The sequence below is a fragment of the Kribbella caucasensis genome (genome assembly GCF_004361855.1).
Classification (GTDB): domain Bacteria; phylum Actinomycetota; class Actinomycetes; order Propionibacteriales; family Kribbellaceae; genus Kribbella; species Kribbella caucasensis.
On record NZ_SNWQ01000006.1, the window covers coordinates 1 to 113823 of the forward strand.

The 113823-nt window shown below is 68.4% G+C and carries 107 protein-coding genes and 2 pseudogenes (1 of these 109 only partly in view); 47 read left to right on the plus strand and 62 right to left on the minus strand.

All coding sequences use genetic code 11. The features are described 5' to 3' along the window. Positions 1-296 (minus strand): transposase (locus tag EV643_RS13660; protein WP_502255082.1); only part of this gene is annotated, 296 nt, incomplete at its 3' end. A 219-nt stretch (positions 297-515) separates the two neighbouring features. On the opposite strand from EV643_RS13660, the gene EV643_RS13665 reads away from it, so the two are divergent. Beyond that, complete coding sequence (locus EV643_RS13665; protein ID WP_133800435.1) at positions 516-1550, plus strand: LacI family DNA-binding transcriptional regulator; 1035 nt, start codon at positions 516-518, stop codon at positions 1548-1550. A 42-nt stretch (positions 1551-1592) separates the two neighbouring features. After that, positions 1593-4259 carry a glucosidase family protein gene (locus EV643_RS13670; protein WP_238165570.1) on the plus strand — a complete coding sequence of 889 codons (2667 nt, stop codon included), beginning with the start codon at positions 1593-1595 and terminating at the stop codon, positions 4257-4259. A 494-nt stretch (positions 4260-4753) separates the two neighbouring features. Here the strand turns inward: EV643_RS13670 and EV643_RS13675 are convergent, their stop codons facing one another. From EV643_RS13675 to EV643_RS13730, 12 genes are all read right to left on the minus strand, one after another. Continuing rightward, positions 4754-5479, minus strand: coding sequence for an ABC transporter permease (locus tag EV643_RS13675; protein ID WP_133800436.1), 726 nt, complete (start codon positions 5477-5479; stop codon positions 4754-4756). Continuing rightward, complete coding sequence (locus tag EV643_RS13680; RefSeq protein ID WP_133800437.1) at positions 5476-6405, minus strand: ABC transporter ATP-binding protein; 930 nt, start codon at positions 6403-6405, stop codon at positions 5476-5478. The genes EV643_RS13675 and EV643_RS13680 overlap by 4 nt, the downstream gene beginning before the upstream one ends. 40 nt (positions 6406-6445) lie before the next feature. After that, complete coding sequence (locus EV643_RS13685) at positions 6446-7207, minus strand: hypothetical protein (RefSeq protein ID WP_133800438.1); 762 nt, start codon at positions 7205-7207, stop codon at positions 6446-6448. After that, entirely contained in the window at positions 7204-8112 is a 909-nt protein-coding gene (locus EV643_RS13690; protein ID WP_133800439.1) for an ATP-binding cassette domain-containing protein, read from the minus strand. Before EV643_RS13690 ends, EV643_RS13685 begins: the two co-directional genes overlap by 4 nt. Continuing rightward, a complete protein-coding gene (locus EV643_RS13695; protein ID WP_133800440.1) occupies positions 8109-8465 on the minus strand; it encodes a GntR family transcriptional regulator in 357 nt (118 codons plus the stop codon). Before EV643_RS13695 ends, EV643_RS13690 begins: the two co-directional genes overlap by 4 nt. Positions 8466-8603: 138 nt before the next feature. Then, positions 8604-9416 (minus strand): GOLPH3/VPS74 family protein, encoded by an 813-nt coding sequence (locus EV643_RS13700; protein WP_133800441.1) that lies wholly within the window; start codon positions 9414-9416, stop codon positions 8604-8606. Continuing rightward, entirely contained in the window at positions 9416-9619 is a 204-nt protein-coding gene (locus EV643_RS13705) for a type II toxin-antitoxin system antitoxin (protein ID WP_133800442.1), read from the minus strand. The genes EV643_RS13700 and EV643_RS13705 overlap by 1 nt, the downstream gene beginning before the upstream one ends. A 9-nt stretch (positions 9620-9628) precedes the next feature. Next, positions 9629-10543: an SPFH domain-containing protein gene (locus EV643_RS13710; protein WP_133800443.1), complete on the minus strand. Its 915-nt coding sequence runs from the start codon at positions 10541-10543 to the stop codon at positions 9629-9631. Positions 10544-11510: 967 nt separating this feature from the next. Next, entirely contained in the window at positions 11511-12227 is a 717-nt protein-coding gene (locus tag EV643_RS13715; protein WP_133800444.1) for an aminotransferase class IV, read from the minus strand. Further along, positions 12224-13576: an aminodeoxychorismate synthase component I gene (gene pabB / locus EV643_RS13720; protein ID WP_133800445.1), complete on the minus strand. Its 1353-nt coding sequence runs from the start codon at positions 13574-13576 to the stop codon at positions 12224-12226. The genes EV643_RS13715 and pabB overlap by 4 nt, the downstream gene beginning before the upstream one ends. A gap of 186 nt (positions 13577-13762) precedes the next feature. After that, positions 13763-14536, minus strand: a complete 774-nt coding sequence (locus EV643_RS13725) for a class I SAM-dependent methyltransferase (RefSeq protein ID WP_133800446.1) — start codon at positions 14534-14536, stop codon at positions 13763-13765. A gap of 125 nt (positions 14537-14661) precedes the next feature. Next, positions 14662-15375 carry an iron-dependent transcriptional repressor DtxR gene (locus tag EV643_RS13730; protein ID WP_133800447.1) on the minus strand — a complete coding sequence of 238 codons (714 nt, stop codon included), beginning with the start codon at positions 15373-15375 and terminating at the stop codon, positions 14662-14664. 110 nt (positions 15376-15485) lie between these two features. Here EV643_RS13730 and EV643_RS13735 point away from each other — a divergent pair, with 110 nt between their 5' ends. From EV643_RS13735 to EV643_RS13745, 3 genes are read left to right on the plus strand one after another with little or no spacing between them, the layout of a single operon-like run. Continuing rightward, on the plus strand, positions 15486-15878 hold the full coding sequence (locus tag EV643_RS13735) for a GntR family transcriptional regulator (RefSeq protein ID WP_133800448.1): 393 nt from the start codon (positions 15486-15488) through the stop codon (positions 15876-15878). After that, a complete protein-coding gene (locus EV643_RS13740; protein ID WP_133800449.1) occupies positions 15875-16765 on the plus strand; it encodes an ABC transporter ATP-binding protein in 891 nt (296 codons plus the stop codon). Before EV643_RS13735 ends, EV643_RS13740 begins: the two co-directional genes overlap by 4 nt. Next, entirely contained in the window at positions 16762-17814 is a 1053-nt protein-coding gene (locus EV643_RS13745; RefSeq protein WP_133800450.1) for an ABC-2 membrane transporter-related protein, read from the plus strand. Before EV643_RS13740 ends, EV643_RS13745 begins: the two co-directional genes overlap by 4 nt. Here the strand turns inward: EV643_RS13745 and EV643_RS13750 are convergent. The 5 genes from EV643_RS13750 to EV643_RS13770 form a co-directional block, all read right to left on the minus strand. Continuing rightward, positions 17811-18647, minus strand: coding sequence for a class II fructose-bisphosphate aldolase (locus EV643_RS13750; protein ID WP_133800451.1), 837 nt, complete (start codon positions 18645-18647; stop codon positions 17811-17813). The genes EV643_RS13745 and EV643_RS13750 overlap by 4 nt on opposite strands. A gap of 24 nt (positions 18648-18671) precedes the next feature. Further along, positions 18672-19607: a 1-phosphofructokinase family hexose kinase gene (locus EV643_RS13755; RefSeq protein ID WP_202869546.1), complete on the minus strand. Its 936-nt coding sequence runs from the start codon at positions 19605-19607 to the stop codon at positions 18672-18674. After that, positions 19595-20725, minus strand: a complete 1131-nt coding sequence (gene nagA, locus EV643_RS13760; protein ID WP_133800452.1) for an N-acetylglucosamine-6-phosphate deacetylase — start codon at positions 20723-20725, stop codon at positions 19595-19597. Before nagA ends, EV643_RS13755 begins: the two co-directional genes overlap by 13 nt. A 16-nt stretch (positions 20726-20741) precedes the next feature. Then, the gene (locus EV643_RS13765) at positions 20742-21677 is read right to left on the minus strand and encodes an ROK family protein (protein WP_238165572.1); all 936 of its coding nucleotides are present in this window, start codon (positions 21675-21677) and stop codon (positions 20742-20744) included. Between the two features lie 134 nt (positions 21678-21811). Continuing rightward, complete coding sequence (locus EV643_RS13770) at positions 21812-22438, minus strand: TetR/AcrR family transcriptional regulator (protein ID WP_133800453.1); 627 nt, start codon at positions 22436-22438, stop codon at positions 21812-21814. A 369-nt stretch (positions 22439-22807) separates the two neighbouring features. Here EV643_RS13770 and EV643_RS13775 point away from each other — a divergent pair, with 369 nt between their 5' ends. Beyond that, positions 22808-23410 carry a hypothetical protein gene (locus tag EV643_RS13775; protein WP_238165573.1) on the plus strand — a complete coding sequence of 201 codons (603 nt, stop codon included), beginning with the start codon at positions 22808-22810 and terminating at the stop codon, positions 23408-23410. On the opposite strand, the gene EV643_RS13780 is transcribed toward EV643_RS13775, so the two are convergent. After that, the gene (locus tag EV643_RS13780) at positions 23403-24098 is read right to left on the minus strand and encodes a helix-turn-helix transcriptional regulator (protein WP_133800455.1); all 696 of its coding nucleotides are present in this window, start codon (positions 24096-24098) and stop codon (positions 23403-23405) included. The two genes, EV643_RS13775 and EV643_RS13780, sit on opposite strands and share 8 nt — an antisense overlap. Before the next feature lie 176 nt (positions 24099-24274). On the opposite strand from EV643_RS13780, the gene EV643_RS13785 reads away from it, so the two are divergent. Beyond that, complete coding sequence (locus EV643_RS13785) at positions 24275-25045, plus strand: SDR family oxidoreductase (RefSeq protein ID WP_133800456.1); 771 nt, start codon at positions 24275-24277, stop codon at positions 25043-25045. Here the strand turns inward: EV643_RS13785 and EV643_RS13790 are convergent. The 4 genes from EV643_RS13790 to EV643_RS13805 all read right to left on the minus strand — a co-directional run bounded on the left by EV643_RS13790 (position 25042) and on the right by EV643_RS13805 (position 27942). Next, positions 25042-25668, minus strand: a complete 627-nt coding sequence (locus EV643_RS13790) for a CGNR zinc finger domain-containing protein (RefSeq protein ID WP_133800457.1) — start codon at positions 25666-25668, stop codon at positions 25042-25044. The genes EV643_RS13785 and EV643_RS13790 overlap by 4 nt on opposite strands. 19 nt (positions 25669-25687) lie before the next feature. Next, positions 25688-26647: an SPFH domain-containing protein gene (locus EV643_RS13795; RefSeq protein ID WP_133800458.1), complete on the minus strand. Its 960-nt coding sequence runs from the start codon at positions 26645-26647 to the stop codon at positions 25688-25690. Further along, positions 26647-26940 carry a hypothetical protein gene (locus tag EV643_RS13800; protein WP_238165574.1) on the minus strand — a complete coding sequence of 98 codons (294 nt, stop codon included), beginning with the start codon at positions 26938-26940 and terminating at the stop codon, positions 26647-26649. Before EV643_RS13800 ends, EV643_RS13795 begins: the two co-directional genes overlap by 1 nt. A 294-nt stretch (positions 26941-27234) precedes the next feature. After that, the gene (locus tag EV643_RS13805; protein WP_133800460.1) at positions 27235-27942 is read right to left on the minus strand and encodes a TetR/AcrR family transcriptional regulator; all 708 of its coding nucleotides are present in this window, start codon (positions 27940-27942) and stop codon (positions 27235-27237) included. 113 nt (positions 27943-28055) lie between these two features. On the opposite strand from EV643_RS13805, the gene EV643_RS13810 reads away from it, so the two are divergent. Continuing rightward, the gene (locus EV643_RS13810) at positions 28056-30239 is read left to right on the plus strand and encodes an MMPL family transporter (protein ID WP_133800461.1); all 2184 of its coding nucleotides are present in this window, start codon (positions 28056-28058) and stop codon (positions 30237-30239) included. Here the strand turns inward: EV643_RS13810 and pdxH are convergent. Further along, positions 30182-30829 (minus strand): pyridoxamine 5'-phosphate oxidase, encoded by a 648-nt coding sequence (gene pdxH / locus EV643_RS13815; protein ID WP_238165575.1) that lies wholly within the window; start codon positions 30827-30829, stop codon positions 30182-30184. The genes EV643_RS13810 and pdxH overlap by 58 nt on opposite strands. Before the next feature lie 86 nt (positions 30830-30915). Between pdxH and EV643_RS13820 the strand changes: the two genes are divergently transcribed. Next, complete coding sequence (locus EV643_RS13820; protein ID WP_133800462.1) at positions 30916-31425, plus strand: universal stress protein; 510 nt, start codon at positions 30916-30918, stop codon at positions 31423-31425. Between the two features lie 9 nt (positions 31426-31434). Then, positions 31435-31677, plus strand: a complete 243-nt coding sequence (locus EV643_RS13825; protein ID WP_133800463.1) for a DUF1876 domain-containing protein — start codon at positions 31435-31437, stop codon at positions 31675-31677. A gap of 1 nt (position 31678) precedes the next feature. Here the strand turns inward: EV643_RS13825 and EV643_RS44840 are convergent, their stop codons facing one another. Continuing rightward, complete coding sequence (locus EV643_RS44840) at positions 31679-32416, minus strand: hypothetical protein (protein ID WP_202869547.1); 738 nt, start codon at positions 32414-32416, stop codon at positions 31679-31681. A 261-nt stretch (positions 32417-32677) separates the two neighbouring features. On the opposite strand from EV643_RS44840, the gene EV643_RS13835 reads away from it, so the two are divergent. Both EV643_RS13835 and EV643_RS13840 read left to right on the plus strand, forming a co-directional pair. Further along, on the plus strand, positions 32678-33790 hold the full coding sequence (locus EV643_RS13835; RefSeq protein ID WP_133800464.1) for a citrate synthase 2: 1113 nt from the start codon (positions 32678-32680) through the stop codon (positions 33788-33790). Positions 33791-33852: 62 nt separating this feature from the next. After that, positions 33853-34506, plus strand: coding sequence for a DUF2293 domain-containing protein (locus EV643_RS13840; protein WP_133800465.1), 654 nt, complete (start codon positions 33853-33855; stop codon positions 34504-34506). Between the two features lie 141 nt (positions 34507-34647). On the opposite strand, the gene EV643_RS13845 is transcribed toward EV643_RS13840, so the two are convergent. Beyond that, positions 34648-35454, minus strand: coding sequence for a helix-turn-helix domain-containing protein (locus tag EV643_RS13845; RefSeq protein ID WP_133800466.1), 807 nt, complete (start codon positions 35452-35454; stop codon positions 34648-34650). Between the two features lie 114 nt (positions 35455-35568). Between EV643_RS13845 and EV643_RS13850 the strand changes: the two genes are divergently transcribed. Beyond that, positions 35569-36402, plus strand: a complete 834-nt coding sequence (locus EV643_RS13850; protein WP_133800467.1) for a phytanoyl-CoA dioxygenase family protein — start codon at positions 35569-35571, stop codon at positions 36400-36402. A 222-nt stretch (positions 36403-36624) separates the two neighbouring features. Then, positions 36625-37749, plus strand: coding sequence for a phosphoserine transaminase (serC, locus tag EV643_RS13855; RefSeq protein ID WP_133800468.1), 1125 nt, complete (start codon positions 36625-36627; stop codon positions 37747-37749). A 242-nt stretch (positions 37750-37991) separates the two neighbouring features. Here the strand turns inward: serC and EV643_RS13860 are convergent, their stop codons facing one another. The 3 genes from EV643_RS13860 to EV643_RS13870 form a co-directional block, all read right to left on the minus strand. Beyond that, positions 37992-39074, minus strand: a complete 1083-nt coding sequence (locus EV643_RS13860; protein WP_238165576.1) for a hypothetical protein — start codon at positions 39072-39074, stop codon at positions 37992-37994. Next, positions 39071-40339 (minus strand): class I SAM-dependent methyltransferase, encoded by a 1269-nt coding sequence (locus tag EV643_RS13865; protein WP_133800469.1) that lies wholly within the window; start codon positions 40337-40339, stop codon positions 39071-39073. Before EV643_RS13865 ends, EV643_RS13860 begins: the two co-directional genes overlap by 4 nt. Before the next feature lie 131 nt (positions 40340-40470). After that, the gene (locus EV643_RS13870; RefSeq protein WP_133800470.1) at positions 40471-40836 is read right to left on the minus strand and encodes a hypothetical protein; all 366 of its coding nucleotides are present in this window, start codon (positions 40834-40836) and stop codon (positions 40471-40473) included. 386 nt (positions 40837-41222) lie between these two features. Here EV643_RS13870 and EV643_RS13875 point away from each other — a divergent pair, with 386 nt between their 5' ends. Beyond that, positions 41223-41729: a helix-turn-helix domain-containing protein gene (locus EV643_RS13875; RefSeq protein ID WP_166665440.1), complete on the plus strand. Its 507-nt coding sequence runs from the start codon at positions 41223-41225 to the stop codon at positions 41727-41729. Beyond that, on the plus strand, positions 41726-42973 hold the full coding sequence (locus EV643_RS13880) for an MFS transporter (protein ID WP_133800472.1): 1248 nt from the start codon (positions 41726-41728) through the stop codon (positions 42971-42973). Before EV643_RS13875 ends, EV643_RS13880 begins: the two co-directional genes overlap by 4 nt. Here EV643_RS13880 and EV643_RS13885 read toward each other — a convergent pair. Next, positions 42957-44012, minus strand: a complete 1056-nt coding sequence (locus EV643_RS13885) for a hypothetical protein (protein WP_238165577.1) — start codon at positions 44010-44012, stop codon at positions 42957-42959. The two genes, EV643_RS13880 and EV643_RS13885, sit on opposite strands and share 17 nt — an antisense overlap. 267 nt (positions 44013-44279) lie before the next feature. Here EV643_RS13885 and EV643_RS13890 point away from each other — a divergent pair, with 267 nt between their 5' ends. From EV643_RS13890 to EV643_RS13910, 5 genes are read left to right on the plus strand one after another with little or no spacing between them, the layout of a single operon-like run. Next, a complete protein-coding gene (locus tag EV643_RS13890) occupies positions 44280-45230 on the plus strand; it encodes a carbohydrate ABC transporter permease (RefSeq protein ID WP_133800473.1) in 951 nt (316 codons plus the stop codon). 34 nt (positions 45231-45264) lie between these two features. Next, the gene (locus tag EV643_RS13895) at positions 45265-46059 is read left to right on the plus strand and encodes a carbohydrate ABC transporter permease (RefSeq protein WP_238165578.1); all 795 of its coding nucleotides are present in this window, start codon (positions 45265-45267) and stop codon (positions 46057-46059) included. Between the two features lie 2 nt (positions 46060-46061). Then, positions 46062-47144, plus strand: coding sequence for a mandelate racemase/muconate lactonizing enzyme family protein (locus EV643_RS13900; RefSeq protein WP_133800475.1), 1083 nt, complete (start codon positions 46062-46064; stop codon positions 47142-47144). A gap of 13 nt (positions 47145-47157) precedes the next feature. Next, entirely contained in the window at positions 47158-48468 is a 1311-nt protein-coding gene (locus EV643_RS13905) for an ABC transporter substrate-binding protein (RefSeq protein ID WP_133800476.1), read from the plus strand. 3 nt (positions 48469-48471) lie between these two features. Beyond that, positions 48472-49515, plus strand: coding sequence for a mandelate racemase/muconate lactonizing enzyme family protein (locus EV643_RS13910; protein WP_133800477.1), 1044 nt, complete (start codon positions 48472-48474; stop codon positions 49513-49515). Positions 49516-49616: 101 nt separating this feature from the next. Here the strand turns inward: EV643_RS13910 and EV643_RS46680 are convergent. After that, positions 49617-51374: pseudogene (locus tag EV643_RS46680) on the minus strand (acyltransferase); the annotation flags it as partial. Between the two features lie 97 nt (positions 51375-51471). On the opposite strand from EV643_RS46680, the gene EV643_RS13920 reads away from it, so the two are divergent. The 5 genes from EV643_RS13920 (at position 51472) to EV643_RS13940 (ending at position 56389) form a co-directional block, all read left to right on the plus strand. After that, complete coding sequence (locus EV643_RS13920) at positions 51472-52557, plus strand: LacI family DNA-binding transcriptional regulator (RefSeq protein ID WP_133800479.1); 1086 nt, start codon at positions 51472-51474, stop codon at positions 52555-52557. A 183-nt stretch (positions 52558-52740) separates the two neighbouring features. Next, positions 52741-54060, plus strand: a complete 1320-nt coding sequence (locus EV643_RS13925) for an ABC transporter substrate-binding protein (RefSeq protein WP_133800480.1) — start codon at positions 52741-52743, stop codon at positions 54058-54060. 101 nt (positions 54061-54161) lie between these two features. Beyond that, a complete protein-coding gene (locus EV643_RS13930; protein WP_133800481.1) occupies positions 54162-55142 on the plus strand; it encodes a carbohydrate ABC transporter permease in 981 nt (326 codons plus the stop codon). Continuing rightward, positions 55135-55974, plus strand: coding sequence for a carbohydrate ABC transporter permease (locus EV643_RS13935; protein WP_133800482.1), 840 nt, complete (start codon positions 55135-55137; stop codon positions 55972-55974). Before EV643_RS13930 ends, EV643_RS13935 begins: the two co-directional genes overlap by 8 nt. A gap of 40 nt (positions 55975-56014) precedes the next feature. Further along, positions 56015-56389, plus strand: coding sequence for a VOC family protein (locus tag EV643_RS13940; RefSeq protein ID WP_133800483.1), 375 nt, complete (start codon positions 56015-56017; stop codon positions 56387-56389). 1 nt (position 56390) lies between these two features. On the opposite strand, the gene efeB is transcribed toward EV643_RS13940, so the two are convergent. Genes efeB through thpR form a run of 4 tightly spaced genes read right to left on the minus strand, consistent with a single transcriptional unit; the run spans position 56391 to position 60336 of the window. Next, on the minus strand, positions 56391-57695 hold the full coding sequence (efeB, locus tag EV643_RS13945; protein WP_133800484.1) for an iron uptake transporter deferrochelatase/peroxidase subunit: 1305 nt from the start codon (positions 57693-57695) through the stop codon (positions 56391-56393). Then, the gene (efeO, locus tag EV643_RS13950) at positions 57695-58840 is read right to left on the minus strand and encodes an iron uptake system protein EfeO (RefSeq protein ID WP_133800485.1); all 1146 of its coding nucleotides are present in this window, start codon (positions 58838-58840) and stop codon (positions 57695-57697) included. The genes efeB and efeO overlap by 1 nt, the downstream gene beginning before the upstream one ends. A 34-nt stretch (positions 58841-58874) precedes the next feature. After that, a complete protein-coding gene (gene efeU / locus EV643_RS13955) occupies positions 58875-59720 on the minus strand; it encodes an iron uptake transporter permease EfeU (RefSeq protein ID WP_133800486.1) in 846 nt (281 codons plus the stop codon). A 52-nt stretch (positions 59721-59772) separates the two neighbouring features. Further along, positions 59773-60336: an RNA 2',3'-cyclic phosphodiesterase gene (gene thpR / locus EV643_RS13960; protein ID WP_133800487.1), complete on the minus strand. Its 564-nt coding sequence runs from the start codon at positions 60334-60336 to the stop codon at positions 59773-59775. 67 nt (positions 60337-60403) lie between these two features. Between thpR and EV643_RS13965 the strand changes: the two genes are divergently transcribed. Continuing rightward, positions 60404-61888 carry an LLM class flavin-dependent oxidoreductase gene (locus EV643_RS13965; RefSeq protein ID WP_133800488.1) on the plus strand — a complete coding sequence of 495 codons (1485 nt, stop codon included), beginning with the start codon at positions 60404-60406 and terminating at the stop codon, positions 61886-61888. Here EV643_RS13965 and EV643_RS13970 read toward each other — a convergent pair. Genes EV643_RS13970 through EV643_RS13980 form a run of 3 tightly spaced genes read right to left on the minus strand, consistent with a single transcriptional unit; the run spans position 61874 to position 65088 of the window. Then, the gene (locus tag EV643_RS13970) at positions 61874-63274 is read right to left on the minus strand and encodes a mycothione reductase (RefSeq protein WP_133800489.1); all 1401 of its coding nucleotides are present in this window, start codon (positions 63272-63274) and stop codon (positions 61874-61876) included. The two genes, EV643_RS13965 and EV643_RS13970, sit on opposite strands and share 15 nt — an antisense overlap. Before the next feature lie 24 nt (positions 63275-63298). After that, entirely contained in the window at positions 63299-64642 is a 1344-nt protein-coding gene (locus tag EV643_RS13975; protein ID WP_133800490.1) for an MFS transporter, read from the minus strand. Continuing rightward, complete coding sequence (locus tag EV643_RS13980; RefSeq protein WP_133800491.1) at positions 64639-65088, minus strand: MarR family winged helix-turn-helix transcriptional regulator; 450 nt, start codon at positions 65086-65088, stop codon at positions 64639-64641. Before EV643_RS13980 ends, EV643_RS13975 begins: the two co-directional genes overlap by 4 nt. 291 nt (positions 65089-65379) lie before the next feature. On the opposite strand from EV643_RS13980, the gene EV643_RS13985 reads away from it, so the two are divergent. Then, positions 65380-66471 (plus strand): hypothetical protein, encoded by a 1092-nt coding sequence (locus tag EV643_RS13985; RefSeq protein ID WP_133800492.1) that lies wholly within the window; start codon positions 65380-65382, stop codon positions 66469-66471. Here EV643_RS13985 and EV643_RS13990 read toward each other — a convergent pair. From EV643_RS13990 to EV643_RS14000, 3 genes are all read right to left on the minus strand, one after another. After that, the gene (locus EV643_RS13990; protein ID WP_133800493.1) at positions 66468-68531 is read right to left on the minus strand and encodes a S9 family peptidase; all 2064 of its coding nucleotides are present in this window, start codon (positions 68529-68531) and stop codon (positions 66468-66470) included. The two genes, EV643_RS13985 and EV643_RS13990, sit on opposite strands and share 4 nt — an antisense overlap. Before the next feature lie 116 nt (positions 68532-68647). Continuing rightward, the gene (locus EV643_RS13995; RefSeq protein ID WP_133800494.1) at positions 68648-69487 is read right to left on the minus strand and encodes a class I SAM-dependent methyltransferase; all 840 of its coding nucleotides are present in this window, start codon (positions 69485-69487) and stop codon (positions 68648-68650) included. A 1-nt stretch (position 69488) separates the two neighbouring features. Continuing rightward, positions 69489-70961 carry an NCS2 family permease gene (locus tag EV643_RS14000; protein ID WP_133800495.1) on the minus strand — a complete coding sequence of 491 codons (1473 nt, stop codon included), beginning with the start codon at positions 70959-70961 and terminating at the stop codon, positions 69489-69491. 83 nt (positions 70962-71044) lie between these two features. Here EV643_RS14000 and EV643_RS14005 point away from each other — a divergent pair, with 83 nt between their 5' ends. Beyond that, complete coding sequence (locus EV643_RS14005) at positions 71045-71362, plus strand: DUF2530 domain-containing protein (protein WP_133800496.1); 318 nt, start codon at positions 71045-71047, stop codon at positions 71360-71362. Positions 71363-71375: 13 nt separating this feature from the next. Here EV643_RS14005 and EV643_RS14010 read toward each other — a convergent pair whose 3' ends face one another. After that, entirely contained in the window at positions 71376-72293 is a 918-nt protein-coding gene (locus EV643_RS14010) for a DUF3027 domain-containing protein (RefSeq protein ID WP_440589966.1), read from the minus strand. A 76-nt stretch (positions 72294-72369) separates the two neighbouring features. Between EV643_RS14010 and EV643_RS14015 the strand changes: the two genes are divergently transcribed. Then, on the plus strand, positions 72370-74286 hold the full coding sequence (locus tag EV643_RS14015) for an MFS transporter (RefSeq protein WP_133800498.1): 1917 nt from the start codon (positions 72370-72372) through the stop codon (positions 74284-74286). Here EV643_RS14015 and EV643_RS14020 read toward each other — a convergent pair. The 4 genes from EV643_RS14020 to larE all read right to left on the minus strand — a co-directional run bounded on the left by EV643_RS14020 (position 74222) and on the right by larE (position 78543). Continuing rightward, positions 74222-74803, minus strand: coding sequence for an MFS transporter (locus EV643_RS14020; protein WP_133800499.1), 582 nt, complete (start codon positions 74801-74803; stop codon positions 74222-74224). The genes EV643_RS14015 and EV643_RS14020 overlap by 65 nt on opposite strands. 182 nt (positions 74804-74985) lie before the next feature. Continuing rightward, entirely contained in the window at positions 74986-76182 is a 1197-nt protein-coding gene (locus EV643_RS14025; RefSeq protein WP_133800500.1) for an RNA-guided endonuclease InsQ/TnpB family protein, read from the minus strand. 343 nt (positions 76183-76525) lie between these two features. Beyond that, the gene (locus tag EV643_RS14030; protein ID WP_133800501.1) at positions 76526-76909 is read right to left on the minus strand and encodes a cold-shock protein; all 384 of its coding nucleotides are present in this window, start codon (positions 76907-76909) and stop codon (positions 76526-76528) included. 164 nt (positions 76910-77073) lie between these two features. Next, on the minus strand, positions 77074-78543 hold the full coding sequence (gene larE / locus EV643_RS14035) for an ATP-dependent sacrificial sulfur transferase LarE (protein ID WP_133800502.1): 1470 nt from the start codon (positions 78541-78543) through the stop codon (positions 77074-77076). 134 nt (positions 78544-78677) lie between these two features. Between larE and EV643_RS14040 the strand changes: the two genes are divergently transcribed. From EV643_RS14040 to EV643_RS14050, 3 genes are all read left to right on the plus strand, one after another. Continuing rightward, complete coding sequence (locus tag EV643_RS14040; protein ID WP_133800503.1) at positions 78678-79616, plus strand: TauD/TfdA dioxygenase family protein; 939 nt, start codon at positions 78678-78680, stop codon at positions 79614-79616. Between the two features lie 102 nt (positions 79617-79718). Beyond that, positions 79719-80303 carry a TetR/AcrR family transcriptional regulator gene (locus tag EV643_RS14045; RefSeq protein ID WP_133800504.1) on the plus strand — a complete coding sequence of 195 codons (585 nt, stop codon included), beginning with the start codon at positions 79719-79721 and terminating at the stop codon, positions 80301-80303. Beyond that, positions 80303-81253: a R2-like ligand-binding oxidase gene (locus EV643_RS14050; protein WP_133800505.1), complete on the plus strand. Its 951-nt coding sequence runs from the start codon at positions 80303-80305 to the stop codon at positions 81251-81253. Before EV643_RS14045 ends, EV643_RS14050 begins: the two co-directional genes overlap by 1 nt. Before the next feature lie 6 nt (positions 81254-81259). On the opposite strand, the gene EV643_RS14055 is transcribed toward EV643_RS14050, so the two are convergent. Together EV643_RS14055 and EV643_RS14060 are read right to left on the minus strand one after the other, a co-directional pair. Continuing rightward, the gene (locus tag EV643_RS14055) at positions 81260-82837 is read right to left on the minus strand and encodes a glycoside hydrolase family 53 protein (RefSeq protein WP_238165579.1); all 1578 of its coding nucleotides are present in this window, start codon (positions 82835-82837) and stop codon (positions 81260-81262) included. Positions 82838-82859: 22 nt separating this feature from the next. After that, entirely contained in the window at positions 82860-84860 is a 2001-nt protein-coding gene (locus EV643_RS14060; RefSeq protein WP_238165580.1) for a beta-galactosidase, read from the minus strand. A gap of 180 nt (positions 84861-85040) precedes the next feature. Here EV643_RS14060 and EV643_RS14065 point away from each other — a divergent pair, with 180 nt between their 5' ends. From EV643_RS14065 to EV643_RS14085, 5 genes are all read left to right on the plus strand, one after another. Next, positions 85041-86354, plus strand: coding sequence for an ABC transporter substrate-binding protein (locus EV643_RS14065; RefSeq protein ID WP_133800506.1), 1314 nt, complete (start codon positions 85041-85043; stop codon positions 86352-86354). An 11-nt stretch (positions 86355-86365) separates the two neighbouring features. After that, positions 86366-87298 (plus strand): carbohydrate ABC transporter permease, encoded by a 933-nt coding sequence (locus EV643_RS14070; RefSeq protein ID WP_133800507.1) that lies wholly within the window; start codon positions 86366-86368, stop codon positions 87296-87298. Further along, positions 87295-88182: a carbohydrate ABC transporter permease gene (locus tag EV643_RS14075; protein WP_133800508.1), complete on the plus strand. Its 888-nt coding sequence runs from the start codon at positions 87295-87297 to the stop codon at positions 88180-88182. The genes EV643_RS14070 and EV643_RS14075 overlap by 4 nt, the downstream gene beginning before the upstream one ends. A gap of 22 nt (positions 88183-88204) precedes the next feature. Then, positions 88205-89218, plus strand: a complete 1014-nt coding sequence (locus tag EV643_RS14080) for a LacI family DNA-binding transcriptional regulator (protein WP_133800509.1) — start codon at positions 88205-88207, stop codon at positions 89216-89218. Positions 89219-89461: 243 nt separating this feature from the next. After that, positions 89462-91222 (plus strand): DUF222 domain-containing protein, encoded by a 1761-nt coding sequence (locus EV643_RS14085; protein WP_133800510.1) that lies wholly within the window; start codon positions 89462-89464, stop codon positions 91220-91222. Positions 91223-91256: 34 nt separating this feature from the next. Here EV643_RS14085 and EV643_RS14090 read toward each other — a convergent pair whose 3' ends face one another. From EV643_RS14090 to EV643_RS14130, 9 genes are all read right to left on the minus strand, one after another. Continuing rightward, positions 91257-92336, minus strand: coding sequence for an MSMEG_0565 family glycosyltransferase (locus tag EV643_RS14090; protein ID WP_133800511.1), 1080 nt, complete (start codon positions 92334-92336; stop codon positions 91257-91259). Continuing rightward, the gene (locus EV643_RS14095; RefSeq protein WP_133800512.1) at positions 92336-93154 is read right to left on the minus strand and encodes a carbon-nitrogen hydrolase family protein; all 819 of its coding nucleotides are present in this window, start codon (positions 93152-93154) and stop codon (positions 92336-92338) included. The genes EV643_RS14090 and EV643_RS14095 overlap by 1 nt, the downstream gene beginning before the upstream one ends. Beyond that, complete coding sequence (locus EV643_RS14100; RefSeq protein WP_133800513.1) at positions 93151-93984, minus strand: carbon-nitrogen hydrolase family protein; 834 nt, start codon at positions 93982-93984, stop codon at positions 93151-93153. The genes EV643_RS14095 and EV643_RS14100 overlap by 4 nt, the downstream gene beginning before the upstream one ends. After that, positions 93981-95378 (minus strand): MSMEG_0567/sll0787 family protein, encoded by a 1398-nt coding sequence (locus EV643_RS14105; RefSeq protein WP_133800514.1) that lies wholly within the window; start codon positions 95376-95378, stop codon positions 93981-93983. The genes EV643_RS14100 and EV643_RS14105 overlap by 4 nt, the downstream gene beginning before the upstream one ends. Next, complete coding sequence (locus EV643_RS14110) at positions 95375-96475, minus strand: MSMEG_0568 family radical SAM protein (protein ID WP_133800515.1); 1101 nt, start codon at positions 96473-96475, stop codon at positions 95375-95377. The genes EV643_RS14105 and EV643_RS14110 overlap by 4 nt, the downstream gene beginning before the upstream one ends. Positions 96476-96478: 3 nt before the next feature. Further along, positions 96479-96991, minus strand: coding sequence for an MSMEG_0572/Sll0783 family nitrogen starvation response protein (locus EV643_RS14115; RefSeq protein WP_133800516.1), 513 nt, complete (start codon positions 96989-96991; stop codon positions 96479-96481). A gap of 27 nt (positions 96992-97018) precedes the next feature. Further along, positions 97019-97843 (minus strand): amidohydrolase family protein, encoded by an 825-nt coding sequence (locus tag EV643_RS14120; RefSeq protein ID WP_202869550.1) that lies wholly within the window; start codon positions 97841-97843, stop codon positions 97019-97021. A 10-nt stretch (positions 97844-97853) separates the two neighbouring features. Continuing rightward, the gene (locus tag EV643_RS14125) at positions 97854-99119 is read right to left on the minus strand and encodes an MSMEG_0569 family flavin-dependent oxidoreductase (protein WP_133800518.1); all 1266 of its coding nucleotides are present in this window, start codon (positions 99117-99119) and stop codon (positions 97854-97856) included. Between the two features lie 144 nt (positions 99120-99263). Continuing rightward, on the minus strand, positions 99264-100895 hold the full coding sequence (locus tag EV643_RS14130; protein WP_133800519.1) for an AMP-binding protein: 1632 nt from the start codon (positions 100893-100895) through the stop codon (positions 99264-99266). Between the two features lie 122 nt (positions 100896-101017). Here EV643_RS14130 and EV643_RS14135 point away from each other — a divergent pair, with 122 nt between their 5' ends. From EV643_RS14135 to EV643_RS46685, 3 genes are all read left to right on the plus strand, one after another. Next, on the plus strand, positions 101018-101647 hold the full coding sequence (locus EV643_RS14135; RefSeq protein WP_166665441.1) for a nucleotidyltransferase domain-containing protein: 630 nt from the start codon (positions 101018-101020) through the stop codon (positions 101645-101647). A gap of 27 nt (positions 101648-101674) precedes the next feature. Beyond that, positions 101675-102040, plus strand: a complete 366-nt coding sequence (locus EV643_RS14140; protein WP_202869567.1) for a HEPN domain-containing protein — start codon at positions 101675-101677, stop codon at positions 102038-102040. 191 nt (positions 102041-102231) lie between these two features. Beyond that, a complete protein-coding gene (locus tag EV643_RS46685; RefSeq protein WP_133800521.1) occupies positions 102232-103698 on the plus strand; it encodes a restriction endonuclease in 1467 nt (488 codons plus the stop codon). Here the strand turns inward: EV643_RS46685 and EV643_RS14150 are convergent. Next, positions 103691-104629: pseudogene (locus EV643_RS14150) on the minus strand (DUF6454 family protein). The gene EV643_RS46685 and the pseudogene EV643_RS14150 overlap by 8 nt on opposite strands. Positions 104630-104740: 111 nt before the next feature. Between EV643_RS14150 and EV643_RS14155 the strand changes: the two are divergent. Beyond that, positions 104741-105361 (plus strand): SIMPL domain-containing protein, encoded by a 621-nt coding sequence (locus tag EV643_RS14155; RefSeq protein ID WP_133800522.1) that lies wholly within the window; start codon positions 104741-104743, stop codon positions 105359-105361. A gap of 102 nt (positions 105362-105463) precedes the next feature. Beyond that, on the plus strand, positions 105464-106255 hold the full coding sequence (locus EV643_RS14160) for a metallophosphoesterase (RefSeq protein WP_133800523.1): 792 nt from the start codon (positions 105464-105466) through the stop codon (positions 106253-106255). Here EV643_RS14160 and EV643_RS14165 read toward each other — a convergent pair. Both EV643_RS14165 and EV643_RS14170 read right to left on the minus strand, forming a co-directional pair. Further along, positions 106242-106664, minus strand: a complete 423-nt coding sequence (locus tag EV643_RS14165; RefSeq protein ID WP_255512972.1) for a type II toxin-antitoxin system VapC family toxin — start codon at positions 106662-106664, stop codon at positions 106242-106244. The two genes, EV643_RS14160 and EV643_RS14165, sit on opposite strands and share 14 nt — an antisense overlap. Further along, the gene (locus EV643_RS14170; protein WP_133800525.1) at positions 106661-106912 is read right to left on the minus strand and encodes a type II toxin-antitoxin system VapB family antitoxin; all 252 of its coding nucleotides are present in this window, start codon (positions 106910-106912) and stop codon (positions 106661-106663) included. The genes EV643_RS14165 and EV643_RS14170 overlap by 4 nt, the downstream gene beginning before the upstream one ends. A 151-nt stretch (positions 106913-107063) precedes the next feature. On the opposite strand from EV643_RS14170, the gene EV643_RS14175 reads away from it, so the two are divergent. Next, entirely contained in the window at positions 107064-107444 is a 381-nt protein-coding gene (locus EV643_RS14175; RefSeq protein WP_133800526.1) for a DUF427 domain-containing protein, read from the plus strand. Positions 107445-107531: 87 nt separating this feature from the next. Here the strand turns inward: EV643_RS14175 and EV643_RS14180 are convergent, their stop codons facing one another. Continuing rightward, positions 107532-108314, minus strand: coding sequence for an alpha/beta fold hydrolase (locus EV643_RS14180; protein ID WP_133800527.1), 783 nt, complete (start codon positions 108312-108314; stop codon positions 107532-107534). 108 nt (positions 108315-108422) lie between these two features. On the opposite strand from EV643_RS14180, the gene EV643_RS14185 reads away from it, so the two are divergent. After that, the gene (locus tag EV643_RS14185) at positions 108423-109211 is read left to right on the plus strand and encodes a GNAT family N-acetyltransferase (protein WP_166665442.1); all 789 of its coding nucleotides are present in this window, start codon (positions 108423-108425) and stop codon (positions 109209-109211) included. A gap of 245 nt (positions 109212-109456) precedes the next feature. Then, positions 109457-111736 carry a helicase-associated domain-containing protein gene (locus tag EV643_RS14190; protein WP_133800529.1) on the plus strand — a complete coding sequence of 760 codons (2280 nt, stop codon included), beginning with the start codon at positions 109457-109459 and terminating at the stop codon, positions 111734-111736. Between the two features lie 34 nt (positions 111737-111770). Here EV643_RS14190 and EV643_RS14195 read toward each other — a convergent pair whose 3' ends face one another. Beyond that, the gene (locus EV643_RS14195) at positions 111771-112418 is read right to left on the minus strand and encodes a TetR/AcrR family transcriptional regulator (RefSeq protein WP_133800530.1); all 648 of its coding nucleotides are present in this window, start codon (positions 112416-112418) and stop codon (positions 111771-111773) included. 162 nt (positions 112419-112580) lie between these two features. Between EV643_RS14195 and EV643_RS14200 the strand changes: the two genes are divergently transcribed. Then, positions 112581-113823: the 5' portion of an MFS transporter gene (locus EV643_RS14200; protein WP_133800531.1), read on the plus strand. The gene runs 218 nt beyond the window's last position; only the first 1243 of its 1461 coding nucleotides appear in the window; it begins with the start codon at positions 112581-112583; its stop codon lies off the right edge, out of view.

Sequence of the window (113823 nt, forward strand, 5' to 3'; positions counted from 1 at the left end):
ATTTGCCGCGACGAGTGCACCCGGTTCGCGTAGGCATACAGCAGCAACGTGAGCAGCATGTCGGGGTTATACGCCGCCCGGCCCTGCCCCGACTGTGCCCGGCCGGCATGGAACGCGTCCGTATCCATCGCCTTGACCATGTCGATCATGAACCACGCCAGATGATCGCCCGGCAACCAGTCCGCCATGTCCGGCGGCAACAAGAACGCCTGATCACGATCAACCGGCCGATACGAATTCGCCATATCCCAATACTCGAACACCCACCCGGTTATCCACATCACCGCCACGCCCATTTCCCAACAGGCTCTACAACCCGCAAGCGGTGCAACAGGCCGGCAGTCGTCGTGGAGGTGGCGACAGTGCCTGCGGCGAGCGGTGGCGAGACCCGCGGTTGGCGGGACGGGGGTGGGCTGGGGAGTGGTGGGGGCCGAGGCGTTGACAGGGGGTGGGGGTGCGAGTGAGACTGCGGATTGTTTTTAACGTTCAAAATGCTGTGGGCTGGGGAGGTAGTGATGGCTACGCTCAAGCAGGTTGCGGCGCATGCGGATGTCTCTGTGCAGACCGTGTCCAACGCGCTGAACGCTCCGCACCGGCTCAAGCCGGACACCCTCCGCCGCGTGACCCGGTCGATCGAGCTCCTCAACTACAAGCCGAATCGTAATGCGCGTAGCCTGCGAACCAGCGCCGTCGAACTGATCGGGTACTGCGTCCCCAGCTGGCCGCACGGGCAGACCCACCTCGTGATGGACCAGTTCCTGCACGCCCTCTGCACCGCGGCCGAGCGGACAGGGCGACACATCCTGCTGTTCACCGCGCCGACCGGTATCGACGGCATGCCGGTGTACGACGATCTGCACGCGCGCCGACTCGTCGACGGATTCGTCCTCTCGCAGACCGAGACGCACGATCCCCGGCACGGCTGGCTCAAGGAGCAGCGGATCCCGTTCGTGTCGTTCGGCCGGGTCTGGAAGGAGACCACCCAGCCCGGCCCGTACGTCGATGTGGATGGCGCAGCTGGATGCGCGACGGCCGTCCGGCATCTGTACGAGACCGGGCGTCGCCGGATCGCATTCCTCAGCTGGCCGAGGACCTCGGGTCTCGCGGAGGACCGGCTGGCCGGCTGGCGCACGACCTGCAAGGAGCTCGAGCTGCCGACCAAAGACCTCGCGATCCGCTGTCCGGAAGACATGATCGACGAAGGCGCGCGCGCTACCGCCAAGCTCCTCGATGCCGGCCTCGAAGCCGGTACGCCGGTCGACGGGATCGTTGCCATCAGCGACATTCTCGCGCTCGGCGCACTCCGCGAGCTGACCGCGCGCGGGCTGACCGCCGGCGTGGAGGTCGGGGTGACCGGATTCGACGACTCGCCGCTCGCCTCCGTCGTCTCCCCCGCCCTCACCAGCGTTCGCCAGCCGATCGACCGGATCGCCACCGAGCTGATCGCCCTCCTCACCGACTCCCCCGCCCCAGCCGACCCCGCCACCGGCGGGACCGAACGTCTGCTGCAACCCGAACTGGTGATCAGGGGCAGCTCAGCCCCTGGCTGATCCGGCGCCATAGGAGCGCCGTGAGAAGGAGGTAACACCGCCATGACACCTCACCCCACCGCAACCGTCGCCAGACCCCCAGGACGACGACTACGCCGAACTCACACGAGCGGGATCGGCCTGCTCGCCGCCGCCACCATCCTGGCCGGCGTCGCGTCGACCGCTACCGCCGGACCCCCGACCCAAAGCTCGGCCGCACCCGCGTACGGCGTACAGCAGGACGGCGGACCGAACGAACTGTCCGAAACGACCAGGTTGCAGGACCGGCGATCGCTCGTGGTGGGCGACCGTGCCTACGCGATGGGCGACGAGTCCGGTCTCTATCCGGCCAGCGGTTGGCACATCCGTGGTGAGATGGCCGGCTTCTGGTCGCAGCCGATCAAGTTGCTCGACGGCCTGTGGTTCGGCGTCGACGGCGCCTGGCTCGGCAAGGACGTGCAGGCCGCGAAGTACACCAGCGGCCACGGCTACCAGCGGATCGACTACCCGGGCGACCTCGGCGTCAAGCGCACCGACTTCGTCCCCGACGGCCTCCGCGCCACCCTCGTCGGCCTCACCTTCACGTCCCCCACCGCGAAGACGGTCAAGCTCGACGTCGACGCGCACTCCGAACTGATGCCGTCGTACCCGTGGGGGTGGACGACACCGAACGCGGGCACGGCCAATCTCCCCGACACCGGCTCGTACGGCGACGGCGTGCTGCAGTTCCGCGAGCAGGGCACACCACCGTTCACGAACGCGCAGCCGCACGACTACACCGCGCTCGTCGGATCGTCCCTGCGTCCGACGGCCCACGCGCTCGGCCCGAACCACCGTGGACCGCAGGACCCGGCCGTGATCTGCCCCGCCGACGGTCTGACGCCGGCCAGGTGCGACGACTCCCTGGTTGGCAAGGGCACCGGCGGCCGCCTCACGTACTCGCTTGATCTCAAGCCCGGCAAGAGCACGACGGCATGGTTCGCCGTCGCCGGTTCGGACCAGAGCCGGTCGGAAGCGAGCCGCGAGTTCCGCCGCGCGATCAGCGCACCGGAGAAGTTGCTAGAGGCAAAGCTCTCGGACCGCGCCAAGATCGCGTCCATGACCGCAGTGGACCTGCCTGGTGACCGGCTACTGCAGCAGAGCGTCGAGTGGAGCAAGCAGAACCTCGCCGACTCGGTCCAGGAGTCGCGCGACCTGCAGATCCGCGACGTGAACGAGGGCAAGGACTACCCGGCACCCGCCGGAACCGTCGACTCCGCACGCTGGTTCGGCGCGGGCTTCCCCGACTACCCCTGGCTGTTCGCGACGGACGGCGAGTACACCGCGTACGCCGCGGTCGCGGCCGGCCAGTTCGCCGTGGCGAAGGAACATCTGCGGGCGCTGCGCGAGGTCAGCGACCTCCTCAACAACCGCAGTGGCAAGGTCGCACACGAGGTGATGCCGACTGGTGACGTCTACTTCGGTTCCAACCAGAGCGCGGGCAACACCGACGAGACGGTGAAGTTCCCGAGTGCCGTCGCCCTGCTGTGGCGATGGACGGGTGACAAGCGGTTCGTCGACGAGATGTACGACTTCGCCGTCCGCAACCTGCAGTACGTCTACCGTGAACTGGACGACGACGGCGACGGCTGGCCCGAGGGACTCGCGAACGTCGAGCGCGCTGGGATGGGTGTCGAGAAACTGGACAGCACCGTGTACCTCGCGCGCGGCCTACGCGATCTCGCCGACCTGGCTGCCGCCAAGGGTGATCAGCAGACCCGGCAGTGGGCGACCGCGAAGGCTGACGACCTCGAGTCTCGGTTCGAGACACAGTGGTGGGTCGCGCAGGCCTTCGGGTACGCCGACTCGGTCGACGACGCGGCGAATCCCGCGAACGACAACACGCCGATCTTCCAGCGGCACTGGATCGGCGTCACCCCGATGGAGGCGACCCTGGTCCGGCCAGGCCGGCCGGCCTCTCCGCTCGCGTCGCCGGAGCACGCGAAGATCGCTCTCGACCAGCGCGAGAAGCCTTGTTACACAGGAGAATTCGGCCTGTTCCACACCGGCACCGGTCCGACCTCCGACCCGGCCGGCAATCCGCTTCCGCCGTGCGACCCGGTGGTCTCCACGGTGAAGAGCGAACGTGCCATCTTCGGGCTGAACACCGCCATCATGGCCGTTGCTGAAGGCAACTTCGGTCGACTGGGCACCAACCAGCAGCGGGTGTACACCACCGGCAACGCGCGGATTCAGCTCGACCCAACGGTGTGGGAGACCCCGGGCGCGATGCCGGAGATCGCTCCGTCCCCGGACGCGCCGGCGAACATCAACCGCCCGTTCTACGACCGGTCGATGGCGCTCCAGGCGTGGGGCGCGTACGGCATCCTGTGGCCGGTCGTCGCTCAGCAGCTTGGAGTCTCGCCGGATCTCGGGCACGGCCGGCTGGCGATCGTGCCGCAGCTCCCGGAGGGGCAGAACAAGATTGCCGGGAGCAACATCAGGCTCGGCAGTGGATCCGCGGATGTCTCCGCAAGCCTTGTAAACAAGGAGTTGCGGACCAACGTGCGGATCGAGGGGATCAAGGCGAACGTCACGATCGGGGCGGTACTCCCGGCCGGCGCCGAGGTTGCCCGGGTCGCTCTCGACGGACGCGGTACGGCGTACAAGCTGGTGCCGACGGCCCGTGGTACGGAGGTGCAGGTGGTTGCGCGCGGAACTTCTTCGAGCTTGAAGATCACGCTGCGCTGATCAAGTAAAGAGGCCGGTGGGACGGGAGCGCTCTCTCGTTCCACCGGCCTTTGTTGTCCGGACCAACTACGTGTTGTCATCCGGACCGGGGAGTTCCGCAACAAAGAAGCCGGGCCCTCCGAGTATGAGTCGGAGGGCCCGGCGAGTAGCTGAAGGAAAGTGACGTCTCCAGCCTCCCGAACGGGGCCGTGGGTCCGGCAAACCCCGTCACCGGTCTACCTCAGTGGGGATCCCCACCGCTAGGGGCCTCGGTTTCCGTTCGACCCGCCGATTCAAGAGAACCGGCGTGTCGACCTTTCTACCGCCGCGGCCCCGAACCGCACAACCCTTTCCAGCAAAGAGATCCCGGCAATTCGCCACCTTCAGCGTGTCGTCCACAGCGAGTGCGCGGCCGTCCACAGAAATCACCCAAGTTATACACACCCCCTGTGCATAACACCCCCTCCTGTGCTCGTCCGATCACCGAACGGCGGGCAACAAACGCTTGGGACGGACTACTCCCAGCGGAAGAAACGCGCGGCGACACCGATGCTCACCGCGGTCACGGCGAGCATCGCGATGACGTGGACGCCGTCCGGCCAGCCACCCGACCAGGAGTCCTGCAGACTGCTCATCCCGGCACCCATCGGAGTCACGTCGCGTAGCCAGCGGATCGACTCGGGCATCAGATCACCGGGCGTCCAGACGCCGGCGAAGAACATGCTCGGGAAGAGCAGCACGTTGCCGACGATGCTGGCCGCCTTGGCGGTCGGAACCAGGCCGCCGATCAACAGACCGAGGGCCAGCTGCGACACGCAGTACAGGAGCGCGGCCACGGTGAAGCGCAGCGGTGAGCCGGGCAGCGCCGCGTCGAAGAAGAGACTGCCCACGCCGAGGATCAGCACGATCACCAGTGCGGCGGCGGCCAGGTGCAGCAGCAGTTGGGCGATCAGCAGCTTCACCGGGCGGACCGGCGTCGTCGACAACCGGCGCAGCACGCCCTTCTCGCGGTAGCCGGCCAGCATCATCGGCAGCGTGCCCAGTCCGAGGATGCCGATCCCGATGCCGATCGCCATCGACGGCAGGAAACTGACCGGGATCCCGTCGCTGCCGTCGTTGCCACCCAGCAGCGAGAAGATGGTCAGCAACCCGAGCGGCAGCGCGAAGACGAAGAACAGGCCGGACCATTCGCGGACGAACAGCTTGGTCTCGATCCGGGTCAGTGCAAGGGTCTGGCTCATCGTTCTACTCCTTCGAAGTTGCGGCCCGCCAACGCGAGGAAGGCGTCGTCGAGGGTGGTGTGTTCGGTGTGCAGATCGATTGGGGCGAGGCCGCGACCGGCCAACTCGGTGACGACCGCGACCAGGAGCTCGTCGGTGCCGGTGGCAATGAATCGGTCCTGCTCCCGGGTCAGCGTGCGCACCGCGGGCAGCGAGGTGAGGATGGCGTTGTCGGGCAGCTCGGCCGGCAGCCGGAAGGTGATTCGCTGTTCCGACCGGGCCGCGTCGACCAGGCCGGCCAGGGTGTCGAGTGCGACCACGCGGCCCTTGTCGATGATGGCGATCCGGTCGCAGAGGTACTCGGCCTCCTCCATGAAATGGGTGACCAGGATGATCGTCACGCCCGCATCGCGGATCTGCCGGACCAGTTCCCAGGTGTCCCGCCGGGCCTGCGGGTCGAGCCCGGTCGTGAGCTCGTCCAAGATCGCCACCCGCGGGTTGCCGATCAGCGCGAGGGCGATCGACAGTCGTTGCTTCTGACCGCCGGACAGTTTCGCGAACTGGGTCTCCCGGACCTCGGTCAGCCCGAGCTGCTCGAGCAACTCGGCCGGGTCCCGCGGCGACGGGTAGAACGACGCGTACAGCTCGAGCGCCTCGCGGGCCCGGATCTTCTCCGGCAACTCGCTCGCCTGCAACTGGACGCCGATCAGCGAGGTGATCTCGGTACGCCGGGTGCGGGGGTCGAGGCCGATCACCCGGACCGTACCGGCATCCGGTGACCGCAGGCCGGCGATGGACTCGACGGTAGTGGTCTTGCCGGCGCCGTTCGGGCCGAGGATGCCGAAGATCTCGCCTTCGCGCACCGTGAGGGACACGTCGTCGACGGCCACGGTGGCGCCGTAGGTCTTGCGCAGGTTCTGCACGACGACCAGGTCGTTTTCGGGCATGGCGGAGCCTCCCTTACTGCTCGTGAGTGATTGGAGTGGATCAGCCCTTGGCCGGTTTCAGGCCGAACGGGCGGATCAGCAGGTAGCCGAAGTACAGGCCGAGGGCGCTCACGGCGAGCACTCCCGGGATACCGACGGCCAGCGGTGGACGGTGGTAGCCGGTGTTCTCGATGGCTTGTGCGAGCCATTGCACGACCAGCAGGAATTCCGCGGCCGCGGCCGGGATCAACCCGATCGGCAGCAGTGCGAGACCCTTCCAGAAACCGAAGCGGTAGAAGCCGATACTGATCAGCCAGCCGGACGCCTGATGGGCCAGCACCATCAGGAAGAACTCGACGCAGACCAGCCCGGCCTGTGACGTCCTGATGAACAGATGCGGGTTCTCCAGTACCTGGCTCCAGCCTTGCCAGGCGTAGATCCCGCGCTCGAGCTGGTACACGAGCACCCAGATCGTCGCCGTACAGGCCGCAGCTCCGACCAGAAAGATGCTGGCGGCAACGGCGAACATCCGGCGGGTGATGCCTTGCGCGATCAGCAGCGTCAACGTGGCCGGCACGAGAGTGATGCCGACGGCCGAGGAGAAGTACTTCGGCGACTGGGTGCCGTAGTCCCACATGCTGTTCCTGATCGGCCCGCCACCGATCACGGCCGTGGACACGATCGCCACCACGACGAGGAACACCATGATGAGCCAGTAGGCGCCCAGCATCGGCAGCAGCCCGACGACCATCGCCCGCAGGACCCGGGTCAGCCGCGAGGTCGAGGTGACACCCCTCGGCAGGGTGGCTGTGGTGGCGGTCATCGGTCCCCCTCCTTCGAATTCGTGGCAGTCAGGTGCACGAACAGGTCCTGCAGGCCGACCGGTCCGATCTCCAGACCGGCCGATCGCGCCTGCCGGACCAGAGTCTCGTCCAGGTCGCCCAGCACGGTGCTGGACTTGGTGCCGCCCAGCCGTTGTTCCGCAAGGACGGCCAGGCCGGTGGTCAGCTCGTCCACGGCCGCGGCCGGACCGACGATCGACGCGCCCCGGCCGCGCAACGAGTCGACCGGCGACTGGGTGACCAGGCGGCCGCGATCGAGGATCACCACTTCCTCGAGCATCGGGCTGACCTCGCTGACCAGATGGGTGGACAGCACGATCGTCCGGGGCACCTCGGCGTAGTCCGCGAGCAGCGCGTCGTAGAACAGCTGGCGCGACGGCACGTCCATCCCGAGGTAGCTCTCGTCGAAGATCGTCAGCGGCGCCCGGCTGGCCAGCCCGAGTACCACGCCGAGCGCGGACTTCTTGCCCCGGGACAGCTTCTGGACCCGCTTGCGCATCGGGATCTCGAACCTGTCCAGCAGGTCACCGGCGAGGTCCGCGTCCCAGTACGGCCGCAGGCTCGCGGCCAGGCCGAGCATGTTCTTCACCGGCGCCGCGTCGTACAGGTCGCCGGACTCGCGGATCAGGCAGACGCGGCTGGTGACGACCGCGTTCTCGTACGGTTCACGGGCCTCACCCAGGTCGCCGCCGTCCAGCAGTACGCGCCCAACGCCTGGTTGCCGGAACCCGGCCAGTACGGCGGCCAGCGTGCTCTTGCCGGATCCGTTGCGGCCGAGCAGCCCGTGGATCTTGCCCGGCGCGAGCCGCAGGTCGAGGCCGTCGAGAGCGACCTGGTCGCCGAAGGTCACGGTCAGGTTGTCCGTCCGTACTCCGAGCCCGGTCACTTGTCCTCCTTCTCGATGTGCTGGACGACATCCTTGAGCGGTACGCCGATGGCGCGCGCCTCGCGGATCATCGGGTCGACCACCTCGCTGAAGAAGGCCTTGCGCCGACCGGTGCGGAGCAGTTCGCGGGCGTTCGGGCTGACGAACATGCCGATCCCGCGCTTCTTGTAGAGCACGCCCTCGTCGACCAGTTGGGCGAAACCCTTGGCCGCGGTGGCGGGGTTGATCCGGTAGAACGACGCGTACTGGTTCGTCGACATGACCTGTTCGTCCTCGGCGAGGGCACCCGTGACGATGTCGTTCTTGATCTGGTCCGCGATCTGGAGATAGATCGGGCTGCGATCGTCGAACACCACGGATTCCTCCTGGCTCGGCTGCGGGCGGGTGGCTCGGATTCTCGAGGTTCTTCGGTTCGTAGGTTCATTACTTGACTAATGAACCGTAGCACCTACTCCCCGCCCGTCGTCAACCCGCCACCTGGCGCTCTCTGATCAGCCGGCTGCGGCCGAGGCGTGCTGGGATTGGAGCGCCTTGCGCAACTCCGGCACGACCGGGCCGACCCGGACGGCGAGCTGGGCGAGGCGGTCCTTGTGCCGCTTCCGCTGCTCCTTGCTGAGGACCGGGCGAAGGTCGGCCGTCGCGGCCAGTACGACGAGGGCCGCGTCACGCAGATCGACCCGGGTGACCAGTCGAGCCGGTCGCAGCGTGTCGGTCTCGGCCTGGACGAGCTTTCGTCGTACGAGCGGTCGGCGGAGCGTGATCCGGTGCACCGGGAAGAGACCGAGCACACGGTAAGACTCGACCCTGATCAGGTGGGCCCGCTCGAGTTCGTCGCGCACCTCGCGGATGATCGCACCATGCCGGCGGGCGATCCAGTGCCCCCACTTGCGCGGTGATTTGGCGCGGATGTCGGCGAACAGTTGCGCGATGACCGGGTCGGCCGGAATCGCCGCGTGCGGCAACAATGGATGCGCGCCGGCGATCGCGGTCGGCGCCGTTCGTACAGCTGGGCGAGTCGAGACAGGATGGCGCGAGCGGACCAGCGCGCGGTCACCCTCAGCGGCGAGGTAACCGTTCAGCTGAAGGTCGATCAGCGCGGCCGCGCGAAGCATCGGGCCGAGCTTTCCGGCGGTGGGCATACGACCCTTGGCCGGATCGTAGGCGAGCAGGAAAAGCCTGGCGGGCAAGGATTCCGGCGGCATTCCCTTGCTGGCGGCAACCGGCTTGCGGGCGAGCTGCCGGGCCGGCCGGCGGACCGGCAGCGAACGGACGGTGGCGAGCGTGCTCGCGGGTGAGCGGTCCATCACGTCTCCTCCTTGGGAGGACGGCCCGGGCGGCGCATCTGGCCGACGTTGCCGGGGAGCCGGCCGGCGTCGGCGAGCGCCCGCCGGAGCAGGAACTCGATCTGGGCGTTGGTGCTGCGCAGGTCATCGGCGGCCCAGCGGGCCAGTGCGTCATGCACCACGGGATCCAGCCGGAGCAGGATCTTCTTGCGTTCGGTGGCCACTGGCCGGCCTCACTGATAGAGCGTGCCGGTGTTCACGACCGGCTGGGCATCACGGTCACCGCACAGCACCACGAGCAGGTTGCTCACCATCGTCGCCTTGCGCTCCTCGTCCAGCTCGACCACCTGGTGCTCGGACAGCCGGTCCAGCGCCAGCTCGACCATGCCGACCGCGCCCTCGACGATCCGCTGCCGGGCGGCGACCACGGCACCCGCCTGCTGGCGGCGCAGCATCGCCTGGGCGATCTCCGGCGCGTAGGCCAGGTGGGTGATCCGCGACTCGATCACGTGCACCCCGGCCGCCTGGACCCGGGCCGCGATCTCGGCCGACAGCTTCTCGGTGATCTCGTCGGTGCTGTCACGCAGGGACAGACCGCCGTCGTCGGTGTGCACGTCGTACGGGTAGGAGTTCGCCGTATGCCGGACCGCGGTCTCGGTCTGGATCGCGACGAACTCGACGAAGTCGTCCACCTCGAACGACGCCTGCGCGGTGTCCTCGACCTGCCAGACCACGACCGCCGCGATCTCGATCGGGTTGCCGTCGGCATCGTTGACCTTGGCAACGGCCGTCTCGTGGTTCCGGATCCGGGTGGAGATCTGCTTGCGGGTGGAGATCGGATTGACCCAGCGCAACCCGTCGGTCCGGATCGTCCCGGCGTACCGGCCGAGGATCTGCAGGACGCGGGCCTTCCCCGGCGACACCGGCGTCAGCCCACCCGCCACGAGCCCGCCGACCATGGAGATCAGGATCGAAACGATGACCAAGGCTTCCTGCGTGTTCGCGATCCCGGCCACGAACAGGACCACCCCCAGTGTGATCAGCACGAACGCCAACGCCGCCATCGGCCAGCCGTTCAGATCCCACGCCTCGCGCTCGGTCACCTTCGGCTTCGGCATCTCCACCATCACATCAGCATCCACACTCATGTCCACTCCTCCTCGAACCGTATGTCCCGAAGGTATCATACTGATATCACTTTTCGCCACGAGCTTCCGCCGAGATCGACCTTGAGCACCGACCAGCCACGTCCGGCCCCGGGCGATGACTGGCGGGTGCCCAAAGTGGAGGTCGCTGCGGACTGCGGTACGACCTTGAGCACCGACCAGCCACGTCCGGCCCCGGGCGATGACTGGTAGGTGCCCAAAGCGGAGGTCGCTGCGAACTGGGGTACGACCTTGAGCACCGACCAGCCACGTCCGGCCCCGGGCGATGACTGGCGGGTGCCCAAAGTGGACGCCGCTGCGGACTCGGGTTCGACCTTGAGCACCGACCAGCCACGTCCGGCCCCGGGCGATGACTGGCGGGTGCCCAAAGTGGACGCCGCTGCGGACTGGGGTACGACCTTGAGCACGGGCTGGTCGCGTTCTGGGCCGGAAGATGTCGAGTGGGTGCCCAAAGCCGGATCGCGTGGGTCAGACGACGTCTGGTGGGTGCTCAGGGTGGGGTCTCGCGGGTCGCGGTCGCCGGGAGTAGCGAGCGCCGTACGACGCTCGGCAGGGCTCATGTGCTCGCGGAGGGACCGACGTCGGGACCTCGGACAACATCGCGGGAGCGTGAACAGTGCACCAACCTGTCCGAGGTCCCGGCAACCTGACCGCGGTCACCACTCGCCTACTCGACCTCAGTTTCAGCCCCAACAACCCCACTCGCCGGGACCTGCTGGGTGTGCTCGGGTCCGGAGAGGGTATTTGCCCCCTCTGAGCCAAAACCCCACCCCGGTCGCCGCGGAAACTCTCCCCGGTCGCCGAACCCTTCCCTGTCGGCGAGTGGAACGCAGGTGACCGAGACGCCGGGTCAGAGGTTGGGGCGCGGGAGACCAGGTGGTTGAGGTCAGAGGGGTCGGGCGCGGGGACCGGGTGGTTGAGGGTGGGGCGCGGGGACCGGGTGGGTGGGTTAGAGGGGTTGGGCGAGGGTGGTGAGGGCCTGTTGCCAGGGGGTGGAACGGGAGAGCGGGAGGGGGTCGATGGGGCCGGCGTCCCAGGCGTGGACGGGGCGGATGCCGTGCAGGGCGTTGAGCAGCCAGACCTCGTCGGCGTCGGCGAGTTCGTCGGGAGTGCGGGTGCGTTCGGCGGTCTCGGTGTCGCGAGTCGCGGCGAGAGAGCGGAGCAGTTGCGCCGTGACGGACGGGAGGATCGGGCGGTCGGCGGGCGGGAAGCAGAGGACGCCGTCCTCCCACCAGGCCAGGGCGGAGTAGGCCCCTTCCAACGCGATCCCGTCGGAGTCCACCAAGAGCACCTCGTCGGCGCCGACGGACGCGGCCGCCTCGGACTTCAACGCACCGAGAGCGTCCAGGTCGGGCCCCTTCACGCGCGGATTGGTACGCGGATCCGGCCCCTTGTGGATCGAGACACGAACCCGGTCACCCGGAGTCGGCGCCGGGCGGAGCTGAAGTGCCGGGCGCAGCGTTCCGTCTGCGTCCGACCACAACTCGAACCGCGGGAACCAGCGACCGAACGACGGCAACCGCCCGACGTGTTCGTCCCAGAACCCGGCCGCGGCGGCGCACCCGGCCGACATACAGGAGCTGACATACCGCTTCCTGTGCAGGTCGACGCCGCGAACCTTGCCGTCGGCAACCAGGAACGAATCGGCGACCAGAAGTGAGCTCACGTGGACCTTCCCAGGGTTGCTGTTGCCTTGAGCACCATTTCGTCGTACTCCGCGGCCGGGTCGGAGTCGAGCACGATCGCCCCACCCGCACCGATCACGGTCTCCCGCGGCGTCATCACCGCGGTCCGGATCACCACACTGAGATCGGCCCGGCCGTCGACGGTCAGGTAGCCGAGCGCACCGGAGTACACGCCGCGCGCGCTCGACTCCAGTTCGTCCAGGATCTCCATCGTCCGGATCTTCGGCGCACCCGTCATCGATCCCGGCGGGAAGCAGGCGCGGACGGCGTCGAGGGCGTCCACCCCGTACCGCAGCCGGCCGCGAACCGTGGTGACCAGCTGGTGCACGGTCTGGTAGCTCTCCACCACCATCAGCTGCGGGACCTGGACGGTACCGGGTTCGCTGACCCGGCCGAGGTCGTTGCGGATCAGGTCGACGATCATCAGGTTCTCGGCGCGCGTCTTCTCGTCCTCGGCCAGCGCCTTCGCGACCAGCTGATCCTGCGCCGGATCCGCCGACCGGGGCGCGGTCCCCTTGATCGGGCGGCACTCGGCCCAGCCGTCGGCGTCGACCGTGAGGAACCGTTCGGGTGAGGAACTGGCGATCGCGAGGTCGCCGTACCGGAGGAAGGCCGAGTACGGTGCGGGGTTGTTCGCGCGCTGCCACAGATAGAAGTCGAGCGGATCCGGGACGGGTGGGAGGCGGACCCGGTTCGTCAGGCAGACCTCGTACGACTCCCCCGCCTCCAGCGCGGCCGTACACGCGGCGATCCCGTCCAGGTACGCCGGCCGGTCCTGCTCCAGATACGCCTCGACGTCGAGCAACGCGATCGCGGGCGGATCGATCCACCCCATCCACGCCCCGGCCACCACCTCGGCCCGATCCAGCCACTCGGCCGCATCGGAGTCGGGCTCATGTACGGCGACCAGGTGGGTCTCGCCGCGATCGTGATCAATTACGACGAAGCGGTTGGCCCAGATCCACAGGGCATCCGGCGTCGCCGCCTCGTACTTCACGGACCCACCGGTCAACGCCTTCAACTCGTAGCCGAAGTACCCGACGTAGCCGCCGCAGAACACATCCCGCAGCTCCTCCGGTACTACGGCCCTCCGGGCGTCGAGGAGCCCGCGCAATTCCGCGAAGACATCGCCGTCCGCCACGTCCCGCAGGACCACCTCCGCGTCCGCGCCGGCCGTCGTACCGAGTACTGAGACCCGTCGCGCGACCCGGTCGGTCAGACTGCCGTCCAGCCAGAAGGCGACCGGTTCGGCGGCCAACAGCTCGCGGTAGACCGTCTGCCCGTCCAGCGCGCGATCGAGCGTGCGGACAGACCAGACAAGTGCGGACACACCAGAACCGTACCTATAAGTGCCGACAGCCGCTGGGCGCGGACCGCCAGCCCATCACAATCGGCCCATAGCGCACTGCCCTACGCTCAGGACGACCCGCCAGGTCGCGTTGTGATGGGCTGGCGGTCCACCCCTCGACGCTGGTGAGCGCCACAGGTCAGCTGGCGAGTGGTGGAGGTACGCGGGTCAGCTGGCGAGGGCGAGTTTGGTGCGCATGGCGGTGATACGGCGGACCGGGATGGCGACCTCCAGGCCGTCGCGGGACTCGGCGCGGTCGGCCAGCCAGTGGGCGGCGGTCTCGCGGCGGTCGAGTGACGTGCCGGGCAGGTAGATCGCGGCGATCACGCGGCGGGCATCGTCCAGGGTGTGGACCGTGTACGCGTACCGCTCGCGCTGGCTCTCCATCACGTCGAAACCGGCGGTCTGGAGTTGTTCCTTCAGGCCGGCCAGCTCACTCGTCCCGGGGAACTGCGGGGTTGAGCGCAGCCGGGTGGTGAGACCGGTCAGGGTGCGGATGTCGCCGCGGCGCAGCGGGCGGACGGCGAGGACGGTCGCGGCGAGCACCCCGCCGCGGCGTAGTACACGGGCTGCCTCGGCCAGGGCGTCGGGCAGCGGCTGGAGGACCATCAGGCCCATCGAGCAGGTGACGACGTCGAAGGCCTCGTTCGCGAACGGCAGGTGCAGCGCGTCCGCCTGGACCCGCGGACCGGGCGCGCCGGCGAGCTGGGTGGGGTTGTTGTCCACCCCGACCACCCACCGGCCCGACAGCTCGCGGGCCACCGGACCGCTGCCGCAAGCGAGATCGAGGACGCGGCGGGCCTCGCCGGAGACGGCTCGGACCAGCCAGCGATAGGGCGTGTGGTCGCCGGCCACAGCTCGTGACAGCAGCGCTTCGGTGCAGCCCGGGGCGGCGGTATGGAACTCACGCAGGTAGCCGGGCCAGTCATAGTTCTCAGACATCGCGGACAGACGTTACCGGGTGGCCACGGTCTGTACAGCATCGAGCGCTGACCGTGGCCATTCTTAATGCAGGTCTGAACTGCCGAAAGCGACTGCGCGCAAGGCCGGTTCAGACCCGCGCCGGCTCAGACCAGGCTGACGAAGATGTGGCCGGCGGTCTCGTCGCTGATCACGCCGCCGGCGTCGCGGCTGCCGAGCAGCACACCCTCGCGGTCCAGCGCCGAGTCGACCTCGCGGCCCGGCAGCGCCCCGGCCCGGCGGAGCACCGCCATCGCGGTGTCGTCGGTCTGCACCGGCTCGGCGATCCGGCGGACCAGCACCCGCACCTGGTTCCCGGTCGCGGCGTCGAGCACCTTGTCCAGCGGCTCGACACCGCTGCGGAACTCGCCGATCGGCGTCACATGGCCGTCCTTCTGCAGCTCCTCCAGGCCCGGGATCGGGTTGCCGTACGGCGACTCGGTCGGGTTGTCGAGGATCTTCAGCAGCCGCAGCTCGACCGCGTCGCTCATCACGTGCTCCCAGCGGCAGGCCTCCGCGTGCACGTCCTCCCACTCCAGACCGATCACGTCGACCAGCAGCCGCTCGGCCAGCCGGTGCTTGCGCATCACCCGGGTCGCCTGCATCCGGCCCACCCCGGTGAGCTCGAGGTGCCGGTCGCCCTCCACCGTGACGAGCCCGTCGCGCTCCATCCGCGCCACCGTCTGGCTGACCGTCGGACCGGACTGGTGCAACCGCTCGGCGATCCGCGCGCGCAGCGGGAGGATGCCCTCTTCTTCCAGTTCGTAGATGGTCCGCAGGTACATCTCGGTGGTATCGATCAGCTCGCTCACGACAACCATTCTCACCTATGTAGGCAACCCTCACCGAATCGCCGGGCTCAGTGACATCTTGACGAACATTTGGACCATCCCTCTATAGTGCTAGTTACCTAGATGAATGGGGATTCCAGATGATCGAGTTCCACCTGGACGGCCGGTCGGGGGTGTCGCCGTACCAGCAGATCGTCCAGCAGGTCCGGAACGCGCTCCGGCTGGGTCTGCTCCGCGAGGGGGACCAGTTGCCGACCGTGAAGGACGTGGTCGCGAGCCTCGCGATCAACCCGAACACGGTGCTGAAGGCGTACCGCGAACTGGAGCACGAGGGGCTGGTCTCGGCCCGGCCCGGCCGCGGCACGTTCGTGACCAAGACGCTGACCGACAACTCGCTGGCCGCGCACGGACCGCTCCGGCAGGACCTGCGCCGCTGGATCGGCAAGGCGCGCAAGGCCGGACTGGACGACGAGAGCATCGAGGCGTTGTTCATGACCACGTTTCGGACCGCCGCTCAGGAGGACATAGCATGACCGCCGCCGTACTGCGGGCCGCCGGGCTCGGGAAGAAATACGGCCGCCGCTGGGCGCTGACCGACTGCAATCTCGAAGTTCCGGCCGGACATGTGGTCGGCCTGGTCGGCCCGAACGGCGCCGGCAAGAGCACGCTGCTGAACCTGTCCGTCGGGATGCTCACCCCGACCGCCGGTTCGGTCGAGGTGCTCGGCGCGCCGGCCGGAAAGCAGCTGGCCAAGGTCGGATACGTCGCGCAGGACACCCCGACGTACAGCCGGCTGAGCGTCGCCGAGCACCTGAAGATCGGCGCCCATCTCAACCCCGGCTGGGACCATTCGGTCGCCGAGCGACGGATCCAGAGCATCGGCCTGGACCCGAAGCAGCGGGCCGGCCGGTTGTCCGGCGGCCAGCGGGCCCAGCTCGCGCTCACCCTCGGCCTGGCCAAGCGACCCGACCTGCTGCTCCTGGACGAGCCGGTCGCCGCACTCGACCCACTGGCGCGGCGGGAGTTCCTGCAGGACCTGATGGAAGCTGTCGCGGAGCAGGAGCTGAGTGTCGTCCTCTCCTCGCACCTGGTCTCCGACGTGGAGCGGGCCTGCGACTTCCTGATCGTGCTGGTCGACTCGCGGGTCCAGGTGAGCGGTGAGATCGACACCCTGCTCGCCACCCACTACCGGCTGACCGGTCCGCGGAAGGACCAGAAGTCGATGCCGAAGGACCAGCACGTGATCGCGGCCAGCCATACCGATGTGCAGTCCACCTACCTGATCCGTACCGAGATGCCGATCCTCGACCCGGCCTGGTCCGTCAGCCGGCTCACCCTCGAGGACCTGGTGCTCGCCTACATGGGCCGGGCCGCGCAGCCTGAGCAGACCGGCCGCCCGTTGCTGGAGGTGCAGCGATGATCTGGTTGACCTGGCGGCAGTTCCGCCTGCAGGCATTGGTGATCGTCGCCGCCGTGGCCGTGTTCGCGGTCCTCCTGGCGGTGACCGGCCCCGGTCTGCTGAACGACTGGCAGGCCCAGCACGAGAGCTTCCTGAGCCGGATCAAGTTCGACCGGATCAACGAGTACCTGTACATCGCCGGCCAGGCTCTCGTGTACGCCGCTCCGCCGGTGATCGGGGCGTTCTGGGGGGCACCCCTAATCGCGCGCGAGCTGGAAGCGGGAACACATCGGCTGGTGTGGAACCAGAGCATCGGCCGGACCCGCTGGCTGGTCACCAAACTGGCCGTCACCGGGCTGGCCGCGATCGCCGTGACCGGATTACTCAGTCTGGCAGTGAGCTGGTGGTCCAACCCGATCGACGACGCGATCGACGGTGGTCAGACGGCCGGGATCTACAACCTGCCGCGAATCATGCCGGCGGTCTTCGGAGCGCGCGGTGTGGTGCCGATCGGCTATGCGGCGTTCGCGTTCGCACTCGGCGTCGCCGTCGGCCTGGCCACGCGGCGCAGCGTGGTCGCGATCGCCATCACGTTGACCGTGGTGATCGCGGCGATGATCCTGTCGCCGATCTTCCTGCGGCCGCACCTGATGACGCCGGCCGAGGCCAGTGTGATCGTGACGGCCGACAACATGCGCGGACTGCAACTGTCGGGTCCGGAAGAGAATCCGGAAGTGATGCGGATCGAGGCGGCGCTCGAGGGCAGCGGGTTCTGGAAGATCTCCGAGGTCACGGTGAACGCCGCCGGCCAGGTGCAGAAGACCCTGCCGAGCTGGATGGCGGGCTGTGGCCCGGGCCGGCCGAACGCGCCGGCGGCCGAAGCGGCTGCGCGGCCGCCGCTGAGCGAATGCTTCCAGCGGCTGGCCGATGAGGGCTACCGGCAACAGATCAAGTACTACCCGGCCGACCGGTTCTGGGCCCTGCAGTGGCGGGAGACCGGGATCTTCCTGGGCCTCGCGCTCGGGCTGACCGGGTTCTGCTTCTGGCGGATCCGGCGCGACCTGACCTAAACCGCCTGTAGGACCGTCAGCAGACGAGCTACCTCGGCCGCGACCGCAGTACGGGCGGGGCCGAGGTACTTGCGGGTGTCGACCAGATTCGGCTGATCGGCCAGGATCTCGCGGACCACGCCGGTGAAGACGTTGTTGAGGTGGGTCGCGATGTTGACCTTCGTCATCCCGGCCTCGACCGCCCGGGTCAGATCCGCGTCGGCGACACCCGACGAGCCGTGCAGCACCAGCGGAACCGGTACGGCGGACCGCAGTGCCGCGATCAGCTCGAAGTCGAGTTCGGCGGTCCGCTCGGTCATCGCGTGGGAGGAGCCGACCGCCACGGCCAGCGCGTCCACCCCGGTCGCCTCGGCGAAGGCGAGCGCCTCCTCCGGCTTGGTCCGTGCACCGGGCGCGTGGACGCCATCCTTGCCGCCGACCTCACCGATCTCGGCCTCGACGAAGACGCCGTGTTCGTGGCAGAACGCGGCCACCTCGGTCGTCGCCGCCACGTTCTCGGCGTACTCGAGCTTGGACGCGTCGTACATCACGGACGTGAACCCGAGCGACACGGCCTCGGTGACGAGGTCCCGGTCCATCGCGTGGTCGAGGTGCACGACGACCGGTACGGTGGCGGCCGACGCGGCAGCGAGTGTGGCCACGCCGATCGGCTTGAGCGACCCGTGGTACTTCACGGCGTTCTCGCTGATCTGCAGGATGACGGGAGCGCCGACCTGCTCGGCTCCGGCGATCAGCGCGGTCGCATGCTCCAGCTGGATCACGTTGAACGCGCCGACTCCCCGGCCTGCCTTTGCGGCACCCAGTACGACCTCGGCTCCGGACACCAACGGCATGACGAACTCCTATCTACTGGGCGGCTACAGCGCCTGGACGTCGACCTGCGGCTGCCACCGCCGGTACGCCGCCAGATCGAGGTCACCGGCCATCGGGGTCAGCACCGCCGCGGCCGACGCCGCCACCGCGCTCTTCAGTACTACGGACCAGTCGGGCTCGGTGCCAGTGCCGGCCGACGCAGCCGCGACGGCGGCCGCCACGACCGCAGTACAGGCGTCACCGGCCCCGGTCGGATTCCCGGCGACGCGTTCGACCGGCAGCGCGCGCCAGACGCCCTTGTTGCTGGCAGCAACCATTCCGCGGGATCCGTCGGTGATCACTGCGGCTCGCGCACCCAGCTGTACCAGTTGTCGCGCGCCTTCCTCGACGTCGACGGGTCCGACGGCTTCGTGGAGCTCGGCCGCGTTGGACCGGACCACGGCACCGGCCTTCGCGGCCGACAGCAACGCATCGCCGCCCGCGTCGATGACGGAGAGGACGTCGTGGTGGCGGGCGCGGACCGCGATCTCGGCGTAGGCATCCGCGGGCAAACCGGGTGGCAGGCTGCCGGAGCAGGCGAGCACACCCAGGCGGCCCCATGGCATCCGGTCGTGGAACGCTCGCCATTCGTCGGCTGTCACGACCGGGCCCGCCTCGTTGAAGATGGTCGCGTCGCCGTCGGTTTGGTTGACGATGGCAACGGTTCGCCGGGTCTCGCCGGCGATCGGGGTGAGCAGCGCGGTCAGGCCGGCGTCGAAGAGTTCCTCGGCGACCAGTTCACCGGTCAGGCCGCCGACGAACCCGAGCGCGAGGACCTGGTGCCCGAGGGTGTTCGCGACCCGGGCGACGTTCACGCCCTTGCCGCCCGCACGCTGCCGGATGGCGGCGACCCGGTGGCTGCCACCGACGACCAGCTCGCCGACCTCGTAGGTGACGTCGAGCGCGAGGTTGAGGGTTACGGTTCCGATCAAGCCAGCCACGACCCGGCTCGCATCACTTTCTGGACCGCATACTCGTTGTCCAGCACAACCAGATCGGCCCGCTTGCCGGTCTCGATCCCACCGACGTGGTACCAGCCGAACGCCTCGGCCGGAGTGGTAGACGCCATCCTGCTCGCGTCCACCAGGGAGACACCGGCCTGTACTGCGTTGCGGTAGGCAACGTCCATCGTCAATGTGCTGCCGGCAATCGAATGGGATCCGTGCGCCAGCGTCGCCAGACCGCCCTTCACGTCCACCTCGAGGTTGCCCAGGGTGTACCGGCCTTCCGGCATCCCGGTCGCGATCATCGCGTCGGTGATCAGCGCGATCCGGGACACCCCGGCCGCGGCCAGCGCGACCCGGACCACCTGCGGATCAAGGTGCATGCCGTCGTTGATCACCTCGAGCAGCAACCGCGGATCGTTGAGCGCGGCCCCCACCGGCCCGGGATCGCGATGGTGGAACGGCCGCATCCCATTGAAGAGATGCGTGGCCACCGTCGCGCCCGCATCCGCACCCGCGACCATCTGCTCGTACGTCGCGTCGGTGTGCCCGAGTGCGGCGACCGCCCCGGCGTCGACGACCTGCCGGATCGCGTCCAGGCCGTGCTCCAGCTCCGGCGCGATCGTCACCATCTTGACCACGTCGGCGAGCACCTTGGCCACGTCGCCCTCGACGGGATCGCGCAACAGGCTCGGCTCGTGCGCGCCACAGCGGGCCTCGGAAAGGAACGGCCCTTCCAGGTGCACCCCCGCGATCACGCCATCGGTGACGAGATCCGCCAGACAGGCCGTCTGCGAAACGATGTCGTCCAGCGGCGCGGTGACCAGGCTCGCCATCGTCGTCGTGGTGCCGTGCTTGGCGTGGAAGGCCGCCGCATTGCGGGCTTCTTCGGGATCGGTGGTCGAGTACGTCGCCCCACCGCCGCCGTGGGTGTGGATGTCCACGAACCCCGGGACCACGGTGACGTCACCGAGTTCCTCCGGCCGGCGCCCGTCCGCGGGCATCCCCTCGGATCGCCGCCCGAGCGCCCGGATGTCACCGTCCTCGATCTGGATCCACGCGTTCTCCAGCAGGTCGTCCGGGGTCACCAACCGGGCCATCCGGTACGTCGTCATGCCGTCTGCTCTCCGCTCACTGCTCTCCACTCACCAGGTCCCACGCCATCAACGCGGCGCCGAGGCAGCCCGCCTCCTCGCCGAGTACCGCGGCCACGATCTCCGGCTCCCGCTGGAAGGTCAGCCGCGCGTGAACACCTTCGCGCAAGGGTGCGAGCAGCGTTTCACCGGCCCCCACGAGTCCGCCGCCGATCGCGATCCGGGTCGGCGCCACCAGGGTCGTGTAGAGGACGAGCGCGTCGACCAGGACGGCGAGCGCCTCGTCCCACACCGCCTTCGCATCGGGGTCGCCGGCGGCCAGGAGTTCGAGGACTTCGCGTGCTCCGTCGACCGACTTGCCCGACCGTACGCCGTACCGACGGGCCAGGGCGGCCGCGGACGCGACGGTCTCGAGGCAACCACGTTGGCCGCAGGCGCAGAGTTCAGCGTCGTCGCCGTGGACGAATCTGGTGTGGCCGAGCTCGCCGGCGTACCCGTCGCCGCTGACCAGGGAACCGTCGACGACCATGGCGGCCGCGATCCCGGTCCCGAGCGGGAGGAAGAGGGAGTTGGTGGTGCCGCGGAGTGCGCCCTGGCGGAACTCGGCGTATCCACCCGCGCGGACGTCGTGCGCGAGGATGACCTGCTGGTCGGGTCCGACGGCGGCGCGCAGTTCCGCGAGCACCGGCGTACCGACCCAGGCCAGGTTCTCCGCGCCGACGGTGCCGGTTTCGGCGTCGATGATGCCCGGGACGACGACGCCGACCGCGCGCACCCGGTGGCCCTCGGCGGACGCCTTCTGCTCGAGCTCGACGACGGTTTCGAGCAGCGCGTGGAGCACCGCGCGGCCACCGGCGTCCCGGGGCGTGGGCCTGGTCTCGCGGTGCACGACGGCACCGTCGGCGGCGACCAGGCCGCACTTCATCCGGGTTCCACCGAGATCGACGGCAACCACGACATCACAGGGCTCCACGGAGCGCCATTATGCAGCGTTACCCAGCGGTTCGAACATCCGTGAGCAATCCGTGGACAGTCACGATAAGACCAGTGACCCCGCTGGTGGTGGATCGGCGCGCGGGCACAGGGACGACTCGCGCGCCGATTCGGTCAGGATCTGAGGCCGCGATCGAAGGCCGCCACCAGGAAGGCGACCAGGTTCTCGGCCAGCTTGCTCGGGTCGTCCGGGTCTTCGGTGCCAGGCGCCCGCGACAGCGCCTGCGACTGGTGCAGTGCGAGCAGCCCGAGCATGTTGACGAAGCCGAAGGCGACGGCCGTGGGCGCCGCATGGGGCAACGCCCGTTGCAACGCAGTCAGATATCTCTTCTCGATCGGTTCCGACTCGGCCGCGTACAGCTCGCGGATCCGCGGGCTCGGGTCGAACGCGACCCGGCCGATGAACCGCGCGACGATGGCCCCGCGCTCGCCGCGGCGCAGTACGAGATCCAGACCGGGCTCGATGAACGCCCGGATCAGCTGCTCGGGCGCCGGCTGTCCGGACCCCTCCAACTGGTCCAGGCGGCGCCGCCGTTCGGCGTTGACCGGCCCCGCCGCCCGGGCGACCGCGGCCCGCAACAGCGCTTCCTTCGAGCCGAAGTGGTAGTTGACGGCCGCGATGTTCGCGGCTGCCGCGACCGTGATGGCCCGGAGCGACGTTCCTTCGTAGCCAGCCTCGCCGAACCTCTGCTCGGCGATGTTGAGCAGCCGCTCCCGGGTCGATTCCACGGGTGTGTCCACAGAGTTCTCCTTCCCCCCGGCTACCGCTCGCGCAGGCACCCCACCTGCTCACTCGCCGTAGCCTTCAGCCAGCATAGTTCAAACGGACGTTTGAATGAGAGTGGTCGGACCCGTAAATCTGATGAGAATCGGGAAAACCCTTCACAATCCGCCCCAACCGGCCCATTTCTCGCTGTTTCAAGCCCCGCTGCCGGTGGTTGAGGTGGGAGCGGCGGGGTGGTGGTTAGGGTCGGGAGTATGGCGCGGCGTGAGGTGGTTCGGATTGGGCGGCGGTTTCAGGGGCCGGCTCAGTCGGGGAATGGTGGGTATACGGCCGGGTTGGTCGGTACTGCGTTGAGAGAGGTGGCGGCTGCGGGGACGGTTCCGCAGGTGACTCTGCGGTTGCCGCCACCGTTGGAGGTCGACCTGAATCTGCTGGTCGACTCGGACGAGGCCAAGCTGGTCGGACCCGAGTCGCTCACCGCCGGCGCGATCCCGGTCCCGGCCGACGTACTCGCCGACGCGACGATCGACCCGGTCTCGCCGGAAGAGGCGCACGCGGCCGAGTCGCTGTACAGGGGGTTGGTCAATCACCCGTTCCCTGGTTGCTTCGGCTGTGGGCCGGCGAACCCGGAAGGTCTTCAACTGCGACCGGGTCTGCTCGGTGACGGGCGGACCGCCTGTACCTGGCACCCAGCCAAGGATCTCGTCGCCGCCGACGGACTGGTCGACCCGGTGTACCTGTGGGCGGCGCTCGACTGCCCAGGCGGCTGGTCCATCGACCTCGAGGGCCGCCCGTCGGTCCTCGGCCAGATGACGGCCGCCATCGACGGCCGCCCATCGCCCGGCGAACTCTGCCTCATCATGGGCCGCCACCTCGCCGAAGACGGCCGCAAGACCTACACCGCCACCACCCTGTACAACGCCGGCGGCCTGGTCCTCGCCCGAGCCCGCCACACCTGGATCACCGTCGACCCCGCAGTGTTCAATTAGCGCGCGAAGTCGAGGGAGTTGGTTGAGGGCTGCGCCAGTTGGTTAGGAGTTTCAGGGCGGCTTCGGAGGGGGAGTTTGGTTCGGCGGTGTAGATGCAAAGGGTTTGGTCGGGGTCGGCGGGGAGGACGACGGACTCGTATTCGACGGTGAGGTCGCCGACCAGGGGGTGGTGGTAGTACAGCTCGCGGGTGGACTCGTCGAGGAACGTGTACCGCATCAGGTTGCGCTCGCGCGGCGGGAGCGCCTCGAAGTCGGTCATCAGCGCCCGGGCCAGCCGGTTGGCGGCGAGTACGTCCAGCCGGCGGCCGAACACGAACGCCGGGGTCACGTCGTCGAGCGTCTCGAGGATGCGCCGGATGCCGGGGCGGACTCGCTGCACCCGAGGCGGCGTACGACGACGGGGCCGGCGAGTCGACCGGGTGATTTGAACCAAGTAGGTGCGCTCGGCGGCGTCGAGCTGGAGGGCCTGGGCGATGGCGTCGAGCACCTCGTCGGAGACGTTCAGGTAGCGGCCCTGTTCCAGCCGGCTGTAGTAGTCGACGCTCACCCCCGCGAGCCGCGCGACCTCTTCGCGCCTCAGCCCCGGCACCCGTCGTACGCCGCCGTCCATGTCGAGGCCCAGCTCGGCCGGATCGAGGCGGGCTCGCCGGCTCCGCAGGAACTCCTTCAACTCGGCGTTCTGATCCATGCCTACCAGTCTGCCGCCGGCGTCGGGACGAACGGGCCCCGAAGGTGGTTCTGCTGGTCCTGGGTTCAGCCTTCCAAGGTCGAGCAAGGCCGGATTTGGCCCGCCGCGCCCCTCTCCCGGCTGGTTGCCTGAAGTGGTGCGGCCGACCGGCCGCAGCAGAAAGGATCACAACCCTCATGACCGTCCAGAACCCCACCCTGACCGGCCGCGTCGCCGTCGTCACCGGCGCGTCCAGCGGTATCGGCGCGGCCACCGCCAAGCGCCTCGCCGCGGGCGGCGCCGCGGTCGCCCTACTCGCCCGCCGCACCGACCGGCTGGAGAGCCTGGTCAAGGAGATCGAGTCCGATGGTGGCACCGCGCTGGCCTTCGCGGCCGACGTGACCGACGCCGCCGTACTGCGGAACGTCGCCACCGAGGTCGAGTCGAAGCTGGGCACCGTCGATCTGTTGTTCAACAACGCCGGGGTGATGCTGCCGGCGCCGATCGACGAACTCCGAGCCGACCAGTGGCAGCGTCAGATCGACACGAACATCTCCGGTCTGATGAACGCCATCGGCGCCTTCGTCCCGCAGCTGATCAAGGCCGCCGAGGCCAAGGGCGTCGCCGACCTGATCAACACGTCGTCGATCGGCGCACAGAACATCTTCCCCACCTTCGCCGTTTACACCGGTTCGAAGGCGTTCGTCACCCACCTGTCCCGCACCCTCCGGGCCGAACTGGGCGCCAAGTTCGTCCGCGTCTCGGCGATCGAGCCCGGCATCGTCGGCACCGAACTCCAGGACCACGTCACCGACGAGGGCGCGCTTGCCTGGCTGGCCGACTCGAAGGAGGCCATCACCTGGCTCACCGCCGAGGACATCGCCGAGTCGATCGCCTTCCTGGCCGCCCAGCCGGCCCGGGTCAACTTCCAGCAGCTCACCATCATGCCGACCGGCCAGCCGTCCTAGCGGGTGCGGGCGGCGTGGGCTCGGACCTTGGCCCGGTTGCCGCAGGTGGACATGGAGCACCAGCGGCGGCGGCCTCGGGGGTCGAGGAAGAGCCAGCCGCACGAGTCGCCAGGGCAAAGGCGGATGTGCGGACGGTCGTCGCCGGTGAGAAGGTCCGCGGCAAGTAGGGCCAGGTGGTCGAGAGGAAGGCTGAGGTCTTCGGGTAGCTCCCAGGACGCTTCGAGACCTGGCGAATCAGTTGGTACTGCGATGAGTCGTCGGCGGGCGCTGGCCTTTTGGGTGACCCGGGCGACGGCTTCGAAGGATGCGGTCGCCGTGGAGTCCGTGAGTACGTCGTACAGGTCGGCCCTGAACTCCACGGCGGCCGCCAGCCGGCGAGCCGCCTCTACCGGTTGGGTCGACGCCTCCGTGACCAGGCGGCCAACGGTCGCGTCGGGGAGCAGGCCCACGTACCCGGTCCACAGGGCGAGGGCCTCGTAGTTGGTCAGCCACTCGACCCGGGCCGGGCCGCGGCCGACCCAGCCGGCCCGGGTGTTGAGGAAGTCCAGCACCGGGTCCGCGCCGACCGGTTTGGGCAGCACGATGCCCTGAACGAGCTCGAGATGCGACGGCAGCGCGGACACGGCAACTACTCCGGCAGGATCAGCGTGGGGTCGTCGGGGTCGGGGTCGGGACCGGGATGCTGACGTTGCCGTTCTGCGGGATCACCATGAACTGGATCTTGCCCGACTCGATCGCGGTCTTCAGCAGGTAGCCGTTCGCACCCAGCATCGCGACCTGCTGCTTGACCGACTGCAGTTCGACGTTGACCTGCTGGTTCTTCTGCTCCTGCGCCTGCTTGGCCAGCTCGGCGCGCTGCTTGGCCTCCAGCCCGTCGATGATGCCCTTGTCCAGCGGGGTCGGCTTCTGGATCGTGAACGACAGCTCGCCGCAGGCGTTGTTGCCGGTGTACGACGGGCCGCAGAAGTAGTCGCCGCCGACCGCGGCCGGCAGCAGCCGGGTGAACTCCTTGGCCGCGGCGGTCTGGAAGGCCGACTTCTTCGCTTCGTTGTTGTAGAGCTCGGCCCAGTTGTAGTTGGTCCCGACGGCGGCCAGCGCGCGGTCGATCTGCGGCCGGAAGTACGACTGCAGCATGGCGTCCCAGCCGGCCGGCTCGTACGCGTCGGTCTTCAGCCCGATCCGCTCGTGGAAGGACTGGATCACGGCCTGGTCCCGGTTGAGGGTGAAGTAGACCTGGACCCGGACGCCGAGCCGGACGTTGTCCTTGCTGACGACGGTCACCTCGTCGGCGTTCTCGGTGTCCGCGCCGGCGCCGCCGATGATGTAGGAGCGCTGGTCGATCGGGTAGTCGTAGACCGTGTCGCCGGGACCGATCAGCTTGTTCGTCGCACCGGGCGGGATGATCGACTTGAACTTCTTCTCCTCGACCACGCCGCCGCCGTAGTGCAGGCCGATCTTGTTCGCGTCGGTGTCGGCGAAGTTGAAGATGTTGAACAGCACGATCAGGAAGATCACCAGCAGGATCAGCCCGCCGATCACCTTGGCCTTGACGCCACCCCCCTTGCCCGGTGCCTTCAACGTCGAGGTCCCCAGTTTTGCCATCAGGTGTCGAGCTCCTTGCGTTCGGTCAGTCGCCGGATGTCGGCGAGCGTCAGGTCGGCGGTGACCGCGACGTCACGCGGTACCGATGGATGCGAGCTGAGCGTACGCAGACCCTGCTCTGCGGCCGCGACCGCCTTCTCGAGCGCCCGGACCTCCTGGATCAGCGCCTTGTTCTCGCTGGTCAGGTCGATCAGGGCCCGTTCCGCGGCGGCGGCCCGGCGGTACGACGACCACGCGAACCAGCCGGTTCCGATCAGCAGGATGAGTACGGGTAGTCCGAGCCTGAACACCATGGTTCCAATGGGACCACGAGCCGCCGTTCATCTGTTGGCGAAAACTAGTTGAAGGTGTTCGGTTTGGGACGTAGGTTTCTGTGTACACGCGAAGGGAGGTGGTCCAACGCATGAATTGCTATCGGACTCGTGAGGTGGCGGCGGGCTGACCGCCAACCACTAGTTAGTGGGCAAGTGGTCGGCCAGTTCAACGCCAGCCACCGGGCCCGCGGGCAGTCAGGAAAGTCCGCCTGACCCAGCGTGCGATCACCCGATCGTGTCTCTGGAAGTGTCCGCGGGTCTCTTTTTTTGCGCTCATCCCGGTGGGCAGTCCAGGCCGAGCGCTTGGCCGATCTCCCGCAGCTGGGCGTCGAAGTACGCGCCGGCGTCCTCCAGCGCCCAGTGCAGCTGGCCGAACACCTCCATGCAGATCAGGCCGTAGAGCCTGGTCCAGTAGGTCAGCGACAGGTAGATCGCCCCGGCCGGCATCCCGTCGAAGAACTCCGACTTCTGCTCGAGCTGGGCCACCAGTTCGGGCCCGAGCTCGGCGTCCGGAGGGCTCGGGAACGGCCGCTGCCAGTACACCTGCGCGACCAGATCCTTGAACACCGCGCCGAACCGCATCGCCGCCTGATGGCTCGGGGTCAGCTCGTGCTCGACGGCCTCCGGATCCGGCACCGGCGACCCGAACATCAGCCCGAACTCAGCCGGATGCGCCAGCGCCCAATCCCGCAGCCCGCCCGCGATCAGGAACAGCTGCTCGCCGAGATCAGCGCCGGTGTCGCGGAGCTCGATCAGGAACGCCGTGAGCTCGTCGTACAGGTCGGCAACCAGTGCGGAGACGAGGTCGTCGTGGCTGGCGAAGTACCGGTAGAGGGCCGGTGCGCTGAGGTTGAGCTCGCGGGCGACCGCGCGCAGCCCGATGGCCGGGGCGCCGCCTTCGACCAGCAGCTTGCGGGCCGCGGACTTGATCTCCACGACCGCCTCCGCGCGCCGCCGATCGCGCCGGGTACTGAGTTCCACGAAGACCTTTCTTGACAACGAGACCGGGTCGTCGCCTACAGTGAACACTGTTAACCGTTAACACTGTTCACTCCCGCGACTTCTGTTCAATGTACCCGCCCTGGGGAGGGTTTGTGTTCGAATCGCTCGGCCGGTTCAGTTACCGTCGCCGCCGTCTGGTCCTCGCCCTGACCGGCATCTTCGTGGCCGCCGCGATCGCCTGGGGGACCGGCGTCTTCGACTCGCTGGCGAACGGCGGGTTCGAGGCGCCCGACACCGAGGCCGGCCGCGCCGTCCGGACGATCGAGCAGTCCATCGGCCGGGTCGGCACCGACGTGATCGTGCTCTACCGCAGCCCTTCCGAGGCGGTGTCCTCACCAGCTTTCCGGCAGAGCGTCGACAGTCACCTGGCCGCGCTGCCGGCGACCGACGTGGTCGGCAAGGCGACCTTCTGGACCACCCGCTCCCCCGCGTTCGTGTCCGAGGACCAGCACTCGACGTACGCCGTACTGACGCTGTCCGGCGACGACCCGATGCAGCGGCTCGACGCGTTCCACCGGATCGCGGACCAGTTGCGCCAGGCACCCAACGGGCTGGACGTGCAGGTCGGCGGCGAGATCGCGGTGTTCGACGAGGTGAACACGCAGACCGAGCACGACATCGTCCAGGCCGAGAGCATCTCGATGCCGATCGTGCTGGTCCTGCTGGTGATCGTCTTCGGTGGTCTGGTGGCCGCGAGTCTGCCCTTGTTCGTGGGGGGTTTGGCGATCCTGGGTGCGTTCGTGCTGCTGCGGGCGCTGAGCCAATTCACCGATGTGTCGATCTTCTCGATCAACATCGTGACGATGATCGGGTTCGGCCTGGCGATCGACTACGCGTTGTTCATCGTCACTCGGTTCCGCGAGCAACTGGCGGCCGGTGACGACGTCGAGACTGCGTTGATCACCACAATGAGCACGGCCGGCCGGACCGTCGCGTTCTCCGGGATCACCGTGGGCGTGGCGATCACCAGCCTGGTGCTGTTCCCGGTGATGTTCCTGCGCTCGATGGCGTACGGCGGCGCCGCGGCCGTCGTGGTGGCGATGGTTGCCGCGCTGACCGCGTTGCCGGCACTGCTCGCCGTACTGGGGCATCGGGTGAACAGGCTGAAGGTGCCGGGTCTCGCGCGCCGGGCTGGAACGACCGAGCACGGCGCCTGGTACAAGCTGGCGCAGAGCGTGATGCGCCGGCCGATCCGGTACGTCGTGGTTCTGGTTCCGCTGTTGCTGGTGCTCGGGATTCCCTTCCTGCGGGTCGAATTGGGCGGGGTCGACCACCGTGCGTTGCCGGCCGGGGCGACGAGCCGGACCGTCACGGAGACGTTGCAGAACGACTTCGCCGGCGCGGGCGGTTCCGACGTACTGGTTGCCGTCCGGTTCGCGTCGGCGCCGGCGGATCCGACGGCCGCGCTCGCGCCGTACGTGAGTGAGCTGAGTCGGGTCAGTGAGGTGGAGAGCGTCCGGATCGGCGGGTACAAGGACGGGGTTGCCTCGATTGTGGTGCACACTCACATCACAGGGCAGGAGTTGCCGGCCCGGGACGTCGTACGTGACGTGCGTGCGATCGCGGCGCCATCCGGGACCTCCGTTGAAGTCGGTGGCGAGACCGCGTTGCTGATGGACCTGTTGCACGTGCTGGCCGAACGAGCGCCGTGGATGGCCGGGTTCATCATCATCGTGACGTTCCTGCTGCTGTTCGTTGCCTTCGGCTCCGTTGTGCTGCCGGCTAAGGCGTTGCTGATGAACGTGCTGTCACTGGCGGCGTCGTTCGGCGCGATGGTGTGGATCTTCCAGGACGGCCATCTGTCCGGGCTGCTCGACTTCACCCCAGCCGGGTTCCTGGACGCGACGAACCCGGTGCTGCTGTTCGCGGTGTTGTTCGGGTTGTCGATGGACTACGAGGTGTTCCTGCTCAGCCGGATCCGGGAGGAGTACGACCGGACCGGCGACAACACCCGCGCCGTCGCCCTCGGGCTGCAGCGAACCGGCGGCATCATCACGTCCGCGGCCCTGCTGCTGATCATCGTGGTCGCCGCGTTCGCCACCTCGGGCATCGTGTTCGTGAAGATGATCGGTGTCGGCCTGGTGCTCGCGATCCTGATCGACGCCACCGTGGTCCGGGCGTTGCTGGTGCCCGCGACGATGCGGCTGCTCGGCCGGGTCAACTGGTGGGCACCGGCGCCGCTTGCGCGTTGGTGGCAGCGGCACGGGTTCCGCGAGGATCAGGGCTGGAGCCGGATCAGCTCCCAGGACTCCGACGACCAACTGGTCCGGCGGTAGGCGAGTCGGTCGTGCAGGCGCCCGGTCCGGCCCTGCCAGAACTCGAACGCCGTCGGCTCGATCCGGTAGCCGCCCCAGAAGTACGGCGCGGTGATCTCGGTCCCCTCGGGCCATTGCCGCTCGTACGACTCGTACTGCAGGTCCAGCTCTTCGCGCGATTCCACCGGCTGGGACTGCTGCGAGGCCCACGCGCCCAGTTGGGACTCGCGCGGCCGGGTCGCGAAGTACGCGTCGACCTCTTCTGCCGGGAGCTTGGTGGCGATGCCTTCGACCCGGACCTGGCGTTCCATGGCGTGCCACGGGAACACCAGAGCGCAGTACGGGTTGGTGGCCAGGTCGTCGGCCTTGCGGGACTGCTGGTTGGTGTAGAAGGCGAAGCCGCGTTCGTCGAGTCCCTTGAGCAGGACTGTCCGTGCGGATGGGTGGCCGTCGGCGTCGACCGTCGCGAGCACCATCGCGTTGGGCTCGGCGAGGCCGGCCTCGGTGGCCTGGGCGAGCCAGACGCCGAACTGCTTGATCGGATCGGGGTCGACCTGGTCCTCCAGCAGTTCGCCGAGTCCGTAGGTCCGCCGCATCTCTGCTAGGTCCACGCTGGCAACTCTAGTCAGGCACGTCTGGACGGTTGGGCGGGGCGGGCGCACGCTGAGAGGGACAGCTGTTTTGGGGAGGTGCACCCATGGACGCACGGAAGTCATTCATCGTGTGCGGGGTTGACGGTTCTCCCGCCGGACGGAAGGCGCTCGACTGGGCCTTCGACGAGGCGCGCCGCAGGGACTGCCGGCTGCGCGCGGTCTCGGTGTGGTGGTGGGACGGCCTGCATTCCAGTAACTCAACGAGTCCGGAAGAGGCCCGGCAGCATGCCCAAGAGGTGCTGGACCGGGTCATGGACGAAGCCCTGGCCGAGCTCGACGACCCGCCACCCGAGACGGAGCGCCTGGCCGTCGAGGGGCGGCCCAGCGAGCGGCTCTGTATGGCGGCGGTGGACGCGGAACTGCTGGTTCTCGGCAGCCACGGCCACGGCTCCATCCACGACGCGCTCGTGGGGTCGACCAGCCGGCACGTCATCCGGCACGCGACCTGCCCGGTGGTGATCCTGCCCGATCCGCGGCACGCCGAGCGGGAGCTCAAACGGGTCCGGACCCATCGGCGTCAGGCAGCCGCGCCGGGCCCGGCGCCCATGTTCTGAGGAGCGACCGTGCCGGTCACGAAGAGCTGGACCGTCGAGCTCCGGATCACCGAGGAGGATCAGCAGACCACGGCCGAGGCGCGGTTGACCATCGACGACCTGGAGGCGGTGATGGGGCATGGGTCCGCGCGGCGCAGTACGGCCGACAGCAACGTCCCGGTGATCGGCGACGAACTGGCGGTGGCGCGGGCGCTGTCGAACCTGTCGCACCACCTGCTGGACACCGCGGTGCAGAAACTCGAAGGGACATAGGTCAGCGCGGCGGCGGGAAGTTCTGCTGGCCTGGGTGCTGCCCTGGCGATTGCTGGCCTGGCGGTTGCTGGCCTGGGTGGGCGGGCCACTGACCAGGCTGTTGCTGGCCGGGGTGCTGCTGACCGGGCTGGTGCTGGCCGGGCTGCTGCTGGCCTGGGTGAGCAGGCTGTTGCCGGCCGGGCTGGTGCAGGCCGGGCTGCTGGCCGGGCTGGTGCAGGTTGGGCTGCTGGGCGGGGTAGCCGGGGTGTTGCGGCTGGGTCGGGTAGCCCGGGTAGAAGTTCGGGGTGTCCTGGATCTGCTGGGGTTGCTTCGGCGTCCGGCGGGCGTCGGAGATCCAGCGGCCGATCCCGGCGACCAGCAGGAGCATGCCGAAGAACAGCACGGAGCCGTCCCACATGATGTAGCCGAACGGTCGCTGGCCGGGCAGGTCGAACAGCCTGGCCAGGTCGATGGCGGTCCGGATCGGCAGCACCTGGACGGCAAGACCGGCCGCCGCCATCAGCCCACCGGCCCCGACCATCACGCCGGCCCCGATCGCCCGGATCGCCATCAGCAGACCCATCACGGCCGCGGCGACCAGCAACAGCACCACCCACGGCAGGCTCTCGGCCAGATCGGTGTTGAGACGTTCGGTTCGCACGACGTTCACCTTCGCCCCGGCGTACGAGGCGACTGTCGTGCCCAGCCAGCCCACGACCAGACCGACGGGGATACCGAGGAGCGGCTTCGGCTTGTCCATAGCACGAGGTTAGGGCCTCGAACGGTCACGGGGCTGTCCGTTCCGGCGGGCCGTGTCTGCTGGTCCCGCGCAGTCGCGAGCAAGTGCTCGGCGGAGTGCCTCGGCGTGCTGGAGTGAAGGTCTCGATGCGGAGCATCGTGGCCTTTGCTCCAGTGCGGCGAGGCGCCCGCCGAGTGCTGCGCAGCACGCGCGGGGCCTGCAGACACGGCCCTCGGCCGCGAACTATGCTGCCTGGGCGCCTGACGGACACAAAGGAGTGGCATGTCGGATCCGAGAACCGAGGTTCAGCACGGTCTCGAGGGAGTCGTCGCGTTCGACACCCAGATCGCCGAGCCGGACAAGGAGGGGTCGGCGCTGCGCTATCGCGGGGTCGACATCGAGGATCTGGTCGGCCGGGTGCCGTTCGAGAACGTCTGGGGCCTGCTGGTCGACGGTGCGTTCACCCCGGGCCTGCCACCCGCCGAACCGTTCCCGCTGCCGGTGCACACCGGTGACATCCGGGTCGACGTGCAGTCCGCGCTGGCGATGCTCGCGCCTGCCTGGGGACTGCGGCCGCTCTACGACATCGACGACACGCAGGCCCGCGAGGACCTGTCCCGCGCGGCCGTGATGGCTCTTTCGTACGTCGCCCAGGCGGCTCGTGGCATCGGGCAACCGATGGTGCCGCAGCGCGAGGTGGACAAGGCGCAGACGATCACCGAGCGGTTCATGATCCGCTGGCGCGGCGAGCCCGATCCGAAGCACGTGAAGGCCGTCGACGCGTACTGGACGTCGGCCGCCGAGCACGGCATGAACGCGTCCACCTTCACCGCCCGGGTGATCGCGTCGACCGGCGCCGATGTGGCCGCCGCGCTGTCGGGTGCGGTCGGGGCGATGTCCGGCCCGCTGCACGGTGGTGCGCCGGCCCGGGTGCTGACGATGATCGAGGGCGTCGAGAAGGGCGGCGACGCGCGGGCGTACGTGAAGGGCTTGCTCGACAACGGTGAGCGGCTGATGGGATTCGGTCACCGGGTCTACCGGGCCGAGGATCCCCGCGCGCGCGTGCTCCGGCGTACGGCGCAAGAGCTCAACGCGCCGCGCTACCAGGTGGCCGAGGCGCTGGAGCAGGCCGCGCTGACCGAGCTCCGCGAGCGCCGGCCGGACCGGGTGCTGGAGACGAACGTGGAGTTCTGGGCCGCGATCGTCCTCGACTTCGCCGAGGTCCCGCCGCCGATGTTCACCTCGATGTTCACCTGCGCCCGGACGGCCGGCTGGAGCGCGCACGTGCTGGAACAGAAGCGCACCGGCCGCCTGATCCGCCCGTCCGCCCTGTACTCCGGCCCCGCGACCCGCCCGGCCAACTCCGTCGAAGGCTGGAACCCCGCCTGGACCTGATCCTTGCGTCCGAAGAATCGAGGGTCATAGGCCAAGTTTCTTCGGACGTTAGGGTTCATCCCGTGACGGATGATCTGCTGGTGATCTCGCCGGTGAAGGCGTTCACCTGCGCCGAGTGCGGGACCACTGACGCCGACCTGATGCGGTTGGAGGACGACGCACCGCATTGCCTCGCCTGTGTGGATCTCGATCACCTCGTGTTCCTCCCACGCGGCGACACCGCCCTGACCCGGCGGGCGCGGAAGGCCAGCACATTGTCGGCGATCGTGGTGCGGTGGAGCCGGGCGCGCAAGCGGTACGAACGCCAGGGCGTGCTGGTCGAGCAGCCCGCCCTGGAGCTGGCCGAGGAACAGTGCCTCGCGGACGACGACGTACGCGCCCGGCAACGTGAGCGGGCCCGGGAGATGCGCGCGGTCGAGGACGTGGAGTTCCAGCAACGCATGGCCACCGAGATCGTCCGGCTGTTCCCGAACTGCCCACCCGGCCGCGGGGAGGCGATCGCCCAGCACGCGGGGACCCGCAGCAGCGGCCGGGTCGGCCGATCAGCGGCGGGCCGAGCGCTCGAGGAGAACGCGATCACGCTCGCCGTCGTCGCCTCCATCCGCCACGAGGACACGCCGTACGACGAACTCCTGATGGCCGGCGTCCCCCGCCAGCAAGCCCGGGACCGGATCCGCGACCAGCTCGACGAGATCCTGGAGCGCTGGCGGGCGTAGGCGTCAAGGAGCGTATCTGCACCACTCACTAACCACCGGCGGCGCCGCACCCCCACGCCTGAACCCCCGCGCCGAACACGGCCCCGCAGCGGTTACTGAGTGGTGCAGATACACCTCCGACCCCTTGCTCGACCGATTCGCTCAGGCTGAGCGGGTGTTGCGGGGGGAGGCGCCGGTGCGTTGTTTGTATTGGCGGCTGAAGTAGGGGACGTCGGTGTAGCCGAGGGCGGCCGCGATCTGGGTGACGGACATCGTGGTTTCGGTGAGCAGTTGGTGGGCTCGGTCGATCCGGGCCTGGATCAGGTACTGCGCCGGCGGCATCCCGACTTGCGCGACGAACCGCCGGGTGAACTGGGCCCTCGAGAGCGCGGCCAGCGCGGCCATTTCCTTCACGCTCCAGTCGCGCCCCGGATCCTGACGGATCAGCTGGGCGACCTCCTCGATCGCCGTGTCGGTCGCCGTCTTGCCCGGACTGTGGGCCGCTTCCCAGATCTCACAGAGCAGTTGTTCCAGGTACAGCTCGGCCTGCCGCTGCCCGAGCGCGTCCTGTCTCCGGTACGCGGCATCGGACGCCTTCGCGAGCGCACCGAGCAACACCCGGTCCGGGAGGTCGCACCACCGCTCCCCCGGTACTACGGACTCCGGGTGCAGGCTGCTGCCCGGCTTGGGCTCGAAGTGCATCCCGAAGACGAGCAGGCGCCGACGCGGGTCATGGGTAGCCGTCGGGGCGTCCCCCGGCGCGAAGACCGCACACGCCCCTGGCCCCAGCTCCCGCGTCCTGCCGTCGAGTTCCATCCGGCCGATTCCGTCCAGCACACACCAGAGCAGGTAGTCCGGCAGCGGGCGCGACACCCAGGACCAACTCGGCTCACAGCGCCAGAAGGTCGGCGGCGACAACAGCCGCAGATCCAGCGGGACGCCATCGGCCAGACCTCGATTCTGCGTCAAAAGTCCAACTCCCTGCGCCGTTCATCCGTCGCCCGAATAGTGCATGGAACCTCAGACTAGCTGTATGGACGGGATCCGCTTGGACGGATCGGCCGGGATCTAGCGGAGGTTTGGATGAGCGTTTCGTTCAAGGAAGAGTTCGACGCCGACGGGTACACCCTGGTGCGCGGGCTGTTCGGGGCGGATGAGGTCGAGAAGCTGCGGGACCACTACATGGTGCTGCGCAAACGGGGCTCGTACGGCGGCGACGTGGTCGGTGTGGAGGCGAGCAGCCGGGATCCGTTGAAGCGGTACCCACGGATGGCGCAGATGCACCGGTGGGACGAGGTGTCGCTGCAGTGGATGATCGACGACCGCCTGGACGACGTGATGACCGCGTTGCTCGGCCGGTCGCCGTACGCGGTGCAGACGATGATCTACTTCAAGCCCCCGGGTGCCCGTGGTCAGGCGCTGCACCAGGACAACTTCTACCTGAAGGCCGAGCCTGGTACGTGTGTCGCGGCCTGGATGGCGCTCGACAAGGTGGACCAAGAGAACGGCTGCCTCGAGGTCATCCCCGGCAGCCACCGGTGGCCGATTCTGTGCACCGAGAAGGCCGACACCAAGATCAGCTTCACCGACGTCACCGTGCCGCTGCCGGACGCGGACGCCGCCGTACCGGTGGAGATGGAGGCCGGGGACGTCCTGTTCTTCCACGGCGCGCTGGTCCACGGCAGCGCCCCGAACATCACCACTGACCGGTTCCGCCGGGCCCTGATCGGCCACTACATCCAGGGCGAGGCCGAACAGGTCGCCGAGTACTACCACCCCGCCCTCCACATGGATGGCAGCCCGCTCGAACTGGCCGTGGCCGAAGGCGGCGGCGCCTGCGGCGAATGGACCGACACCCCCGAGGGCCCCGTAGCCGTCCTCACCGGCACCCACAAGATCACCCGCAAACACGAGTAACCCCCGGGCGCATCTCAAAGGCTGACCTCCGAGGTTGATGGTTGCCCACCGAGATTCCGAGGGGGCAACCATCAACCTGAAGAGCTAGCCCTCGAGATGTGCGCGGCGGCGGAGTCCGGGGGGCGGGCCTGGTTACGGGGGGCTTCGGCGGATGTGGAAGACTTGTGGTTGCTGACAGCGTCGTCGGCGTGGATTCAGCCAGACGACGAAAGGGAACCGCTGGTGACCAGCGACATCACAATCCCCGCAGAGCTCAAGCCCGCCGACGGCCGGTTCGGTGCCGGTCCGTCCAAGGTGCGCCCGGAGGCCGTCGCCGCGCTCGCGACCGAGGGCGCCAAGCTGCTCGGCACCTCGCACCGCCAGGCGCCGGTCAAGAACCTGGTCGCCCGCGTGCAGCAGGGCGTGGCCGACCTGTTCCAGCTGCCCAACGGGTACCAGGTGGTGCTCGGCAACGGCGGCTCGACCGCGTTCTGGGACATCGCGACGTTTGGGCTGATCCGGGAGAAGAGCCAGCACCTGAGCTTCGGCGAGTTCTCCTCGAAGTTCGCCAAGGCCGCGCAGCTCGCGCCGCACTTGGGCGAGCCGAGCGTGCTCAAGGCCGACCCGGGCAGCCGGCCGGTCGCGGTCGCCGAGGCGGGCGTGGACCTGTACGCCTGGCCGCACAACGAGACCTCCACCGGTGTGATGGCGCCGGTCAAGCGGGTCGAGGGCGCCGACGAGGGCGCGCTAGTCGCGATCGACGCCACCTCCGGCGCGGGCGGCCTGCCGGTCGACCTGAACGAGGTCGACGCCTACTACTTCGCGCCGCAGAAGTGCTTCGCCTCCGACGGCGGCCTGTGGATCGCGATCCTGTCGCCGGCCGCGCTGGCCAGGGTCGAGGAGATCACCGCCGGCGGTCGCTGGATCCCGGCGTTCCTGGATCTCGCCACCGCGATCGACAACTCCGGCAAGCACCAGACCTACAACACCCCGTCGCTGGCGACCCTGTTCCTGATGGCGGAGCAGACCGACTGGATCAACAGCCAGGGCGGTCTGAACTGGAGCGTCGGGCGGACCACCGACTCCAGCAACCGGCTTTACACGTGGGCCGAGAAGTCCGACTACGCGACCCCGTACGTCGAGGACCCGGACGCTCGCTCGCTCGTCATCGGCACCATCGACCTGGACGAGTCGATCGACGCCGCCGCGGTCGCGAAGACGCTGCGCGCCAATGGGATTGTCGACACCGAGCCGTACCGCAAGCTGGGTCGCAACCAACTGCGGGTCGCGATGTTCCCGGCCGTCGACCCCGACGACGTCGAGAAGCTCACCCAGGCCATCGACTACGTGGTCGACGCCCTCCGCTGAAGCACGTTTTCAGAGCCCCCGCACCGTTCACGGTCGCGGGGGCTCTGGCGTGTCGGGGGCGGGCGTGGCGGGGCGGGTCGGCCGGGGTCCCGGTGGTGCCCGGCTGGCGTGGGGTGCGGCAAGCGCGGGCGGGCGTGGCGGGGTTGTTCGGCCGGGGTCCCGGTGGCGCCCGGCTGGCGTGGGGTGCGGCAAGCGCGGGCGGGCGTGGCGGGGTCGGCCGGGGTCCGGGGTGCCTGGTGGGGTTAGACCGGGGTGCGGCGGCGGGGGGTGGGTGGGGGCTGGCCGGTGAGGCGGGCGTTTTCGGCTTGGCGGTCGAGGCGTTCGCGGCGGCCTGGGGGGAAAGTGATGATGGTGATGACGAAGGCGAAGAAGGCGGCGCCGACGAGGATCCAGCGGAGGTTGTTGCTCTTCTTGGTTTCGTCAGTGTCGCCGGACGCGGCCGCGGTGGGGGTTGCGGTCGGCTTGGGCGTGGCGGCTGCCTTGCGGGCCGGGGCCTGGGCCTCGTACACGGCCGAGTTGCTGCCTTCGCTGCCGACGAGGACGGTGTTGGTGGTGGTGCCGACGGCGACCGATTCGCCCTGGGCGAGGGGCATGGCGGCTCGGCCGACGACAGCGGGTTTCGCGCCCCAGGCAACAGTGGCGATGTCGAGGTAGGTGCGCAGTACGACGCGCTGGCCGTCGGGCATGAACGTGCCGTCGGTGATTCCAGCCGGCGCGTCAGCCAGTTTGGTGAGCTCGTTGGTGCCCTGACGGGACGCTTCCTCCGGTGCCGCGTAGAAGCCGCCCTTGCCGCTCTTCACCTTGGTGACGAAGTACATCTGGTTCGTCTCCGGCGCGATCAACAGGGTCTCGGCGTCGTGCGCCCCGTCGGGGTACTCGAAGTCGTACCGGCGGTACTTCACGTTCTCCTCGTCGGCCAGCTCGGCCGGCTCGGGGATCGTGTAGACCTCGATCGTCTCCCGGGTCGAGCGGTTGTCGCCGATGTCCGCGATGTAGATGGTGCCCTCGCGGTCCACCGAGATCGCCTCGACGTCACGCACCGGCGCATTGAAACTGAGCACCGCCTTGACCTTGCCGTTCGCGTTGATCCCGAACACCCGGGCGGTGTCACCGGAGTCGTTGACCGTCCACCAGATGCCCTCGTACTTCTGGCTCTTCGCCAGCCCCGAGGACTCGTCCACCCGGTCGTCGCGGATCGTGAACAGCTTCTTCGGCTCCGTCGGCGACGGGTCCGCCGCTGAGGCCGAACCGACGGGAAGGGCGACCCCCGCCAGACTGAGCAGGGTGATCGCGGTCAGGGTCAGGACTTTGCGCAGCAAGCTCAAGACACCGCCTTGCGCTCGGGATCCAGGACAAGCGCCGCGAGTCGTGGCTTGACCTGCCACTCGCCGACCAGCGCCTCGTACTCCGACCGGACCTCGGGCCCGGCCGTAGCTCCGGTCCGGGCGGCGCGGAGGAGCAGGTTGCGGGGCGTGTGCTCACTGTCCACGAACTGAACCACCTCCACCCGGTATCCGACCTGACGCAGCACCGCCGCACGCAACGCATCCGTCAACATGTCGGCGAACCGCTCCCGAACGATGCCATACCTCGTCATCAGCGCATAAGGCGCCGGTGGTTGGACGCTCTTGAGCTGCTTTTGGATGTCGTGATGACAGCACGGAGCCGCCAGCACCAACGGCGCCTCCCAGTCAACCGCCCGCGCCAGTGCGTCGTCGGTCGCGGTATCGCACGCGTGCAACGCCAGCACGACATCCGGCTGGAGCTCGACCTGCGCGTCCGCGATCGTCGCGTCCACGAAGTGCAGGTGATCCTGCCAGCCGAGGGCGGCCACCCGTTTGGTGTTCCGCTCGCGGGCCGCCGGGTTGTGGTCGATACCGGTCATCCGCACGTCGTGGCCCGCCGCCGTGAGCAGGTGGTACGCCGCGAGGGTGAGGTAGGCGTTGCCGCAGCCCAGGTCGACCACGTGCAGCGGCCGGTCCGCCGCGATCCGCCCGGCCGAGATCGCCTCCTCCAGGGCAGGGGCGAGCAGCTTGCAGAACTCCTCGATCTGCTTGTACTTCGACTGCCGCGACGGCTTCACCCGGCCGTGGTGGTCGCTGATCCCGAGCTCGATCAGGAACGGCGCCGCCGGGTCGAGCACCCGCTGCTTCACCCGGTCGTGGTCGGTCCGCTGCTCCCGGCTGGCGTCCTCCCGGTGCAGCAGCAGCTTCCCCTTCTTGGTGTAGCGCAGGCGCAGGGTCTGGTCCGTGGAGTCCACGTGCCAGCTCCCGTACCCCGCGGTCAGCAACTCGGCTACCACCGACTCGGCCTCCGGCACCTGGTCGGCGCCGGCGGGCTCGAGGTTGAGATTGCGGGTATGGGCCTGGCGTTCGTCGAACTCCGTCAGCTGAAGCCGGCGCACGCCCTTGAGGTCGACGTACCGGAGCTCGACCCGCTGGAACTGCGGTGCTGCCGCACCGCGGCGACGACCGGAGCCGATCGCTCGCACCAAGGTTACCGGCGAGAGGAGGGCGGACCGGATCGCACTCAGGGACGCGGACTCGTCGTCCGGTGCCTGGGCGGGGGGCTGATCCAGCGCTGCTTGCATCGCGCCATTGTCTCCGACCGCGGGACCGCATCACAAAAGGGTCTCGTCTTCCGGGGTCGCCGGGGTGTCCCCTGGTCATCTCGGGGTCACCGCCACCGGTCATCTCTGGGTCACCGCCCGTCATCTCGAGGTCACCGGAGTTTCTCGTTTTCGCCGAGGAGGCCCAGCTGGCGGAGGCGTCTGGCGATGCCGCCGGGCTGGCGACCGAGGGCGGCGACGAGCTGGTCCCGGGTGGCGTGTTCGGCGAACAGTTGCTTCAGCTCGTCCTCCTCTTCCTCCGTCCAGCCGCGGTAGGCGTTCGGGTAGGTCTTCCGGGTTTCCTCGATCCGGCGGCCCATCGAGCGGGAGCCGATGAGTTCGAGGGCGCGGATCCGGGCCTGGCGGTGCCGGCCGACCTCCTCCCCGTCGCGCCAGAAGACGACGACGCCGTCCTCGAAGGACATCAAGTCGGCTGGGACATCGCAGTAGTCGGTGTCCTCGAGCATCACCCGCAGCATGGTCAGAACCTCTCTGTCAGTTCCCGGCCCGGCCAGGTCGGTCGGGTCTCTTTGGTCTCACCAGAGAAGATGCAGGGCTCTCGGGCAGGTGCTGAGGACGACTTCTGGAGTTGTGGACAACCGATCGCAGAATCAATTTGCAAATACTCTTTGCAAACTGATTGTGCAGTCGTAGCCTCCTCGGCATGAGTGAGGGACAGGCGGAGAAGCAGGAACGGGCTCAGGGCGAGGCGGGCGAGAGCCGGGGCGCCCTGGGCGGAGGCGGGAGCGGCGGAGGCGGGAGCGGCGGGGGCGGGAGCGCCGTGGGCGGGGGCGGGGGCGGACGTGGGGCCGGTGGGGGGTCGGTTCGGTTGGACGGGGGGTTGTTGCGGGCGTTGGCGCATCCGATGCGGAATCGGATTGTCGGACTGTTGCGGGTTTATGGGCCGCAGACGGCGACGACGCTGGCGGGGCGGTTAGGGGTCAACACGGGGGCTACGAGTTATCACCTTCGGCAGTTGGCCGATGCGGGGCTGGTGGTGGAGGACGCGGACCGGGGGAACGCCCGGGACCGGTGGTGGAAGGCGGCTCACCAGGGGACCGAGTTCGATGCGGCGGAGATGCTGCAGAGCGAGCCGGAGCTGGCGCTGGGGTTCCTGCACGGGATCGGGCAGACCTACGCCGAGAACATGTTCCGCGCGATCGACGAGTGGCAGACCCTGGAGCCGGAGTGGCGGGAGGCGACGCTGCTCTCGGACTACGTGTTCCATCTGACCGCCGCCGAGTTGAAGGCGATGATGACCGAGGTCACCGCGGTGCTGGACAAGTACCGGGCCGATCTGACCGCGCCGATGCCCGAGGGCGCCTCGCAGGTATCCGTTCAACTGCAGGCATACCGCCGGGACCTCGGATGACCCAACAAACTACGGCCACCCCCGGTACGCCGTACAGGGTGCCGCTGGTCGCGTTCCTGGTGGCGAATGTGGTGTCGATCTGCGGAACCAGGGTGAGTGCGATCGCGATCCCCTGGTTCGTGCTGGTCAGTACCGGGTCACCGCTGAAGACCGGACTGGTGGCGATGGCGGAGATGTTGCCGCTGGTGGTCTGCAAGGCGGTCGGCGGACCGGTGATCGACAGGGTCGGGCCGAAGCGGGTCAGTGTCACTGCCGACACGGCGAGCATGGTCGTGGTTGCACTGATCCCGTTGCTGCACACCTTGCATGTACTGCGGTTCCCGGTGCTGCTCGCCTTGGTCGCAGCGGCCGGGGCGTTGCGCGGACCGGGTGATGCGGCGAAGGGCACGTTGATCCCGGACATCGCCACGGCTGCGAGGGTGCCGTTGGAGCGGGTGACGGGGCTGGAGAGCACTACCGAACGGCTGGCCGGGTTCATCGCGTTCGCGGTGGCCGGCGGGCTGATCACCCTGGTCGGCGAGGTCAACGCGCTATGGGTCGACGCCGCGTCGTTCGGGGTGTGCGCCCTACTGATCCGCCGCTGGGTGCCGAGCAATCACCAGAAGCCGCAAACCCCAGAGGAAGACAGTTATGTACAGCGCCTGAGGGAGGGCTGGCGGTTCCTGCGGACGGACAAACTGATGATGCCGCTGGTCCTGATGATCGCTGTCACAAACCTGCTCGACGCAGCCGTCGCCGCGGTCTTACTGCCCGTTTGGATCAGGGACCACGGCTACGGTCCCGGCCACACCAGCCTCATCCTCACCTCGTTCGGCCTCACAGCCACCGCGTTCGCCCTGCTTGCGTCGGCGATCGGGCACAGGCTGCCGCGCAAACTGGTCTTCACCCTTGCCTTCCTGATCTGCGGTGCGCCGCGGTTCGTCGTGATGGCGTTCGACGCACCCGTCTGGGGCGTGATGCTCGTCTACGCGATCGGCGGTATCGGCGCGGGCTTCATCAACCCCGTGCTCGGCGCGCTGTTCCTCGAGCGGATCCCCCGACCACTGCTCGGCCGGGTCAACTCGCTCGCCGACGCCGTCGCGTGGATCGGCGTACCACTGGGCGGCGTTGTCGCAGGCATGGCGATCACCGGCATCGGCCTGGTACCAGCACTGCTCGCAGCGGGTGCCGTGTACTTCGTCGCCACCATGACACCGCCACTGTTCGGCCGCCGCGAGGACTGGGGACCTACAAAGGATTACTAGCGGCAGCAGCCTCAGCCTCCCGGCGCAACCGGTCGCTCTCCGCACCGAGCAGCCCCAGCAACACCAGGTCAAGCAGCATCCCGCCGACTGCGGCGAACTGCGTGCCGGCGAACTGGAACACCTGCGTCACCAGCAGCGAAGTCAGGACGGCCAACTCGAACAGCCGAACCGCCCGAGCCCTGTCCTGGCGTCGCAGCCGCAACCAGCCCCGCAGCGTGAAGTGGGCCGACAACACGCTCCCCGCGGCCACCCCCAGCACAGCCAGGTCGGTCAGCAATTGCCCCCGGTCGAACCGGATCCCCGCAGCGATCGCCGGCGCCCCGAGCGCCTGCAGTGCCAGTACCCCGACCGCTATCCGCGGCGCCAGCGGATGCGTCGCCAACCGGTCGAACCCCGACTGCAGGGCCCGCCACGCGGCGTCCACCGGCGCCGCGAGCTCGACCTCGTCCGGCGGGACCGCACGGAGCAGAGCCCTGGTCTCCACTCGCCCGGCGACCTCGGAATCGATCTGCCGCAGTTGCCCCGCGGCCTGGGCGAGCCGTCGCCGGGACAACCCGCCGACCACCCCCTCGACCGCGTAGTCGACCACGTTCGCCAACTGCTCGCGCGGATCGATCGGCCGCCGATTGGTGAGCCACCGGCTGCCGAGCACGATCAGCACGAACACGACGTACACGATCGCCGCGGTCGGTTGGTAGAAGTAGTTGTTGTCCGAGGTGACGAACTTGCCGACCTCGTCGATGAACAGCCCGAACCCGACACCGCCGATCAGCGCGGCCGCCGGCCGGACCACCGGACCGACGTACGCGAGCAGCAGATAGATCGCGACCAGCATCAGCAGGCCACCGGGCAGGACGTGCGCGATGTGCAGGCCCTTGCCACCGATCTGCGGGTAGCCGCTGAGGGAGAGAAACGCCCGGGTGATCAGCACCGTGGCCACCCCGGCCACGACGAACGTGGTCAGATGCTCACCGCTGCGGACATTGCGGACCAGTCCGGCCCGCATCAGGTACGGCGAACGCGTGGCGGTGGTGGTCATGGCGTGACGTTACCCGGCTCCCTGAGTACCGAACAGGGCCCGTGCGCAGTAGCTCATGAATACGAATCCATGAACTATTGCGTATCAGGATCCCGCGGCCTAATCTCTCGCTGACAGCCCCGTTCCGGCGAGCACCCACCCCACTCGCCGAGCACTTCTGCTTGCCCATAGCAACTAACAGCCGCCGTGCACCCCGGCGGCCGATCCAGCACGCCCCGATCCAGCACGCCCGACCCAGCACACCCCGAATCCGGCAGAGGGGGAGCAATGACCGCCACCGCCCTCCGTCCCGCCCGCCCGCAGACCAAGACCAAACGCAGGACAGCCGGTACGCCGCCCCGCCGGCGCCGGCGGCAGAACCTGGCCGGCTGGCTGTTCGTCGGCCCGGTGATCTTCGGCGTCCTCTTCTTCCAGCTCGCCCCGGTCGCCGCCTCCCTGGTGGTCTCGCTGACCAACTGGTCCGGGCTGAACCAGCCGAAGTTCCTTGGCCTGGGCAACTATGTCGAACTGTTCCGGGCCGACGACACCTTCTACGACTCGCTGCGCAACACGGTCGTCTTCACGATCGCCGTGGTCGCGAGCACGATCATGCTCGGCCTCGGACTCGCCGTACTGTGCAACCAGAAGGTGAAGGGCATCGGCATCTTCCGGACCCTCTACTACTCCCCCGTCGTGACGAACGTCGTCGCGATCGGCTTCGTCTGGTTCTGGTTGTACGAACCGGACAACGGGCTGTTCAACTCCACGCTCAAGACGATCGGCATCGACGGCCCGGCCTGGTTGTCCGACACCAGGACCGCCCTGGTCGCCGTGATCGTGGTGGCGATCTGGCAGGGCGTCGGCTATCCGATGGTGATCCTGCTCGCCGGTCTGCAGTCGATCGACCAGTCGCTGCTCGAAGCGGCGACGGTGGACGGCGCGACCGCGTGGCGCCGGTTCTGGTCCGTGGTCGTACCGCTGCTCACCCCGAGCCTCTTCTTCCTGACGATCACGCAGTTCATCTCGTCGTTCCAGGTGTTCGGGATCATCTACGTGATGACGTCGGGCGGGCCGAACAACGCCACGTCGGTGTTCATCTTCCACATCTACGAGGCCGCGTTCGGGCACGGCCGGCTCGGCTACGCCTCGGCGATGGGCTGGGTGCTGTTCATCATCGTCGGGTTCGTCACGGCTGTCCAGTGGAAGCTGGAGAAGCGGTGGGTCCACTATGACAACTGAACGGACAACTGAACGGCGGATTCCACGGCGGGTAGTGCTTTTCGCGGTAATGCACTTCCTGGCCGTCGTGTTCGCGCTGCCGATGTTGTGGATGGTGAGCGCTTCACTCAAGCCGGAGAACGAGGTACTGCGAACGCCGCCGACCTTCATCCCGACGACGTTCCTGTGGTCCAACTACACCCAGGCCGCCGACGGATTGCTGCCGTTCTTCCTCAACAGCGTGAAACTGGCCAGCCTCAACGTCGGGTTCCTGTTGTTCTTCGCCGCGCTGGCGGGGTACGGATTCGCCCGGCTCGACTTCGTCTTCAAGCGGACCGCGTTCGCGTTGCTGCTGAGCACCGCGATGATCCCGAGCATGGTGTACCTCGTCCCGCAGTACATGTTGTTCCGTGAGATGGGGTGGATCGACACCCACTATCCGTTGTGGGTGCCCAATGTGCTCACCCCGGTATTCGGCACCTTCCTGCTCCGGCAGGCCTTCCGCGGCATCCCGAACGAACTCGAGGAGGCGGCCAAGCTCGACGGCGCCTCCGTCTTCACCACCTTCTGGCGGATCATGCTGCCGCAGGTCAAGCCCGCCCTGGCCGCAGTCGGCGCGCTCACCTTCATGGCCTCGTGGAACGACCTGTTCGGTCCGCTGATCTTCCTCAACTCGACCCGGCTGCAGACGATGCCGGTCGCGCTCGCCTTGTTCAAGGGCGAGTACTTCACCCAGACCAACCTGATGATGGCGGCCGCCACCCTCACCATCCTGCCGCCGCTACTGCTCTTCCTGGTGGCACAGAAGTACTTCGTCCAGGGCATCACCATGTCCGGCCTGAAAGGCTGAGTATGCGGATCACCGAGATCGAATCCATCATCCTGCTCGACCGGATCCACCTGGTCCGGGTCCTCACCGACGAGGGCCTGACCGGGATCGGCGAGGTCAGCCCGATGAACGCCCACGTCACGCACAGCATTGTCGAGCACGCCCTCAAGCCGCTGCTGATCGGCGAGGAGGCGAGCGACATCGAGCGGCTCTGGCGCCGCCTCTACACCAAGCCCTACAAGCTGGGTCCGTCCGGCGCCCAGCTGAATGCGATCGCCGGCATCGACATCGCGCTCTGGGACATCCTGGGCAAGGCCGCGAACCTCCCCGTCTACCAACTCCTCGGCGGCAAGTACCGGCCGGCGGCGAAGGTGTACGCGAGTTCCATGTCGCGCAGCATGACTCCGCAGGAGGAGGCCGAACGCGCCCTTGGGTACAAGGAAAAAGGCTTCCACGGCTACAAGATCCACTCCGCCACCCCGTGGATGCACGACGACGGTTTCGACCAGACGATCGCCACCGTGACCGCGGTCCGGAACCTGGTCGGCGACGACTTCCCGATCCTGGTCGACGTCAACAACGCGTACTACGAGCACACCGCGATCAAGGTCGCCCACGCGCTCGAGGAACTCGGTGTCTGGCATTTCGAGGAACCCCTTGCCGCCCACGACTACGCGGCGTACGGGCGGCTGGCGGACGCGGTCGACATCCCGATCGCGGTCGGCGAGCAGGAGTACACCACCTGGCAGTTCCGGGATCTGATCACGCAGGGCCGGGTCGACATCCTGCAACCCGATGTGATCAAGTGCGGCGGCATCACGGAGTTCAAGAAGATCGCCGTACTCGCCGACACGCACACCAAGCCGATCACCGTGCACAACACGCAGCAGACGGTCGGCACCTCGGCGCACGCGCATCTGTGGGTCAGCACCCCCGCGTGTGTGTATCCGCAGGAGTACAACATCGAGCACAACCCGATCCTGGACGACACCCCGATCTGGCGGAACCCGCTCGTCCCGGTCAACGGCGTCATCACGCCCTGGGAACTGCCCGGCCTCGGCATCGACCTCGACGAGGACGCGATCGCCAAACTCCGCACGAACTAGGAAGGACTTCACCATGACCGGTCAGAACCTCTCCCGCCGATCGTTGCTGAAGGGCATCGGCCTGGCCACCGGTACGGCGACGCTCGGGCTCCCCATGACGGCATGCAACGGCAACGGATCCGGTGCCGGTGGCAACGTTTCGTTCCTGACCTGGGACACCACGTCCGGCTCCCCGCTCTACACCGTCGCGGAGAACTGGGCCAAGGGCGCCGGCCGGAGCATCGACATCCAGTCCGTGCCCGGCGACGACTACGACACCAAGCTACGGACCGTACTCGCGTCCGGTTCCGCGCCGACCGCGATCCGGATCAACGACGACTACGTGGCCGGATACCACGCCGAGGGCTCGCTGCTCGATCTCCGGCCCTACCTGGAGAAGGACGGGATCAAGCCGGACGACTACTTCCCGGTCGCTTTCAACTTCCCCAAACAGCAGGACGGGGCGCACGCTGCCTGGCCGATCATGACCAACCCGGGGGTGATCTACTGCAACGTCGACGCGTTCGCCGAGGCCGGCGTACCGCTGCCGCCGAAGGAGTGGACCACATCCGGCTGGACCTGGGACGACTTCCTCGACGCGGCGAAGAAGCTGACCAAGCCGAACGGCGAACGCTGGGGCGCGCTGATCTTCCCGGACACGTCCCTGGAGACCGTCTGGACCGTCAACAACGGCAGCGACGGGATCTACTCCAAAGACGCGACCCGGTTCACGCTGGCCGAAGGGCCGGCCGCCGAGGCAGTGCAGTGGATCGCCGATCTCGCCTTGGTCCACAAGGTGCATCCGGACTTCGCCACGGTGACCGCCGGCCGGCAGACCCCGAACTGGGCCCTGTCCCAGCTCGGCACCGGCAAGGCCGCGATGCTGCTCGCCCTGACCAGCGGCATCCCGTACCTGCGGACCAACGCGAAGGTGAAGTGGGACATCTTCCCGCCGCCGATGAAGGTCGCCCGCAAGACGGTGAACACGATGACGGTGCTAGCGGTCCCGAAGGCCTCCAAGGACCCGGACGCCGCCTGGGAGTTTCTCAAGTACTGCGTCGGCGCGGACGCGTCGAAGTTGCTGGCGGAGTCGCGCGGGTTCATGCCGGTCAGCAAGACGTCGTCGTCGCTTTTCGTTGCCGATGACAAGGGTCCGGCCAACCTCGCGCTGGTGACGCAGGCGTTGGCGAACGCGGTGAACGAGAACTTCAGCCGCTACATCGAACGGGCCCGGACGATCTACCGGCCGGTGCTGGACGATGTCTGGAGCGGCAAGCAGACCGCGGCCGCGGCGCTCGGTGGCGTCAAACAGAAGGTCGAGGACGTCTTGGCCGGAAAGGGCTGACGAATGAAGATCACCCGGATCACCGTCGACGTGGTGTCCGAACCGAAGGAGCACCCCGTCCGCGACGCGATCCAGTTGCTCGATCGCAACGGCCGTACGCGGGTCATCGTCGAGACGGACGAGGGCGTCTCCGGGGTGAGCGACTCGCACTTCGGCCGGGTGGTGAGTTCTCCGGCCGTGCTGGCCAAGATCGTGACGGATCAGCTCGCGCCGGTGATCATCGGCGAGGATCCGACGCTGATCCGGGGGATCCGGAAGACGTTGCGGGAGTTGACCGACTACCAGGGCACGGCCGGACTCTCGTCGTACGGGATCTCGGCGATCGACCTGGCGCTGTGGGATCTCCTCGGCAAGTCGTTGGGGGTGCCGGTCTGGAGGCTGCTCGGAGCGCAGCGGACCACGATCCCGGCGTACGCGATGGTCGGGTGGCTGGAGCTGGACGTCGCCGGGTTGGAGGCGGTATCGGCGAAGGCGATGGAACAGGGGTTCCGCGGCGTGAAGATGAAGGTCGGCGGCGGGCCGTTGACCGAGGACGTGAGCCGGATAAGGGCGGTCCGGGCGGTGATCGGGGCGGACGCGCCGCTGATGGTGGATGCGAACCAGGCGTTCGGGTTCAGCGAGGCGCTGCGGCGTGGGCGGGTGTACGAGGAGCTGGACTGCCGGTGGTTCGAGGAACCGTTGCCGGCTGGTGATACGGATGGGCATGTTCGGTTGGCGGAGAAGCTGGACATCCCGATCGCGACCGGGGAGAACCGGTACGGGCAGGAGGCGTTCCGGGATCTGCTGGCCGGTGGTGGGGTGGGGGTGGTTCAGCCCGATCTGCGCCGGGCCGGTGGGTTGACGGATTGCCTGGAGATCGGGTTGATGGCGGCGGGATTCGGGGTGCCGTACGCGTCGCACGGGGGTGGGGCCCACATCCACGTACTGGCCGCGCTGCCGAACACGATCTACGTCGAGAGCGGCCTACTCCCGGCGGACGGCCGGGTCGAGCTGGTGGACGGCTGCTATCCCCTACCGCTCGAGCCAGGCCTGTCGTCGTGGCACTGACATCAGCGCAGGATGGCGGCGACCACGACGATGGCGACGAGGGACAGCAGTACTAGAGAGGTGACGAGCCGCCTGGTCCGAGGGTCCACTGCCTCAGGCTAGTTGACTCCGATGGAGGGCAGTGCAACCAGGGGTTCGGGGCGGTGGACGCCTCGGGGGCGGTAGGCGAGGGCGTCGGAGTAGCCGAGGTAGTCGGTGAGCAGCCAGATGATGGCCAGCCACATCTCGGTGCCTTGCAGGCCGGGGATCGCACGGTCGTCGGTGCCGTCGGGGGCGAAGGCGAAACCGGCGCCGTCGACCCAGCGGTCGAGGATGCCGGCCAGGACGGTCTCGGCCCAGCGCTCGCCCTCCGCGCGGCCGAAGCCGGTCTGCTTTCGGGCGAGCCAGAGGGGGTGGATGACGTCGAGGATGTTGCAGGCGTTGTACCCGTCACCGGTGAAGGTGGCGCGATCCTGGGTGTGCGCGAGGACGGTCTTGATCGCAGCCTCGGGATAGGGCAACGGAAGGCCGAACTGGGCGTAGGTTCCGCGCGTCAGCCGGTAGAAGCCGTTGACCACCTGGAGCCAGCCGTCGTCGGGGTGTGGGCGTCCCCACATGCCTGTACTACGGTCGGCGCGGGCCAGGAGCCAGCCGAACATACTGTAGACGGGGTCGGCGGATTCCTTGTGGTCGTTGAGGTTTCGGGTGATCGCGGTGCCGAGGGCATCTATTCCCGAACCGGCACTCCAGGCATTTCTTGCCCAGGGCAACGCGTCGAGCCGGGCCTCGAGATTGCCGAGTCGATGGGCCGCCCGGATCGGGTGCTCGAAGCAACTGTCGAGGACCTGGAGGGCATAGCCGACACAGAGGATGTGGTAACTGGCTGGCCCTCGGAGAACGTCGAGGTCGGTGGGGCGCTCGAGGTCGCCGTCGGACACGTCGGCGAGTTGCTCGAGGGCGCGGTCGGACAGGTCGCCGGGGGCGACGAGGCCGGTCGACGGGTCCTGGCGAGCGCGGAGGCGGCGTACCAGGTCGTCGCGGGTGTGGCCCTCGGGGGCGCGGCGGAGCAGGAGGTCGGAGATCTCGATGGCGTCGCACCAGGGGCGGATTGCCGGTTCGTGGTCGAGTCCGGGGCGGTCGACGAATCGCTCGCCGTCGTAGCACCGGCTCAAGATGTCACCGACCTGCTCCCGCGCCCGGCCGGCGAACGCGGCCGCCCGCTCAGCGAGGTCCGCGGTGGGATGGGTGGTTGCGTCCGAAGAAGTGAGCGCTCTGGGGCTCGTTTCTTCGGACGCAACGGTTGAGGGGCGGCGGTCGCGGAGTTTTCGGGCGGGGTTGCCGGCGACGATGGACCAGGGGTCGACGTCTTTGGTGACTACCGCGCCGGCGCCGACGATGCTGTGCGGGCCGATGGTGACGCCGTCCAGGACTATCGCGTTCGAGCCGATCCAGACGTCGTCGCCGACGGTGATCCCGCGGGCGGTGTGTGGCTGGCGGAAGATCGGCTGATCGGGCGCGGTGCCGTGGTTGAACGCGAGCAGCGAGGTGTGCGCGCCGATCCGGACTCCGCCGCCGATCGAGACCTTGCCGCGGACCACGCAGAACGGGTTGACGGTGGAGTCCGCGCCGATCTCGATCTCCCCGGTGACGTAGGCGTGGGCGGCGAGATAGGAACGCTCCCCCATCCGCAGTACGTCGCAGAAGACCGCCGCCGTCGAGGCGATGTAGACGTCCGCGGCCAGCTCGGTCTTGCCTGCGTCGGCGAGCCGGCGATGCCGCTCGGCCTGCCTCCCGCGATCGGTCTCAGTCCCCCGGCGGGCGTACTCCCAAGGCAGGAAATCGAGACGTTCGACGGCTTCTCCGGAGTACTCTTGGACCATTGGATAACGCTATCCAACTCCAGCACGGAATGGCAGTGACCGGCCTGTCGCGGCAGACCGCTGCTAGCCTTCCCGCCATGCGGGGTGGGAGCGAGAGATGACGACACCCGGATCCCTGAGCGGCGAAGAGGCTGCGAGCGACGGTCCGGCGGGCGGTGGCGCGCGCCGGAGCCATCGGGTCACGATCAGCGACCTGGCCCGCCGGCTGGACATCTCCAAGGCCTCGGTCTCGTACGCGCTGAACGGCCGTGCCGGGGTCAGCGAGGAGACCCGGCGACGGGTGCTCAACCTGGCCGAGGAGCTCGGCTTCCACCCGAACTCGGCCGCCGTCGCGCTGTCCGCGAGCCGGACCCGGACGATCGGCATCGTGATCGCCCGCGACCCCGCGCTGATCTCGACCGAGGCGTTCTACATGCGCACCCTGGTCGGCATCGAGCAGTACCTGAACGAGGTCGACTCATCCCTGCTGCTCCGGCTGACCGGCGAGCACGGCGAGGATCTCGACGTACTCCGGCGGTGGAGCCGGCAGGGCCGGGTGGACGGGTTCATCCTGTTCGACGAGCACAACGAGGATCCGCGGATCCCGTTGCTCAAGGATCTCGGCGTGCCGTGTGTCGTGGTCAGCTCGAACGCGCCGTACGACGGGGTCGGGCGGTTGATCAGCTCGCCCGAGGAGACGGTGACGCTGCTGCTGGACCACCTGGCCGAGCTGGGACACGAGAACATCGTGCATGTCAGTGGGCCGTTCACCTTCGTACACGAGCAGCTCCGGGTCCGGTTGCTGCAGGAGCACGCGAGGCGGCGTGGGATCCGGGTGACGCATTTCGAGGGCAGCTACCGGTACGAGGAAGGTGCCGAGATGACCCGGACCGTACTGGCGGCCAAGGAGCGGCCGACCGCCCTGGTCCTGGGCAACGACCTGATGGCGGTCGCCGCGTTGCGGGTGGCGACCGAGCTCGGAACAGCGGTGCCGGACGAGCTGTCCATCGTCGCGTGGGACGACTCGCCGCTGTGCGAACTGGCCCGGCCGGGGATCACCGCGGTCGACCAGAAGACGATGGAACGCGGCCGTGCCGCGGCGGACCTGCTGCTGAAGATCGCCGCCGGCGAGAGCGACCTCCACCACGATGCCCCGCCCGGCGAACTCCGCCCCCGCGATTCCTCCGCCGCCGCGCCCCGCTGACTTGCGCAGTTGTGCGCGAAGCGGGCCGGTAACCTGCAGCGGCCTGCCCGCCAGGTCACGCTCCAGTAACGAACCAACACCAACTGAACCGGTTCGGGTTTACGTACTTAACCGGTTAGGCCACTATGGGCGCGACCAGCCTCCGCTTCCCTGCCGGAGGCTCGAGGGACGAGGGAGTCCGACGTGAGACTGCGTTCGCTTGTAGCCGCAGCAGCGGTGTCCGCCCTGGGAATCAGCCTGGCCGCTTGCGGTGGGAGCGACTCGGGCGACTCCTCTGGCGGCAGTGGTGGAGACACGACGCTGACCTACTGGGCCAGCAACCAGGGCACCAGCCTGGACAACGACAAGCAGGTGCTGACCCCGGTACTGGAGAAGTTCACCCAGGAGACCGGGATCAAGGTCAATCTGGAAGTGATCGGCTGGAACGACCTGCAGACCCGGATCCAGACCGCGATCACCTCCGGTCAGGCCCCGGATGTGGTGAACATCGGCAACACCTGGGCCGCGTCGCTGCAGGCGACCGACGCGTTCCTGCCGTTCGACGGCGACGCGATGACCGCGATCGGCGGGAAGGAGAAGTTCGTGCCGACGGCCCTGGCGACCGGCGGCAAGGAGGGCACCGACCCGACGTCCGTACCGCTCTACGGTCTGGCCTACGGCATGTACTACAACAAGGCGATGTTCGCCGCGGCCGGGCTGCAGCCGCCGAAGACCTGGGAAGAGATGGTCGCGGCGGCCAAGAAGCTGACCAACCCGGCGAAGAACCAGTACGGGATGGCGCTCGCGGCCGGCAGCTACACCGAGAACGTGCACTTCGCCTTCATCAACGCCGCGCAGAACGGCGCCGCCTGGTTCGATGCCGACGGCAAGCCGACCTTCACCGGTGACGGCAACGTGCAGGGCGTACTGCGGTACCTCGACCTGATGCAGAAGGACAAGGTCGCCAACCCGTCGAACGCGCAGTACGACAACGGCACCAAGTCGGTGAACGACTTCGCCACCAAGAAGGTCGCGATGATCATCAACCAGAACAACGCCGACTCCTCGATCGCCGCCAACGGCATGAAGAGCAGCGAGTACGGCGTGGTGGCGTTCCCGGCTCCGCAGGGCTCGGCCGACCAGACCGCGAGCCACGTCGCCGGGATCAACCTGTCGATCTTCAAGAACACCAAGAACAAGGACGCGGCGCTGAAGTTCGTCAAGTACATGACGGACGCGACCACGCAGAGCACGCTGGGCAAGCCGTTCGCGTCGCTGCCGGTGCTGAAGGACGCGAAGCCGGTCTTCACCGACAACGCCGAAGAGGCCGCGATCTTCTCCGACATCTACAACACCAAGTCCAAGCCGCTGCCGCTGGTGCCGGCCGAGGACCAGTACGAGAGCACTGTCGGTAAGGCGATGAACAGCATGTTCGCCAAGATCGCCACCGGCGGCACAGTAACCGCTGAGGACGTGAAGGCGGCCCTCAAGACCGCCGAGGACCAGGTCGCCGCAAGCAGCTGACAACCGACGCCTTGCGTCCGAAGAAGTGTGGGCCATAGGCAACACTTCTTCGGACGCAACGTCCGTGTCAGCCGCGATTCGAGGACAAGGAGGCGACCTGGATGTCCGTCGCCACGCACGAGGCCCCGGCGGAGCCCGCCGCGAAGCCCGGGAACACCAAGCGCGGCCTGGAGCGCCGGCCCGGGCTGGGCCGGTGGCTGCCGTATCTGCTGCTGGCTCCGGCGGTGCTGCTGGAACTGCTCATCCACATCATCCCGATGCTGGTCGGGATCTGGATGAGCTTCGTGAAACTGACCAAGTTCTACATCGCGAACTGGTCCGCCGCGCCCTGGGCCGGGCTCGGCAACTACAAGGTGGCGGTCGACTTCGACAACGCCATCGGCGAGGGACTGCTGAAGTCGTTCGGCGTCACCGTCGCTTTCTCGCTGATCACGGTCGCGCTCTCCTGGGTTCTCGGGATGGCGGCCGCCGTCGCTTTGCAGCCCCCGTTCCGGGGAAGGAGTTTCGTCCGGACGCTGTTCCTGGTGCCGTACGCGTTACCGGCGTACGCGGGCATCCTGACCTGGAACTTCATGTTGCAACGCGACACCGGCATCGTGAACCACATCCTGGTCGACAACCTCGGCCTCAGCACCGACCGGCCGTTCTGGCTGATCGGCTCGAACGCGCTGATCTCGCTGATCACCGTCGCGACCTGGAAGCTGTGGACGTTCGCCTTCCTCACCCTGATGGCCGGTCTGCAGAGCATCCCGCGCGATCTCTACGAGGCCGCGTCGGTGGACGGCGCCGGCAACCTGCGGCAGTGGCGCAACATCACGTTGCCGTCGCTGCGGCCGGTCAACCTGGTGCTGGTGCTCGTGCTGTTCCTGTGGACGTTCAGCGACTTCAACACGCCGTACGTGCTGTTCGGTACGGCGCAGCCGCCGGCGGGTGACCTGATCACCTTCCACATCTACAACGCGTCGTTCCTGACGTGGAACTTCGGCACCGGTGCGGCGATGTCCGTGCTGCTGCTGATCTTCCTGATGATCGTCACCGGCATCTACCTGCTCGTCACCGGAAGGAGGTCGCGTCGTGCGTGAGACCAAAGGGTTCAAGATCTACCGGGCCGCCGTACTGGCCGTGCTCGGCCTGTTCGTGCTGATCCCGCTGTACGTGATGGCCACCTCGTCGCTGAAACCACTGCGGGACGTCCAGGGCCCGTTCACCTGGTGGCCGTCGAACCTGACGCTCACCCCGTTCGTGGACATGTGGAAGACGGTGCCGCTGGGCCGGTACTTCGTGAACAGCACGATCGTCTCGGTGGTCGCCACCGTCTTCTCGGTGGCGATCGCGATCCTGGCGGCGTTCGCGGTGTCGCGGTTCCGGTTCCGCGGGCGGACGGTGTTCAGCACGACCGTGTTGTCCACGCAGATGTTCCCCGGTGTGCTGTTCCTGTTGCCGTTGTTCCTGATCTTCGTGAACATCAACAACTCGACCGGGCTGCAACTCGTCGGCACCAGGATCGGGCTGATCATCACGTACCTGACCTTCAGCCTGCCGTTCTCGATCTGGATGCTGGCCGGGTACTTCGACAGCATTCCGCGCGAGCTCGACGAGGCCGCGATGGTCGACGGCTGCGGCCCAATGGGCGCACTCGGCCGGGTCGTGCTGCCCGCGGCCCGTCCGGGTGTGATCGCGGTGGCCATCTACTCGTTCATGACCGCCTGGGGTGAGGTCCTGTTCGCCTCGGTCATGACCACGGAGGCCAACCGCACCCTGTCCGTCGGCCTCCGCCAGTACTCCACCCAGACCAACATCTACTGGAACCAGATCATGGCCGCAGCCTTGATCGTCAGCGTCCCTGTCGTCATCGGCTTCCTCCTGGCCCAACGCCACTTCGTAGCCGGCGTAACCTCCGGAGCCGTCAAGTAGCCGGATACAACCGGAAGCCGGTGAACTTAGGGTGGTGGGTATGCATCGGAGTCGTGTGTATGCGTTGTTGATCGATACGCCGAAGGATGAGGCTGGGCAAGCGACGGCGTTCTGGGCGGCGGCGTTGGGGGTTGAGGCCCGGCCGCTGCCGGAGGAGCCGCAGTTCGTCTCGTTGCCGGGGGCATTGGCCGGGATGGAGACCGCGGTGCAGTCCGTTGACGACGCACCGCGGTACCACCTCGACATCGAGACGGACGACGTGGAGGCGGAGACCGCACGGCTCATCGGTCTCGGAGCCGTACAGGTCAACCAATGGCAGGAGTGCCGGGTACTGCGGGCGCCCGGTGGTCACCTGCTTTGCATGCTTCCCGTCGAGAGCGAGGTGTTCGACCGGGAGGCCAAGACCTGGGAGTGAGTCAGACGAAGAGTTTTTCGCCCCAGAAGGAGCCGGTCTGGACACCGGGTGGGCAGGCGAAGATCCCCGATCCGACGTGCCGGATGTACTCGTTCATGACGTCGGAGCGGGCCAGCTGGCGCTGGACCGGGATGAACTGCTTGCGCGGATCCCGTTGGTAGGCAAGGAAGAACAGGCCCGCGTCCAAGCGACCCAAGCCGTCCGAGCCATCGACGAAGTTGTAGCCGCGACGGAGCAGCTCGGCGCCGTTGTTGAAGGACGGGTGGGCGAGCCGGACGTGCGCCTCGGTCGCCACCTTGAGCTCGCCGTCGGATCCCTTGGCCTCGAAGTCGATCGCGTCGAACTCGTCCGCCTTGCCCAGCGGCGCACCGGTGCCCTTGCCCCTTCCGACGATCCCCTCCTGCTCGCTGAGCGACGTCCGGTCCCAGGTCTCGATCATCATCCGGATCCGCCTTGAGACCAGGTACGCGCCGCCGACCATCCACTCCGGGCCGTCCTCCTGCTGGACCCAGAGCTGGTCTTCCAGCTTGGCGGTGTCCTCCAGCTTGAGGTTGTTCGTGCCGTCCTTGAAACCGAACAGGTTGCGCGGCGTCGTCTGCGCCCGCGACGTCGACGACGTACGGCCGAAGCCGAGCTGGGAGTAGCGGACCGATGTGGTGCCGAAGCCGATCCGGGCCAGGTTGCGGATCGCGTGGACCGCGACCTGCGGGTCGTCGGAGCAGGCCTGGATCGCGATGTCGCCACCGCTGCGGGCCGGGTCGAGGTTGTCGCCGATGAAGTGCGGCAGATCGACCAGCGCGGCCGGCCGGCGATCCGCAAGCCCGAACCGGTCGTTGCCCTTGGCATCGACGAACAGGCTGGTCCCGAACCCGATCGTCAGGGTCAGCCGGGCCGGCGGCAGGCCGACCGCTTCCCCGGTGTCCTCGGGTGGCGCCTGGGCCGGGCCGTTCATCGCGCCGTACTGGCCGATGTCGCGGCCGGCCGTGATCAGCGCGGCCGCGGCGGTCCACTTCTTCAGCAACGAGATGAGCTCGTCCCGCTTGGTCGTGGTCAGGTCGAAGGTGGCGAAGTGCAATCGGTCCTGGACCGGCGTGGTGATCCCGGCCTGGTGCTCGCCGTAGAACTCGACCGGTCCGGTCGTGTCGGTCGCCTGCGACTCCGGCGTCGACACGATCGAGTGTGCGGCGTACCCGGCGACGCCGGTGGCCACGGCCGCACCCGCCGCACCGATCAGACCGCGACGCGAGATCCCGGCACGCTGCTTACCAGTGTTCTTCTGACCGGTTTCCTTCTGATCTTCGCTCATCACTTCTTCGCAATCACTCCGGCGACCTTGCTGACCGGCTCGGCCAGCGCGTCGATCACGGTGCTGAGCTCCTTGCGCTCGGCCTCGGTCGGCAGGTACGGCTTGAAGCCGTCGCCCACCCGGTACTTGTCGACGGCCGCGAAGACCGCCTTGAAGTTCGTGTCCAGCGTCGTGACCAGTGCGGGATCCCGCTGCTGCAGAGCCGGCCGGAGTGCCTGGATCGCGGCCTGCGATCCCTCGACGTTGGCCTCGAAGTCCCACAGGTCGGTGTGCGAGTAGCGGTCCTCCTCACCGGTGATCTTGGTGGTGGCGACCTCGTCCACCAGTTCCTTCGCTCCGTTGGCGAGCTGCAGCGGGTTGAGCTTGACCACCTTCGCCTTCGCCACCACGGTCTTCACGTCGACGAGCAGCTGGTCGGCGTATTTCTCCATCCCCTTGGTGGTGTTGGAGACCCACAGCGCCTGCTCGATCCGGTGGTAGCCGGTCCACTCGGTGCCCGGCTCGACGTCGTTCACCCGGGCGTCGATCTTCGGGTCCAGGTCGCCGAACGACTCGGCCACCGGCTCGATCCGCTCCCAGTACGTCCGCGAGATCGGGAACAGCTCCTTCGCCTTGGCGACATCGCCGGCCTTCACGGCCGCGACGAACTCGGTCGTCTTCTCCTCCAGCGCGACGGCCTGGGAGTTCACGTACCGCTGGTAGCTCTCGGTCGCCTGCTTGAGCGCGGTGTCGGTGTCGATCTGGGCGGTGGCATCGCCGGTGACGTTGAGGTCCCCGCGGATACCGTCGCCGACCATGCCGGGCTTGCAGACCGCCTGGTACTTGCCGGTCGGCAGCTCGACGATCAGGTCGCGCTTCAGGCCGGGGCCGATGTTCTCCACCTCGCCCATCACCCGGTCGCCCTCGGCGTACACGTAGAACTCGGTCACCTTGCTGCCGCCGTTGGAGACCGAGAAGGTGCTGGTTCCGGACTTCACGTCCCGGCGGCTCAGTTCGCACTCGGATTCGGTCGCCTTGACCGCGACCGGGCCGGTGGCGTCACCGGGCGTGACCTGTGGGGTCTCGTCGGCGCATCCGGCGAGCAGCAGAGCGGCCAGCAGCGGTACTGCGGTCGCCGTGGCGCGGCGGGTGGTGAAGGTGATCATGCGGGTTTCTCCTGGGGACAGGTGAAGCTCGGGCTCAGGTGGCCTCTGCCTCGGCGGGGACGACCGGCGGCGGTGTACTGCGCTTGACCGGACGGAGGTTCAGCACCATGACCGGGATCAGGTAGACCAGCCAGGCGGTCAGCTCGATCACGGTCGGCGCGGGGTTGAAGTTGAAGATCCCCTTCAGCAGGACGCCGTACCAGCTGTCCGGCGGGATCACGTTCGAGATGTCGAAGGCGAGCGTGTGCAGACCGGGCAGGATGTTCGCCTCCTGCAGGTCATGGAACCCGTACGCGAAGATGCCCGCGGCGACCAGGATCAGGACAGCGCCGGTCCAGTTGAAGAAGACGCCGAGGTTGATCCGGACCGCGCCCTTGTAGATCGCGAAACCGAGTACTACCGCGGTCCCCAGCCCGAGCAGTACGCCGATGAACGGGGTCGCCGTGGTCGCGGTCGCGGCCGACGCGTACACGATGAAGGCGGTCTCGATGCCCTCCCGGAACACGGCCAGGAAAGCCAGCAGCACCACCGCGAGGGGGCCGATCTGCAGAGCCTGGTCCATCCGCTCGCGCAGTTCCTTGGCGATCGTCCGGGCGGCCTTCCGCATCCAGAAGATCATCCAGGTGACGAAACCGACCGCGATGATCGACATGATCCCGCCGATCGTCTCCTGGGTGGTGAACGACTTCGCGGTCAGCGCGGTGATGAACTGCAGCAGGGCCCAGCCGGCGACCGCGACGGCGATCGCCGCGGCCACACCGGCCCAGACCAGTTTGAGCTGATCCCGCCGCCCCGACTTCACCAAGAAGGTGGCCAGAATACTGACCACCAGGGACGCCTCGAGCCCCTCCCGGAGACCGATCAGGTAGTTGGCGAGCATGGCGGTACTCCACTGCGGACGGGAACGTTAGGGTTGTCTAACCTTCCGAAGGTTAGCCTAAGAAGTCCCATTCGCCCACAGTGTCGTACGCCGCACCGTGGCTCGGCCCCTGGCCCAGCCGGGACGAGATCAACCGGATCCCCTCGGCCGTCCAGCCTGGGCTCTGGTACTCGTCGAAGACCCGGACATACCGGACCACGTCCATCGGCCGCCGCAACCGCGCCAGGGTCACGTGCGGGTTGAACTTCCGCCCCGCCACCTCCACGCCGGCCTTGTTCGCCGCTGCCCGCGTCCTCATCGCCAGGGGGCGCAACGCGTTGGCCTCGTCCTCCACCCCGGTCCACAGCACCCGGGCGTCGGCCACACTCGGAAACGCACCCGCTCCGGACAGTCGCAGGTCGAACGGTTTCTGCCGCCGGGCGGCGCGCTCCAGCCGCTCGCTCAGGTCGTCGGTCTTCCACTCCGGCACCTCGCCGAGGAACGCGAGGGTGATGTGCCAGTTCTCGTCGGCCGCCCACCGGATGTCCTCGTCCGGGTGGGACCGCCGCGGTTCCACGAAATCAGTCAGATGCTCGACAACCTCCACAGGCGGCACCACCGCCACAAACAGTCGCATTCCAGCACCTTACGGCGCACCACCGACCAGTTCCCCGCTTCGACGCCTCGCCGGGGCAGACTGAAGCATGGAGTTGAGCGAGCGGAACCTGCCTGCGCCGTGTGTCGTGGTGCTGGTCGGGCCGGGGGCGGCGGGGAAATCGTCCTGGGCCGCGGAGCGGTTCACCGCGGACGTGATCGTGTCGAGCGATCGGCTGCGCGCGCTGGTCGGTTCGGGTGAGGACGACCTCGCGGCGAGTGTGGACGCGTTCGCGCTGCTCGAAGAGGTGATCCGGCAACGGATCGGGCGGCGGCTGACCACCGTGATCGACACGCTCGGCCTCGACCGGGATCGCCGGCTGAACTGGCTCGCCCTGGCCCGGGAGCACGGGATCCCCTGTGTGGCGGTCGCTTTCGACACCCCGGCGGCCGAGTGCCGGCGGCGGAACCGCGAACGGATCAAGCGGATCCCGGCCGATGCGCTCAGCGCGCAACTGAAGACCTGGGCACGGGTGAAGAAGGAGCTGCCCGAAGAGGGGTACGACGGGATCCTGCGGCCGGGCGCGGTACGCGTCGTACCGGAAGCCTTTGTCGCAGCGGAAGCGGCTGCGCAACGGCAGGAGGAAGCGCCGGCTTCGTTGCGGTTCGGGCTGCAGTTGAGTAGCTACACCCACAAGGCGGGCCGGAAGACGACCGGCGAGTGGATCCGGCAGGTCGCGGTCAAGGCGGAGGCGGCCGGCTTCGACGGGATCTACGTGATGGACCACTTCCGGCAGATCCCACAGGTCGGCCGGGCCTGGGACGACTTCCTGGAGAGCTGGACGACACTCGCCTATCTCGCGGCCTGCACCGAACGCGTGCGGCTCGGGACACTCGTCACCGGGATCACGTACCGGAACGTCGCGCATCTCGGGAAGATCGCCGCCACGCTGGACGTGCTGTCGGGCGGGCGCGCGGTCTGTGGGCTCGGGCTCGCGTGGTTCGAGGCGGAGCACAAGGCGTACGGGTGGGACTTCCCGCCGGTCAACGATCGCTATGCATTGCTCGAGGACGCCTTGCAGCTGCTGCCGGTTTTATGGGGACCGGGCAACAAACCCTTCCACGGCAAGGTGCTCGACGTTCCCGACACGACCTGCTATCCCCGTCCGCTCCAGGAGAAGTTGCCCCTGCTCGTCGGCGGCAGCGGGCCGCGCACGCTCAGACTGGCAGCCCGGTACGCCGACGCCGCGAACGTCTTCGGTGATGCGACGAAGGTTCGGCAGAAGGCGGACTACCTGCGGGCCGAATCGGCGAGGCTGGACCGTCCCACCATCGCGGTGACCCACCTCTCGACCACCCTCGTCGGCAAGGATCACCAGCACGTCGACGACCTGGTCAACCGGCTCCGCCCGCGTAACCAGGACCCGGCCCGTTACGCCGCCTCGGTCAACGCCGGCACCATCACCGACCAGGTCGGCCGCTTCCGCGAACTCGCCGAGGCCGGCGCCACCGAGGTGATGCTCAGCCTCCCCAACCTCGACGACGACCTCGACCCCCTCGACACCATCGCCGAAGTGATCTCAGCCTTCCGCTAGCTTCAGGTCGAGCAGAGCGTTCTCGATGATCTCGGGCAGCGCGGGATGGATCCAGTACTGGCCGCGGGCCATGGCGGGGGCGGTGAGGCCGAAGCTCATCGCCTGGATGACGGGCTGGATCACGGTCGACGCCTGCGGGCCGATCACGTGAGCTCCGAGCAGCAGGCCGGTGTCCGGGTCCGCGAGAATCTTGGCGAATCCGGTGGTGTCCTCCATCGCCCAGCCGTACGCGATCCCGGCGTACTCGGCCCGGCCGACGACGTACCGGATGCCCTGCTCGCGCGCCTCCTCCTCGGTGAGCCCGACGGATGCGATCTGCGGTGAGCTGAAGACCGCGGACGGGACGAATCGGTGGTCGGCCTCGATCCGGTCGTCCGGGTGCAACAGGTTGTGCTGGACCACCCGGGCCTCGTGGTTCGACACGTGCTTCAGCTGGTACTTCGACGACAGGTCGCCGAGCGCATAGATCCCGTCGACCGCGGTCTGCTGGTATTCGTCCACGACCACCCGGCCGGCCTCGTCCACCTCGACACCGGTGACGCCCGGGTCGAGCAGGTCCGAGTTCGGCCGCCGGCCCACGGCCACGAGCACCTCGTCCACGACCAGCTCGTCGGTCCCCGACTGACTCAGCATCTCGAGAGACACGGCCCCGTCGTCACGTCGTACGGCGCGGACCGTGTCGTGGTTCAGCCGTATGTCGTACTGCTGCTGCGCCACCTCGGTGTAGCGGGTCGCGATCTCGGTGTCCTCGTGCCGCAGCAGCAACCCGGACCGCGCGATCAAGGTCACCTCGACGCCGAACGAGGAGAACACGTGCGCGAACTCGGCCGCGACGAATCCGCTGCCGATGATGCCGAGCCGGCGCGGTAGCTGGTCCAGCCGCATGATCGTGTCGGAGGTTTGGAAACCGACCTCGTCGAGACCGGCGACGGACGGCACGATCGGCCGGCTCCCCGCGGCGAGCACGAACCGGTCCGCCGTGAGCACCCGGGTCTCGCCGTCGGCCCCGGTGACGGTCAGCTCCTTCATCCCGGTGAACCGGCCGGTGCCGTCGTAGACGGTCACGTTCCCGTTGTCGGCGTGCTGTCTGCGGTAGGTCGAGCCGCCCGCCGCGATCGGGTCGATCCGGCCGAAGACGCGGTCCCGGATGTCGGTCCAGCGGACCCCGGTCAGCTCCTCGTCCACGCCGTACCGCGAACTCTTGGCCGGGGTGGCGGCCAGGTCGGCGGTGTGCACGAACATCTTGGTCGGGATGCACCCGACGTTGAGGCAGGTGCCGCCGAAGGTGCCGCGCTCGACGATCGCCGTCTTCCAGTCCGCGAACTCCGGACTCAGGATCGAATTCCCGGAGCCGGTGCCGATGATGACCAGGTCGTAATGAGTCACACCCCATTCTGACCGTTACCACAACTAGGCGACCCGGGGATCGGGCTTCTTGGGCCGTTCGCGCTCGGTGGGGATGGCGGCCGGCTCGGCGAGGACCTCGGCCGGTTGGAGCATTTCGAGCCGCGGGAGCACCTCCAGCCGGGGGCGGGGTAGCAGGCGGGGGCGGATGGCGAGGCCGCTGCGGCGGGAGAAGTAGAGCACGGAGGCGAGCGTGCCGAGCAGGGTGACGCTGCCGCCGACGATCAGGGACCAGCGGGCACCGAACTCCTGCCCGACCCAGCCGATGAACGGCGAGCCGATCGGTGTACCGCCCATCAGCACGGTCATGTAGAGCGCCATCACCCGGCCGCGCATGGTCGGCTCGATCCCGAGCTGCATGGTCGCGTTGGCCGCGGTGAGCATCGTGAGCGAGGCGAATCCGACCAGCGGCAACACCGCGGCATAGGTGAGGTACGTCGGCATCAGACCGCTGACGACCACCATCGCGCCGAACGTCACGGCCGCGCCGATCACCAGGCGTCCGCGGACCCGAACCCGCCTGGCGGCCAGCAGCGCGCCGGCCAGCGAACCGATGGCGAGGATCGAGCCGAGGATGCCGAACTCCCCCGCGCCCTTGCCGAACGTCGCGGTCGCCATCAGCGCCGACGTCAGCTGGAAGTTCAGCCCGAAGGTGCCGGCGAAGAACACTGTGGTCAGCACCATCATCAGGTCCGGCCGGGCCCACAGATAGCGCACCCCGTCCCGGATCATGCCCTTGTCCCGGGCCGCGACCTTCGGCGTGAACAGCTCGTTGACCCGCATCAGCCGCAGCGACAGGATCACCGCCGCGTAGCTGAAACCGTTGATGATGATCACCGGGCCGGTGCCGATCCAGTGGATCAGCAGACCGGCGAGCGCCGGGCCGATCAGCCGGGCGGCGTTGAAGGAGGCCGAGTTCAGCCCGACCGCGTTGGACAGCTCGTCGCGGCCGACCATCTCGACCACGAACGACTGCCGGGTGGGTGCGTCGAAGGCGGTCCCGACACCGAACAGGAAGGCCAGCGCGAACACGTGCCACGGCTCGACCAGTCCGGTGACGGTCAACCCGCCGAGGACGAGAGCCACGGTGGCCATCGCGATCTGGGTGCAGGTGAGCACCTTGCGCTTCGGGAACCGGTCCGCCACCAGCCCGGCGTACGGGCCGAGCAGTAGGGCGGGCAGGAACTGCAGGCCGGTCACGATGCCGAGCGCCGTGCCGGAGTGGGTCAGCTCCAGGACCAGCCAGTCCTGGGCGACCCGCTGCATCCAGGTGCCGGTGTTGGAGACGATCGCACCGGAGGCGTAGAGCCGGAAGTTACGGACTTTGAACGCGCGGAAGGTCGGGCTCACTGGGCCGCCAGGCGTTCCAGAACAGGTGCTGCTTTGCGCAGGATGTCGCGCTCCTCAGGGGTCAGTTTCTTCAGTTTGGTCTGCAGCCACTCGTCGCGGCGCCGGCGGTTGGCGGCGATCAGCGTGTGCGCGGCGTCGGTCAGCTCGACCACGACCTGGCGCTTGTCGGTCGGATGCGGGCGGCGGACGACCAGGCCCGCCTCCTCCATGTTCGACACGATCCGCGTCATCGACGGCGGCTTGACCTGCTCGTGCGCGGCCAGCTCACCGATCGTCATCGCCTCGTGCTTGCCGAGCGCACCGAGCACGCTGAGCTGGTTGGCGGTCAGGTCGTGCCCGTCCTCACGCTGTCGCCTCAGCTGCCGGGACAGCCGCAGCACCGACGATCGCAACGCGGTCGCCAGACCGACATCACTCTTCACCTGCTGCGTCACGACGGAGGGCATACCGTTAGTTTAGCTCATTACCTTTGCTAACGAAAATGATTTACCCCGGTACTACGCTCCGCCGCCAACCGGACACGACCCGCCGCGTGCGGCTAGGGCCTGTCTGACGGTTCTCTGCAGTAGCGAGCAGGTGCTCGGTGCGGTAGCTCGGTGTGCTGGAGTGAAGGCCTCGATGCGGTGTTCATCGTGGCCTTTGCTCCAGTGCGGCGAGATGCCGTGCCGAGTGCCGCGCAGCACGCAGAGAACCGTCAGACAGGCCCTCGCCGGGCGGGGGCGTTAGGCTCCGCTGCCATGGGGACACCTCCTGAGGTCGCGAAGTACGAGCAGCGGTTCCGGCGGGCCGGGTTGCCGTTGTTCATCGAGGACTACTCGCCGACGCACGACATCTTCAACCGGGCGACGCCGGTGCTGGTGCTGGTGTTCATCGCGGAACTGGTGGGCGCGACCTCGCTCGAATGGGAGCCCTGGCAGAACCTGCTCGCCGGCCTCGCCGGACTGGCGATCCTGGTGGGCGGATTCGGGCTGCTGAACAAGCTCCGCGGCCGCCGGTTCTGGTCGTTGCCGACCCGCTTCGGCATCCCCGAGCTGGCCGTATTCGTCCTGCTGCCGGCCCTGCTCCCGCTGGCGTCCGAGGGTCAGTGGCGCCAGTTCTTCGGCGTGGCCCTCGGCAACCTGGTGCTCGTCGGCGCGGTGTACGCCGTGGTCGGCTACGGCCTGATCGGTACGACGGTCTGGGGGATCCGCGGGATCGTCGCCGAGCTGGCGAACTCGCTGGCCAGCCTGGTTCGGGCGCTCCCGCTGCTCCTGGTCTTCTCGCTGGTCCTGTTCGTGAACACGGAGATGTGGCAGGTGTTCTCCGGTATGCCGGTCGCGTTCATCGTCGTCCTGGCGATCGCGTTCGCCCTGCTCAGCGACGCCTTCCTGGTGCTGCGACTGCCGAAGGAGCTGGACCAGATCGAACGCGAGGCCGGTTCGGGGCCGCCGCTTCGCCGGCTCCAACGGCTCAACCTCAGCATCAACCTGGTGGTCCGGCAGTGGTTGCAGGGCCTTGTGGTGAGTGCCGGTGTCGGGGCGTTCTTCGTTGCCTTCGGCATGCTCGCGATCAGCGAGCACATCTACGAGAGCTGGGGAGTCGAGGCGGGCGGCTGGTCGCACCAGTTCACGCTGCTCGGCCATCCGCTGCTGATCAGCGCGGCGCTGGTGAAGGTCGCGGTCGGGATCGCGAACTTCACCGGCCTCTACTACTCGATCGCGCTGATGACGGACGCGACGTACCGGGAGGAGTTCCTCGACAACGTCGCCGAGGAACTCCGCGACCTGTTCGCCGCGCGGGTCGAGTACCTCGAACTCCGCGCCCGCCTCAGCCCAGCTGGCCGTTCCTAAGAGCCCAGAGCGTCCTGGAGGAACTGCAACTGGTGTCGCATCAGGCCTTCGACCGCCGCTTCCTCGGTCGGCATGTGTGTTGCCCCCGACAACGGCAGCACCTGATGCGGACGGCCGGCCGCGAGCAGCGCCGCCGACATCCGCAGGGCGTGTGCGGCGACCACGTTGTCGTCCGCGAGACCGTGCACCAGCAGCAACGGCCGCCGCAGCTTGGCCGCATCACTGATCGGCGACGACCGGTCGTAGGCCTCCGGGTTGTCGTCCGGGTGTCCGAGGAACCGCTCACGCCAATGCGTGTCGTAGAGCCGCTGGTCGCTCGGCGCGGCACCCGAAATCGCCGCGTGGAACACGTCCGGCATCCGTAGCACCGCGGCCGCGGCCAACGTGCCGCCGTAGCTCCACCCCGTGATGCCGACGCGGTTCAGGTCGAGGTCGGGACAGTTCTCCGCCGCTGCGCGTAACGCGATCGCCTGGTCTTCCAGCGGAGCCGTCAACGTGTCGCCGTGCACGGTCTTGTCCCACGCCGGACCACGTCCCGGCGTACCCCGTCCATCCGCGATGATCACGGCGAACCCGGCCTCGGCGTACCACTGTGCTGTCGTGAACCACGCGCCACTGGCCCGCAGTACGAGCTGACCAGCCGGACCGCCATACGGGGCCATCAGGACGGGAAGGGATCGGCCCGGCTCATACCAGGAAGGCAGGAGCACGGCAGTGCGCAACTCCTGTGCACCGGCGCGCAACCAGGTGATCCGCGGGGTCAGCACAGGCTTCGCGCCGAGCGACGTGATCTCCCGATCAGGCGAGCCTTCCTTCCGTACTACGAACGCGCGGCCCGCCTCGGTGTTCGACGCAACGAGGACCGTGTCGCCTGCCCTGGTACCAGTGTGGACACCGGGCTCATCGGTCAAGCGCCGCAGCCCGGATTCGTCGTACAACCAGAGGTGGTGCTCGGTCGGTTCGTCGATCGCTTCGAACAGCACCGACTCGCCCGATACCTCGAGGACCTCCCTGATCTGGAGACCTGCGGGCGTGACCGGTAGACCGTCCATTGTCAGCCTGCGAGTGTCGACCGTGGTGTCGTCGACGGTGTGGACGACCTTGCCCGATGCGGTGCGTGCCGGCGTACCGGGGACGATCTCCACCCACGCCGGGTCGCGTTGTTCGTGCAGGACGGACGTCTTGCCGCTGTCCGGGTCGGCGGCGAGAACCAGCAGGGTGCGCTGGTCGCGGGACTGGACGCTCGCAAGTGGTCCGGTCGTGTCCCAGCCGGCGGAAACGACGTACTCGAAAGCCTTTCGATCCCAGTCGAGCTCGATCGCAGTACCGGACAGGTCGAGAACATGCAGCGAGACCAGGGCGTTGTCGGAGCCAGCGGCTGGGTACGGAATCTCGCGGGGCGGGCGGTCCGGGTTCGCGGGGTCGGCGATCCACCAGCGCTGCACCGGCGTCAGATCGACCCGGGCCGCGAGCAGGCGGGTACCGTCCGGCGACCACCAGTGCCCGCGGGTCCGGTGCATCGACTCGGCCGCGACGTGTTCGGCCAATCCCCAGCTCACCTCGGGATCGTCCTCACCGGCCACCAGCCGATCGTTGCCATCGGCAAGCTCTACTACCCGGAGCGACCGGTCGCTCACGTAGGCGACACGTCGGCCGGTCGGGTCGATGCGCGGATCGACGACGGAGCCTTGGGTCGGGATCAGCCGGGGTGTCTCACCGACGACCAGCGTCCAGAGCCGGCCGTTGACCGCGAAGACGATCGTCCGTACGGCGGCGTCGGCGGAGTAGGCGACCACTCCCCCGGACCGTTCACGCGTCCGCTCGCGGCGGACCAGCTCGGCCTCGGGAATCGGGCCGTCGGCGCCGAGCTGCTCCGGTGCGACCAGGAGCTGCTCACCGTCGCTGTCCACCATCCACAGGCAACTGGCCCGGTCCTCGGGGCCGCGGGTACGGAGGAACAGCACCCGCTCGCCGTCCGGGGAGAGGGTGAAGGATCGGGGGACGCCAAGCGTGAACCGCTGGGTCCTGGCTGATTGGGTCGGGTACTCAGTAGTGTCCATAACCGAGAGCCTGGGCGTCCTATCCGTGCCGTGGGGGAAGGGTGATCAACGCCTGCACCGGGCGGATCGAGGAGAGTAACGCCGGAGAGCCCGGACACAAGGTAGTTTATCAACAGTCAGGCGGGCGGCTTGCGCCAGGTCATGATCTCGGTGGGCGGCAGGTGCTCCGCGAAAAGGTTGCCGGGCGCCACTTCCTGTAGCAGGGCCCGCAGATCCCGCTCGAAGTCCGCCAGCCGATCGCCGAACAGGTGCGGGGCGGAATCGGACCGCGAGAACACCCACGCCACGACATCATCCGCCGGGCGATCGACCACGTCGCCGGCCGGCACGACATGCCGTTCGAAGTTCACGAACCCGGCCCGCGCCAGGACGAGATCCTCCCGACCGGGCGTGCCGTTGACGATCGTCCCCTGCCCCGCCCGGCGTACCGGACCGAGGTAGGAACGCACCAGCTCGCTGATCTGCTCGTACGGCGGCGCGAGCAGCGGCAACGGAGTCGGTGCGGCCGGCGGGTTCTTCAGATCGCTCAGGTGGACGAACGCACCGCCCGGCTCCAGCATCTCCATCACAGTCGCGGCGACCTGATCACGATCCGTCCAGTGGAACGACTGCGCAAACACCACCACCCGGAACTCGCCCAGTCCGGTCGGCAGATCCTCGGCCCGGCCCGCCACCCACCGCGCGTTGGTCACGCCGCGACGCCCGGCCTGCCGCTCGGCCTCGGCCAGCATGTCCTTGTCCGGATCCATGCCGACCGCCTCGGCGAAGTACCGCGCCAGGGCCAGCAGCACGATCCCCGGCCCGCAGCCGACATCGAGGAGCCGGCCCTGGCCGTCCAGGTCGAGCGCATCAGCCAGAGTTTCGGCGAAGCCCGGAGCGTAGGGCAGCCGGCCGCGTTCGTAGTGCGCGGCCGATCCCTGGAACAGGGTGCTGTCCCACTGCCAGCCATCGATCATGTCAGGTGAGCCAGTCGCTGAGCGGGCCGATCGCGAAGTAGACGACGAACAGCGCGGCCACCACCCACATCAGCGGGTGCACCTGACGGGCCTTGCCGCGGACCACCTTGAGTACGGCGTACGAGACGAAACCGGCGCCGATCCCGGCCGAGATCGAGTAGGTGAACGGCATCAGGATGATGGTCAGGAAGGCCGGGATCGCGACCTCGAGGTCGTCGAAGTCGATCCCCTTCACCTGCGCCATCATCAGGAACCCGACCACGACCAGCGCCGGCGTGGCCGCTTCGTACGGCACCAGCGTGACCAGCGGCGCGACCACCATCGAGATCAGGAAGCAGATCCCGGTGACCACGCTGGCCAGGCCGGTCCGGGCGCCTTCGCCGACACCGGACGCGGACTCGATGTAGGACGTGTTGCTGGACACCGAGGCGGCGCCACCGGCCGCGGCGGCGACGCTGTCGACGATCAGGATGCGCTGCGCGTTCGGCGGGTTGCCGTCGGCGTCGAGCAGCTTTGCCTCGGCGCCGATCGCGGTCATCGTGCCCATCGTGTCGAAGAAGTCGGCCAGCATCAGGGTGAAAATCAGCAGCAGCGCGGAGATCACCCCGACCTGCTCGAACGAGCCGAACAGGTTGAACTCGCCGATGGTGTCCAGGTTCGGTCTGACGAACCAGTCGTCCGGCAGCTTAGGCACGGTCAGGCCCCAGCCGCCTGGGTTGTCAGCTGTCCGGGCGCCGATCCCGCCAATCGCCTCGACGACGATCGCGAGCACGGTCGCAGCCAGGATGCCGATCAGGATCGCGCCCTTCACCTTGCGCGCGTACAGCGTGATGATCAGCAGCAGGCCGAACACGAAGACGAGCACCGGCCAGCCCCGGAGGTTGCCGGCAACACCGAGCTCGACCGGCGGACCGGCGGGTGCCACGGGACGGCGTACGAAACCTGCGTCGACCACGCCGATGAACGCGATGAACAGGCCGATACCGACACTGATCCCGATCTTGAGCTGCAGCGGCACCGCCTCGAAGACGGCTTTGCGGAACCCGGTCAGCACCAGGATCAGGATGATGATGCCCTCGATCACGACCAGGCCCATCGCGTCCGCCCAGGTCATCTTGGTGGCGATCGAGAAGGCGACGAACGCGTTCAGGCCGAGGCCGGTGGCGAGCGCGAGCGGGAAGTTCGCCACCAGGCCCATCAGGATGGTGACCACCCCCGCGACCAGCGCGGTCGCCACCGCGATCTTGGCGATGGACGCGGCCGGATCGGTGCCACCACCAACGAACTGGCCGGTGCCGTCCTTGACGGTGCCGATGATGAGCGGGTTCAGCACCACGATGTAGGCCATCGTGAAGAAGGTGACCAGCCCGCCGCGCACCTCACGGCTCAGCGTCGATCCACGCTGGCTGATCTTGAAGAAGGAGTCGAGGAAACCGGCGCCTGACCTGGCGGTGGCAGCTTGGGGCGAGCTCATGACCGAATCGTGCCAGCTACAGCCGACAGGTTGCGAGCGATCCGGCAAAGCCGCGCGTCGGCGGGCCGGTCTAAGGTGGTGGCGTGGCAGAGGAGACGCCGGGACCGGCGGCGAAGAAGCGGAACGACCCGACCAGCCAGCTGGCCCGGGGCGAGCTGGTGCACGCCGAGGTGAAACCGCTGGAGCTGTCCGGGATCAAGACGGTGCTCGTCGGCATCGTCGCCTGGGCGGTGGCGTTCGTCGTGGTGCTGATCTTCCGCGACGAGCTGAAGAAGGACGGCGACGACTGGTGGTTGTGGGTCACCGTGGCCGGCTTCGGCCTCGGCTGGATCGGTCTCGCCTACTGCAAGCGCCGCTGGTCCGCCATCCAGGCCGGCCACCGCAGCGAGATCGAAGACTGAGCTCAGCGCCCGATCAGTCCTGGTCGGCGGTCTCCTCGACCAGTGCGTCCGCGGTCTCCTCGACCAGCTCGTCGTCCGAGGTCGGCTCGGCGGCCGCCTCGATCTCGGCCTGTACCGCGTCCGCTTCGACCAGGTCGTCGTCCAACTGGCCGGCGCTGATCGCGAGCTCGTCGTACCCGGTGGTGTCGAAGGCGTGCTCGGTGGACGGCTGATCCGGGGACTCGACCACCACGTCCGAGTGAGCGCCACAGCCGTAGTCGTAGGCGACGATCCGCCCCTCGCCCGGCGCCATCTCGTTCGTGCAGCCGCCGAACGCCTGACCGAGACTGTCCGCCAGCCGGATCCAGTAGCCACAGCTGTTGCACTTGTACGGCACCGCCTGCGCGATCGGCGAGGCCGGACCGAAGTCCCCGGCGTACCAACGCTCGGCCGCATCTTCCCGCCCGTACTGCGACAGCACGCGCTCGCGGCCCAGACCGAGCTCCTCGACAACGGTGAGCACCTCTTCGGGCGCACCCGTCGTGTCGGTGAACCCAGGCTCCAGCCGCGGGTCGTCGGGCAGGCTCGGGAACAGGTCACCCGGCCGCAGATCGCCCGGCTGGACTCGATCGGACCACGGCACCCACTCCGGCGCGACGATCGCCTCGTCGCCCGGGAGCATCACGACCTCGTTGACCGTCACCGTCTTCGCCCGCGACGCCCGGGTCAGGGTGACGGCCCACCGCCAGCCGCGGTACCCCGGGTGGGTGGAGGCGAAATAGTGCGTGAGCAGCCGCTCGCCCTCGACCAGATATCCGAGATGCTCTCCCACCCGCGCGGCGCCGGTCTCGGCGATCGCGGCCTCGCGCGCGGGGTCCACAGCGGCCGCGAGGACCGCGTCGGGCTTGGCGCGGACCGATTCGGAAGCCTTGACGGGAGTCACAATCGACAATTCTCGCACGCCCGGCACCAGGATCCGAACCGTGCCGCGACTGCGGTCTGTCCCCCGCACAAGGCAGGATGGTGACATGGAGAGTCCTGACCCGGCGGACCGGCGGCACACCGAGCAGCCAAGGCGTCCCGGCACGGACTCCACCACTGGTAAGACGCCACCACCCGGGAGCGGTCCGAGCGGTGCCGGTAAGACGCGGGGCTCGGCGAGTGAGCGACTGGGTACCGCGAGTAAGAAGCTGGGGTCGGCGAGCAAGAAGGTCGGGCGCGCTTCGAAGGTCGGCGCCACCGGATTCGCGGCCGCCTCCAAGAAGACCGCCGGCGTCACCGGCCGGGCTGGCCGTGCGACCGGGCGACGGATCCGCGGCCTGACCAGCGCACAGGGCGCCGGCGAATCCGGCCTGTCCCGCCTGATCGAGCTCGGCGCGGTGAACGCCGCGGGCGACACCGCCTTCGCGGTTTCCCTCGCCGGCACCGTGTTCTTCGCCGTACCGAGTGAACAGGCCCGCGACCGAGTCGCCCTCTTCCTGCTACTGACGATGGCTCCCTTCGCGTTGATGGCTCCGCTGATCGGCCCGATCCTGGACCGGTTCCGGCATGGCCGCCGCTGGGCGATCGGGGCTACCCTCGGCCTGCGCGGATTCCTCGTCTGGAGCCTGGCCGCGTCGATCGACAGCGCGACCTGGTTGTACCCGGCCGCCCTGGGCTGCCTCGTCGCCTCGAAGGCGTACGGCGTCACCCGCGCGTCCGCCGTACCGCGGCTGCTGCCGAAGGAGGTCAGCCTGGTCACGGCCAACTCGCGCATCTCCCTGGCCGGTGTCGCCGGCGCGACCGTCGGCGCCGGTATCGCGGGCGGGTTCGCGGCGATCGGGCCGGAGTGGTCGCTGCGCTGGGCCGCGGTCGTCTACACGATCGGCCTGATCCTCGCGATCCGGTTGCCAAGCCGGGTCGACTCCCCCGCGGGTGAGGAGATGGTCGGCACCGCCGGCCGCGAGGCCCGTCGCCGGGCGATCACCGCGGCCGTGGCGCGCGGGATCCGGTGCAACCTCGGGCTCCGGTTCGTGTCCGGCTTCCTGACCATGTACCTGGCGTTCCTGCTTCGGGACAAGCCGATCAGCGGCCTCGACGGAGCACTCGCCGCGGGTGCCGTGATCGCCGCGGCCGGTATCGGGAACAGTTCCGGCACCCTGATCGGATCGTTGCTCAAGGCAAGAAGACCCGAGGGCGTCGTACTGGTCGTGCTGCTGGCCGATGCGGCCGTGGCGGTCGTCGTCGCGGTGTTGTACGGGTTCCCGACGTTGATCGTGCTCGGCTTGATCGCCGGGTTGTGCAGTTCGCTCGGCAAGCTGTCGCTCGACGCGATGATCCAGCGGGATGTTCCGGAGACGGTGCGGACGTCAGTGTTCGCCCGCTCCGAGACGGTGTTGCAGCTGGCCTGGGTGCTCGGCGGCGGCTGCGGGATCCTGATGCCGCTGGTCCCCCGGCTCGGATTCGGATTCCTGGCCGTGGTCCTGGTCGGCCTCGTCATCTTCGTCATCCGGCAAAAACCGACAGCCCGGACCGGCCCCGCACCAGGCGGCCCACGCGGACCTCGTACGACCGGGGCGGCGGGGCGGGGAAGGAATCAAGCCGAGCCGCCGGCTGAGCCGAGATCGTCTACACGCACGGTCATGACGAGCCCGACCGACCCGACGACCCAGCGGATCTCCGAGCGTCGCGCGGCCGGGACCCGGGTCGAGGACAACGCCCGGTACCACGAGCCGACGGTCGAGTTCCGCGCCGATCCCCGGGCCGACTCCCACGTCGATTCCCGGGGCGGGGACCAGCAACGGCCGGCGCCCGCTCAACCAGTTGGACGCTGGTGGAGCGGGCAGCCGGACGACGACGAGGACGAGACGGTCGAGGACGAGGCGTCCTGGGCCAAGGAACCTACGGTCGAACGGGCTCCTGATCGGCGGGACGGACTGTTTCGCCGTCGGAAGCCGGATCGCTGATCCGCTGCTGTGTACCGCGGAGGACGAAGACGACCGCCACAGCGGTGGCCGTCAGCATGATCGCGCCGACCAGAGCGACCACGTTCATGCTGTGGCTGAAGGAATGCCGGGCGGCGGTCAGTACCAGATCCTGAAGCGGAGCGGGCAGGCTGGAAGCGACAGCCGTGGCGGCCGGGAGCCCTTCGCGAGCGGCGTCAGCAGCCGAAGCAGCCAGCCCGGCCGGTAGCTGCCCGTCCAGATCCGAGCGGTAGGCGGCCGTTCCGATGCTGCCCAGTACGGCGATGCCGAGGGCGCCGCCGAATTCGCTGCACGTCTCCATCAGGGCGGACGCCGAGCCGGCCCGCTCCGGCGCCACCGAGCCGACCACAGCCTCCGTGACCAGCGACATCACCATGACCAGCCCGGCCGCCAGCAACCCGGACCCACACAGCACCACCCAAAGCCGCGACCCGGCCTCGACCTGGGTCAGCACGACGAACCCCGGACGCCGCGACCAGGAATCCGAAGCCGAGGACACACGCGCGATCCAGCTTCTGTGCGAGCGCAGTGCCAAGAGGCGCGGCACCGCCGACCGCCACGGAGGGGAGCAGGGCCCACAACGCCGACTCCAGCGGGCCCATGCCGAGGACGAGACGGACGGGCTGCAAGTACTGCGTCTTGACGTCCTCCCCGCCCCATGAGGGATGGGGATTCCAACCACTACGCGGAGGTAGCGAGTTGAGGTTCACGCTTCGGCGAGACCCGTGGTGGCGTCTCTCGGCGTGCGCTGACGGCCCGTCCGGCCGCGATGTTCACTGCCGCGTTCACGTCCGCGTTCGCCTGGTGTCCGCAGGCTGCGCACCGGAAGACCGCTTGGCTCTCGCGGTTCTCCGGTGCGCAGTGCCCACAGACGCTACAGGTCAGCGACGTGTACGCAGGATTCACCTTCTCCACCCGTCCTGCGGCCTTGCGCTCCAGCCGCTGCACGAGCAGCCCCCACCCGTTGGCCAGGATGCCCCGGTTCAGACCAGCCTTCGCCCTGGCACGGTTCGGCAGGTACCTCCCTGGTCGTTCCGGATCGGGCTTGGGTTTCGGTCGCCGGGTCATCGGTGCGATGCGCAGGTCCTCGACGCGGATCACGTCGAACTGCCGGGCGAGGTCGGTGCTGATCTTCTCGACCCAGTCCTTGCGACGATCGCCGGCCCGGGCCTGCAGCTTCGCGATCGCGACCTTCGCCCGCTGGCTGCGGTTGGAGCCGCGACGGCACCGGGACAGGCGACGTTGCAGCTGCTTCAGCCGTGCCTGCTCACGGTCCGACAGACCTGGGCAGGTCAGGAGTTCGCCGGTGGACAGGGCGGCCGAGACGGTGACGCCGCGGTCCACCCCGACGACCTCGCCCGTGCCGGGTGCGGGGATCGGTGGCGGGATTGCGGCAAAGGCGATGTGCCAGCGGTCCGCCCGGTCGCGGGTGATGCGGTAGGACTTCGCGTCGGGAGCAGGTCGGGACAGCCGGAACCGTACCCAGCCGACCTTGGGCACGTTGACCGCGGCCCACTTGCAGTTCAGCTTCACGATCCGAGACGCCTGGGAGCCGACGATGCGGAACCCCTCGTGCAGCCCGGCCTTGCGCCAGGTCGGCCGCCGATGGCTACCGGCGTAGAAGTTCCGGACGGCCTGGTCGAAGTCCCGCAGCGCCTGCTGTTGCACGGTCTGCGACCCGGCCCGCAGCCAGCCGAACGCGGCTCGCGCCTCGGTCAACTGCTTGGCCTGCTCGACGTATCCAGGTGTCGGGCCTTTGTCGCGGGTCCACATCGACCACTGCTCAAGCGCCAGGTTGTACACGTACCGGGCCTGCCGGCACTGCTCCAGCAACGCAACCTGCTGGGCGGGAGTCGGGTACAGCCGGAACCGGGACACGCCACTGATCCAATCAGCCGGGACCGACAATTCCCGATTCCCAAGGGGAGGGAGTCGCGGTTCGAACATGCTGAACGATCACGAGCACGCCCGCGAGGCCGACCGGCTGTACAACCGGCGACTGACGCGCTGGCGACACCGGACCGCTATCCGACAATCGCCGCCGGCCTCGCGGCGTCGGACGACCTCGGCCTCGACTACGACACCGACGAATTCCAGACCGGCCTCGACACCGCCCTCGACGGCATCGAAGCCCTGATCACCCGCCGAACCACCCCTGACCGGCGCGGCGGGCGCGGCGTAGTACGGGGGTTCCGGCGCGGCGGGGGCGGCGCCGTACGGCCTAGATGTCTAGTTTGTCTGCTACGCCGCGGAGGACGGTGGCTACCTGGCGGGCGGCCTTGCCGTCGGGGTGACGGCCGCGGCGGTAGCCCTCGCCGATGTTGTCCAGCAGCTTGATCAGGTCCTCGACGACCAGCGCCATCTCCTCCGGCTTCGGCCGCATCGCCTTCGCCACCGACGGCGGCGGGTCGATCAGCCGGACCTGGAGCGCCTGCTCACCCTTGCGCCCCTCGACCACCCCGAACTCGACCTTCTGGCCAGGTTTGAGGCTGGTCACTCCCGCCGGCAGGGCCTCCGCCCGGACGTAGACGTCCCCGCCCTCCTCCTTGCTGAGGAAGCCGAACCCCTTCTCGGAGTCATACCACTTGACCTTGCCAACAGGCACGGGAACCTCTTCGATGTCAATCGTCGGAACAGGACGGAGGGGGTGACCGGACGGGCTGCCCGGGCCGGTTACCCAGCGTACGTGAACCGGGTCCTCACCGCCTCTGGGAAACTATCTGATCGGGCAGCGACTCGCACTCCCCGGGCCTCGGGATCCGCCGGAAATCAGCGGTACTTGTCCGGGTTGGCGAGGCGTTCGTTCATCGACCCGGATCTGAACCCGCGCGGGTCCACCGCGGCCGCCGTGAACCCCTCGGCCCGGACCAGTTCGACCAGCGCCGCGGAGTCGATCGTGCCGAGCAGGCCGGCGTCGATCTCGATGCTCGCGGACTCGCCGAGATCCCGGACCCGGACGTTCTGCACGCCGTACGGCGCGAGGTGGGCGCGAACGGCCTGCTCGGCGCGATCGACCCGGGCGAGCAGGTTCGGCGTGATCCGGATGCCGTACGCGATCCGGCTGGACAGACAGGCCGCGGCCGGCTTGTCGGACGTCTCCAGCCCCCAGCTCCGGGACGCCTCGCGGATCTGCGCCTTGGTCAGCCGGGCGTCGCGCAACGGGGTGAGCGCGCCACGCTCGAACGCGGCCCGGATGCCCGGCCGGAACCCGGCGATCGCGTCGTCCGCATTGGTCCCGGTCGCGATCGCGTCGATCCCGAACTCGTCCGCGATCGGCTGCAGGGTCTCGATCAGCTCGGCCTTGCAGAAGTAGCACCGGTCGCCCGCGTTCGCCTGGTAGCCCTCGCGGTCCATCTCATGCGTATGCGGGGTGACATGCCGGACCCCGATGCTGTCCGCGAAGTGGGCCGCGGGCTCGAGCTCGGCGACCGGCAGGCTGGGGCTGACCGCCGTCGCCGCGACCACGTTGGCGGGCCCGATCGCCCGCGCCGCGGCCGCCAGCAAGAAGGCCGAGTCCGCGCCACCACTGAAGGCGACGACCATGCTCGGATAGCTCGACAGCCGCGCCATCAACGCTTCCAGCCGCTGCTCGAGGACGTATGCGTCCAGCCAGGCGGGGAACTCGGTCAGATCGTTCAGTACGACGTCCGCTCCGTACGCGCGCAACTCATCCGCGGTGAACGGCCCAGTGGCCACGCTCACCGCAACGGCACCGGCAGCACGAGCTCCGTCGATGTCGGCCGTGTGGTCGCCGACGTAGATCGTCGCCTCGTGCTCCCGCAGCGCGATCCCCTTCTCGGCGCCATGCAGGTCACCGACGGGCTCGTCCACATCCAGGCCGAGGTGGTCCAGGTGCAACCGCACACTCGGCTCGTACTTCGCCGACACGACGACCGTCTTCCCGCGCAGCGCCCGGATCGCGGCCAGCGACTCGGCCACACCGGGCATCGGCAGGCTGCTGGTGATCGCGTGTTCCGGGTAGTGCTCGCGGTACCGCGCGACCATCGCATCCACCTGGTCGGGCGGGAACCAGTTCGCCATCTCCCAGACCAACGGCGGGCCGAGCCGGCTCACCACCAGGTCGGTGTCGATCGGCGTACCGGTCTTGGCGGCGAGCAGATCCCAGACCGCCTGGATCCCCGGCCGGGAGTCGATCAGGGTCATGTCCAGGTCGAACCCGACCACGAGCTCCGGCACATCGGTGGTTGCTTCCCTGGGCTGGATCTCGGCGGTCGACACGTCCCCAACCCTACTTCTTCGGACTCCCAGGCGGCCGGGCTGTCTCGGTCTCGCATCCCGGACAGACCTCAAAGTCTAGTAATTCAGTAGGAAAATAGAGATTACTCAGACCCCAGCTCGCAGGGAGACAGACCATGACCACACAGCTCGCGGAAACCGCACCCGAGACCGCCGGCGTCACCGTGACCAAGTACGGCGGGGCGCTCGGTGCTGTCATCGGCGGGGTCCGGCTCGGCGGCGACCTCGATCCCGGGGCCGTCGCCACGATCCGGCAGGCCCTGCTCACCCACAAGGTGATCTTCTTCCGCGGCCAGCAGCACCTCGACGACGCCGGCCAGCTCGCCTTCGCGAAGCTGCTCGGCACCCCGACCCTCGCGCACCCGACCTCGAAATCGCTGGAGAACAGCGAGCACGTGCTGCCGATCGACGCCGACTACGGCAAGGCGAACAGCTGGCACACCGATGTCACGTTCGTGGACCGCATCCCCGCTATCAGCTTGCTCCGGGCGGTCACACTCCCGTCGTACGGCGGTGCGACCAGCTGGGCGAACACCGTCACGGCGTACGCGAACCTCCCGGTCGCACTACAGGCGTTGGTCGATCGGCTTTGGGCGGTGCACAGCAACGTGTACGACTACGCCGGGAGGGTCGACGAGACGCGGATCGGCGGCGTGGACGTCAAGGTGCAGACACATCGTGAGCAGTTCGTGTCGACGCTGTACGAGACCGAGCACCCGGTGGTCCGTGTACACCCGGAGACCGGCGAACGCTCGCTCGTCCTCGGTCACTTCGTCCGGCGGTTCGTCGGTCTCACCTCGGCCGAGACACACCAGTTGTTCCAGCTGCTGCAGAACCGGGTGACCAACCTCGACAACACCGTCCGCTGGCAGTGGCAGCCCGGCGACCTGGCCATGTGGGACAACCGAGCGACCCAGCACTACGGGGTCGCCGACTACGACGACAAGCCACGCCGGCTGCACCGGGTCACGCTCGCCGGCGAGGTCCCGGTCAGCGTCGACGGCGTCCGCAGTACGCCGCGCACCGGCGACGCGAGCCACTTCTCCAGCCTGTAAGCCCGGTTGCCCACTTCCGCTCTGTAAGTAACTTGCTTGACATTTTCGGACCCCCTGTCCGATCTCTTGACATCTGTCACCAAAATGTAAACCCTGGTCGGCATGGACACCTTCGCGGAGCGCACCAAGCGCCGGCTTCGCGACGAACTGCTCGACGCGGCGTACGACGCGCTCGTCGCGGGCGGGTACGACGGGCTCCGGATGGTCGAGGTCGGCCGCCGGACCGGGGTGTCACGGCAGACCGTCTACAACGAGTTCGGCGACAAGTGGGGTCTGCTGGAAGCGGTCGCGGCGCGCGAGGCCGAGCGGTTCCTGGTGGACGTGAACGACGCGCTCGCCGAACAGGACGACCCGATCGACGGTCTCCGGGCCGCGATCGAGCGCGCCCTGGTCCTGGCCGGCGACAACCCGCTGATCAAGGCGGCTCTCGGGCAACCCGGTTCGGACCAGGCCAGTCAGCTGTTGACCACACGGGGGCAGCAGTTGCTGGAGTTGAGCCACCAACGGCTGGACGCGCACGTTCGCGAGCACTGGCCCGAGGTACCGGCCGAGGACGCGACCACTTGTGTCGACGTCGCGCTGCGCGTCGTACTGAGCCACATCGTCAATCCCGGCGCCGCCGCCGCGGTGGTCGCCGAGCAGGTAGCGCGTGTCCTCGGTCCGTTCCTGACCAGCAGGAGGCAATGATGACGAATCCTCTTCACCGGCAGGGTTTCAGCTCGCTTCGCGCGGGCGGCCTCAACTGGGAGGCGCTACCGCTGCGGCTGTTCGACAAGGGCAACCGGAAGTTCTGGAATCCGCGCGACATCGACTTCAGCAAGGACGCCGCGGACTGGCAGAACCTGACCGACAACGAGCGGGACAACGCGCTGATGCTGTGCGCACAGTTCATCGCCGGCGAGGAGGCGGTCACCGAGGACCTGCAGCCGTTCCTGCAGGCGATGGCGGCGGAGGGCCGGTTCGGTGACGAGATGTACCTGACCCAGTTCTGCTTCGAGGAGGCCAAGCACACCGCGGTCTTCCGGCTCTGGCTGGACGCGATCGGCGTCACCGAAGACCTGCACCGGTACGTCGAGAACAACCCTGGGTACCGCGCGATCTTCTACGAGGCCCTCCCGGTCGCGCTCAAGTCACTCGCCGACGACCCGTCCGCGGCGAACCAGGTGCGAGCCTCAGTCACCTACAACCACGTGGTGGAAGGGACTTTGGCGCTCACCGGCTACCACGCGTGGAACCTGCTCTGCACCGCCCGCGGCATCCTGCCCGGCATGCAGGAACTCATCCGCCGGATCGGCGACGACGAACGCCGGCACATGGCCTGGGGCACCTTCACCTGCCGCCGCCACGTCGCCGCCGACGAGTCCAACTGGAAGGTCGTCACCGACACGATGGAGGAACTGCTGCCGCACGCCCTGGTCCAGATCCAGTGGGCGCTGGAGAACTCCCCCGAGATCCCACCCGAGATCGACCCCACCGCCCTGATGACGTACGCCGGCGACCGAGCCACCCGCCGCCTCGGCGCCATCGAATCCGCCCTCGGCGCCGACGTGGCCGGCATAGACCTCGACTACTCCCCCGAAAAACTAGAGGACGTCTTCGGCGCCGAAGACACCGCCGCCCTCGCCGCCGTCCGCTGAACCGCGTCAGGGGGCGAGGTTGCGGGCGGCGGGGAGGAGGGTGCCGGTGAAGTCGAACAGCGCCTGGTTCTCCCAGGCGTTACCGGATGACGGGTCTTCGGGATCCCAACCCGCTCCAGCGGCCGAGGTCCAGGCAGGCTCCCAGTAGACCGTCCCGATGCCCCGTCCGCCTTCGGCTGAGGCGACTGCATCCTGGACGGCCCTGAAGGCCGCGGCCTGCCCGGTCGGGGTCGCTGGATAGCCGGGTACGAGTTGGTCGGGCTGGCGGATGATGTTCTCCCAGGTGGGGGTGTCGTCGGCCAGGGTGAACGGGTACGCCGTCTCGACGACCAGTACGTCGCGGTCGTACCGGCTGGACAACGTGGTGACGGCCTCCTGGAGATCGGCCAGGCTGCCGTGCCAGTAGCCGTAGTACGACAGGCCGATCTGGTCGAAGGGGACCTGCCGGGCGACGACCTCGTCGAACCACCAGGTCAGGCTGCCGATCCCGTTGTTGATGTTGGTCAGGTGCAGCAGCACCTTGGTCGAGGGACTGATCTCCTTCGCCGCGCGGGCGCCTGACGTCAGGAACGAGGCCAGGTTGTCCCACTGCGCACCATCGACACCGTCGGACGGGTCGACGTCCCAGGTTTGTCCCCATGGCCACAGCATGCCGGGGTTGATCTCGTTGCCGACCTGTACATAGTCGGCGGTGGCGCCGGCTGCTTTCAGGGCCGCGAGTACGTCGCGGGTGTGCGCGTAAACAGCGTCCGCCAACTGGGCCGGGCTCATCCCGCGCCAAGCATGTGGAACACCCTGCGCACCTGGATCGGTCCAGCGGTCCGAGTAGTGGAAGTCGACCAGCAACTTCATCCCGGCCGACTTGATTCGCTTGCCGGTGGCAACCACGTGGGCCTTGTCGTTGTAGCCGTCGGCCGGGTCGACCCAGACCTTCAGCCGGCCGAGGTTCATCCCGGACCGCGCCAGGATCCGGACCGCGTCGCCGGATCGGCCGTCGGCATCCGCATAGGTCGCGCCGAACGCTTCGTTCTTCGCCAGACCGGACAGGTCGCCGCCGCGGATCGACCGGGCAACTCGGCCGCGGGCGACTGCGAGATCGTCGAAGCTCGCCCAAGTGCCGCCCGGTCCGGCCGTGGTCAGGTCGATCGTGCACCGTTGGCGCCTCGAGACGTACACCGAAGCGGCGGAGCGAACCCAGGCGTCGTCCTGTTCGGTCAGCGCCACCACGGTCGAAACCGTCCGGCCGCAACCGGCGACCGACAACGTGCTGCCGCTGAGCGAACCACCGGACTTGGCCCAGACGCTGACCGTCCACCAGCCACTCGACGGCAGTTCGATGCTCTGCCGCGTCGTCACGTGGTAGTCGGCCGCCACCCAGTGGGTCAGCCGGTCACCAGTCCGGCCGCCGCCCTCGATCTTCGCCGCGCCCGCGTCCCCCGACACCTTCCAGCCGTCCAGCCCTTGCTCAAAGCCGGGGTTGGAAGGACCCACACCGCCGACCGATCCGAGGGCGGGAAGGGAGCTGGTTGCGGCGAGCAACAAAGCGAGGCACATCAGTGCGGTACTTCGGGCGAGCTGTCGCATGGCGAAACTCCTCACACAGTGGTCAGATCCGGATCACGCGGGCGCCGCCGGCCTCGAGCTTCAGCGACTCACCCGACTCTCCGGAGAGCAAATCGGTGCCGCCGACCGGCAGATCCACCGGCCGGTTGCTGTGGTTAATCGCAATCAGGTACTCCGAGTCCCCGTGACGCCGGATGATCTCGACGTCTGCCGGCCCGAAACCCGGCTCGATCCCGGCATCCTGATACGCCCGGCGCAGTACGACCGACAGTTCGTCCACACCCAGTCGGGTAGACACATAGAAGGCAGAACCAGCACCCAACGAGTTCCGGGTAATGGCCGGTTTCCCCGCCCCAGGGCCGTCCTCGAAGGCGGCGATCACCTCAGCCCCGTCCAACGCGACGTCGTCCGCCCAAACATCACCGCTGATCCCGTCAAGACTCAGCCGGACTGTCTCCCCCGAACGCAACGGCAGGAACTCCTCGACCGTCAGCCCGAGCACGTCCCGCAGCGGCGCCACATAACCACCGGCATGCACAGCGTCGTACTCGTCCACGATGGCCGAGAAGTACGACACCACCAACGTGCCACCACCCTCGACATAGGAGCGAAGGTTGCTAGCGGCAACTTCAGTGAGCAGGTACGACGCCGGCGCGACGACGAGCTTGTACGCCGACAGGTCGGACTCCGGATGCGCGAAGTCGACCGTCAAACCGTCACGCCAGAGCCGGTCGTAGAAGGCGTCAACCCGTTCGCGATGGGACAGGTCCTCGCTCGGTCGCCACTCCAGATCCTGCGCCCAGAAGGACTCCCAGTCCCACAGCACGGCCACCTCCGCCCGCACTTCGGAACCCAGCACCTCATCGAGCCGGCCGAGCCCCTGGCCAAGTGAGCAGACCTCCGACCAGACCCTGCTACTCGTCCCCGCATGAGGAAGCATCGCCGAGTGGAACTTCTCCGCGCCGGACCGGGATGCCTTCCACTGGAAGAACATCACCGCGTCGGCGCCTCGACCCAGGTGCGCCAGAGCGTTCCGGGCCAGCTCCCCCGACCGCTTGGCCAGGTTGCGGGGCTGCCAGTTCACGCCCGAGGTCGAGTGCTCCATCAGGATCCATGGACGGCCGCGCGCGATCGACCGGGTCAGATCGGCCGACAACGCCAGACCGACGTGGCTGCGTGGATCCGCGGCGACCAGATAGTGGTCGTTGGCAACGATGTCGACCTCGTCGGCCCACTTCCACAGGTCCACCGACGGACAGGTCCCGGCCATGAAGTTCGTGGTGATCGGCACGCCTGAACACTCGGCCCGGATCGCGTCCCGTTCGGCGATGAAGCACTGCAGCAGGGCGTCCGAGGTGAACCGCGCGAAGTCCAGCCGCTGGGCCGGATTCACCACGCTGGCGGACACGGCCGGCGCCGACACGTGTTCCCATTCGCCGTACCGCTGACCCCAGAACGTCGTACCCCAAGCTTGGTTGAGCGCGTCCAGCGAGCCGTACCGATCACGCAGCCAAGCACGAAAGGCGCGGATGCTGGCCGAGGAATAGCAGTCCGACACCGGCGCGCCGTACTCGTTGTGGACATGCCAGACGGCCAGCGCCGGATGCGTGCCGTATCGCTTGGCCAGTTCGCGGGCGATCGACGTACTGGCCTCCCGGTACGCCGCTGAGCTGGGGCTGGCCATGCCGCGGGAGCCGAAACCGAGGACGGTCCCATCCCGTGTGACCACGCGCGCCTCGGGGTGCTGGTGGAAGAACCAGGCGGGCGGCGACGCGGTCGGCGTACCGAGGCTGATCCGGATCCCGGCGTCGTGCAGGAGCTCGAACAAACGATCCAGCCAGCCGAAGCCGTACTCGCCCGGCCGCGGCTCGATCAGGGCCCACGAGAACACCCCGATGCTGACCAGGTTGACGCCCGCCTGCCGCATCAGTTCGATGTCGGCCGGCCAGGTCTCCTCGGGCCACTGCTCCGGGTTGTAGTCGCCCCCGTAGCTGATCGCGCCCACACCGGGCAGCCAGCCCCGCCCGTCACCCTGGGATGTCACTCGGACTCCTTCACTCTGTGCACGCACACAGCCGGTCAGCTCGGTGCAACAGCAAGGAAACAGGATGAAACCTCCTGTTGACAAGAGCCGGAATCCGCCATCACTGTGAACGTGCACAGCCCAATCGGCCCGCAGTCAGCGCGGCAACGGCTACGGGCGCTCCCTGAGGAGGAGAAAGCAATGCGACGACACATTGGCCTGGGGCTGACGGCATTCGCCGCGGCCGCCGCGCTGCTGCTGGCGGGATGCTCCGGCAGTGACGAGCCGGCCGCCGAGCAAGGGCCGAAGGAGAACGTCAAGCTCACGTTCTGGACCTGGGCTCCGAACATGGACAAGGTGGTCGCGACCTGGAACGCCGCGCACCCCGAGATCCAGGTGACCGTGAACAAGCAGGACGGCGGCGACCCGGCCGTCACCAAACTGCTCACCGCGATCAAGGCCGGCAGCGGCGCCCCCGACGTGATGCAGGCCGAGTACCAGAAGATCCCGACCCTGGTGTCCGCCGACGCCCTCGCCGACCTCACCGGCAAGCTCGACCAGGGCACCGCCGGCCACTTCCCGGAGACCGTCTGGAAGTCCGTCACCCTCGGCACCGACGCCGTTTACGGCGTACCGCAGGACTCCGGGCCGATGCAGTTCTACTACCGGACCGACATCTTCAAGCAGTACGGCCTGCAGGTGCCGACCACCTGGGACGAGTACGCGCAGGTGGCCCGGAAGCTGCATGCGGCCGACCCGAAGAAGTACCTGGGCACCTTCTCGGCGAACGACCCCGGCTGGTTCGCCGGGCTGGCTCAACAGGCCGGTGCGTCCTGGTGGAGCATCGACGGCGAGTCCTGGTCGGTGTCCGTCGACGACGAGCCGACCGTCAAGGTCGCCGACTTCTGGGGTGGCCTGGTCCAGGACGGCGTGATCGACAACAAGCCGATGTACACCCCGGAGTGGAACGCCGCGCTCAACAACGGCACTCAGGTCGGCTGGCTCTCCGCCATCTGGGCGCCCGGCGTACTCGAGGGCAACGCCGCCGCCACCAAGGGCAAGTGGGCGATGGCACCGATGCCGCAATGGACGCCGGACCAGCCGGCCACCGGCAACTGGGGCGGCTCCGCGACCTCGGTGACCTCGCAGTCCAAGCATCCCGCCGAAGCGGCCAAGTTCATCGAGTGGCTGAACACCTCTCCCGAGGCCGTCACCGCGCTTGCCAAGGTCAGTGGCGTCTACCCGTCCGACCAGCCTGGTCAGGCGGCTGCGCTGTCGGCGCCGCCGGCCTTCTTCGCCAACCAGCCGGACTTCTACCCGAAGGCCGCCGAGATCGCCAAGACCGCCCGCAGCTTCACCTTCGGTCCCAACGTCAACGTCGCGTACTCCGCCTACACCGACGAGTTCGGCAAGGCCGCGCAGGCGAAGTCCAAGGCTGGGTTCACCGCCGCGATCAAGGCGATGCAGACCACCACCCTGGAGAACCTCAAGAGTTCCGGGTTCTCGGTCAAGTGAGCACTGGTCAGGTGAGCACCGGCAGCCGGGCGGCAACTCGTCGCCCGCGCCGGTCGCTCGCGCCGTACGCGTTCCTCGCCCCGGCGGTCCTGCTGTTCGCCGCGTTCCTCGCCCTGCCGATCGGGTACGCCGTGTACCTGAGCCTGCGTACCGTCAAGGTGCGCGGGCTCGGGCTCGGCAAGGGATCGCGCGAGCAGGTCTGGGCCGGGCTGTCGAACTACTCCAAGGCGCTGACCGACCCGGACTTCGCCGCCAGCGTGCTCCGGGTCGCGGCGTACGGCGTGATCGTCGTGCCGACCATGCTCGGTCTGGCCCTGCTCTTCGCGTTGCTGCTGGACACTCCGAGGGCCCGGGCGCGGAAGTTCTCCCGGCTGGCGATCTTCCTCCCGTACGCCGTGCCGGCCGTCATCTCCTCACTGCTGTGGGGTTTCCTCTACCTGCCGTCGGTGAGCCCGTTCCATCACGTCGCCGATCGGCTCGGGTGGCCCCTGCCCGACCTGTTGTCGTCCGGCAACGTGATCTTCGCGGTCGCCAACATCGCTGTCTGGGGCGGTGTCGGGTTCAACATGGTGGTGATCTACACCGCGCTGAAGGCGATCCCGAGCGAGATCTACGAGGCGGCCGAGCTGGACGGGTGCGGGCAGATCGCGATCGCCTGGCGGATCAAGGTCCCGGTGGTGCTGCCCTCGCTGATCATGACGTTCGTCTTCTCGCTGATCGCCACTCTGCAGGTGTTCGCCGAGCCGGTGACGTTGCGGCCGCTGACGAACACGATCTCCAGCACCTGGACACCGCTGATGAAGGTGTACCGGGACGCCTTCACCCGAGACGATCTGCACTCGGCGGCGGCCACGTCGGTGATCCTCGCCTTCGCGACGTTCGTGCTGTCGTACGGCTTCCTGCGGCTGGTCCAGAGCCGCGCGTTCGGTCAGGAGAACCGATGACCACTCTCGCCCCCGAGCGGACCATTCAGCCGGTGAGCACCCCAGTACGCCGCCCGACGTCGCGCAGTCCGGTCGCGACGGCGATCCTGCTGGTCGGAGCGGCGTACTGCCTGCTGCCGGTGTTGTGGGTGCTGATCGCGTCGTCCAAGAGTGGCGCCGAGTTGTTCTCCACCTTCACGTTCAGCCCGTCGACGCATCTGTTCGACAACATCGCCGACCTCTCGGCGTACCGGGGTGGCCTGTTCTGGCGCTGGATGGCCAACACGACCCTGTACGCCGGAGTCGGCGGGCTGCTGTCCACGATCGTGTCGGCAGCGGCCGGGTACGGGCTGGCGAAGTACACGTTCATCGGTAAGCAGGCGACGTTCAACGTCCTGCTGGCCGGAGTCCTTGTGCCGAGTGTGGTGCTGGCGGTCCCGCAGTACCTGTTGCTGGCGAAGCTCGGGCTGACCAATACGTACTGGGCCGTGCTGCTGCCGAGCATCATCAGCCCGTACGGCATCTACCTGGCCCGGATCTACGCGGCCGCGGCCGTTCCCGACGATCTGGTGGAGGCGGCTCGTACCGACGGCGCCGGCGACTTCCTGATCTTCCGGTCGATCGCGGTCCCGCTGATGGCGCCCGGTCTGGTGACGGTGTTCCTGTTCCAGTTCGTGGCGATCTGGAACAACTTCCTGCTGCCGTACATCATGCTCGGCAACGACCAACTGTTCCCGCTCACGGTCGGTCTGTCGGGGCTGCTGAACCAGGGCGCGTCCCAACCCAGCCTGTACACCTCTGTCGTAACCGGGTCGCTGCTGTCGATCGTGCCGTTGGTCGCCCTGTTCCTCACTCTGCAGCGGTACTGGAAGGTCGACCTCGCGGCCGGCGCGGTGAAGAGTTGAGGTGGAACTAAACTCTCGGCGTGTGGAGCAGAACGGCAGCCGCAGGCGACCGACCATCAAGGACGTGGCCGCCGTCGCCGGCGTGTCCCGCGGTACCGTCTCGCGGGTGCTGAACGGCGGCCACTGGGTCTCCCCGGAGGCGCTCACCGCCGTCCAGGCGGCGATCAAGTCGACCGGATACGCCGCCAACCGGCACGCACGCAGCCTGGTCACCGGACGGGCGAACTCGGTCGCCTTCCTACTGACCGAGCCGCAGCAACTGCTGTTCGAGGACCCGAACTTCTCGGTGCTGCTACGCGGCGCCGCGGACGCGCTGGCGAAACGCGACATGCCGCTGCTGCTGATGGTGGCCGGTACCGCGGAGGAACGACGCCGCGTCACCGACTACGTCACCGCCGGCCACGTCGACGGCGTACTGCTGATCTCGTCGCACGCCGGCAACCCGGTGGTCGGCTCGTTGTTGCGCGAGGGAGTCCCGACCGTCGCCTGCGGGACGTCGCTCGGCCACGAAGGCAAGATCGGGTACGTCGCCGCCGACGACGTGGCCGGGGCGCGGGAAATGGTCCGGCACCTCCGCGACACCGGTCGCCGGCACATCGCAACGATCACCGGACCGCTGGACACGCCTGGCGGAGTCCAGCGGCTGCAGGGGTACCGCGAGGAGCTCGGTGACGCCTACGACGAAGGACTCGTTGCCAACGGCGACTATTCGAGGCTCGGCGGACAGCGTGCGATGGCGGACCTGCTCGCCGCCCGGCCGGAGATCGACGCGGTGTTCGTCGCCTCCGACCTGATGGCGGCCGGTGCCCTGACCACCCTGGCCGCGCAGGGCCGACGAGTCCCGGACGACGTGGCAGTCGGCGGCTTCGACGACTCCTATCTCGCCGCCGCGCTGAGTCCGGCCCTCACCACGATGCGGCAACCCTTCGAACGAATCAGCAGCGAAATGGTCCGCCTACTAGGCGACGTCATCAACGGCGAACAACCAGCCGCCGTGATCCTTCCAACCACCCTGGTCCGCCGCGACTCGACCTGACCACCCCGGACGTCGTTGGCGCAGGATTACGACTGAGCCTCGCCGTGTAGATGGGCAGCTGACCCGGGTGGGGGCGAACGGCCGGAATGCGTTGTGGGCGTGGAGATTCGGGGCCACCGACGCCGCGTGGCCGCCGGCCCGCCTGGGCGCACAGCCAGCCTAACTGGCCTGCGCCGTCGCGTTTTCCCTTGTGGATAAGGAGAAATTTGGTGTGGTCACGGAACGTGACTTATAATCGACAGTATGTTCGAGACGGATCTCACCGAGTTGCCGACGGCCGACCTGCTGGCCTCGGCCGCCGAGCAGCGCGCCGAGGCGAACCGGCGCGAGGCCAGCCTCCTCGAACACGCCCTGGTCTACGCCGACCGGCACCACCCCGACACCTGCCCACCCCGCCCGGGCCGCTCCAGCTGGCAGGGCCGCGAACGCGCCGTGGTCCTGGGTGGTGACGGCTGCCCCGAGGTCGCCGAATTCGCGGCCGCCGAGTTCGGCGCCGTCCTCGGCATCTCGGCCGGCGCCGCCGCCAACCTCATCGGCCAGGCCCTCGCCCTGCGCCACCGGCTCCCGTTCACCCTCGCCCGGGTCCGATCCGGGGACGCGACACCGTGGCGGGCCTGCCGGATCGCCACCGCCTGCCTCACCCTGTCGGAGGAGGCCGCGGCGTTGGTGGACAAGCAGGTCGCGGCGGTCGTGGACAGCGTCACCCCGGAACGGCTCGAGAAGATCGTCAAGGCTGCGAAGTGGCGCGCCGATCCCGACGCCGCCCGCGCCGAGGCTGAGCAGAAGGCGCGGGAGCGGGGCGTCTATGTCGGCCGCTCCGACGAACATGGCACGAAGAGGGTCTATATCCGCGCGGCGTCCGGGGATGTGATCCGGTTCGACGCGAGCATCGCCAGTATCGCCGAGGCCCTGAAGATCCTCGGCGACACCGACACCCTGCCGCATCGCCGCGCCAAGGCGATCGGCATCATCGCCGACCCCGTCTACACCGAAGAGCTCCTCCGCCAGGCCCGCGCCCAGCTCCTCAATCAGACCAACCCCGGCCCCGAGCCCGCACCGCAGGCAGCACCCGCCCCCCGCCCCGGCCCCGGCCCTGAGGCCCGCCCAGGCCCTGACCCCGGCCGTGAGCCCGAGCCCGGCCGTGAGCTTCAGCCCGAGCACGGCCCTGAGCCCGAGCATGGCCCTGAGCCGGCGTTCGGTCCTGAGCTCGAGCCGGATGACGAGGCCGACCGGGACGCGCCCCACCCGAGCCACAGCGACCTGCCGGACCCGCTGGACACCCCCACCGGCGCCCCGGGTGAGCCCGGCTGGCCCGGCCAGCGCGTCGACCCAGACGCCGCAGACCCCGACGCCGGTGAACCGCTGGACGCGGCCGCGCAGCGCGCGTTCGACGCGCGCCTGGCCCAGATCAAGCGCGACGCCCACGCCACCCACGGCACCCACGCCGCCCACGGCGCAGCGCCCGCGAGTGGTGCTGGCCGGGCGGCGGGTGGGCGGATGCGGCCGGGGCAGACCGAGATTTACGTACACCTGACCGACCACACGCTGGCTACCGGTGACGGGATCCTGCGGGTCGAGGGCCTCGGCCCGTTGCTGGCCAGCCAGTTGGCCGAACTCGTCGGCCACGGTCCGTACGTCGTCAAACCGGTCATCGACCTGAACGACGCCATCGGTGTTGACTGCTACGAGATCCCCGACCGGGTCCGGGAACGGGTCAAGCTGATCCACCCGGTCGAGCAGTTCCCCTACGGCACCCGCGAAACCGACCGGGCGATGGACCTGGACCACATCCGGCCGTATGACCCCCTCGGGCCACCCGGTCAGACCGGAACCGAGAATCTCGCACCCCTGCGGCGCTACGCCCACAGGGTCAAGACGTTCGGGCGCTGGAAGGTCCGGCGCCTGGACCGCAAGACCCTGGAATGGACCACACCCCACGGCTACCGGTTCCACGTCACACCCACCGGAACCCACCCAGTCACCGACCCCACACCAGACCCGTGAACCCAACCACGCCCACCGCCTCCGGCTGGCTCCGTCAGGCGGCGAGTGATTCATATAGGCCGACATGCGCGGCCGCCGCAGCCTCCCAGGTGTAGCTCGCCGCGAGAGTCTGGCCGGCAGTCCGTCTGGCGGGGTGGTGGCGCGCTGTGAGCTGCGCCGCCAGTTCGGCTGGGTCACCGGCATAGGTTGCGGCGGGGCCGAAGATTTCGTGGAAGACGGGGAGGTCGGAGACGACGAGTGGTACCCCGGCTGCGAGGGCCTCCAGCGGCGCCAGACCGAAACCCTCTTTGACTGAAGGAAAGGCGAAGACCTCGGCGGCCGCGACCAGCGACGGCAGGTCGGGGTCTGGGACCGGGCCGAGGACGATCGGGGCGACGCCGAGCTCGACAGCGCGTGCCTCCCACCGAGCGCGGTACGAGCGGTAGTCGAACAGCGTCTCGCCCCCAGCGATCACCAGCCGGAGGTCCGGGTCGCCGATCTGCGCAAAGGCCTCGAGCAGGTCGAGAGAGCCCTTGCGGGGTTCGATTCCGCCGACCGTGAGCACGTACCGTCCGAGCTCATTCGTCCACCGCGTCCGGGCGGCAACAGCAGCCGGTTCGTCAGCGGCGGCCGCCGAGAACCGAGCCGCCGCGACGCCGTTCGGGACGACCGTTGCCTTGAGCCCCCATCCGTCGGCGAGTTCGGCGGCGACTGCCGCGGAGACGCAGATGTGCGCGTACGGCGTGACGATCGCGCGCTCGTGGCAGGCGACCAGCTCGGGCGTGCTGAAGTGATCGATGTGGTGCACGGTTCGTACGCAGCGCCCGACCGCGTTCGCGCTGATGCAGTCCTGGGCGTGCACGATGTCGTACCCGGACGCGTCGAAGGCGTCCCGCAGTACGGCGATCGACCGCAGGATCCGCGCGCCGACCTCCTCCCCGGGCAGGTCCGGAAACGGAACTACCGCCAACCGCACCCGAGGATCCACCGAACGGTAGAAGCCGGTGTCACCACCTCGGCCGAGCGACCACACCGTGACGTCCTCACCGCGAGCGGCCAACGCCTCCGCCAGCGCCAGGGTGTGCACGACGCCACCGCGCGGCTTGGTCGAGTAGCTCAGTAACGCGATCCGCATCAGTACACCTCCGGACGGCGCTCGGCCAGGTGATGCAGGACCCGGCGCGCGGTGTCGATCTCGGCCCGTACGTCGAGGTCGGCGACCGCGATCCCGGCCTTCGACCAGGTCCGGGCGACGATGTCACCGCCGGGACCGACCACCTTCGACTGGCCGAGGAACCGCATCCCGCCTATCGAGCCGGTCAGGTTCGACGAGACCAGCACGACCTGGTTCTCCGCGGCGCGGGACCGGTCGTACAGGTCGAACAACCGGGACTGCCGGTCCTCGTTCATCCGCGGGGCCCGGTTGGTGATGCTGGTCGGCCAGGCGTTCAGGCAGGCGATCACCTCGGCGCCGTCGACCGCGAGCGCCCGGGCGGACTCGGGGAACGTCTTGTCGTAGTCGATCATCATGCCGAGCCGCCCGATCGGGGTTTCGAACGCCTCGAACCCGTTGCCCGCGGCGTACACGGACCGCTCCCCCGGTGGTTGGTGCACCTTGCGATGCCGGCCGAGCACACCGTCCCCGGTGACGCACAGCGCGGTGTTGTAGCGCTCGCCGCCGTCGGCCTCGCAGAAGCCGAAGCAGACCACCATCTCGCCGGCCATCGCGATCACCTTGGGGATCAGCGGATCATCGAGTGACAACGCGGGCGGCAGGTCGTCCGGCGACGGCCGGCTCAGGTCGGACAGGTAGCCGCCCAGCGCCGCATCCGGCAGCACCAGCAACTGGATCTCCTCGCGCCGGCCGTGCCGGATCAGCGCTTCCACCCGGGACAGATCGAACTCCAGATCCCGGGTGAAACCAGCCGCGACGGCACCGATCTTCAGGCTCATACCAGCTCGGGCGTCCCGTACGTCTCCGGCCGGCGGTCACGTAGGTGGCCCATCGATCGGCGAGCCAGTTCGAGCGCCCGGGATACGTCCACATCGGCGATCGCCATTCCCTCGGTCACCCCGGTGTCCGCGAGGATCTCGCCGCCCGGGTCCACCACCTTCGCGCTGGCGACGAATCTGAGCGAGCCGAACATGCCGGACTGGTTCGCGGACAACCAGACCACCTGGTTCTCCAGCGCCCGGGCCCGGTCGAACAGATCGAACCGCCGCTTCCAGCGGTCCCGGGACAGATCCGGATCCGGGTTCGTCCGGGCACCCGGCCAGGCCGACAGGCAGGCGATCACCTCGGCGCCGTCCAGGGCCAGCGTCCGCGCGGCCTCGGGGAACGCCTTGTCGTAACAGATCATCAAGCCCATCCGCCCGACCGGAGTGTCGAACGCCTCGAACCTGTCGCCCGCCGCGTAGTGCTCGTCCTCGCGCAACGGCTGGTGCACCTTACGGTGATGGCCGAGGATCCCGTCGCCGGTGACACAGACCGCGCTGTTGTAGATCGAGTCGCCCTCGGCCTCGGCGTACCCGACCGCGACGACGAGATCCCCGGCCAGCTTCACCATCCGGGCGATCTCGGGACCGTGCAGGTCGAACGCGGGCGGCGGTTCGGCCGTTCCATCCAGGCTGAGCAGGTAGCCACCGAGGGCGCCCTCGGGGAGGACGAGCAGCCTCACGCCGGCGGACCGGGCCTGCTCGATCAGAACCTGGACCTTGGCGAAGTCCGCCTCCAGGTCCCGGTCGAAGTTCGCGGCGACCGCCGCCATCCGCAGAGTCGTCATGCCGCTCCCATCCCGGTCACCCCGGCGGCCAGCGCCTCGGTGATCTCTCCGTCAGGCCAGCGCAACCGCACGCCCTGCCCGGTGGTCAACTCGCCGCAGACCGCGCTGTCTGCCGGCCCGGCGGACAGTTCCTGCCTGCCGGTCGTGAGCATCGCGAAGCCGGGGAAGCAGGTGAGCCAGTCCCCCATCGACGCGTCGCCGGGCTTCGGTACGGCGGCGACGTCGAGGGTCGCCGCGCAACCGCTCGCTTCCGCGAGCATCCCAAGCGTGCCGACGACTCCGGCCATCGAAACGTCCTTCGCAGCTTCCGGCCGGGCGTTGCCCACGGCACCGATCATCGCCCTCAGGTCCTCAGTACGCCGTCCGCTGGTCGAGTCCCACTGCCGTCCGGCATAGCCAGATCGCCAACCTCCGGCGAGGTCGGCCGTCAGCCGGACCGGCTGTCCGGGACGTCCGCCGCCGCCTGGCACCGGATGCGCGGTCCGCCCGAGCGCGGTGACACTCAGCGCCGCCGGTACGCCGAACTGGGTGTGTCCGCCGAGCACCGGTACGCCGTACGCCGTCGCGGCCCGGCGCAATCCGCTCAGCACCCGCGTCGCGAACGACCGGTCCCGTGCGCCGAGCGCATCCAGCAGGCCGACGGGCTCCGCACCCATCGCGGCCAGGTCGTTCACGTTCACCAGCACCGAGCACCAGCCGGCCCACTCCGGATCCCGTTCCACCATCGACGGCAAGATCGCGTCGCAAGCCGCCACCAAGTCACTCCCCGGCACCGGCGCGCCGTCGTCGCCCACGAACCCTTGCGGCCCGAGGCCGGACAGCAGCGGGCCCAGTTCACTCTTCGTCGCCGCGACCAGCCGAGCGACCCGGTCGATCGGCCACCGCATCAGCAGATGCTTGCTCCCAGCAACCTCCACCGGTCGGATCGTCTCCCACCCGAGCCGCTGGAAGAACCGATGCGTCCCAGTCTGGACAGTGGCGTCAAATCGCAACGCGCCCGCAGCCTCCGCCCGAGCACACGCTGCCCGAACGAGAGCAGCGCCGACGCCGGCGGAGCTCCCGGTTGTGACGAGACGGCCGCCTTGCCACCAGCCGATGTCGGGACCCGCTGTCGCCGGACCCAGGCGCACCCCGCCGATAACCGCACCGGTGGAGTCTCGTGCGATCAAGACGATCGTGCGTGGGTCCTCGTCGCGGTCGTCGAGATCGCTCCCGTCGAACAGCCCTTGGTCCTCGACGAAGGCCTGGTGTCGCAACCGGCGATAGGCCAGCACCGCCCGCCCGTCCGCCTCCTCGATCAGAAACCGTGGAGCGCCGGCCGGTGGATCGCCCAGCAACGCAGCCACGTCCGCCGCCCGACGGACCCCAGTCAACTGCGCGACCGTAGTACTCATGATCCCGCCGCCGACAACAGACTGCAGGCCCCACAAGCCGCGCACCCAGCACCCTGATCCGCGCCCCGCATCCCCGCCTCCGCGAGCAGCGCCGCAACCCGCGCGGTGACCTCCCGCACGACCCGCGCGTCCGGCGGCGTCACTCCATCGGCCCGGGCCAGCGTCCCGAGCATCGGCCGCAGCGGTACGACGAACGGGTACACGCCTCGATCGATCAACCCAGCGGCACCGCGCACCAACTCGTCCGCGGACTCACCCATCCCGATCAGCAGGTACGTCGACACCCGGTTCCACCCGAACACCCGAACCGCCTCGTCCCAAGCGGCCTCGTACTCCGCCAGGCTCACGGTCGACTTCCCCGGCATCCACCGCCGCCGAACCTCGTCGTCCAGCGACTCCACGTGGATCCCGATCGACGTCGCTCCGGCCTCGCGAAGCTCCGCCAGCACCCGAAGGTCACCTGGCGGCTCGATCTGGACCTGGATCGGCAACCCTGGAACGGCTTGCAGGACAGCCTTCACACAGCGGACGAGATTCCGCGCACCCCGATCCGGCCCGTTCGTGGTCCCAGTGGTCATCACCATTTGCGTGACCCCGTCCAGCCGGACTGCTGCCTCCGCGACCTCGGCCAACTGAGCCGGTGTCTTCGCCGCCACGGTCGCACCCGATCGCAGCGACTCCTCGATCGAGCAGAACCGGCAGCGCGTCGACTCGTCGTACCGGATGCAGGTCTGGACGACCGTCGTGGCGAGCACGTCCTTCCCGTGCAGCAAAGCGATCTGGCGGTAGGGGATGCCTTCGGCCGTGGTCAGGTCGTAGAACTTCGGCCGGCTGACGGGCTCGACCGATAGGCCCAGGTCGAGCCCGTTGCGATAGACCGATCCGTCGCGCACCTGGTACGGGCTGTCCGCGACGATCGGGAGGGTGGCGTTGGCACCGTCGACGACCAGGTGCCCGTCGTCGCTCGGACCGGCCCCCTTGCTCCGGCGAACCGGGGCGTCCACCTGAACGCCGTACACGGCCATCTCGGCCCGGATCGACAGACCCTCGTCCACCAGGTTGCCCTGAGCAACTTCGGCGCCAACGCTCACGGTCATCCCTCAGAACATGTACGTCGAGTTGATGATGGCACCCTTGCGGGCGTAGTGGATCAGCGCGTCCTGCACGTCCAGCGGATGCGTCGGGATGACCCCCTCGATCAGGTCCTCCTCGCGGGCTCCGTGCAGGGACAGGCCGAACCGGCAGCAGTACACCTTGCCGCCTTCGCTGATGAAGGTCTTCAGCGACTCGTTGATGTTGTGCTCGCCGGGGAAGGCGGAGTTGCCGGTGGTCGGGAAACCCCGGGTGGCCAGGCAGTTCAGCGAACCGGGACCGTAGAAGTAGATCGCCGACTCGAACCCCTTGCGCTGCGCCCGGGTCGCCTGCAGGATCGCGACGAAGCTCACCGAGGACTCGTGCGCGATCCCGTGCACCAGGGTGAAGTAGGTCTCGCCGTCCTCGGCCTGGTAGTCCGGGAACACCTTCGTCCCGCCGTAGATGCTGGAGCCCTGCGGCAGCGACGGGTGCGGGATCTCCTCCAGGCTCTTGGTCTCGAGCTCGGTCAGTTCGGGCATGGCTGCTCCTTGAGGTGTGGTGATGTGTCAGTCGTACAGATGGCTGAACGTGCGGTGGAAGACGTGCTCGCCGAGCTCGCCGTCACCCATCGCGGCGCGCACCCGGGCGAACTCGCCGGCGTGGTCGCCCCACGGCTGGTCGCTGGCGAACAGCACCCGGTCGTGACCGATGCCGCGGCGCTCGATCTCGGCGGCCAGCCAGCCCGGGGCGAAGCCGATCGCCCAGGACAGGTCGGTGTAGACCCGCTTCCCGGCCTCGATCCAGTCGAAGAACCGGGAGCCGATCAGCTTGATGTGCCCACTCATCCCGCCACCGAAGTGAACGAGATGCACCGGGACTTCGTTGGCGTAGGTGTCGACCAGGTGACCGACGTGGTCGATGTCGGACGCGGCGCCGGGCGAGGTGTGCACGTGCACGACGAGGCCGTTGTCCCTGGCCGTGGTGAAGATCTCGTCGAGCTGCGGTCGTACGGCGTCGTCGGTTGGATGACCGCCGAGCAGGAAGCTGAGTTTGAGCGCCCGCACGCCAGGTTCCGTCGCCAGCGTGAGCGCCTTCGCGGTGAGCTCGGCGTCCTGCGGTCGTGGGGAGACCCAGAGCCCCGCCCGGATCCGGTCGTCCCGCGCCGCCGCCTCGACCACGAGGTTGTTGAAGGCGAACGAGACAGCGACGTCCGGTACGCCGTAGTTCGGGATCACCAGCGCGCGCTCGGTGCCCTCGGCATCGAGATCCTCGAGCAGTTCGCCGATGGTCGCGCGAGCGGTGGTGTCGGGGTTGACCGGTGGACCGCCGTAAAACGGATACGCGGGCAGCTTGCCGAGGTGCCGGTGCGCGTCGGAGATCTTTGTCGACATATCCATTGCCTCACGCAACCGTCTTCCTGGGCAGGCCGGCGATCCAGTGCATGCCCGCCCGCTGCTCCGTGATTCGTTCGACCAGGTACCGCGCGTCGTCGGCAACCCCACCGAAGCGGCCCGAGCCCCACGTGTACTGCCAGGGCAGACCGATGAAGTAGAGCCCCGGGACGCTCGTCACACCGCGATGGTGGGTCGGGTAGCCGCGGCCGTCGAACACCGGCAACCGGATCCACGAGTCGTCGCGGCGGAACCCGGTGCTCCAGATAACCGTGCTGATCCCTTTGATTTCAAGGGCTTCCGGCTCGCTCGACGGCTCCCAGACAGGCCGGTAGCGATCCTCGTCCGGGGCGTCGATCCCGTTCGCCGCGACGAAGGCGTCGATCGAGTCCTTGATCCCCTCCGACACCGCGTCCGCGTGGTCGAGGTTCTTGCTCAGATCCTGGGCGAACCGCAGCGACGTCTGATCCGCGTCGACCAGCCGCCCGTACAGCTTCATCCCCTCCAGAGCGAACTTCCGCAGGTCGATGTCGCGGCCGCCATCCCGTCCGGTGACGTAATGGTTCACCCGGAAGCGCACCGCATCGACATCGTCGAACTCGTCGATTCCCTTGGCGTAGTAGCCCATCAGGTCGAGCCAGGCGACGACGTCCCGCCCGCGGTAGAACCTCGCCACTCGCGGAGCGCTGCCGGTGACCAGGTGCACGGTCCGTCCCGCCAGGTGCAGATCCTCGGCGATCTGGCAGCCCGACTGTCCGGTGCCGATCACGACAACCTCGCCTGCCGGCATATGGTCCGGGTTCTTGTACTGCGAGGAGTGGAGCTGCGTGACCGTCGTCGGCAAGCGCTCCGCCATCCGGGGAATCCGCGGCACCTGATACGGCCCGGTCGCGAGCACCACCTGGTCGGCGGTGACCGCCCCTTGCGTGGTGGCGATCCGGAATCCGTCGTCCAGGCCGGTCGCCCGAACTCCTTCGACCAGCGGCACGTCGTACGAGCGGGAGTAGTCCTCCAGATAGGCCACGATCTCGTCGCGCAGCATGAACCCGTCCGCCGCCGGCCCGTCGTACGGGAAACCCGGGAGCCGGCACTGCCAGTTCGGCGTGACCAGGCAGAACGAGTCCCACCGCCGGTTCCGCCACTCGCTGCCGACCCGATCCGCCTCCAGCACAAGGTGATCCACTCCGCGCCGGGTCAGGTGCCAGCTCGTCGCCAGACCGGCCTGGCCGCCGCCGACCACGACGACGGGGTAATGCGCACCGCCTGTGAGTTGCATGCCGACTCCCGGATTCGGTCCGTCTGGATGTCATCCAGTGAAAGACCGCCCGATTGCCGCACCGTTGCCTCCGGAACAAACTCCCGTTTCCGAATCCCCCTCCCACGTTTCGCGTGGATAACCACGACGAGGAGGGTCGCGACCTCAGCCGGGCTGGTTCAGGCCGAGTAGCTCCACCGACTTCTCGCGCATTTCGACCTTGCGGATCTTGCCGGTGACGGTCATCGGGAAGTCGTCGACGAGGAGGACGTACCTCGGGATCTTGTAGTGCGCGAGCTTGCCGGTGGCGAACTCCTTGACCTTGGCCGCGTCGAGTGGGTCGGCGCCTGGTTTGAGCTTGATCCAGGCGCACAGCTCCTCGCCGTACTTCGGGTCCGGGACACCGATCACCTGGACGTCGGCGACACCGGGATGGGTGTAGAGGAACTCCTCGATCTCGCGCGGGTACACGTTCTCGCCGCCGCGGATCACCATGTCCTTGATCCGGCCGACGATGGTCACGTAGCCGTCGTCGCGCATCACGGCGAGGTCGCCGGTGTGCATCCAGCGGGCCTGATCGATCGCTTCGGCCGTCTTCTCCGGCTCATTCCAGTAGCCGAGCATCACGGAGTATCCGCGGGTGCACAGCTCGCCCGGTTCACCGCGCGGGACGACGAGTCCGGTCGCGGGATCGACCAGTTTCACCTCGACGTGCGGCATCACCTGGCCCACGGTCGACGTACGGCGGTCCAGGTCGTCGTCGCGACGGGTCTGGGTGGACACCGGCGACGTCTCGGTCATGCCGTAGCAGATCGCGACCTCGGCCATGTGCATGTCGGCCACGCAGCGCTTCATCACCTCGACCGGACACGGCGAGCCGGCCATCACCCCGGTCCTGAGGGACGTCAGGTCGTACGACGCGAAGTCCGGTAACCCGAGTTCGGCGATGAACATGGTCGGTACGCCGTACAGGCCGGTGCAGCGTTCATCCTGAACCGCCTGCAACGTGGACTTCGGATCGAAGGCCGGGCCGGGGATCACCATGCAGGCGCCGTGGGTGGTGCAGCCGAGGTTGCCCATCACCATGCCGAAGCAGTGGTAGAAGGGGACCGGGATGCACAGCCGGTCGTCTTCGGTGAAGCCAATCAGCTCGGTGACGAAGTACCCGTTGTTGAGGATGTTGTGGTGCGAGAGCGTCGCGCCCTTCGGGAATCCCGTGGTCCCGGACGTGTACTGGATGTTGATCGGATCGTCGAAGCTCAGCTCGGCTTCCCGCTCGCTGAGCTGTTCTTTGCTGATCCCCTCAGCGGCGGCGACCAGCTCGTCCCAGTCGGACGTGCCGATGTAGACCGTGTCCTCCAGCGCCGCGCAGTCCTTGCGGACCTCGTCCACCATCGCCCGGTAGTCGCTGGTCTTGAACTCCGTCGCCGACACCAGCAGCTTCACGCCCGACTGGTTCAGCGCATACGCCAACTCGTGCGTGCGGTACGCCGGGTTGATGTTCACCAGGATCGCGCCGATCGTCGCCGTCGCGTACTGCGTGATCGTCCACTCCGCGCAGTTCGGCGCCCAGATCCCGACCCGATCTCCCTTCGCGATCCCCCGCGCCATCAACCCCCGCGCCACGGTCTCCACGTCGGCCCCGAACTCGCCGTACGTCCACCGCCGCCCACTGGCGACCTCGACCATCGCGTCCCGATCCCCGTACGCCCCCACCGCCCGCCGAAGATTCCCCCCGATCGTCTCCCCCAGCAAAGCAACCCCGGACACCCCGAACGCATACGAAGGCAAGCTCATCCCGTCATCGTGACCGCGCCCCACCCGCCCGGCAAGAGCACGGAGATGATTGCCCACTCAGTCGGTCATATGTTTGGTTGAGTGGGCATATGACCTCTATAGTGGGCATGAGGAGGTGCGCCATGCAGTTTCCCGAACCGATCTCCACGGCCATCCCGGGCCTGCACGGTCGGGTCCTTGGCGTCTTGACCAGGACCGATCGACCACTCACGGGTCGCGCAGTCGCCGGACTGCTGAGGACGCCGGCCAGCGCCAGCGGAGTCCAGAAGGTCCTCGACGATCTGGCGCGCAACGGGCTGGTCGATGTCGAGCCGGCCGGGCGAGCCAAGCTCTACAGGCTCAACCGCGATCATGTCGCCTACCCAGCGATCCACGATCTCGTCAACCTTCGCGAGATCCTGCTCGCCCGACTTAGAGCGGAAGCCGAGTCCTGGGAGGTGCCCGCCGCCGCTGTCTGGCTGTTCGGTTCCAGCGCACGCGGGCAGGCCGGTCCGGACAGCGACCTCGACCTGCTGGTGGTCCGGCCGGACAAGGTCGACGAATCCGATCCACGGTGGCTCCGACAGATCGAGGCGTTGACCGAGCGCGCCGCCCGCTGGTCCGGCAACACTTGCGAGGTCGTCGAGTACAGCGCGCAGGAGCTCAAGCGACTGGTCCGCCGCGGTGAACGCCTCGTCGGCGAACTCCGCCGCGACGCGGTACCGGTCGCCGGCGCAGCACCACGCCCGAGCCTCACCCGCAAGGCCAGTTGATGGGAGCACTGGAAGACGCGCGCGCCCATCTGGCCAAAGGCGCGGGAGTTCCTGGAAGCAGCCGAACTCACCCACGACCTCGGCCTGTTCAACGCGGCGACATCGAGCGCCGTCACCTCCGGCATCAACTCCAAGGATGCGATCTGCCTCGCGTTGACCGGCCGAACGAAGAAGGGCGACAACCATTTGGAAGCCGTTGCCGAGCTCAAAGCGTCTGGGCCGGTTGGCCGGGAGACCGCCCAGACGTTCTCGCGGCTGCTCAAGCTGAAGTCGAAGTCGCAGTATCAGGCGTCGTCGACCTCGGCGGCGGATGCGGCGAAGAGCATCGACTGGGCGGCTCGGATGGTCGATTCGGCTCAGGTTGTTGCCGGCAATGGATCCTCGCGCGCCTGAAAACGCTTGTTTTCGGTTGGGATCGGGCCGCGCCGGGAACCCTGCTGGGTGTTCGTACAGTATACGCGGGCGTGTGTTCGAATTCAGGGAAACCGGGGGTGGACGGCAAGCAATCGCCGGGATAACTCTGCGTCGTGTCCCGTCGCGGAGCGTGGCTGGGTGGCTACGCTGGTAGGGAAAGGTGTGAGGCCATGGGCTGGTCGGGCGATCGGGTTGCCCGCAGCGAGCGTCCGCCGGGTCGTACCGCCGAGGCGGCGCAACGGACCGCTGCGGTGCGGGAGCGTGTCCGGGAGTTGCAGAGTGTGCTGGCCGAAGCGCTGGCGATCGAGGTGCACGGGACCGACCTGCAGACGTTGAAACGGGCGCCGCGGCGGGCGCCACCGTTGGTGTCGGCGGCGGAGCTGGAGCCGCACCCGGGGCCGGTGTGGGCCGCGTTCCTGCCGAGTCCGCCGGGGCCGTTCGCGAGCTGGGTGGGTGGGAACAGGCGGTATGCGCGGCGCCTGCGGCAGGCCGAGGACCGGTTCGCCGAGGCGATCGAGCGGCACCGGGCGGCCGAGGAGACCCGGCGGGAACGGGTCGCGCGGTCCTCCCGGGAACAGGCCGAGCAGCAGCGCCGGCTGGACGAGACCACCGCGGAGCAGCACCAGCGCGTGGACGAGTACCAGCGGTGCGTGGAGAACCGGGACCGCAAGGCAGTGACCCGGTACTTCCAGAAGGCGCTGGAACGGACCGCCGAGCCGCACGACTTCCCGCGCCGCCGCAAAGTCGGCTACGTGCCCGAGTCGACCCTGCTGGCGTTGGAGTGGGACCTGCCCGACGTCGGCGTCGTACCGCCGGAAGCGTCATACCGGTACGACGAGGAGCAGGACGCCGTGGTCGCCGTACCGCGGCCGGAGAAGGAAGTGCGCCTCCTCTACCAGCAACTGGTCGCACAGTGCGCGTTGCGGGCGCTGCACCTGGTCTTCGGGCACGACCGGTACGGCGTGGTCGACACAGTCGTGTTCAACGGCATGGTCGAGTCGGTGGACCTCGCCACCGGCCGGACCGTGCGGCCGTGCCTGATCACGTTGCGGGCCACCCGCGAGCAGTACAAGGCCCTCGTCCTCGACCAGCTCGACCCGGTCGCCTGCGTCCGGCACTACTTCGGCGCCGAGGTCTCCCGGCATCCGGAGGAGCTCCAACCGGTGGAGCCCGTGATGGACTTCGACCTGGCCGATCCGCGGACGGTCGAGGCGACGGACATCGTCAGCGAGATCGACTCCCGGCCGAACCTGCTCGAGCTGACCCCGACCGAGTTCGAGCACCTGGTGCACAACCTGCTCACCCGGATGGGCCTGGAGACCCGCCTGTTCCGCAGTGCGAACGACGGCGGTATCGACTGTGTGGCACACGATCCCAGGCCGATCACGGGTGGCATGTTCGTCGTCCAGGCGAAGCTCTACACGAAAACCGTGCCGCCGTCCGCGGTACGGGATCTCTTCGGCACGGTGGTGGACGCGGGCGCGACCAAGGGCATCCTGATCACCACCAGCGGCTTCGGCCCGTCCAGCTACCAGTTCGCGAACGGCAAACCCCTGCAACTGATCGACGGGACCGGGCTGCTCGCGCTGTGCCACCAACACGACATCCCGGCCCGCATCGTCCCCCGGGCTAGCTGATGACCGACTCGTAGATCAAAATCTCGGTGCCCTTGACCTCTTCGCCGTCATCGGGCGCGGTGAACAGCCGCAGCTTGTTGCCGTCGACCTCCAGCGCCACTGGGTTCCGCGTCGCGCTGTGCCCAGCCGCCGAGAAGGCAGGGAACGGGATCTCGTGCAGGATCCGGTTGTCCTTCAGGTCGAGCAGCGCCAGGCCGCCGAGCTCGTAGTTGCCCCCGGTCGCGGTCGCCAGTCCTGTCACTCCACCACAGAGCTGCTTGCTCCGGCTCACGTAGTCGCAGTCCTGGTAGTCGAGCAGGTGGCTCTTGTTGGCCTTGGCGTCCAACTGCTTGCCGGCCGCGGTCCACTCGTACAGCGTCCGCGATCCCCAGCTCACCCCGTGCACCATGCCCGTACGCCGGTCGCGCACGACTCCACCGACGTGGTCACCGACCCGGAACTGCTCGCTGACCTTGAACGTCTTCGGGTTCACCTTGTAGACGATGCCGCGCGAGTTCGGCCGGTACTCCGCGACCGGGACCCACACGTTCTCGCCGTCGAAGTCGATCCCGCCCGGGTGGTACACCGTGCCCTCGCCGAGCGTGATGTCCTTCTTCAGGTTGCCCTGCCGGTCCAGTACGAACAGGTGCCCGATCCCCTTACCCGGAGTCCGGTCGTACCCGCCCACCGGCGCCGGGTACTTCACCGGCGCCTACAGCACCTCCACGCTGGACAGGAAGATCGTGTCGCCGACCACGGCGAAACCCTGCGGGTGGTACGTCGGGAACTTCAACGGAATCCGCGCCACCTGCGTCCACGCCGTACTGCGTGTGGTCGCCTCGAAGGCACGGGCGACCTGGTCGTCGCGCCCGGCGGCATCGGCGCCGGCCACGGTCGTACCGGCGAGCAGCGCACCCGCCAGGATGGTGGCGAGTATGGTCTTCCTACGCATCGTGTCTCCCTGGTCGTTGTTGACTTGGCAGCTTTCGCCCGGCAGGCGACGCGCGGCCCACCAGTAGCTGACCAAAGGCCATGCGCCGGGTGAAGTGTCAGACTGGCCGGCATGGACTCTGGGATCACCGTCACCGGGACCGGTCAGGCCACCGCGCCGGCCGATCTGCTCCGCCTCACGCTCAGCGTCGGCCAGGACGCCCCCGACGTAGCGGCCGCGGTCGCGCTGGTCGCCGAACGCACCGACGCGGTCAACGCCGTACTGCGTGACCTGGGTGTCGGCTCGTCCGATATCCAGACCAGCTCGGTCAACGTGCATCCGCAGTACGGCGAGTCGATGGCGGTCGCCGGGTATCGGGCGTCGCACTCGATGACGGTGACCACGAAGGACCTCACCGGATTCGGCCGGTTGCTGAACGCGGCGGTGTCGGCGGCGGGCAACAGCCTCGGGCTGGACTACCTGCAGTTCGATGTCGAGGACAAGACCGCGCTGCTGGTCCGGGCCCGCGAACTGGCCTTCGCGCAGGCTGCCGAGAAGGCCGCTCAACTGGCGCGGCTGACCGGTCAGGAGCTCGGCTCGATCGGCGCGGTCTCGGAGACCTTCGGCCAGGTCCCGATCCGGGAAATGGCGATGGCCAAGTCGTCCGCTGCCGGTTACGACCAGAGTCTGACGGTCACGCCGGGCGAGCAAACCATCGAGGTCACCCTCGAAGTACGCTGGAACTGGGCCTGAGGCAACTGGATTCCGACTACTCTTTCCTGGCATGTCTGGTAGCAACCGCCGTCACGGCGCTCAACGTCGTCGTACTGATCGTGCTCACGCTGCGAGGTTGGCGTGACCGCGACGTACGTGGTGAGCGACGTCCACGGGTATCCGGACAAGTTCGCCGCGTCGTTGCACGAGGCCGACCTGACCGACGCCGACGGCAACTGGTCCGGCCAGGATGCCCGGTTGTGGTTGCTCGGTGACCTGTTCGACCGCGGCCCGGACGGGATCGGCGCGCTGCGGCTGGTCCGCCGGCTCACCGACCAGGCGGCCGCGAGCAGCGGCGAAGTACGGCTGCTGCTCGGCAACCACGAGATCCTCGCGCTCGGGATGCGCAAGTTCGGCGACACGTTCGTGCCGCACGAGGGGATCACCTCGCGCAGCTTCGAACGCAGCTGGGCCCTGAACGGCGGCCAGGACCGCGACCAGGAACTGCTCACCGACGACGACGTCGCCTGGCTGATCGACCAGCCCATGCTCGGCCTGGACGCGGGGCACCTGCTGATGCACTCCGACACCATCGAGTATGTCGAGTGGGGCAGCACCATCGACGAGATCAACGCCGCCGCCCGCGCCGAACTGCACTCCGACGACATCACCGTCTGGTGGGAGATCTGGCGCCGGATGACGTCGCGCTACGCCTTCCGCGGCCCCGACGGCCCCGAACTCGCCCGCACCCTCCTGCACCACCTCGGCGGCGAACGCATCGTCCACGGCCACAGCATCGTCGCCGACCAACTCGGCATCGACCCCGCCTGGGTCAAGGAGCCACTCCTCTACTGCGACGGCCTGGTCCTCGGCATAGACGCCGGCACCTTCGACGGCGGCCCCTCCCTCCTGGTCCCCCTCACCCCCCTCTGACAGATCCCTCGTTCTTGCCGAGCACAGGCAGATCCGAACGGCTGAAGTCGTCACCAACACACAGGATGGGGAAGCCGGTCTCCTCGGCCAGCGCATACGTGAAGCAATCGCCGAGATTCAGCCCGGCCGGATGCCGTCCCTTGCCGAACCTCCGCCAGGCGTCTATCGCCCGATCGGCCAGGTCGGCGTCGAACGGCACCACGGTGATCTGCGCATCGCGCAGCACCCGATGCGCGATGCCGACCGCGCCGGGTGCTCTGGCTTCCAGCACGATGCCGAGCTCCACCGCCGTGGGCGCTGCGATCAACCGGCTTTCCGCATCGCCCAAGCAGTCGAGAATCCACTCGCAGCCTGGCTCGGCGGTGAGCACCGCAACCATCGCCGAGGTGTCGACAACGACCGAGGTCACGACGGCAGGCCGGACTCGTCGTACCCGAGCAGTTCGTCGGGACTACGGCGGTCCGCCACGGGTTGTGCGCTGTACTCCCGAGCAAGGCGTTCGACCTTGATCACCAGGCCGGGCCTGCGTTGTGCTCGGACGCGGTCCAGCCTCTCCCGCAACGCGACCGTGATCGCCTCGGTGAGGGACTCGTGTGTCTCCGCCGCCAGCTCGCGAGCCAGCCGGTCGGCCTCGTCCGTCTTGATGCTGAGCGCCATGTCTAGAAGCATAGACAGAATTCTAGATAGGTAGAAGGGTGTTCTGCAGATCGTCCTGTGGACAACCACCTCATGCGGCTCAGAGCGGAATGGGATCGGCCACGCCGGGGTTGTTGAAAAGTGGAGGATTGTCTTCGGAGTGGAGAGCAATATGGCTGAGAAGCCGGTGAAAGTGCCTGGGCCGGATCATCCGATCACGGTGGAGAAGAATCCGGATCGGGTGGTGGTGACGGTCGCCGGGAAGGTGATCGCGGACACCCGGGACGCGTTGTCGTTGCAGGAGGCGAGCTATCCGGCGGTGCAGTACATCCCGCGGACCGACGTCGACTTCAGCCAACTGGAGCGGACCGAGCACGAGACGTACTGCCCGTACAAGGGCGACGCGTCGTACTACAGCATCATCCCGGCCGGCGAGCGTGGCGTGAACGCGGTGTGGACGTACGAGCAGCCGTACGCCGCGGTCTCGGACATCCGCGAACACGTGGCCTTCTACCCCGACCGAGTCGACTCGATCGAGATCATCGCGGACTGATCTGTCAGCAGGGCGGCGACGTACCGGGCGGGCGCCGCCGCCCTGCTTCACGCCTGGCCACCCTGTTTCCCGCCCAGACGCCTTCTTTCACACTGTAAGGAAGTTGCGCAGGACCGGGGCGAGGACTTCTGTCGGTACGACGTGGTCCTGGCCTTCGAGTTCCTGATAGCGGCCGCCGGGCAGCGTCTTCGCGACCACGCGCGCAGCGTCGATCATGAACTCCGGACTCGCGGTGCCACACAGCGCGAGCGTCGGCTGGGTCACCTTCGCGATCAGGTCGAACGGCACGGTCCCGCCCTTCGTGGTGTTGCCGACCACCGCGAAGTCGTACTCGAGCGTCGGCGCGAGCTCGTCCATCCCCGGCTCCCCCGCCCACTGCTTCGCCGCCTCCTCCGGCATCCCCGCCAACTGGAGGAACGTCTCAACGGCCTCCCGGCGACGCCCTTCGTCCAGCAGCCGTATCACAGCCTCACCGCCCTCGTCGGACTCCCGCTGCGACTCCTCGTCGTCAGGCCCGTACGGCGGTTCGTGCAGTACCACCTTCGTGAACGGCAACCCACTCGCGGCCGCCTCCGCGACCAGAGCGGCTCCGGACGAGTGCCCGTAGATCGCCGCGACACCACCAAGAGCCGTTACCAGGGCCCCGATGTCCTCGACCTCACGGGCAACGGCGTACGGGGTCGCGTTGCCGCTGTCGCCCCGTCCGCGCCGGTCGTACGTGACCGCCGTGAAGTCCGCGGCGAGCGCCTTCGCCAGTTCGACGTACGCCGCCCGGTCGCACAGCGCACCGCCGACCAGGATCACCGGCTGCCCACTTCCGTACCGTTCGTAAGCAATCGCCGTCCCGTCCGCCGACGTGACCTTCTCCATGACTGACCTCCTTGTCGGATGGACCTTCACCTCCGAGGTCGGCGCCGATTCGCGCTTCTCGACATATTCGGTTGTCGGGAACTCGGGCGGGCTGGTCTACTGCGGGCGATGTCTGAGCTGACGAGGGTTGACGAGTACCTGCATGCGGTTCCGCTGTCCGGCGCGACCGGGCGGCAGATCGGGCCGTTCACGTTGTTCCGTTCGACCACGATCTGGCCGTACTACGCACGCCCGGTGCCGGGCGCGGGGGTCACGATCGAGGCGGCCGACATCGAGCGGCTACGGGACGAGTGCACCGCGCTGGAGCTGCCGCTCAGCCTGGAGTGGGTGGTCGAGACCTGTCCGTCGCTCGGTCCGGCTGCGGCCGCGGCGGGGTTGAAGGTGGTCGAGTACCCCCTGCTGATCATGGAACGCGCCGACTTCAAGCGGTTCGACAGCACCGAGCGCTGCGAGATCCTGCCGGCGTCCGAGGACGTGCTGCGCGAGGGCCGTGCGGTGGCCAACGTCGCCTTCGGGGATCCCGGCACTGCCGTCGGATCAGGCGGACCGGCCGAGCGCGACGCCAAGGCGGACGAACAAGCACCGGAGCACGGCCAGGCCCTGCTCGAACGCCACCGCGCTGGTGTCACCGTCACCGCTGCGGTCTACACCGACGAAGGCATCGTCGCGGTCGGCTCGCACCAGCCGGTCGGCGACGTCTCCGAGATCGTCGGCGTCGGCACCCTGCCCGCTTTCCGCCGCCGGGGCCTGGGCGCCGCGATCACCAGCCGCCTCGCCGAACACGCCTTCGCCAATGGCGTCGACCTGCTCCTGCTCTCCGCCCAGAACGACGCAGTAGCCGCCGTCTACGAACGCGTCGGCTTCCACCGAATAGGCCACGCCGGCGCCGCCGAGTAGACCGCCGGAACACCAACCTCGAGACTGGCGCCGCCAGCCTCCACCACTCACGAACACCTGCCGGCGCGGACCCCCAGCACATCACAATCGGCCGTTCGCAGGCATGCCCACGCTCAGGGCGCACGGCTGATGCGCGTTTTGATGTGCTGGCGGTCCGCGCCGACGCGCGTTGGTGATTGCTGGGCGTCCGGGCGGTTCCGGTTGCGAGTCGTCTGTATGGGGGTTCGGGCCGTACCGTTGGAGGGATGAGCACTGACGAGCGGAGCCGCCCACGTACCCTCGCTGAGGCGTTGCGTACCTGGGACGACGCCGCTCTCGGACGCGTACTCCAGCAGCGACCGGATCTGGCGACCCCGATCCCGGCCGACACCGGCCAACTCGCGGCCCGCGCGACCACGAACGCCTCCGCAGCACGGGCGATCAACCGACTGGACGAGTTCGCGGTCGACCTCCTCGAAGCCCTGTCCGCCTTGCCCGAACCGGTCACGCTGGACGCATTGGCAGCAGGTGTCGGGCAACCCGTCGACGTCGTGCGGCCAAGGACCAAGGAGCTGCTGGCGCTCGCACTCGTCTGGGGCAACGAGGACGATCTGCGGCTGATCCGGGCGGTCCACGAACTGCTCGGTCCCACGCCGGCCGGCCTCGGCCCCGTCACCACGCGCCACTTCGGCGACCTGGACCGCCTGATCGAGGAGGCCGGCCCGGACGCCCGCGAGGTGCTCGCCAAACTCACCTGGGGTCCACCGACCGGAAGCGTCGAGAAGGCCGACCGCCCGGTCACGATCGCCTCCGCAAGGACCCCGGTGGAACGCTTGCTCGCCCGCGGCCTCGTAGTACCGAAGGACGCCAACACAGTCGTCCTGCCACGCCAGATCGGCCTACACCTGCGCGGCGGACGAGTGCTCGCCTCGACCCGTCCCACCCCGCCCCCACTGGATGGCAAAACCGTCTCGATCGCCGACCGCGCCGCCGCCGGTGCCGCCCTCGACCTCGTCCGCCTGGTCGACCGCGCCCTGGAACAGCTCGGCACCGAACCACCCCCAGTACTACGGACCGGCGGCATCGGCGTACGGGAACTCCGCAGCCTCGCCAACAAGGCCGGCATGGAAGAGCAGGTCGCCGGAGCCGTCCTGGAGATCGCGTACGCCGCCGGCCTGGTCGCGGCCGTCGAGGTGGGGACCAACGAACTCTGGTTGCCCACCGGTTCGTACGACGACTGGCTGGAGCTGGACACGTCGCACCGGTGGGCCCAGTTGGTCGTCGCGTGGTTCACCGGTCTGCGCGCGATCGGTTTGATCGGTCGCCGTGACACCGGTGGCGCGACCGCCGCAGCGCGTGAACGCCTCATCAACGCCCTCGCCCCCGACCTCGAACGACTGCTGTCCCCAGAGATCCGCCTGCTCACCCTGCAGGCCCTCGCCGAGGCCGGACCGGGTAACGCGCCCACAACAGAAGCGGTTACCACCTGGGTCGCGTGGCACCGTCCGAGACGCGGCGGCCAGTTCCGCGACGACCTGGTCGAGTGGACCATCACCGAGGCCGCCCTGCTCGGACTGACCGGCCTGGGCGCCCTCGCCTCGCACGCGACCGCAATCCTCAAGCAGGAGCCGACCGCAGACGACCTGGCCGAAGCGATCGCGCCACTCGTACCGGCGCCCGTCTCGGAGTTCCTTCTCCAAGCGGACCTCACCGCTGTCGCACCTGGCCCCCTGGTCCGCGCAGTCCAGGACGAGCTGACCGTGATGGCCGACATCGAGTCGCACGGCGGTGGTGGGGTCTTCCGGTTCAGCGAGAGCTCCGTACGCCGCGCCTTCGACGTCGGGCGGACCAGCGAGCAACTGCACAAGTGGTTGGCCGAGCACTCGCGTACGCCGGTCCCGCAACCACTCACCTACCTGATCGATGACGTCGCCCGCCGGCATGGAGTACTGCGGATCGGCACCGCGTCGACGTACCTACGCTGCGACGACGAAGCCGTCCTCACGGGCCTGATCAACTCGAACCTGCCAGGCATCCGGTTCCGCAGACTCGCGCCGACGGTGGTGGTCTCGCCATCGCCGCCCGACATGGTCCTCGCCCGGCTCCGTGAAGCCGGCCTGGCCCCGCTGGCCGAGACGTTCGACGGTGTTGTTCAGGTATCCATGGCCGGCACCCGACGGGGCGAACCACCAAGGCGGCGTACCAGCCGGGACTTCGTCGACAGCCCGGCCGAGCTGACCGACGACCAGGTCCGCGCCGTACTGGAGAAGATCCGCGTGGGCGACCGGATCGCGGCCGAACGCCCCGACGAGCTGGTCGGTGAACCGACCGCGCCCGCCGAGACGATCACCATCCTCACCAACGCCGCCGAGGCCGGCACCCGCACGTGGATCTCGTACGTCGACCACAACGGCACCGCCTCCGAGCGAATCGTCGAACCGGTCCGGGTGGCCGACGGCTGGCTCACCGCCTACGACGACCAAGCCGACCAGCCCCGGACCTACGCCCTGCACCGCATCTCGACGGCCCGCCCGGTGGAGAACTAGTCAGCACCCACCACCAGTACTTCGGCCTGCGTGCTCATGCGCGCGTCACCGGAGCAAGCAGCATCCCCACGATCGCGTCGATCAGCCCGGTGCCCACGTCGTGCCAGTTGGCCCGTGCGGTGGGACGACCGGTCGCCATCGCCAGCTCATGCTCGGCGATCATGTGCACGAGCAACTGGCGCGCCATGTGACTGCGCTCCATCCGTACTTCGAGGGGCAGCGCGGGGAGACTCCGGTTCAGCCCCTCGAGCACTTGCTGCAACGACCTCTCGGCCATCGCCTCCTCGACCACCACCTCACGCAGTACGGGGTCGGTCATCACCTGAGCGCCGAACCGCGCATACCAGGTCGGATTGCCGAGCTCGGCCAGGTGATCGCAGATCGGCCTCACCAGGCAGCCGACCCAATCCCGGACGTCGGTACTGTCCCCCGCCTCGGCCAGCAACCGGCGGCGGATCGCGTCGATCGGCTCGCCGTGCTTGCGGACGATAGCCCGGATCAGGTCCGTCTTGGTGCCGAAGTGGTAGCCGACGGCCGTGTTGTTGCCCTGTCCGGCGGCCTCACTGACCTGCCGGTTGGAGACCGCGAGCAGGCCGTGTTCGGCGAACAACCGCTCGGCCGCGGTCAGGATCAGCTCGCGCGTCTCGTTCACCCGCTCGGTCCGCACCACCCTGCCCGCCATCACGACCACCTCACCGGGCCCACCACTGCTTGATCACCCTCGGTCATCGGGCATCACCTCCGCGTCGACTTTCACCCAGCCTGCCCAATCAACTTGCTTAAGTCAACCGCCTGACTTAAAGTCGGTTGCAGAACACAACTATTTGCTTTCGGAGGCTTTCCCATGTCCGCTGTCCCCGCCGAACCCGAGGCGTCAGCGCCGCCGCGCCCGGGCGCCGTCGTCGCGGTCCTGGCCTTCGCCGGCATCACGGTCGCGCTGATGCAGACCCTGGTGATCCCGCTCGTCCCCCAGCTCCCCACCCTCCTGCACGCGTCGGCCTCCGACACGACGTGGGCGATCACCGCGACCCTGCTGGCCGGCGCCATCGCGACGCCGATGGTCGGGCGGCTGGGTGACATGTACGGCAAGCGGCGGATGCTGCTGCTCAGCCTGGTGCTGCTGGTGATCGGTTCCACCGTCGCCGCGCTGAGCGACTCGCTGCCGCCGATGATCATCGGGCGGACCCTGCAGGGCCTGGCCGCCGGGGTCATCCCGCTCGGGATCAGCATCATGCGCGACGAGCTTCCGGCCGACCGGCTCGGCACGGCGACCGCGATGATGAGCGCCTCGCTCGGCGTCGGCGGCGCACTCGGCCTGCCCGCGGCGGCGCTCCTGGCCGACAAGACCGACTGGCACATGCTGTTCTGGACGTCGGCGGCCCTGGGTGCCGTCGTCACTGTCCTCGTGCTGGTGCTCGTACCGGAGTCCAAGGTGCGGTCCGGTGGACGCTTCGATCTAGTAGGCGCGGTCGGGCTCGCGGTGGGCCTGTTCTGCCTGCTGCTGGGCATCTCCAAGGGCGCCGACTGGGGTTGGACCAGCGGCTCGACCGACGCGCTGTTCGGTACTGCGGTCCTGGCACTGGGGTTGTGGGGCTGGTGGGAGCTGCGTACCAAAGAGCCGCTGGTCGACCTGCGGACCACCGCTCGCCGTCAGGTGCTGCTGACCAACCTCGCGTCGGCGGTGTTCGGGTTCGCGATGTTCGCGATGTCGCTGGTGCTTCCGACGCTGCTACAGCTGCCGAAGACGACCGGTTTCGGCCTGGGCCAGTCGATGCTGACTGCCGGTCTGGTGCTCGCACCGTCCGGCCTGGTGATGATGGCGACGGCGCCGCTGTCCGCGACCATCTCGAAGACCCGCGGCCCGAAGATCACCCTGATGCTCGGCGCCCTGGTGGTCTCCGCGGGGTACGCCGTCGGCATCGTGCTGATGGCCGAGGTCTGGCAGCTGATCATCGTGTCCGCCGTGATCGGCGCCGGCATCGGTCTCGCGTACGGCGCGATGCCCGGGCTGATCATGGCCGCCGTCCCCGTCTCGGAGACCGCCGCCGCGAACAGCCTGAACACCCTGATGCGCTCCATCGGCACGT

What these genes read in the sequence shown, in the direction of transcription:
- EV643_RS13685 (WP_133800438.1), bottom strand. Translation starts at nt 7,207, where the DNA reads ATGACCGCCACCACAGCCACCCTGCCGAGGGGTGTCACCTCGACCTCG.
- EV643_RS13680 (WP_133800437.1), bottom strand. Translation starts at nt 6,405, where the DNA reads ATGCCCGAAAACGACCTGGTCGTCGTGCAGAACCTGCGCAAGACCTAC.
- EV643_RS13785 (WP_133800456.1), top strand. Translation starts at nt 24,275, where the DNA reads ATGACCGTCCAGAACCCCACCCTGACCGGCCGCGTCGCCGTCGTCACC.
- EV643_RS13890 (WP_133800473.1), top strand. Translation starts at nt 44,280, where the DNA reads ATGACCGCCACCGCCCTCCGTCCCGCCCGCCCGCAGACCAAGACCAAA.
- EV643_RS14085 (WP_133800510.1), top strand. Translation starts at nt 89,462, where the DNA reads ATGTTCGAGACGGATCTCACCGAGTTGCCGACGGCCGACCTGCTGGCC.
- EV643_RS14090 (WP_133800511.1), bottom strand. Translation starts at nt 92,336, where the DNA reads ATGCGGATCGCGTTACTGAGCTACTCGACCAAGCCGCGCGGTGGCGTC.
- EV643_RS14185 (WP_166665442.1), top strand. Translation starts at nt 108,423, where the DNA reads ATGTCTGAGCTGACGAGGGTTGACGAGTACCTGCATGCGGTTCCGCTG.
- EV643_RS14115 (WP_133800516.1), bottom strand. Translation starts at nt 96,991, where the DNA reads ATGCCCGAACTGACCGAGCTCGAGACCAAGAGCCTGGAGGAGATCCCG.
- EV643_RS14195 (WP_133800530.1), bottom strand. Translation starts at nt 112,418, where the DNA reads ATGGCGGGCAGGGTGGTGCGGACCGAGCGGGTGAACGAGACGCGCGAG.
- efeU (WP_133800486.1), bottom strand. Translation starts at nt 59,720, where the DNA reads ATGCTCGCCAACTACCTGATCGGTCTCCGGGAGGGGCTCGAGGCGTCC.
- EV643_RS13700 (WP_133800441.1), bottom strand. Translation starts at nt 9,416, where the DNA reads ATGGACCGCTCACCCGCGAGCACGCTCGCCACCGTCCGTTCGCTGCCG.
- EV643_RS13940 (WP_133800483.1), top strand. Translation starts at nt 56,015, where the DNA reads ATGCATCGGAGTCGTGTGTATGCGTTGTTGATCGATACGCCGAAGGAT.
- EV643_RS13905 (WP_133800476.1), top strand. Translation starts at nt 47,158, where the DNA reads ATGACCGGTCAGAACCTCTCCCGCCGATCGTTGCTGAAGGGCATCGGC.
- EV643_RS14125 (WP_133800518.1), bottom strand. Translation starts at nt 99,119, where the DNA reads ATGCAACTCACAGGCGGTGCGCATTACCCCGTCGTCGTGGTCGGCGGC.
- EV643_RS13865 (WP_133800469.1), bottom strand. Translation starts at nt 40,339, where the DNA reads ATGCAAGCAGCGCTGGATCAGCCCCCCGCCCAGGCACCGGACGACGAG.
- EV643_RS13665 (WP_133800435.1), top strand. Translation starts at nt 516, where the DNA reads ATGGCTACGCTCAAGCAGGTTGCGGCGCATGCGGATGTCTCTGTGCAG.
- EV643_RS14135 (WP_166665441.1), top strand. Translation starts at nt 101,018, where the DNA reads ATGCAGTTTCCCGAACCGATCTCCACGGCCATCCCGGGCCTGCACGGT.
- EV643_RS13675 (WP_133800436.1), bottom strand. Translation starts at nt 5,479, where the DNA reads ATGAGCCAGACCCTTGCACTGACCCGGATCGAGACCAAGCTGTTCGTC.
- EV643_RS13835 (WP_133800464.1), top strand. Translation starts at nt 32,678, where the DNA reads ATGTCGGATCCGAGAACCGAGGTTCAGCACGGTCTCGAGGGAGTCGTC.
- EV643_RS14170 (WP_133800525.1), bottom strand. Translation starts at nt 106,912, where the DNA reads ATGGCGCTCAGCATCAAGACGGACGAGGCCGACCGGCTGGCTCGCGAG.
- EV643_RS13745 (WP_133800450.1), top strand. Translation starts at nt 16,762, where the DNA reads ATGATCTGGTTGACCTGGCGGCAGTTCCGCCTGCAGGCATTGGTGATC.
- EV643_RS14000 (WP_133800495.1), bottom strand. Translation starts at nt 70,961, where the DNA reads ATGAGCTCGCCCCAAGCTGCCACCGCCAGGTCAGGCGCCGGTTTCCTC.
- EV643_RS13780 (WP_133800455.1), bottom strand. Translation starts at nt 24,098, where the DNA reads ATGGATCAGAACGCCGAGTTGAAGGAGTTCCTGCGGAGCCGGCGAGCC.
- thpR (WP_133800487.1), bottom strand. Translation starts at nt 60,336, where the DNA reads ATGCGACTGTTTGTGGCGGTGGTGCCGCCTGTGGAGGTTGTCGAGCAT.
- EV643_RS13980 (WP_133800491.1), bottom strand. Translation starts at nt 65,088, where the DNA reads ATGCCCTCCGTCGTGACGCAGCAGGTGAAGAGTGATGTCGGTCTGGCG.
- EV643_RS44840 (WP_202869547.1), bottom strand. Translation starts at nt 32,416, where the DNA reads ATGGACAAGCCGAAGCCGCTCCTCGGTATCCCCGTCGGTCTGGTCGTG.
- EV643_RS13850 (WP_133800467.1), top strand. Translation starts at nt 35,569, where the DNA reads ATGAGCGTTTCGTTCAAGGAAGAGTTCGACGCCGACGGGTACACCCTG.
- EV643_RS14120 (WP_202869550.1), bottom strand. Translation starts at nt 97,843, where the DNA reads ATGTCGACAAAGATCTCCGACGCGCACCGGCACCTCGGCAAGCTGCCC.
- EV643_RS14095 (WP_133800512.1), bottom strand. Translation starts at nt 93,154, where the DNA reads ATGAGCCTGAAGATCGGTGCCGTCGCGGCTGGTTTCACCCGGGATCTG.
- EV643_RS13730 (WP_133800447.1), bottom strand. Translation starts at nt 15,375, where the DNA reads ATGGTTGTCGTGAGCGAGCTGATCGATACCACCGAGATGTACCTGCGG.
- EV643_RS13920 (WP_133800479.1), top strand. Translation starts at nt 51,472, where the DNA reads ATGACGACACCCGGATCCCTGAGCGGCGAAGAGGCTGCGAGCGACGGT.
- EV643_RS13880 (WP_133800472.1), top strand. Translation starts at nt 41,726, where the DNA reads ATGACCCAACAAACTACGGCCACCCCCGGTACGCCGTACAGGGTGCCG.
- EV643_RS14015 (WP_133800498.1), top strand. Translation starts at nt 72,370, where the DNA reads ATGGAGAGTCCTGACCCGGCGGACCGGCGGCACACCGAGCAGCCAAGG.
- EV643_RS14065 (WP_133800506.1), top strand. Translation starts at nt 85,041, where the DNA reads ATGCGACGACACATTGGCCTGGGGCTGACGGCATTCGCCGCGGCCGCC.
- EV643_RS14045 (WP_133800504.1), top strand. Translation starts at nt 79,719, where the DNA reads ATGGACACCTTCGCGGAGCGCACCAAGCGCCGGCTTCGCGACGAACTG.
- EV643_RS14110 (WP_133800515.1), bottom strand. Translation starts at nt 96,475, where the DNA reads ATGACCGTGAGCGTTGGCGCCGAAGTTGCTCAGGGCAACCTGGTGGAC.
- EV643_RS13870 (WP_133800470.1), bottom strand. Translation starts at nt 40,836, where the DNA reads ATGCTGCGGGTGATGCTCGAGGACACCGACTACTGCGATGTCCCAGCC.
- EV643_RS14040 (WP_133800503.1), top strand. Translation starts at nt 78,678, where the DNA reads ATGACCACACAGCTCGCGGAAACCGCACCCGAGACCGCCGGCGTCACC.
- efeB (WP_133800484.1), bottom strand. Translation starts at nt 57,695, where the DNA reads ATGAGCGAAGATCAGAAGGAAACCGGTCAGAAGAACACTGGTAAGCAG.
- EV643_RS13965 (WP_133800488.1), top strand. Translation starts at nt 60,404, where the DNA reads ATGGAGTTGAGCGAGCGGAACCTGCCTGCGCCGTGTGTCGTGGTGCTG.
- EV643_RS13710 (WP_133800443.1), bottom strand. Translation starts at nt 10,543, where the DNA reads ATGAGTGTGGATGCTGATGTGATGGTGGAGATGCCGAAGCCGAAGGTG.
- EV643_RS13820 (WP_133800462.1), top strand. Translation starts at nt 30,916, where the DNA reads ATGGACGCACGGAAGTCATTCATCGTGTGCGGGGTTGACGGTTCTCCC.
- EV643_RS13990 (WP_133800493.1), bottom strand. Translation starts at nt 68,531, where the DNA reads ATGGACACTACTGAGTACCCGACCCAATCAGCCAGGACCCAGCGGTTC.
- EV643_RS14155 (WP_133800522.1), top strand. Translation starts at nt 104,741, where the DNA reads ATGGACTCTGGGATCACCGTCACCGGGACCGGTCAGGCCACCGCGCCG.
- EV643_RS13725 (WP_133800446.1), bottom strand. Translation starts at nt 14,536, where the DNA reads ATGTCTGAGAACTATGACTGGCCCGGCTACCTGCGTGAGTTCCATACC.
- EV643_RS13885 (WP_238165577.1), bottom strand. Translation starts at nt 44,012, where the DNA reads ATGACCACCACCGCCACGCGTTCGCCGTACCTGATGCGGGCCGGACTG.
- EV643_RS14055 (WP_238165579.1), bottom strand. Translation starts at nt 82,837, where the DNA reads ATGCGACAGCTCGCCCGAAGTACCGCACTGATGTGCCTCGCTTTGTTG.
- EV643_RS14190 (WP_133800529.1), top strand. Translation starts at nt 109,457, where the DNA reads ATGAGCACTGACGAGCGGAGCCGCCCACGTACCCTCGCTGAGGCGTTG.
- EV643_RS14105 (WP_133800514.1), bottom strand. Translation starts at nt 95,378, where the DNA reads ATGAGTACTACGGTCGCGCAGTTGACTGGGGTCCGTCGGGCGGCGGAC.
- nagA (WP_133800452.1), bottom strand. Translation starts at nt 20,725, where the DNA reads ATGACGACGTACCGGATGGCCCGGTTGGTGACCCCGGACGACCTGCTG.
- EV643_RS14050 (WP_133800505.1), top strand. Translation starts at nt 80,303, where the DNA reads ATGACGAATCCTCTTCACCGGCAGGGTTTCAGCTCGCTTCGCGCGGGC.
- EV643_RS13900 (WP_133800475.1), top strand. Translation starts at nt 46,062, where the DNA reads ATGCGGATCACCGAGATCGAATCCATCATCCTGCTCGACCGGATCCAC.
- EV643_RS13750 (WP_133800451.1), bottom strand. Translation starts at nt 18,647, where the DNA reads ATGCCGTTGGTGTCCGGAGCCGAGGTCGTACTGGGTGCCGCAAAGGCA.
- EV643_RS13995 (WP_133800494.1), bottom strand. Translation starts at nt 69,487, where the DNA reads ATGATCGATGGCTGGCAGTGGGACAGCACCCTGTTCCAGGGATCGGCC.
- EV643_RS13985 (WP_133800492.1), top strand. Translation starts at nt 65,380, where the DNA reads ATGGGGACACCTCCTGAGGTCGCGAAGTACGAGCAGCGGTTCCGGCGG.
- EV643_RS13670 (WP_238165570.1), top strand. Translation starts at nt 1,593, where the DNA reads ATGACACCTCACCCCACCGCAACCGTCGCCAGACCCCCAGGACGACGA.
- EV643_RS13800 (WP_238165574.1), bottom strand. Translation starts at nt 26,940, where the DNA reads ATGGTGTTCAGGCTCGGACTACCCGTACTCATCCTGCTGATCGGAACC.
- EV643_RS13875 (WP_166665440.1), top strand. Translation starts at nt 41,223, where the DNA reads ATGCGGAATCGGATTGTCGGACTGTTGCGGGTTTATGGGCCGCAGACG.
- EV643_RS13930 (WP_133800481.1), top strand. Translation starts at nt 54,162, where the DNA reads ATGTCCGTCGCCACGCACGAGGCCCCGGCGGAGCCCGCCGCGAAGCCC.
- EV643_RS14175 (WP_133800526.1), top strand. Translation starts at nt 107,064, where the DNA reads ATGGCTGAGAAGCCGGTGAAAGTGCCTGGGCCGGATCATCCGATCACG.
- EV643_RS14130 (WP_133800519.1), bottom strand. Translation starts at nt 100,895, where the DNA reads ATGAGCTTGCCTTCGTATGCGTTCGGGGTGTCCGGGGTTGCTTTGCTG.
- EV643_RS14180 (WP_133800527.1), bottom strand. Translation starts at nt 108,314, where the DNA reads ATGGAGAAGGTCACGTCGGCGGACGGGACGGCGATTGCTTACGAACGG.
- EV643_RS14075 (WP_133800508.1), top strand. Translation starts at nt 87,295, where the DNA reads ATGACCACTCTCGCCCCCGAGCGGACCATTCAGCCGGTGAGCACCCCA.
- EV643_RS13735 (WP_133800448.1), top strand. Translation starts at nt 15,486, where the DNA reads ATGATCGAGTTCCACCTGGACGGCCGGTCGGGGGTGTCGCCGTACCAG.
- EV643_RS13740 (WP_133800449.1), top strand. Translation starts at nt 15,875, where the DNA reads ATGACCGCCGCCGTACTGCGGGCCGCCGGGCTCGGGAAGAAATACGGC.
- efeO (WP_133800485.1), bottom strand. Translation starts at nt 58,840, where the DNA reads ATGATCACCTTCACCACCCGCCGCGCCACGGCGACCGCAGTACCGCTG.
- EV643_RS13795 (WP_133800458.1), bottom strand. Translation starts at nt 26,647, where the DNA reads ATGGCAAAACTGGGGACCTCGACGTTGAAGGCACCGGGCAAGGGGGGT.
- EV643_RS46685 (WP_133800521.1), top strand. Translation starts at nt 102,232, where the DNA reads ATGGGCTGGTCGGGCGATCGGGTTGCCCGCAGCGAGCGTCCGCCGGGT.
- EV643_RS13910 (WP_133800477.1), top strand. Translation starts at nt 48,472, where the DNA reads ATGAAGATCACCCGGATCACCGTCGACGTGGTGTCCGAACCGAAGGAG.
- EV643_RS14100 (WP_133800513.1), bottom strand. Translation starts at nt 93,984, where the DNA reads ATGACGACTCTGCGGATGGCGGCGGTCGCCGCGAACTTCGACCGGGAC.